At 67.1% G+C, this 112,772-nt stretch carries 117 protein-coding genes (1 of these 117 running past the window's edge); 49 read left to right on the forward strand and 68 right to left on the reverse strand.

Annotated features, from left to right (window positions below):
• Positions 1 to 43: 43 nt before the first annotated feature.
• Complete coding sequence (locus tag AWC12_RS05295) at positions 44 to 910, reverse strand: MaoC/PaaZ C-terminal domain-containing protein (RefSeq protein WP_024446326.1); 867 nt, start codon at positions 908 to 910, stop codon at positions 44 to 46.
• 69 nt (positions 911 to 979) lie between these two features.
• On the opposite strand from AWC12_RS05295, the gene AWC12_RS05300 reads away from it, so the two are divergent.
• Positions 980 to 2,977: an SDR family oxidoreductase gene (locus tag AWC12_RS05300; protein WP_207576380.1), complete on the forward strand. Its 1,998-nt coding sequence runs from the start codon at positions 980 to 982 to the stop codon at positions 2,975 to 2,977.
• Positions 2,974 to 4,008 carry a nucleoside hydrolase gene (locus AWC12_RS05305; protein ID WP_024446324.1) on the forward strand — a complete coding sequence of 345 codons (1,035 nt, stop codon included), beginning with the start codon at positions 2,974 to 2,976 and terminating at the stop codon, positions 4,006 to 4,008. The genes AWC12_RS05300 and AWC12_RS05305 overlap by 4 nt, the downstream gene beginning before the upstream one ends.
• Here the strand turns inward: AWC12_RS05305 and AWC12_RS05310 are convergent.
• Positions 3,999 to 5,561 (reverse strand): DNA polymerase Y family protein, encoded by a 1,563-nt coding sequence (locus AWC12_RS05310; protein ID WP_024446323.1) that lies wholly within the window; start codon positions 5,559 to 5,561, stop codon positions 3,999 to 4,001. The two genes, AWC12_RS05305 and AWC12_RS05310, sit on opposite strands and share 10 nt — an antisense overlap.
• Position 5,562: 1 nt before the next feature.
• Positions 5,563 to 6,261: a DnaE2-dependent mutagenesis accessory factor ImuA' gene (locus AWC12_RS05315; RefSeq protein ID WP_085173104.1), complete on the reverse strand. Its 699-nt coding sequence runs from the start codon at positions 6,259 to 6,261 to the stop codon at positions 5,563 to 5,565.
• A gap of 178 nt (positions 6,262 to 6,439) precedes the next feature.
• Between AWC12_RS05315 and AWC12_RS05320 the strand changes: the two genes are divergently transcribed.
• From AWC12_RS05320 to AWC12_RS05345, 6 genes are read left to right on the forward strand one after another with little or no spacing between them, the layout of a single operon-like run.
• On the forward strand, positions 6,440 to 7,459 hold the full coding sequence (locus tag AWC12_RS05320; protein ID WP_207576387.1) for an alpha/beta hydrolase: 1,020 nt from the start codon (positions 6,440 to 6,442) through the stop codon (positions 7,457 to 7,459).
• A gap of 3 nt (positions 7,460 to 7,462) precedes the next feature.
• A complete protein-coding gene (locus AWC12_RS05325; RefSeq protein WP_085172810.1) occupies positions 7,463 to 8,281 on the forward strand; it encodes an SDR family NAD(P)-dependent oxidoreductase in 819 nt (272 codons plus the stop codon).
• Between the two features lie 10 nt (positions 8,282 to 8,291).
• Entirely contained in the window at positions 8,292 to 9,212 is a 921-nt protein-coding gene (locus AWC12_RS05330; protein WP_024446319.1) for a hypothetical protein, read from the forward strand.
• 3 nt (positions 9,213 to 9,215) lie between these two features.
• Positions 9,216 to 10,745 carry a flavin-containing monooxygenase gene (locus AWC12_RS05335; RefSeq protein WP_085172812.1) on the forward strand — a complete coding sequence of 510 codons (1,530 nt, stop codon included), beginning with the start codon at positions 9,216 to 9,218 and terminating at the stop codon, positions 10,743 to 10,745.
• 2 nt (positions 10,746 to 10,747) lie between these two features.
• Complete coding sequence (locus tag AWC12_RS05340; RefSeq protein WP_024446317.1) at positions 10,748 to 11,629, forward strand: MerR family transcriptional regulator; 882 nt, start codon at positions 10,748 to 10,750, stop codon at positions 11,627 to 11,629.
• A gap of 15 nt (positions 11,630 to 11,644) precedes the next feature.
• Positions 11,645 to 12,208, forward strand: coding sequence for a TenA family protein (locus tag AWC12_RS05345; protein ID WP_085172814.1), 564 nt, complete (start codon positions 11,645 to 11,647; stop codon positions 12,206 to 12,208).
• A 10-nt stretch (positions 12,209 to 12,218) separates the two neighbouring features.
• On the opposite strand, the gene AWC12_RS05350 is transcribed toward AWC12_RS05345, so the two are convergent.
• The 3 genes from AWC12_RS05350 to AWC12_RS05360 form a co-directional block, all read right to left on the reverse strand.
• A complete protein-coding gene (locus AWC12_RS05350) occupies positions 12,219 to 13,139 on the reverse strand; it encodes an alpha/beta hydrolase (RefSeq protein WP_165762766.1) in 921 nt (306 codons plus the stop codon).
• Between the two features lie 132 nt (positions 13,140 to 13,271).
• Positions 13,272 to 14,831, reverse strand: a complete 1,560-nt coding sequence (gene guaA, locus AWC12_RS05355; protein ID WP_085172818.1) for a glutamine-hydrolyzing GMP synthase — start codon at positions 14,829 to 14,831, stop codon at positions 13,272 to 13,274.
• Between the two features lie 191 nt (positions 14,832 to 15,022).
• Complete coding sequence (locus AWC12_RS05360) at positions 15,023 to 15,703, reverse strand: response regulator (RefSeq protein WP_024446313.1); 681 nt, start codon at positions 15,701 to 15,703, stop codon at positions 15,023 to 15,025.
• A 234-nt stretch (positions 15,704 to 15,937) separates the two neighbouring features.
• On the opposite strand from AWC12_RS05360, the gene AWC12_RS05365 reads away from it, so the two are divergent.
• Positions 15,938 to 18,106, forward strand: coding sequence for a sensor histidine kinase (locus tag AWC12_RS05365; RefSeq protein WP_234813833.1), 2,169 nt, complete (start codon positions 15,938 to 15,940; stop codon positions 18,104 to 18,106).
• On the opposite strand, the gene AWC12_RS05370 is transcribed toward AWC12_RS05365, so the two are convergent.
• Positions 18,090 to 19,826: a GMC oxidoreductase gene (locus tag AWC12_RS05370; RefSeq protein WP_024446311.1), complete on the reverse strand. Its 1,737-nt coding sequence runs from the start codon at positions 19,824 to 19,826 to the stop codon at positions 18,090 to 18,092. The two genes, AWC12_RS05365 and AWC12_RS05370, sit on opposite strands and share 17 nt — an antisense overlap.
• 86 nt (positions 19,827 to 19,912) lie before the next feature.
• Here AWC12_RS05370 and AWC12_RS05375 point away from each other — a divergent pair, with 86 nt between their 5' ends.
• On the forward strand, positions 19,913 to 20,503 hold the full coding sequence (locus AWC12_RS05375) for a TetR/AcrR family transcriptional regulator (protein WP_085172820.1): 591 nt from the start codon (positions 19,913 to 19,915) through the stop codon (positions 20,501 to 20,503).
• Positions 20,504 to 20,506: 3 nt separating this feature from the next.
• Here the strand turns inward: AWC12_RS05375 and AWC12_RS05380 are convergent, their stop codons facing one another.
• Entirely contained in the window at positions 20,507 to 21,643 is a 1,137-nt protein-coding gene (locus tag AWC12_RS05380) for a GuaB3 family IMP dehydrogenase-related protein (RefSeq protein WP_024446309.1), read from the reverse strand.
• Positions 21,644 to 21,674: 31 nt separating this feature from the next.
• Positions 21,675 to 23,228 (reverse strand): IMP dehydrogenase, encoded by a 1,554-nt coding sequence (gene guaB, locus AWC12_RS05385; protein WP_024446308.1) that lies wholly within the window; start codon positions 23,226 to 23,228, stop codon positions 21,675 to 21,677.
• A 124-nt stretch (positions 23,229 to 23,352) separates the two neighbouring features.
• Here guaB and AWC12_RS05390 point away from each other — a divergent pair, with 124 nt between their 5' ends.
• Complete coding sequence (locus AWC12_RS05390; protein WP_014814404.1) at positions 23,353 to 23,757, forward strand: DUF5319 domain-containing protein; 405 nt, start codon at positions 23,353 to 23,355, stop codon at positions 23,755 to 23,757.
• A 22-nt stretch (positions 23,758 to 23,779) separates the two neighbouring features.
• Here the strand turns inward: AWC12_RS05390 and AWC12_RS05395 are convergent, their stop codons facing one another.
• The 3 genes from AWC12_RS05395 to AWC12_RS05405 all read right to left on the reverse strand — a co-directional run bounded on the left by AWC12_RS05395 (position 23,780) and on the right by AWC12_RS05405 (position 26,502).
• Complete coding sequence (locus tag AWC12_RS05395) at positions 23,780 to 24,964, reverse strand: anti-sigma-D factor RsdA (protein ID WP_085172822.1); 1,185 nt, start codon at positions 24,962 to 24,964, stop codon at positions 23,780 to 23,782.
• Complete coding sequence (locus AWC12_RS05400) at positions 24,957 to 25,541, reverse strand: sigma-70 family RNA polymerase sigma factor (RefSeq protein WP_024446306.1); 585 nt, start codon at positions 25,539 to 25,541, stop codon at positions 24,957 to 24,959. The genes AWC12_RS05395 and AWC12_RS05400 overlap by 8 nt, the downstream gene beginning before the upstream one ends.
• A gap of 133 nt (positions 25,542 to 25,674) precedes the next feature.
• Positions 25,675 to 26,502 carry a hypothetical protein gene (locus AWC12_RS05405; protein ID WP_085172824.1) on the reverse strand — a complete coding sequence of 276 codons (828 nt, stop codon included), beginning with the start codon at positions 26,500 to 26,502 and terminating at the stop codon, positions 25,675 to 25,677.
• A 391-nt stretch (positions 26,503 to 26,893) separates the two neighbouring features.
• Here AWC12_RS05405 and AWC12_RS05410 point away from each other — a divergent pair, with 391 nt between their 5' ends.
• Positions 26,894 to 27,184, forward strand: a complete 291-nt coding sequence (locus AWC12_RS05410; RefSeq protein WP_024446304.1) for a WhiB family transcriptional regulator — start codon at positions 26,894 to 26,896, stop codon at positions 27,182 to 27,184.
• An 11-nt stretch (positions 27,185 to 27,195) separates the two neighbouring features.
• Here the strand turns inward: AWC12_RS05410 and AWC12_RS05415 are convergent, their stop codons facing one another.
• Positions 27,196 to 28,125: a DUF4349 domain-containing protein gene (locus tag AWC12_RS05415; RefSeq protein WP_024446303.1), complete on the reverse strand. Its 930-nt coding sequence runs from the start codon at positions 28,123 to 28,125 to the stop codon at positions 27,196 to 27,198.
• A 228-nt stretch (positions 28,126 to 28,353) separates the two neighbouring features.
• On the opposite strand from AWC12_RS05415, the gene AWC12_RS05420 reads away from it, so the two are divergent.
• From AWC12_RS05420 to AWC12_RS05430, 3 genes are all read left to right on the forward strand, one after another.
• Complete coding sequence (locus AWC12_RS05420) at positions 28,354 to 29,184, forward strand: nitrile hydratase subunit beta (protein ID WP_085173109.1); 831 nt, start codon at positions 28,354 to 28,356, stop codon at positions 29,182 to 29,184.
• A gap of 89 nt (positions 29,185 to 29,273) precedes the next feature.
• Positions 29,274 to 29,927, forward strand: coding sequence for a thiocyanate hydrolase subunit gamma (gene scnC, locus AWC12_RS05425; protein ID WP_110808576.1), 654 nt, complete (start codon positions 29,274 to 29,276; stop codon positions 29,925 to 29,927).
• A 59-nt stretch (positions 29,928 to 29,986) separates the two neighbouring features.
• Complete coding sequence (locus AWC12_RS05430) at positions 29,987 to 30,268, forward strand: thiocyanate hydrolase (protein WP_234813855.1); 282 nt, start codon at positions 29,987 to 29,989, stop codon at positions 30,266 to 30,268.
• On the opposite strand, the gene AWC12_RS05435 is transcribed toward AWC12_RS05430, so the two are convergent.
• Positions 30,236 to 31,306, reverse strand: coding sequence for a 3-deoxy-7-phosphoheptulonate synthase (locus AWC12_RS05435; protein ID WP_085172830.1), 1,071 nt, complete (start codon positions 31,304 to 31,306; stop codon positions 30,236 to 30,238). The genes AWC12_RS05430 and AWC12_RS05435 overlap by 33 nt on opposite strands.
• A gap of 225 nt (positions 31,307 to 31,531) precedes the next feature.
• Positions 31,532 to 31,885, reverse strand: a complete 354-nt coding sequence (locus tag AWC12_RS05440) for an Rv1352/Rv1906c domain-containing protein (protein WP_085172832.1) — start codon at positions 31,883 to 31,885, stop codon at positions 31,532 to 31,534.
• A 99-nt stretch (positions 31,886 to 31,984) separates the two neighbouring features.
• Here AWC12_RS05440 and AWC12_RS05445 point away from each other — a divergent pair, with 99 nt between their 5' ends.
• The gene (locus tag AWC12_RS05445; protein WP_234813834.1) at positions 31,985 to 32,437 is read left to right on the forward strand and encodes a hypothetical protein; all 453 of its coding nucleotides are present in this window, start codon (positions 31,985 to 31,987) and stop codon (positions 32,435 to 32,437) included.
• Between the two features lie 36 nt (positions 32,438 to 32,473).
• On the opposite strand, the gene AWC12_RS05450 is transcribed toward AWC12_RS05445, so the two are convergent.
• The 4 genes from AWC12_RS05450 to groES form a co-directional block, all read right to left on the reverse strand.
• Positions 32,474 to 32,872 carry a hypothetical protein gene (locus tag AWC12_RS05450; RefSeq protein WP_234813835.1) on the reverse strand — a complete coding sequence of 133 codons (399 nt, stop codon included), beginning with the start codon at positions 32,870 to 32,872 and terminating at the stop codon, positions 32,474 to 32,476.
• Between the two features lie 34 nt (positions 32,873 to 32,906).
• Positions 32,907 to 33,305, reverse strand: coding sequence for a cupin domain-containing protein (locus tag AWC12_RS05455; protein ID WP_085172838.1), 399 nt, complete (start codon positions 33,303 to 33,305; stop codon positions 32,907 to 32,909).
• 124 nt (positions 33,306 to 33,429) lie between these two features.
• Complete coding sequence (groL, locus tag AWC12_RS05460) at positions 33,430 to 35,061, reverse strand: chaperonin GroEL (RefSeq protein WP_024446295.1); 1,632 nt, start codon at positions 35,059 to 35,061, stop codon at positions 33,430 to 33,432.
• 88 nt (positions 35,062 to 35,149) lie between these two features.
• Positions 35,150 to 35,452, reverse strand: a complete 303-nt coding sequence (gene groES / locus AWC12_RS05465) for a co-chaperone GroES (protein ID WP_003929249.1) — start codon at positions 35,450 to 35,452, stop codon at positions 35,150 to 35,152.
• Positions 35,453 to 35,676: 224 nt separating this feature from the next.
• Between groES and AWC12_RS05470 the strand changes: the two genes are divergently transcribed.
• Complete coding sequence (locus tag AWC12_RS05470; RefSeq protein WP_085172840.1) at positions 35,677 to 37,221, forward strand: HNH endonuclease signature motif containing protein; 1,545 nt, start codon at positions 35,677 to 35,679, stop codon at positions 37,219 to 37,221.
• On the opposite strand, the gene tsaD is transcribed toward AWC12_RS05470, so the two are convergent.
• The 8 genes from tsaD to AWC12_RS05510 are packed head-to-tail and all read right to left on the reverse strand — an operon-like array spanning position 37,218 to position 44,882.
• Positions 37,218 to 38,240 carry a tRNA (adenosine(37)-N6)-threonylcarbamoyltransferase complex transferase subunit TsaD gene (gene tsaD / locus AWC12_RS05475; protein WP_085172842.1) on the reverse strand — a complete coding sequence of 341 codons (1,023 nt, stop codon included), beginning with the start codon at positions 38,238 to 38,240 and terminating at the stop codon, positions 37,218 to 37,220. The genes AWC12_RS05470 and tsaD overlap by 4 nt on opposite strands.
• Entirely contained in the window at positions 38,237 to 38,698 is a 462-nt protein-coding gene (gene rimI, locus AWC12_RS05480) for a ribosomal protein S18-alanine N-acetyltransferase (protein ID WP_085172844.1), read from the reverse strand. The genes tsaD and rimI overlap by 4 nt, the downstream gene beginning before the upstream one ends.
• The gene (gene tsaB / locus AWC12_RS05485) at positions 38,695 to 39,342 is read right to left on the reverse strand and encodes a tRNA (adenosine(37)-N6)-threonylcarbamoyltransferase complex dimerization subunit type 1 TsaB (RefSeq protein WP_085173110.1); all 648 of its coding nucleotides are present in this window, start codon (positions 39,340 to 39,342) and stop codon (positions 38,695 to 38,697) included. The genes rimI and tsaB overlap by 4 nt, the downstream gene beginning before the upstream one ends.
• The gene (gene tsaE, locus AWC12_RS05490; protein ID WP_085172846.1) at positions 39,339 to 39,821 is read right to left on the reverse strand and encodes a tRNA (adenosine(37)-N6)-threonylcarbamoyltransferase complex ATPase subunit type 1 TsaE; all 483 of its coding nucleotides are present in this window, start codon (positions 39,819 to 39,821) and stop codon (positions 39,339 to 39,341) included. The genes tsaB and tsaE overlap by 4 nt, the downstream gene beginning before the upstream one ends.
• A complete protein-coding gene (locus AWC12_RS05495) occupies positions 39,814 to 40,905 on the reverse strand; it encodes an alpha/beta fold hydrolase (RefSeq protein WP_085172848.1) in 1,092 nt (363 codons plus the stop codon). Before AWC12_RS05495 ends, tsaE begins: the two co-directional genes overlap by 8 nt.
• A complete protein-coding gene (gene alr / locus AWC12_RS05500) occupies positions 40,902 to 42,035 on the reverse strand; it encodes an alanine racemase (protein WP_085172850.1) in 1,134 nt (377 codons plus the stop codon). The genes AWC12_RS05495 and alr overlap by 4 nt, the downstream gene beginning before the upstream one ends.
• A 26-nt stretch (positions 42,036 to 42,061) precedes the next feature.
• Positions 42,062 to 43,456, reverse strand: coding sequence for a glutamate decarboxylase (gad, locus tag AWC12_RS05505; protein ID WP_024446287.1), 1,395 nt, complete (start codon positions 43,454 to 43,456; stop codon positions 42,062 to 42,064).
• Between the two features lie 10 nt (positions 43,457 to 43,466).
• Positions 43,467 to 44,882, reverse strand: coding sequence for an NAD(P)H-hydrate dehydratase (locus AWC12_RS05510; protein WP_085173112.1), 1,416 nt, complete (start codon positions 44,880 to 44,882; stop codon positions 43,467 to 43,469).
• 31 nt (positions 44,883 to 44,913) lie between these two features.
• Here AWC12_RS05510 and AWC12_RS05515 point away from each other — a divergent pair, with 31 nt between their 5' ends.
• Positions 44,914 to 45,279: a nuclear transport factor 2 family protein gene (locus tag AWC12_RS05515; RefSeq protein WP_085172852.1), complete on the forward strand. Its 366-nt coding sequence runs from the start codon at positions 44,914 to 44,916 to the stop codon at positions 45,277 to 45,279.
• On the opposite strand, the gene AWC12_RS05520 is transcribed toward AWC12_RS05515, so the two are convergent.
• The 3 genes from AWC12_RS05520 to glmS form a co-directional block, all read right to left on the reverse strand.
• Positions 45,280 to 45,651: an STAS domain-containing protein gene (locus AWC12_RS05520; protein WP_207576382.1), complete on the reverse strand. Its 372-nt coding sequence runs from the start codon at positions 45,649 to 45,651 to the stop codon at positions 45,280 to 45,282.
• 152 nt (positions 45,652 to 45,803) lie between these two features.
• Complete coding sequence (locus AWC12_RS05525) at positions 45,804 to 46,694, reverse strand: alpha/beta fold hydrolase (RefSeq protein ID WP_085172856.1); 891 nt, start codon at positions 46,692 to 46,694, stop codon at positions 45,804 to 45,806.
• Complete coding sequence (gene glmS / locus AWC12_RS05530; RefSeq protein WP_085172857.1) at positions 46,694 to 48,559, reverse strand: glutamine--fructose-6-phosphate transaminase (isomerizing); 1,866 nt, start codon at positions 48,557 to 48,559, stop codon at positions 46,694 to 46,696. The genes AWC12_RS05525 and glmS overlap by 1 nt, the downstream gene beginning before the upstream one ends.
• 55 nt (positions 48,560 to 48,614) lie before the next feature.
• On the opposite strand from glmS, the gene AWC12_RS05535 reads away from it, so the two are divergent.
• Genes AWC12_RS05535 through AWC12_RS05545 form a run of 3 tightly spaced genes read left to right on the forward strand, consistent with a single transcriptional unit; the run spans position 48,615 to position 50,962 of the window.
• A complete protein-coding gene (locus AWC12_RS05535; protein WP_085172859.1) occupies positions 48,615 to 49,460 on the forward strand; it encodes a dienelactone hydrolase family protein in 846 nt (281 codons plus the stop codon).
• 45 nt (positions 49,461 to 49,505) lie between these two features.
• Complete coding sequence (locus AWC12_RS05540) at positions 49,506 to 50,543, forward strand: LLM class F420-dependent oxidoreductase (RefSeq protein WP_085173114.1); 1,038 nt, start codon at positions 49,506 to 49,508, stop codon at positions 50,541 to 50,543.
• Positions 50,540 to 50,962 carry a PPOX class F420-dependent oxidoreductase gene (locus AWC12_RS05545; protein WP_024446279.1) on the forward strand — a complete coding sequence of 141 codons (423 nt, stop codon included), beginning with the start codon at positions 50,540 to 50,542 and terminating at the stop codon, positions 50,960 to 50,962. The genes AWC12_RS05540 and AWC12_RS05545 overlap by 4 nt, the downstream gene beginning before the upstream one ends.
• Positions 50,963 to 51,001: 39 nt before the next feature.
• Here the strand turns inward: AWC12_RS05545 and AWC12_RS05550 are convergent, their stop codons facing one another.
• Entirely contained in the window at positions 51,002 to 52,177 is a 1,176-nt protein-coding gene (locus AWC12_RS05550) for an NAD(P)/FAD-dependent oxidoreductase (protein WP_085172861.1), read from the reverse strand.
• A gap of 51 nt (positions 52,178 to 52,228) precedes the next feature.
• Complete coding sequence (locus AWC12_RS05555; protein ID WP_085172863.1) at positions 52,229 to 52,804, reverse strand: TetR/AcrR family transcriptional regulator; 576 nt, start codon at positions 52,802 to 52,804, stop codon at positions 52,229 to 52,231.
• A gap of 43 nt (positions 52,805 to 52,847) precedes the next feature.
• Here AWC12_RS05555 and AWC12_RS05560 point away from each other — a divergent pair, with 43 nt between their 5' ends.
• Entirely contained in the window at positions 52,848 to 53,990 is a 1,143-nt protein-coding gene (locus AWC12_RS05560; protein ID WP_085172865.1) for an acyl-CoA dehydrogenase family protein, read from the forward strand.
• Here AWC12_RS05560 and AWC12_RS05565 read toward each other — a convergent pair.
• The 7 genes from AWC12_RS05565 to rplM all read right to left on the reverse strand — a co-directional run bounded on the left by AWC12_RS05565 (position 53,965) and on the right by rplM (position 59,607).
• Positions 53,965 to 54,579 carry a diacylglycerol-binding protein gene (locus AWC12_RS05565; protein ID WP_085172867.1) on the reverse strand — a complete coding sequence of 205 codons (615 nt, stop codon included), beginning with the start codon at positions 54,577 to 54,579 and terminating at the stop codon, positions 53,965 to 53,967. The two genes, AWC12_RS05560 and AWC12_RS05565, sit on opposite strands and share 26 nt — an antisense overlap.
• A gap of 21 nt (positions 54,580 to 54,600) precedes the next feature.
• Positions 54,601 to 56,031 carry a hypothetical protein gene (locus tag AWC12_RS05570; protein WP_085172869.1) on the reverse strand — a complete coding sequence of 477 codons (1,431 nt, stop codon included), beginning with the start codon at positions 56,029 to 56,031 and terminating at the stop codon, positions 54,601 to 54,603.
• Positions 56,032 to 56,036: 5 nt separating this feature from the next.
• On the reverse strand, positions 56,037 to 56,327 hold the full coding sequence (locus tag AWC12_RS05575) for a DUF7162 family protein (protein WP_234813837.1): 291 nt from the start codon (positions 56,325 to 56,327) through the stop codon (positions 56,037 to 56,039).
• A gap of 53 nt (positions 56,328 to 56,380) precedes the next feature.
• Positions 56,381 to 57,718 (reverse strand): phosphoglucosamine mutase, encoded by a 1,338-nt coding sequence (glmM, locus tag AWC12_RS05580; protein WP_085172873.1) that lies wholly within the window; start codon positions 57,716 to 57,718, stop codon positions 56,381 to 56,383.
• A gap of 129 nt (positions 57,719 to 57,847) precedes the next feature.
• A complete protein-coding gene (locus AWC12_RS05585) occupies positions 57,848 to 58,348 on the reverse strand; it encodes a hypothetical protein (protein ID WP_024446271.1) in 501 nt (166 codons plus the stop codon).
• A gap of 303 nt (positions 58,349 to 58,651) precedes the next feature.
• Positions 58,652 to 59,167 (reverse strand): 30S ribosomal protein S9, encoded by a 516-nt coding sequence (rpsI, locus tag AWC12_RS05590; RefSeq protein ID WP_024446270.1) that lies wholly within the window; start codon positions 59,165 to 59,167, stop codon positions 58,652 to 58,654.
• On the reverse strand, positions 59,164 to 59,607 hold the full coding sequence (gene rplM, locus AWC12_RS05595; RefSeq protein WP_024446269.1) for a 50S ribosomal protein L13: 444 nt from the start codon (positions 59,605 to 59,607) through the stop codon (positions 59,164 to 59,166). Before rplM ends, rpsI begins: the two co-directional genes overlap by 4 nt.
• 251 nt (positions 59,608 to 59,858) lie before the next feature.
• Between rplM and AWC12_RS05600 the strand changes: the two genes are divergently transcribed.
• Positions 59,859 to 60,317: a hypothetical protein gene (locus AWC12_RS05600; protein ID WP_085172875.1), complete on the forward strand. Its 459-nt coding sequence runs from the start codon at positions 59,859 to 59,861 to the stop codon at positions 60,315 to 60,317.
• 55 nt (positions 60,318 to 60,372) lie between these two features.
• Here AWC12_RS05600 and adh read toward each other — a convergent pair whose 3' ends face one another.
• Positions 60,373 to 61,896 carry an aldehyde dehydrogenase gene (gene adh / locus AWC12_RS05605; RefSeq protein WP_024446267.1) on the reverse strand — a complete coding sequence of 508 codons (1,524 nt, stop codon included), beginning with the start codon at positions 61,894 to 61,896 and terminating at the stop codon, positions 60,373 to 60,375.
• Between the two features lie 160 nt (positions 61,897 to 62,056).
• Between adh and AWC12_RS05610 the strand changes: the two genes are divergently transcribed.
• Positions 62,057 to 62,593 carry a TetR/AcrR family transcriptional regulator gene (locus AWC12_RS05610; RefSeq protein ID WP_234813838.1) on the forward strand — a complete coding sequence of 179 codons (537 nt, stop codon included), beginning with the start codon at positions 62,057 to 62,059 and terminating at the stop codon, positions 62,591 to 62,593.
• On the opposite strand, the gene AWC12_RS05615 is transcribed toward AWC12_RS05610, so the two are convergent.
• The 6 genes from AWC12_RS05615 to eccCa form a co-directional block, all read right to left on the reverse strand.
• Entirely contained in the window at positions 62,565 to 63,482 is a 918-nt protein-coding gene (locus AWC12_RS05615; protein ID WP_085172880.1) for an alpha/beta hydrolase, read from the reverse strand. The genes AWC12_RS05610 and AWC12_RS05615 overlap by 29 nt on opposite strands.
• Positions 63,483 to 63,567: 85 nt before the next feature.
• Complete coding sequence (locus AWC12_RS05620; protein WP_085173116.1) at positions 63,568 to 64,872, reverse strand: helix-turn-helix domain-containing protein; 1,305 nt, start codon at positions 64,870 to 64,872, stop codon at positions 63,568 to 63,570.
• A gap of 155 nt (positions 64,873 to 65,027) precedes the next feature.
• Positions 65,028 to 65,324, reverse strand: a complete 297-nt coding sequence (locus AWC12_RS05625; protein WP_024446263.1) for a WXG100 family type VII secretion target — start codon at positions 65,322 to 65,324, stop codon at positions 65,028 to 65,030.
• Positions 65,325 to 65,333: 9 nt separating this feature from the next.
• Positions 65,334 to 65,666, reverse strand: coding sequence for a WXG100 family type VII secretion target (locus AWC12_RS05630; protein ID WP_085172882.1), 333 nt, complete (start codon positions 65,664 to 65,666; stop codon positions 65,334 to 65,336).
• A 91-nt stretch (positions 65,667 to 65,757) separates the two neighbouring features.
• Positions 65,758 to 66,801: a type VII secretion-associated protein gene (locus tag AWC12_RS05635; protein WP_234813839.1), complete on the reverse strand. Its 1,044-nt coding sequence runs from the start codon at positions 66,799 to 66,801 to the stop codon at positions 65,758 to 65,760.
• A 71-nt stretch (positions 66,802 to 66,872) separates the two neighbouring features.
• On the reverse strand, positions 66,873 to 70,295 hold the full coding sequence (eccCa, locus tag AWC12_RS05640; protein ID WP_085172886.1) for a type VII secretion protein EccCa: 3,423 nt from the start codon (positions 70,293 to 70,295) through the stop codon (positions 66,873 to 66,875).
• Between the two features lie 94 nt (positions 70,296 to 70,389).
• Between eccCa and eccD the strand changes: the two genes are divergently transcribed.
• Together eccD and mycP are read left to right on the forward strand one after the other, a co-directional pair.
• Positions 70,390 to 71,700: a type VII secretion integral membrane protein EccD gene (gene eccD, locus AWC12_RS05645; RefSeq protein WP_085172888.1), complete on the forward strand. Its 1,311-nt coding sequence runs from the start codon at positions 70,390 to 70,392 to the stop codon at positions 71,698 to 71,700.
• Positions 71,697 to 73,043, forward strand: a complete 1,347-nt coding sequence (gene mycP, locus AWC12_RS05650; RefSeq protein ID WP_085172890.1) for a type VII secretion-associated serine protease mycosin — start codon at positions 71,697 to 71,699, stop codon at positions 73,041 to 73,043. The genes eccD and mycP overlap by 4 nt, the downstream gene beginning before the upstream one ends.
• Here the strand turns inward: mycP and eccB are convergent.
• Positions 72,979 to 74,295 carry a type VII secretion protein EccB gene (eccB, locus tag AWC12_RS05655; RefSeq protein WP_085172892.1) on the reverse strand — a complete coding sequence of 439 codons (1,317 nt, stop codon included), beginning with the start codon at positions 74,293 to 74,295 and terminating at the stop codon, positions 72,979 to 72,981. The genes mycP and eccB overlap by 65 nt on opposite strands.
• Positions 74,296 to 74,352: 57 nt before the next feature.
• Positions 74,353 to 74,904: a CGNR zinc finger domain-containing protein gene (locus tag AWC12_RS05660; protein WP_024446256.1), complete on the reverse strand. Its 552-nt coding sequence runs from the start codon at positions 74,902 to 74,904 to the stop codon at positions 74,353 to 74,355.
• An 88-nt stretch (positions 74,905 to 74,992) separates the two neighbouring features.
• Between AWC12_RS05660 and AWC12_RS05665 the strand changes: the two genes are divergently transcribed.
• The 4 genes from AWC12_RS05665 (at position 74,993) to AWC12_RS05680 (ending at position 78,090) form a co-directional block, all read left to right on the forward strand.
• Positions 74,993 to 76,018, forward strand: coding sequence for an EamA family transporter (locus AWC12_RS05665; RefSeq protein ID WP_085172894.1), 1,026 nt, complete (start codon positions 74,993 to 74,995; stop codon positions 76,016 to 76,018).
• A 73-nt stretch (positions 76,019 to 76,091) separates the two neighbouring features.
• The gene (locus tag AWC12_RS05670) at positions 76,092 to 76,700 is read left to right on the forward strand and encodes a cutinase family protein (protein ID WP_165762775.1); all 609 of its coding nucleotides are present in this window, start codon (positions 76,092 to 76,094) and stop codon (positions 76,698 to 76,700) included.
• Between the two features lie 84 nt (positions 76,701 to 76,784).
• Positions 76,785 to 77,402, forward strand: a complete 618-nt coding sequence (locus AWC12_RS05675) for a cutinase family protein (protein ID WP_412098594.1) — start codon at positions 76,785 to 76,787, stop codon at positions 77,400 to 77,402.
• 28 nt (positions 77,403 to 77,430) lie between these two features.
• Complete coding sequence (locus AWC12_RS05680; RefSeq protein WP_024446252.1) at positions 77,431 to 78,090, forward strand: cutinase family protein; 660 nt, start codon at positions 77,431 to 77,433, stop codon at positions 78,088 to 78,090.
• Here the strand turns inward: AWC12_RS05680 and truA are convergent.
• The 8 genes from truA to infA form a co-directional block, all read right to left on the reverse strand.
• Entirely contained in the window at positions 78,087 to 78,977 is an 891-nt protein-coding gene (truA, locus tag AWC12_RS05685; protein WP_024446251.1) for a tRNA pseudouridine(38-40) synthase TruA, read from the reverse strand. The two genes, AWC12_RS05680 and truA, sit on opposite strands and share 4 nt — an antisense overlap.
• 7 nt (positions 78,978 to 78,984) lie before the next feature.
• A complete protein-coding gene (gene rplQ / locus AWC12_RS05690) occupies positions 78,985 to 79,596 on the reverse strand; it encodes a 50S ribosomal protein L17 (protein WP_085172898.1) in 612 nt (203 codons plus the stop codon).
• A gap of 73 nt (positions 79,597 to 79,669) precedes the next feature.
• Positions 79,670 to 80,722 carry a DNA-directed RNA polymerase subunit alpha gene (locus AWC12_RS05695; RefSeq protein ID WP_024446249.1) on the reverse strand — a complete coding sequence of 351 codons (1,053 nt, stop codon included), beginning with the start codon at positions 80,720 to 80,722 and terminating at the stop codon, positions 79,670 to 79,672.
• A gap of 80 nt (positions 80,723 to 80,802) precedes the next feature.
• Positions 80,803 to 81,408: a 30S ribosomal protein S4 gene (rpsD, locus tag AWC12_RS05700; protein ID WP_024446248.1), complete on the reverse strand. Its 606-nt coding sequence runs from the start codon at positions 81,406 to 81,408 to the stop codon at positions 80,803 to 80,805.
• A gap of 14 nt (positions 81,409 to 81,422) precedes the next feature.
• Complete coding sequence (rpsK, locus tag AWC12_RS05705) at positions 81,423 to 81,836, reverse strand: 30S ribosomal protein S11 (RefSeq protein WP_024446247.1); 414 nt, start codon at positions 81,834 to 81,836, stop codon at positions 81,423 to 81,425.
• 6 nt (positions 81,837 to 81,842) lie between these two features.
• The gene (rpsM, locus tag AWC12_RS05710) at positions 81,843 to 82,217 is read right to left on the reverse strand and encodes a 30S ribosomal protein S13 (RefSeq protein ID WP_024446246.1); all 375 of its coding nucleotides are present in this window, start codon (positions 82,215 to 82,217) and stop codon (positions 81,843 to 81,845) included.
• Positions 82,218 to 82,405: 188 nt separating this feature from the next.
• On the reverse strand, positions 82,406 to 82,519 hold the full coding sequence (gene rpmJ / locus AWC12_RS05715; protein WP_003879483.1) for a 50S ribosomal protein L36: 114 nt from the start codon (positions 82,517 to 82,519) through the stop codon (positions 82,406 to 82,408).
• A gap of 40 nt (positions 82,520 to 82,559) precedes the next feature.
• On the reverse strand, positions 82,560 to 82,781 hold the full coding sequence (infA, locus tag AWC12_RS05720) for a translation initiation factor IF-1 (protein ID WP_003418601.1): 222 nt from the start codon (positions 82,779 to 82,781) through the stop codon (positions 82,560 to 82,562).
• Positions 82,782 to 83,062: 281 nt separating this feature from the next.
• On the opposite strand from infA, the gene AWC12_RS05725 reads away from it, so the two are divergent.
• The 3 genes from AWC12_RS05725 (at position 83,063) to AWC12_RS05735 (ending at position 87,368) form a co-directional block, all read left to right on the forward strand.
• Positions 83,063 to 84,727, forward strand: a complete 1,665-nt coding sequence (locus AWC12_RS05725; protein ID WP_024446245.1) for an NAD(P)/FAD-dependent oxidoreductase — start codon at positions 83,063 to 83,065, stop codon at positions 84,725 to 84,727.
• A gap of 141 nt (positions 84,728 to 84,868) precedes the next feature.
• Positions 84,869 to 86,329 (forward strand): ATP-binding protein, encoded by a 1,461-nt coding sequence (locus AWC12_RS05730; protein ID WP_024446244.1) that lies wholly within the window; start codon positions 84,869 to 84,871, stop codon positions 86,327 to 86,329.
• Between the two features lie 175 nt (positions 86,330 to 86,504).
• Positions 86,505 to 87,368, forward strand: coding sequence for an LLM class F420-dependent oxidoreductase (locus tag AWC12_RS05735; RefSeq protein WP_024446243.1), 864 nt, complete (start codon positions 86,505 to 86,507; stop codon positions 87,366 to 87,368).
• Here AWC12_RS05735 and AWC12_RS05740 read toward each other — a convergent pair.
• On the reverse strand, positions 87,358 to 88,053 hold the full coding sequence (locus AWC12_RS05740) for an LpqN/LpqT family lipoprotein (protein ID WP_085173118.1): 696 nt from the start codon (positions 88,051 to 88,053) through the stop codon (positions 87,358 to 87,360). The genes AWC12_RS05735 and AWC12_RS05740 overlap by 11 nt on opposite strands.
• 90 nt (positions 88,054 to 88,143) lie before the next feature.
• On the opposite strand from AWC12_RS05740, the gene rfbB reads away from it, so the two are divergent.
• The gene (gene rfbB / locus AWC12_RS05745) at positions 88,144 to 89,151 is read left to right on the forward strand and encodes a dTDP-glucose 4,6-dehydratase (RefSeq protein ID WP_024446241.1); all 1,008 of its coding nucleotides are present in this window, start codon (positions 88,144 to 88,146) and stop codon (positions 89,149 to 89,151) included.
• Entirely contained in the window at positions 89,148 to 89,768 is a 621-nt protein-coding gene (locus tag AWC12_RS05750; protein WP_085172900.1) for a dTDP-4-dehydrorhamnose 3,5-epimerase family protein, read from the forward strand. The genes rfbB and AWC12_RS05750 overlap by 4 nt, the downstream gene beginning before the upstream one ends.
• Here the strand turns inward: AWC12_RS05750 and AWC12_RS05755 are convergent.
• Entirely contained in the window at positions 89,755 to 90,429 is a 675-nt protein-coding gene (locus AWC12_RS05755; protein WP_085172902.1) for a hypothetical protein, read from the reverse strand. The genes AWC12_RS05750 and AWC12_RS05755 overlap by 14 nt on opposite strands.
• A gap of 218 nt (positions 90,430 to 90,647) precedes the next feature.
• Between AWC12_RS05755 and AWC12_RS05760 the strand changes: the two genes are divergently transcribed.
• From AWC12_RS05760 to mmsB, 3 genes are read left to right on the forward strand one after another with little or no spacing between them, the layout of a single operon-like run.
• Complete coding sequence (locus AWC12_RS05760; RefSeq protein ID WP_085172904.1) at positions 90,648 to 92,168, forward strand: CoA-acylating methylmalonate-semialdehyde dehydrogenase; 1,521 nt, start codon at positions 90,648 to 90,650, stop codon at positions 92,166 to 92,168.
• Positions 92,169 to 92,172: 4 nt separating this feature from the next.
• Complete coding sequence (locus tag AWC12_RS05765; protein ID WP_085172905.1) at positions 92,173 to 93,357, forward strand: acyl-CoA dehydrogenase family protein; 1,185 nt, start codon at positions 92,173 to 92,175, stop codon at positions 93,355 to 93,357.
• 14 nt (positions 93,358 to 93,371) lie between these two features.
• Positions 93,372 to 94,244: a 3-hydroxyisobutyrate dehydrogenase gene (gene mmsB / locus AWC12_RS05770; protein WP_234813840.1), complete on the forward strand. Its 873-nt coding sequence runs from the start codon at positions 93,372 to 93,374 to the stop codon at positions 94,242 to 94,244.
• A gap of 21 nt (positions 94,245 to 94,265) precedes the next feature.
• On the opposite strand, the gene AWC12_RS05775 is transcribed toward mmsB, so the two are convergent.
• Positions 94,266 to 94,883, reverse strand: a complete 618-nt coding sequence (locus tag AWC12_RS05775) for a TetR/AcrR family transcriptional regulator (protein ID WP_085172909.1) — start codon at positions 94,881 to 94,883, stop codon at positions 94,266 to 94,268.
• A 36-nt stretch (positions 94,884 to 94,919) separates the two neighbouring features.
• Positions 94,920 to 95,690: an HAD family hydrolase gene (locus tag AWC12_RS05780; RefSeq protein ID WP_085173120.1), complete on the reverse strand. Its 771-nt coding sequence runs from the start codon at positions 95,688 to 95,690 to the stop codon at positions 94,920 to 94,922.
• A gap of 68 nt (positions 95,691 to 95,758) precedes the next feature.
• Between AWC12_RS05780 and AWC12_RS05785 the strand changes: the two genes are divergently transcribed.
• Positions 95,759 to 96,391: a response regulator gene (locus AWC12_RS05785; RefSeq protein ID WP_024446234.1), complete on the forward strand. Its 633-nt coding sequence runs from the start codon at positions 95,759 to 95,761 to the stop codon at positions 96,389 to 96,391.
• Entirely contained in the window at positions 96,388 to 97,596 is a 1,209-nt protein-coding gene (locus tag AWC12_RS05790) for a GAF domain-containing sensor histidine kinase (RefSeq protein WP_024446233.1), read from the forward strand. The genes AWC12_RS05785 and AWC12_RS05790 overlap by 4 nt, the downstream gene beginning before the upstream one ends.
• A gap of 13 nt (positions 97,597 to 97,609) precedes the next feature.
• Here AWC12_RS05790 and AWC12_RS05795 read toward each other — a convergent pair whose 3' ends face one another.
• The 6 genes from AWC12_RS05795 to secY all read right to left on the reverse strand — a co-directional run bounded on the left by AWC12_RS05795 (position 97,610) and on the right by secY (position 102,123).
• Positions 97,610 to 98,107: a MarR family transcriptional regulator gene (locus AWC12_RS05795; RefSeq protein ID WP_024446232.1), complete on the reverse strand. Its 498-nt coding sequence runs from the start codon at positions 98,105 to 98,107 to the stop codon at positions 97,610 to 97,612.
• Between the two features lie 32 nt (positions 98,108 to 98,139).
• The gene (locus AWC12_RS05800; RefSeq protein ID WP_085172910.1) at positions 98,140 to 98,856 is read right to left on the reverse strand and encodes an anti-sigma factor family protein; all 717 of its coding nucleotides are present in this window, start codon (positions 98,854 to 98,856) and stop codon (positions 98,140 to 98,142) included.
• Positions 98,853 to 99,344, reverse strand: coding sequence for a sigma-70 family RNA polymerase sigma factor (locus AWC12_RS05805; protein ID WP_272937875.1), 492 nt, complete (start codon positions 99,342 to 99,344; stop codon positions 98,853 to 98,855). The genes AWC12_RS05800 and AWC12_RS05805 overlap by 4 nt, the downstream gene beginning before the upstream one ends.
• A gap of 78 nt (positions 99,345 to 99,422) precedes the next feature.
• Positions 99,423 to 100,223, reverse strand: coding sequence for a type I methionyl aminopeptidase (map, locus tag AWC12_RS05810; RefSeq protein WP_085172913.1), 801 nt, complete (start codon positions 100,221 to 100,223; stop codon positions 99,423 to 99,425).
• Positions 100,224 to 100,769, reverse strand: a complete 546-nt coding sequence (locus tag AWC12_RS05815; RefSeq protein ID WP_024446228.1) for an adenylate kinase — start codon at positions 100,767 to 100,769, stop codon at positions 100,224 to 100,226.
• Between the two features lie 16 nt (positions 100,770 to 100,785).
• Positions 100,786 to 102,123 carry a preprotein translocase subunit SecY gene (secY, locus tag AWC12_RS05820; protein ID WP_024446227.1) on the reverse strand — a complete coding sequence of 446 codons (1,338 nt, stop codon included), beginning with the start codon at positions 102,121 to 102,123 and terminating at the stop codon, positions 100,786 to 100,788.
• A gap of 251 nt (positions 102,124 to 102,374) precedes the next feature.
• On the opposite strand from secY, the gene AWC12_RS05825 reads away from it, so the two are divergent.
• The 8 genes from AWC12_RS05825 to AWC12_RS05860 all read left to right on the forward strand — a co-directional run bounded on the left by AWC12_RS05825 (position 102,375) and on the right by AWC12_RS05860 (position 110,206).
• Positions 102,375 to 103,301, forward strand: a complete 927-nt coding sequence (locus AWC12_RS05825) for a class I SAM-dependent methyltransferase (RefSeq protein ID WP_085172915.1) — start codon at positions 102,375 to 102,377, stop codon at positions 103,299 to 103,301.
• Positions 103,302 to 103,329: 28 nt separating this feature from the next.
• A complete protein-coding gene (locus tag AWC12_RS05830; RefSeq protein WP_085172917.1) occupies positions 103,330 to 104,268 on the forward strand; it encodes an SAM-dependent methyltransferase in 939 nt (312 codons plus the stop codon).
• A complete protein-coding gene (locus tag AWC12_RS05835) occupies positions 104,255 to 105,154 on the forward strand; it encodes a class I SAM-dependent methyltransferase (protein ID WP_085172918.1) in 900 nt (299 codons plus the stop codon). The genes AWC12_RS05830 and AWC12_RS05835 overlap by 14 nt, the downstream gene beginning before the upstream one ends.
• A gap of 4 nt (positions 105,155 to 105,158) precedes the next feature.
• Positions 105,159 to 106,076 (forward strand): class I SAM-dependent methyltransferase, encoded by a 918-nt coding sequence (locus tag AWC12_RS05840; protein WP_085172920.1) that lies wholly within the window; start codon positions 105,159 to 105,161, stop codon positions 106,074 to 106,076.
• 121 nt (positions 106,077 to 106,197) lie between these two features.
• A complete protein-coding gene (locus AWC12_RS05845; protein WP_085173122.1) occupies positions 106,198 to 107,802 on the forward strand; it encodes an SLC13 family permease in 1,605 nt (534 codons plus the stop codon).
• Positions 107,799 to 108,851: a tartrate dehydrogenase gene (locus AWC12_RS05850; protein WP_085172922.1), complete on the forward strand. Its 1,053-nt coding sequence runs from the start codon at positions 107,799 to 107,801 to the stop codon at positions 108,849 to 108,851. The genes AWC12_RS05845 and AWC12_RS05850 overlap by 4 nt, the downstream gene beginning before the upstream one ends.
• 148 nt (positions 108,852 to 108,999) lie before the next feature.
• Positions 109,000 to 109,404 carry an aldo/keto reductase gene (locus AWC12_RS05855; RefSeq protein WP_327084719.1) on the forward strand — a complete coding sequence of 135 codons (405 nt, stop codon included), beginning with the start codon at positions 109,000 to 109,002 and terminating at the stop codon, positions 109,402 to 109,404.
• Positions 109,405 to 109,453: 49 nt separating this feature from the next.
• Positions 109,454 to 110,206, forward strand: coding sequence for an SDR family oxidoreductase (locus tag AWC12_RS05860; protein ID WP_085172924.1), 753 nt, complete (start codon positions 109,454 to 109,456; stop codon positions 110,204 to 110,206).
• On the opposite strand, the gene AWC12_RS05865 is transcribed toward AWC12_RS05860, so the two are convergent.
• Positions 110,203 to 111,450 carry an HNH endonuclease signature motif containing protein gene (locus AWC12_RS05865; RefSeq protein WP_085172926.1) on the reverse strand — a complete coding sequence of 416 codons (1,248 nt, stop codon included), beginning with the start codon at positions 111,448 to 111,450 and terminating at the stop codon, positions 110,203 to 110,205. The two genes, AWC12_RS05860 and AWC12_RS05865, sit on opposite strands and share 4 nt — an antisense overlap.
• Positions 111,451 to 111,459: 9 nt before the next feature.
• Here AWC12_RS05865 and AWC12_RS05870 point away from each other — a divergent pair, with 9 nt between their 5' ends.
• Positions 111,460 to 112,371, forward strand: a complete 912-nt coding sequence (locus AWC12_RS05870; RefSeq protein WP_085172929.1) for an alpha/beta fold hydrolase — start codon at positions 111,460 to 111,462, stop codon at positions 112,369 to 112,371.
• Here the strand turns inward: AWC12_RS05870 and sppA are convergent.
• Positions 112,337 to 112,772: the 3' portion of a signal peptide peptidase SppA gene (gene sppA, locus AWC12_RS05875; protein WP_085172930.1), read on the reverse strand. 1,337 nt of this gene lie beyond the right edge of the window; the window shows 436 of its 1,773 coding nt (coding positions 1,338–1,773); the start codon falls outside the window, past its right edge; its stop codon occupies positions 112,337 to 112,339. The two genes, AWC12_RS05870 and sppA, sit on opposite strands and share 35 nt — an antisense overlap.

Consider the following 112,772-nt stretch of genomic DNA (forward strand, 5'->3'; position numbering starts at 1 on the left):
CGTCAATATTTGCTGACGGGTGCCACTATGACGGGTGCCACTATTAAGCGGAAAACTCCGCTTCTCCGTCTTCAAGTACCAAGCGGGCGTTCGATCCGTCGGGATCGGCCGCCTCGGTGCGGAACACCGCCCGGCCGGATTCGAGGCGCCAGATCGATGTCGTCAGGGTTTCGCCGGGAAAGACCGGCGAGGTGAAGCGGGCCGCGATCGCTGTCACCTTCGTGGCGTCGCCACCCCCGAGTTCGGTGACCAGCGCCCGCCCGGCGACACCGTAGGTGCACAGGCCGTGCAGGATCGGCTTCGGAAAGCCGGCGAGCTGGGCGAACCACGGGTCGCTGTGCAGCGGGTTGCGGTCCCCGGACAGGCGGTAGATCAGCGCCTGATCCTCCCGCGTCGGCAGCGCGATCTGGGCATCCGGCGCCCGGTCGGGGATCTCCGGCGCCGGCGGGCGCTGGCCCGGCCGGCCACCGAAACCACCCTCGCCACGGATCACCAGGGTCGTTAACGTCTCGGCGACAGCCTGTCCGGATTCGGGATCACTGCCTGTCGCTTTGAGCACGACAACCGCGTTCTTACCCTCTCCCTTGTCCTGGATATCGGCCACCTCGCACACCACGCTGAGTTTGCCAGTAGCAGGCAGCGGCGCGAAGACACGGATGCTCTGGGAGCCGTGCAGGAGTCTGCTGAAGTTGAACGATCCGATCTTGGCTGAGGCCGCAAATGGCGAGCACGCGATGACGGCATAGGTCGGAAGGACTTGCTGAGTCACCTCGTGGCTGTTCTCGGTCGTCAACGCGAGATCGTCGGTGCCCGCGCCGACGCCCAGGGCGTAAAGGAGCGTCTCGCGGTCGCTCCAGGTGAACAGCTGCGCCTGCGTGGTCTCGCCAATGGCGTTCGGATCGATCGGCATGACCAGACAGTAACCGCAGTGCCGGACTCCTCGTTGACAGTCGGTCGGGTGCGGGTGACCATGTGTCGCATGCGCTATGTCGTTACCGGCGGTACCGGGTTTATCGGGCGCCGATTGATCACCCGATTGCTCACGCTCCCCGAGACCGAGGCGGTGCACGTGCTGGTCCGCCGCAGCTCGCTCGGCCGGTTCGAACAGCTCGCGCAGCAGTGGGGCGAACGGGCACATCCCCTCGTCGGCGATCTCGTCGAAGCCGATCTCGGGCTCACCGATGCCACCGTCACCGACCTCGGTGACATCGACCATGTCGTGCACTGCGGGGCGATCTACGACATCACCGCCCCCGAGGAGCGGCAGCGCGCCGCCAACGTCGAGGGCACCAAAGCCGTCATCGCCCTGGCGAAGCGACTCGACGCGACGCTGCACCACGTGTCCTCCATTGCGGTGGCAGGCACCTTCCGCGGGGTGTTCACCGAGGACGACTTCGACGTCGCGCAGAACCTTCCCACCCCGTATCACCGAACCAAGTTCGAGGCGGAGCTGCTGGTCCGCTCGGCAGGGCGGCTCCGGTTTCGGATCTACCGCCCCGCCGTGGTTGTCGGCGACTCGCGCACCGGCGAGATCGACAAGATCGACGGGCCCTACTACTTCTTCGGGATTCTGTCGACGCTGGCAAGCCTCCCCCGATTCACGCCGATGATGCTGCCCGACAGCGGGCGAACCAACATCGTGCCGGTGGATTTCGTGGTCGAAGCCATGGTGGCGCTCATGCGCCTCGACGGGCGGGACGGGCAGACGTTCCACCTGACCGCACCGAAGACGATCGGCCTGCGGGGTATCTATCGCGGTGTCGCGCCGGCGGCAGGTCTGCCACCGCTGGTGGGGTCACTGCCCCGAGCCGCCGCGGCTCCGCTCTTTCCCGTGACCGGTCGCGCCAAGGTGTTGCGCAATATGGCCGCCACGCAGCTCGGCGTGCCCGGCGAGATTCTCGACGTCGTGGAGCTCGCGCCGACGTTCACCTGCGATCGCACCGAGGACGCGTTGCGCGGGACCGGGATCCGCGTGCCCGAATTCAGGTCCTACGCTCCTGCGCTCTGGCGGTACTGGGCCGAACATCTCGATCCGAACCGCGCCCGACGCGACGACCCGGCGGGTCCGCTGGTGGGCAAGCACGTGATCATCACCGGCGCATCCAGCGGGATCGGCCGCGCATCGGCGGTCGCGGTCGCCGCGCGCGGGGCGACGGTGTTCGCCCTGGCCCGCAACGCCGAAGCGCTCGACGACCTCGTCGAGGAAATCCGCGAGGCCGGTGGTGACGCGCATGCATTCACCTGTGACGTCACGGATTCGGCGGCCGTCGAACACACGATCAAAGACATCCTCGGCCGCTTCGACCACGTCGACTATCTGGTCAACAACGCGGGACGCTCCATCCGACGCTCGGTGACGGCATCCACCGACCGGTTGCACGACTACGAGCGGGTGATGGCGGTCAACTATTTCGGGCCCGTACGCATGGTGCTGGCCCTGCTGCCCCACTGGCGGGAACGCCGATTCGGGCACGTGGTCAATGTGTCCAGCGCCGGGGTTCAGGCCGCCAGCCCGAAGTACAGCGCCTATGTCCCCAGCAAGGCGGCACTGGACGCGTTCGCCGAAGTCGTTGGCACCGAGACACTTTCGGATCACATCACGTTCACCAACATCCACATGCCGCTGGTCGAGACGCCGATGATCGCGCCGTCGCGTAGGCTCAACCCGATGCCACCGATCACCGCCGAACACGCCGCCGCGATGGTGGTCCGCGGGCTGATCGAGAAGCCCGCGCGTATCGACACCCCGGTCGGCACGCTGGCCGACATCGGGATGTACTTCACCCCTAGGCTGTCCCGACGCGTGCTGCACCAGGTGTATCTGGGATACCCGGATTCCGCTGCGGCGCGCGGGATCTCCGAGACACCCACGCGCGTGCCGAGGCGGCCCCGACATCTGGGCCGGCCGGCGCCGCCCTTACGAGTCCCCGGCCCCGTCAAGCGTGCGGTGCGGCTGGTGCCCGGCGTGCACTGGTGAGCCCGGCTCCGGTCTTCGTCGACGTCGACACCGGCGTCGACGATGCGATGGCACTGGTCTACCTGTTCGCCAGCCCGGAGGCCGAGCTGGTCGGCATCGCCTCGACCGCGGGAAACGTTGACGTTCATGCCGTTTGCCGCAACAACCTGGCACTGTTGGAGCTGTGCGGGATCACCGGCGTCCCTGTTTCCCGGGGTTCCGAGACACCGCTGACGGCGCCGCTGTGCACCGCCGAGGACACCCACGGGCCGGAGGGTCTCGGCTACGCACAACTGCCGGCGCCGACCAGCGAGCTCACCGATCACGACGCCGCGCAAGCTTGGGTGCGCGCCGCCCGTGCCCATCCCGGTGAGCTGATCGGCATCGCGACCGGCCCACTGACCAACCTCGCGCTGGCGGTGCGCGCCGAACCCGAACTACCCGGCTTGCTGAAGCGGCTCGTGATCATGGGAGGCGCCTTCGACTATCGCGGCAACACCACGCCGGTGGCGGAGTGGAACACCCATGTCGACCCTGAATCAGCCGCCGAGGTGTTCGCGGCGTGGAGCGGACTAGGCGACGACCGCATCCCGATCGTGTTGGGGCTCAACCTCACCGAGCACGCCGCGATGACCCCGGAGTTGCTGAGCCGGCTGGCGGCCGCCGCGGGATCGACGTCCAGTCCAATGTCGATCGCCGACGCGCGCGGTACTGCGTCGACGGCGTCCAACCCGCTGATCCGGACGCTCGAGGATGCGATGCGGTTCTACTTCGAATTCCACCACGACCAGGGCGAGGGCTACCTGGCACATCTGCACGATCCGTTGGCCGCCGCGGTCGCACTCGACCCGGGGCTGGTGCGGTATCGCGCCGCGGCGATCGACGTCGAACTGACCGGTACGTTGACCCGCGGCATGACGATCGCCGACTGGAGCAAGCACTGGGGCCGAGAACCCAACGCGCTCATCGGTGTCGATGTCGACCCCACGATGTTCTTCGACCGTTTCATCGAGCGAGTCGGTGCGTTCGCACGGCAGCTCGATCACTCGTAGACACCTTCCAAATACCACCTCCTCTGCCGGTAGCACAGCAGCAGGGCGTGCGTCGCATCGAGCAGCACCTGCACCCGCGCCGTCCTGCTGCTCGTCGCGTGCACCGGATCCCACCACCGTTCGTCGACCGGCCACGGGCCCGCCCACCACGACAGCCGGCCGGACCGCCCTGGCGCGTGCAGCCGGAACGGATCGGCGGAGAACAGTCCGCGACCGGTGACCCGCACTGGTGCACCCTCGGCGTCGAGCAGTTCGACCGGGTCGTCGAGGAGTACCGTCGGTGCCGGCTCCGGCAACCGCCCCGGCCACGGCTGATCGGGATTCGCCTGTGGCACAAGCTCATCGCCCAGGGGAATGAAGGTGATGCGCTCAGCGGGACCACGACCCCCGCTGAGCACCGGAACCTTGACGGCATCAGGACCCAGCAGCCCCTGGACCCGCACCAGCGCCCGACGCGCCCGCAACCGGTCCTCCTCCCCCACCCCACCCCACAGCGGCAACTGCAACGCCTCGGCGGAGACCACCTCGACCGGCCGCAGGCGCAGCACCGTGATCGGCGCGGCAGGACGGTCGCCCGGATTGCGCCGGTTCAGCCATCCGTCCAGCTGCCAACGCACCCGGTCGGCGGTGGCATCCTCGGTCAGCGGTTCCGCACACCGCCAGACACGTTCCAGCTCCTGACCGTTGGCGGTCATGGCATGGATGGCCAGCCGGGTACACCCCACGCCCGCCGCCTCGAGGCTGCGGTGCAGCACGCTGGCCAGCGACCGCCCCGCGAAGGCGGCGGCGTCGACCCGGTCGACGGGCGGATCACAGTCCATCACCGCGTCGAGCTCGGCTTCGGGCTCCCGCCCGGACGGCCCGCGGGTGGGTTCCCCGCGGGCCACCTGATGCGCGGCGACGGCGTCGGCCCCGAACCGGGATGCCACATCGCTGCGGGACAGTTCGGCGAACTGGCCGACTGTACGAATTCCCATGCGCCACAGCAGGTCTACCAAGTCCACGCGAGCGGCAGGAGCGAGGCTGGGTTCGGTGGCCAGCTGCTTGATGGACAGCCCCGACAGGAAGGACGCGTCGTCACCGACATCGATGATCCTGCCCGCCCTGGCGGCGAAGACGGCTGTTGGCAGTTGATCGGCTACCCCGACCTGACATTCGGCGCCTGCCGCGGCCACCGCGTCGACCAACCGTTCCGCCGCGGCCTGCTCGGAACCGAAGTACCTGGCGGGACCGCGGACCGACAGCGCCAACAGTCCGGGTCGCAGTACCTCCGCGCGGGGCACCAGTTCGTCGACGGCGAGCGTGATGTTCTCGAAGTGCCGGGCGTCGCGGGCGGGATCGGCGGCGACGACATGCAACTCCGGGCAGCGAGCCTGCGACTCCCGCCGCCTCAGGCCCCGCCGCACCCCCACAGCCCTGGCTGCCGCCGAGCATGCGATGACTCGATTGGCCAGTGTGACCGCGACCGGCACTGTCGGTGGCAGGTCTGCCGCCGATGCCGCGGCGACCGCAGGCCAGTCCATGCACCAGAGCGCCAGAACCCTGCCCGCCATCTCATCCGCCCACCGCGCGCGCCGGATGCCCGACGGAACGGCCCTTGGCGCGCATGGCCAGCCGCACCCTGCTGATCCGCCCGCACCCCGGGGTGGGCACCCCGTCCCGTCCGCCGGCGATCTCGTAGCCGCTGACATGAGCGTCCAGCCGCGCGGAGGCCCCCTGCCAGTCACCGTCGGTGACCAGTAGCGTGCATCCCCGCTGCCTGGCGCGGGCCACCACCGCCCTGGCCCTGGTCGCCGGCACCGTCCGACCGCCCAGGCCGAGAACCACCAGGTCCATTCCGTCCATCAGGACCGCGGCCACCTCGACAGGATCGGCACCCGGTTGCGGGATCACTGCAATCCTGCTCAGATCGGCACCCATCTCTGCCGCGGCCAGCAGCCCCACGTCGGGCTGGCCGATGATCGCCACATGGCCGCCCGCCGCCGTCACCGCAGCGACCATGCTCAACTGCAACGAACGAGCCCCGGAAACCACCGCCACAGTTCCGCGCGGCAACGAATCCGGAAGCACCTCAGACAGCGAATCCGGGACCGGCAGCAAAGAATCCGGGGTGACCGACCGCTCAGGAACGGGCGCGACCACCCGCCGGTTGCCGCCCACCTTGCTGGAGACCGACGCCATCTGCTTGCGTAACTGTTCTACCTGCTCAGCCCGCGTGACGGGACACCGGTTCAGGCTGTTTGGCGTCGTCACAGCAGTACCTTTCACACCATCTGACACATCCGTTTTTCGAAACTTTGTTCGATGCCGCCAGTAAACACCCACCCACCGACAGCGTCAACCACGAACGGGCGCAACCACCGACACAGGGCAATGACACTGCCAAATAGTGACATTGACAAATGTCATCATTCGGGGTTGCATCCATCTCGTGCTCAACGAAGAGACGGGCTGGACGACCGATGAGATCCAGCCCCGCGGATCGTTCCGCTCACGCAGCGCCGCATTCGTCAGCAGCCTGACTCTGCGACAGATCAGCAGCGTGCTCCCACCCGATCAGGCCTGGGGTCTGTGGACCTCCCGACAGATCGTCGCCCGCATCATGGACACCTTCGGACCATCCCTGACCGGGGCCAAGGCAGTACGTGTCGACACCACCACCCCGGACCGCAACCGCGTCGTCGGCGAATGGGTCTGGGGCAAAGACGTGGCTCGCCGTGGGGCAGCCGGAGCGGGCACCACCCAGGCGATCTACTTCGTCCACGGCAGCGGCTACGCCCTGTGCTCACCTCGCACGCACCGGCGGCTCACCGCGTGGCTGTCCCAGCTGACCGGGCTGCCCGTCTTCAGCGTCGACTACCGACTGGCGCCGCGTCACCGCTTCCCCACTGCCGCAGACGATGTCCGCAACGGCTGGGACTGGCTCACCCGCAGGTGCGGCATCGCACCCGAGCAGATCGTGATCGCCGGCGACTCGGCCGGAGGGCATCTCGCCGTCGACCTGTTGCTGCAACCCGACATGAGTCACCCAGCCGGCGTGGTTCTGATGTCGCCGCTGGTGGATTTGACCTTCGGCCTGGCCCGCACCCGCGAACTGGATCGCCCTGACCCCGCCATCAGGTCACGCGACGCCGCCCGCCTGGTCCAGTTGTACTGCGCTGGAATCGAATCCGGACATCCCCGACTACGGCTCGATGTGGCAGGTGGACGCCCACTGCCGCCGACGCTGATCCAGGCCGGTGGAGCGGAGATGCTCGCCGCCGACGCCGTCGCACTCGCACAGGATCTCCGCCGGCAAGGAACTCGATGCGACCTGCAGATCTGGCCGGACCAGGTGCACGTCTTCCAAGCGCTGCCGCGACTCTCCCCGGAAGCCGGGCACGCCATGCGCACCGTCGCCGCGTTCATCGCGGACGCTTTGCGCGACAACAGCATCGAACAGGTGGGCTGACACATGTGGCCGTTCGGAACGAAACGCACCCACGAGGCTGACGCCGTGATCACCGGTGCGGGCAGCGGCATCGGCGCCGCGTTCGCCAGAGAGCTCGCCCACCGTGGCGGAAGGGTGGTGTGCAGCGACATCGACGCCGGCGCAGCGCAATCGGTCGCCGACGAGATCGGAACCTCGGCGCTGCCCGTGCAGTGCGACGTCGCCGACATCGATGCGGTGTATCGCCTGGCACAGGAAGCACAGTCGTGGTTCGGCGGTGCACCGACACTCGTGATCAACAACGCGGGCGTCGGTGCGGGCGGGGCAGTCATCGGTGAATCCGCACTCTCCGACTGGGAGTGGGTGCTCAACATCAACCTGTGGGGCCCGATCCACGGCTGCCACGTGTTCGCGCCAATTCTGCGTGAGGCCGGTCGCCCCGCCGGCATCATCAACGTCGCCTCCGCCGCAGCCTTCGGCGCCGCCCCCGGAATGGCCGCCTACAACGTCAGCAAGGCAGGCACGCTGTCGCTGTCGGAAACACTGGCTGCCGAACTCGCCGGTACAGGCATCAACGTCACGGTGCTGTGTCCCACGTTCGTCAAGACCAACATCGTCAACGCCGGCCGCATCCCCGAGGAAACGACACAGCTGGCCGATCGGCTGATGCGGATCACGGGATTCTCGCCCGAGCGCGTCGCCCGCACCTGCCTGGACACCCTCGATCGCGGCGGTCTCTACTGCATGCCGAACCCCGAAGCCCGGATCGGCTGGGGCATCAAACGTTTCACCCCGACGGTGTACACCCGCGCCGCCGGACTGGCAACCCGTGTGACAACCTGAGGGAGGATCAATGGCGATCGACATGGACGCGATGCTGGCGAAGATCAAGGACCGCCAGTGGGCGCTCGCCGACATCGACTGGACGGCACCAGGGGCCGAGAGGATCACCGACGAGCAGCGACCCAAGCTCAAGGCATTCATGGCCGACCTGTGCTGGATCGAGAACATCGGGGCCCGCGGCTTCGCGGCGCTGGCCAAGAAAGCGCCCACCCCGACGATCGCAGAGATCTACCGGTACTTCCATGCCGAGGAGCAGCGGCACGCCAACGCCGAACTGGCGCTGATGAAACGCTGGGGCATGCTCGATGACGGGGAAATGCCCGAGCCCAACGTCAACATCCGGATGGCGATGGATTGGCTCGACACCTACGCCGACGACATGTCGCTGTCGATCCTGGGCACCGTCATCCCGATGCTCGAGGTCGCCCTCGACGGCGCGCTGCTGAAATTCCTGCTCGAAGAGGTCGACGATCCCGTCTGCCATCAGGTGTTCGAGAAGATCAACAACGACGAATCCCGGCACATCACCGTCGATTTCGAGGTGCTGAACATGATCGGCCACGCCGATCTACGCCGGCTGGCCATCGAATTCGTCGGCAACGTCGCCACACCCGGCCTGATCATCGGGGCCATCATGTATGTCCCGCTGCTCAACCGGATCCGCAACGAGATCGTCGGTATGGGTCTGGAGCCCGAACGCCTCTACAATGCGGTCAAGCGGTTCCAGACCCTTGGTGAGCGTGGCGAATTCACCCACCGGGTGCCCACCTACCAGGTCCTCAAGCGGCATGCCTCGGCGGTGGTCAACCCCCGTCATCCTTATCATCTGTTGGCGAACTCGCTGGTGTGGGTGTCGGACCTGTACCCCAAGGCGCTACTGAAGCCGATACCGAGCTGGTTCAAGGAACTGACCCACGAGCCGGCGGCCTGACACATGCCTGCTGCCAACCGCGTTCACCAAACCCTCATTGTCGGAGCCGGCTTCACCGGGCTGGGAACCGCGATCAAACTCAGACAGGCCGGTGTCGAGGACATCGTCATCGTCGAGCGCGGCGACAGCGTCGGCGGCACCTGGCGGGACAACACCTACCCCGGCGTCGCGTGCGACATCCCGTCGCTGCTGTATTCGTTCTCGTTCGTCAAGAACCCGTCGTGGTCGCGGGCCTACCCCTCGGGCACCGAGATCTGCGAGCACATCGAGGCGATGACCGATCAGCACGGCCTCCGGCCGCTGATCAGGTTCAACACCGAGGTCACCGGGCTGAGCTTCGACGAAAAGACCGGCGTGTGGACAGTAAAAACTAATGGGCGCAAGCGGTTTCGGGCTCGAACGGTCGTGCTGGCGGCGGGACCACTGGCTGATCACAAGTTCCCGGAGATCCGTGGCATCGACTCCTACGAGGGACACAAGATTCACAGCGCATCTTGGGATCATGATTACGACTTCACCGGAAAACGGGTGGCCGTGATCGGGACCGGCGCCACCGCGGTACAGATCATCCCCGAGCTCGTCAAGACCGCCGAGTTCGTCAAGGTGTTCCAGCGCACTGCAGGCTGGGTGCTGCCCCGTCTCGATGTGCCGATGCCGGCGGCGGTCCAGTCATTGTTCGCGAAACTGCCTGTGACACAGCACATCGCACGCCAAGCGCTGTACTGGGGACATGAGGCCGCGGCGACCGCGCTGGTGTGGGACACGCCGATGAGCCGTCTCGTGGCACAGCTCGGTAAAGCTCATCTGCGCCAACAGGTCAAGGATCCGTGGATGCGCCGCCAGCTCACCCCGGAGTTCACCCCGGGCTGCAAACGCATGCTGATGTCCAGCGACTACTACCCCGCTTTGCAGCGCGAGAACTGCAAACTCATCGATTGGCCCATCGCCACGCTGAGCCCGGTAGGGATCCGCACCAGCGACGGCATCGAGCACCACCTGGACGCGATCGTGTTCGCGACGGGGTACGACGTGCACCTGTCCGGCCCACCGTTCCCCGTCACCGGAGTAGGAGGCAGATCGCTCCAACAGGAATGGGCCGATCATGCCGAGGCCTACAAGAGCGCCAGTGTCCACGGCTACCCGAACCTCTTCTTCATGACGGGGCCGAATTCGGGGCCCGGCCATAACTCCTTGCTGGTGTACGTCGAAGGGCAGATCGATTACGCGGTCGCCGGGATCACGACGATCCTGAACCAGAACCTGCGTTCTCTCGACGTGCGCGCCGACGTCCAGCGTCGCTTCAACGAACGCATTCAGCGGCGACTCACGAAGACCACCTGGATGTCGGGCTGCAACAGCTGGTATCTGACGGCCGACGGATTCAACGCCTCGATGTACCCCGGATTCGCGACACAGTATCTTCGACAGATGCGGACTATCCAGTTCGAGGACTACGAAGCGGTGGCGCGCGCGAGGAGCGAATCAGATCCAGCGCATGCCGCGTCACCGCCTGTCACGATCTCGACGGCCTGACCGTGTCTGGTCCGATCCCGACCATCCTGCGACGGATCCGGCGCGGTTCGCGTGATGTGATCGAAAACGCGGTGTCGCAGTTGTTCGATGCCGCGGTACAGCCGCATGACATCGCCGAATCCGGCGAGTACCGCATCGACGAGCTGGCCCAGCTGGCCGGGACCACGACCCGTAACATCCGGGTGTATCGCGATCGGGGTCTGCTGCATCCGCCCCTTCGGGTGGGCCGTATCGCACTGTTCAACGACACGCATCTGACCCGGTTGCGCCTGATCACGTCGATGCTGGATCGCGGCTACAACATCGCGCATGTCAACGAGATGCTGTCGGCGTGGGAGCAGGGCAAAGATCTCGGCGACATGCTGGGCCTCGAATCGGCGATCGCCGGCAGCTGGGCGACCGAGAAACCGCAGCGGATGCCCACGGCGCAGGCCCGCACGCTGATCGACGATCCGGCGGGCTTCGACCGTCTGGTCAGCCTCGGAATCATCCGAGTCGATGAGGAGGCCGACCACGGATACGCCACGATCGTGCGGCCCACCCTCGTCGAGGCGTTCACCGAGATCCGCAAGCACGGCGTCGCCCTCGACAAACTCATCGACATCCATGTCCAGGTGAGCCCGCTGCTCGATCAGATCAGCGAAATTCTCGTGCAGGCCGGCCTCGACGAAGTCGTCGACAAGATCAACCCCGGCGCCGCCATGCCCGACGACGTCGAAGTCGCAGGGCTCATAACGACTTTGGTGCGGTTCCGCACGCAGGCAGTGTCGGCGGTAGGCGCGACGCTGGCGTTTTCGATTGAGACAGCCGTCGAGTCCGTGGTGGCCCAGCTTCTCGGCGACCTCATCACCAAGAGCGCCGACGCCACCGGCGATCCCGCCTGAACTATCCTTCGGCGCGTGCTCGACGATCTGTGGGCTGCGGCCACCCGACATCAATTCCTCTACTCGGTGCGCGACGGAACCATCGCGCCCTCCGACTTCCACCGGTGGCTGGCGCAGGACGCCGTGTTCGTCACCGACCTGCTCGCGTTCCAGGCGCGATTGCTGGCCCGTGCGCACCGAGACGCCCAATCCACGCTCGCCGCAGGGTGCGTCGCGCTGGTCGCCGAACTCGACTGGTTCGACGAGCAGGCCACCGCCGCAGGCATCACCATGAACCAGGCGCCACTGCCTGCGACGCTCGCCTACCGCGACCTGCTCGCGCGACTCGACACCGAGGACTATCCCACCGCCGTCACCGCGCTGTGGGTCATCGAAGAGGTCTATCTGCGCGCCTGGACCACCGCGGCGTCGGACTCGTCGCCGTACCGCGAATTCGTCGAGCACTGGACCGATCCCGGCTTTGCCACTTACGTTGGGGCCCTGCGGGACCTAGCAGTCCCGGCAGCCTACGAGCAGGTGATCGCCGAAGTGCTGTCTCACGAAATCGCGTTCTGGGACATGGCTTCGACGACTATCTGACCGACGCCGGCTAACTTGCCAGCGCGGGTCCGATCGTGGTGTTCCACGACTCCTGCATCTCCGATTCGAACAGGCCCCACGTATGGGAGCCATCGGGCCGAACCACATAGGTGACAGGCACACCGGCGGCGGCGGCCCGATCGGCGAAGACCCTGGTGCTGTCGGCGACGATACGTTCGATGAAGCCGCCGGTGATGTTCGGCCCGAAGCCCGGGGGGAGCCGGTCGACGTTACCGACGTTGCCCGATCCGGACGCTCCGACCCAGACCGCCACACCGCGTAGCTTCTCGACGTTCTTCGACGGGTCGTGCGCCACCCACAGCGGACCGCCCGGCGGGCCCCACATCGCGTCTGCGCTGGCGCCACCGCTGCCGAGCGTCAAAGCCACCTGCTGGGCGTTGTCCGACGGGTTCAGGATGCCGCTGTAGGACCCGACACCCTGATACAGACCGGGCACCTGGACCGCGTAGTCAAGGGCGGTACCGCCGGTGCTCGACAGCCCGCCGACGCCGTTGCGGCCGTTGGTGTCGTACTCGGCGTCGATCAGTGGGGGCAGTTCCTGCGTCATATAGGTCTGGTACTGCTTGCTCGGATCGGCGACCCAGTTTGTGTACCAACTGAATTGACCACCCAGCGGGGAGACCACGTTGACATTCTTGTCTGCGAAGAAGCCCTGGATGTCGGTCATTCCGAACCAGCTCTTCATGCCGGGAGCGATGCCGCCGCCTGCGATGTCGTCGCCGCCGTCGATGCCCGGCAGCAGGTAGAACGTGGGTGCGCCCGATTTGCCCGCTTTGAACACGTCGTTGACGACGACCTTGTTCATCGATGGCGAGAACACCGACACCTTGTCCCAGCGATCGTTGACGTGCTCGATGCCGGTGATGTGCGCGCCCTGCGGCTGCGCAGAGGCCGCCGGAAGCGCGGGCACTAGCAGAAACGTCAGTACAGAAACCAACGCCACAGCTAGCGCACGCCCTCGGCGCGTCGACCTGATCATCGGCTGATTATGTAGTCACTCTCTAAAATCAGCAAGGCTATGCGTGTGAATGCCACTTCGTGTTCACTCCCACTCAATCGTGCCCGGCGGCTTGCTCGTGACGTCGAGGACCACCCGGTTGACCTCGCGGACCTCGTTGGTGATTCGCGTCGAGATGCGTTCCAGCACTTCGTAGGGCACCCGCGTCCAGTCGGCCGTCATCGCGTCCTCACTCGACACGGGACGCAACACGATGGGATGCCCATAGGTGCGGCCGTCGCCCTGCACACCCACCGACCGGACGTCGGCGAGCAGCACCACCGGGCATTGCCAGATCTGGTGATCCAGTCCGGCCGACGTGAGTTCCTCCCTCGCGATGGCGTCCGCGCGGCGCAGCGTATCCAAGCGTTCCGCCGTGACCTCGCCGACGATCCGGATCCCCAAGCCGGGACCTGGAAATGGTTGGCGCGCAACGATTTCCTCGGGCAAACCCAGTTCGCGACCGACCGCGCGAACCTCGTCCTTGAACAGCAGCCGCAGCGGCTCGACGAGCCTGAACTTCAGGTCGTCGGGAAGACCGCCGACATTGTGGTGGCTCTTGATGTTCGCCGTGCCAGACCCGCCTCCGGATTCGACCACGTCGGGGTACAGAGTGCCCTGAACCAGGAAGTCGACCTCCCCACCGGACACGTCGACCGCGTCACGCACCGCGCCTTCGAAGGCGCGGATGAACTCACGGCCGATGATCTTGCGCTTGCCTTCGGGATTGGCCACCCCGGACAGCGCCTCGAGGAAGCGGTCGGCCACGTCGACTGTTACAAGATTGGCGCCGGTCGCAGCGACGAAATCGCGCTGTACCTGCGCGCGCTCACCGGACCGAAGCAGGCCGTGGTCAACGAAGACACAGGTGAGCCGGTCGCCGATGGCACGCTGCACCAGCGCGGCGGCCACCGCGGAGTCCACACCACCGGAAAGGCCGCAGATCGCCCGTCCGTCGCCGATCTGGCTGCGCACCTGCTCGACGAGGGCATCGGCGATGTTGGCCGGCGTCCACGCGGCATCGATACCGGCGAACTCGTGTAGAAAGCGGCTCAGTACCTGCTGTCCGTGTGGGCTGTGCATCACTTCGGGGTGGTATTGCACACCGGCCAGCCTGCGACCGCGGTTCTCGAACGCTGCGACGGGCGCGCCAGTGCTGGTGGCCACCACTTCGAACCCCTCTGGGGCCTCGGTGACGGCGTCGCCGTGGCTCATCCACACCGGCTGGGTGTCGGGGAGGTCCGAATGCAGCTCTCCGCCAGTCACTTTCAACTCGGTGCGGCCGTACTCGCTGGTGCCCGTGTGGGCGACCGTGCCGCCGAGCGCCTGTGCCATCGCCTGAAACCCGTAGCAGATGCCGAACACGGGCACGTCGAGGTCGAACAGTGCGGGATCGAGTTGGGGCGCCCCTTCTGCATAGACGCTCGCGGGCCCACCGGAGAGTACGACCGCCCGCGGGTCGCGTGCCTTGATTTCCTCGACGCTGGCGGTGTGCGGGATGACCTCAGAGAACACCCGCGCCTCACGAACCCGCCGGGCGATGAGCTGCGCGTACTGCGCGCCGAAGTCGACGACCAACACGGGACGGGGAGCTGCTGATTCCACCGGGACAGTCTAGTTTGGCCGCTCGAGGATCGTGATCGCCGGAGCGCCTGGCGATTCGGCGTACCCCCTGCCACCGATTCGATGCCATAGCGCTGCCGGCGACCACGTCCCGGTCCCCCGCGTCGCAAACGTTAGTGGCCGGTCCGGATCGCTGTCAGTCGACCGAACGGACGATTCTGTCCAGTTTCGCCTTAGTACAGGTCTTTCAAGCTGAGAATTCCGTCCTCGACTGCGCGCGCGAGCAGCGCGGACTTCGTCGACGCCGGCCTACCGACGCCGGCATATTTGGCGCGCGCCCGTTGTAGGTGGGTCCGCACCGTGGTGGGTGCGATGAACAGTCTTTTGGCCACGAGATCCTTGCTCTCGGTCTGGAACCAGGCGATCAGCACCTGCTTCTCACGCTCGGTCAGTTTGATGCGACCCATGGTGCCGTCGTTGAGCATGGCCTTGCCCATCCTCGGACCCACGTAGGGCGTGACTGTGTGCGCGGAGTGAATCGCCTCGATCAAATGGCGCTTCCCCTCCGACTTGACCAGGTAGGTCACCGCGCCGAGCTCCAGGCATTTCAGGATGACTTCGTCGGCGGTGATGTGGGAGTAGACGATCACCCGCTGCCCTCGATCGCTGAGGTGCGACAGGGTCTCGAAGTCGGGACGGTTCCCCTCGATCTGCAGATCGAGGAGCACGACGTCGACATCATCGGACGCGCCGGGAAACTTGGCGAAGTACTCGGCGGGACGGGCGAAGCTGTCCGCCAGTTCGATCGGTGGATCGGCATCCGCACACCACGCCTGGATCCCTGCGTGCACGACATCGTGATCATCGATGATCGCGATCCGCACCGGAGTCCGCGCATCCCCCTCGCGGGACATCCCCCCACACCTCCCACCTGGTAGACACTTTGCGACAGGTGTCTGCCTCGCTTGCCGATATTTAATCGCAGCCCCGCACCGTTGCGATGGAAAACTCCGTGGAGTTACCCAGGCGCCGGTACATCACAACAAGTGCTGCTCGAGATTAGGAAGCTCGCCGCTCGGGAGGAAAGCCGAGATCGGCGAATCACCCTGAATTGATACGTTCGACCGACACGTGAGCTGGGGAGGACCGTGGCGACGTTCGGGGAAACTGCCGCCCGACTTCAGTTGATGAACCGGGCGGCGATGGTCGGGCTGCTGATGCGCTGCACCGTCAATCTCGGGGTGTCGTTGATCGCGCTGGCGGACCCGAACTCGCTCGCCCTGCCCTCGGGCAGGTGGCTCCTCGGGACGCTGGCTGCGTGGTCGCTCTACCGTCTGCTGACGCGGTCGCAGGGCACCGGATGGTTGGCCATCGATTATGCGGCGGCGCTCGTCGTGTGCCTGGCCATCCCGGTGCTCGCGCCGGCCACCGACTTCTACGCCTCCAACTCCGCGCCGCAGGCGATCGCCGGGACCGCCGTCATCAGCATCTCCGTGTCGGTATCGATGCTCGCCGCCGTGCCGATGGCCGTAGGTATCGCCGTCGCCTACGCCGTGGGCGCGGCGACCGTCATCGGCTGGGAGAACCTCACGTCCGTCACCGCGCTGTACTACTTCGCCGTTCAGTGCGCGACCGCGTCGATCATCCGACTGATGCTGCTGCACGTGGCAGGAGCAATCGACAGGGCGCGCCGCGACCGCGCAGAGGCCGAGGTCGCCGAACGTGTCACCGACGCCGTACGCGATTATGAGCACGAACAACTCGCGCTACTCCACGACACCGCCGCGTCGACCTTGCTCATGGTGGGGCAGGGCACCGACCTTCCCCCCGGGCGCCTGGCCGCGCAGGCTCGTCGCGACCTTCACCTTCTCAACGCAAGCAGCTGGGAGGCGCCGCCACCACGCGTGGAATTGGTTGCCGCACTGCGTGACTGCGCCACCCATCTCACAACACCGGTCCTGTTCGAGGGCCGCGACGAGCTGTGGCTACCCGGCAAGACCGCACATCCGGTGATCGCCGCCTCGCGGGAAGCGATGAACAACGTCGAACGGCACGCCAGAGCTTCGCTGTTGCGCGTCACCGTCTCAGACACGTCAGTCCTGCTGTCCGACGACGGGATCGGCTTCGACCCGGACAAGCGACGTGACGGACACGGCATCGACGACTCCATCCTCGGGCGAATGCTGCGGGCCGACGGCGAGGCCCGGGTGAGCGCTGAGCCCGGGGTCGGCACCGCCATCGAATTGCGCTGGACATCAGCGCAATCCGAGGCCCAGACACCGGCGGTCGATCCCGACCGGTTGATCGAACGGACCAGGGCCCGGTACGGCCTCGCGCTCACGGTGTACGCGCTGGTGAACCTCGCGATCACCGTACAACCCGCCGATGCTGCGCTAGGGCTGCTCGCCGCGGTGGCCACACTCGCGGCTGTGCCCGGAATCCTCTGGCAGCGTTACACATTCGCCCTCCCCGCAGCATGCGCGGTGCTGGTCGTCGCGATCGCCCAACCCGCGCTGCTACCCCTTGACGCGCTGCTCGGTTATCAGCACTGGGCTCAGGGCGCGATCGGCTGGTGCCTGGTTCCGCTCATGCTTGCCGTGCCGACGCGGATCGGCGCCGCCGTGGTCATCGGCTACTGGGTGCTGAACAGCGCTGTCATCGTGATACGCGATCCGTCGTCGTCGATTCTGGTCAACGTCGGCCTCGGCAGCGCAAGCATCCTCGGGGTGCAGTTGTTCGCCCTCATGTTCAACGGGCTCATGCGGGAAGCCGCCGAAGTGGTCGAATCGGAGAACGCGGCCCGTCAGCGCCTCCTCACGCGGGATCGGATCTCGCAGGCGCTCCGCGGTGAATACCAGCGTCGTTACGCGACCATCGTCGCCAACGTCGTGCCTCTGCTCGACGAACTGACCCGAGGGGAGCGTCTCGACTCGGCGCTGCAGCTTCGGGCCCGGGCCGAATGCCGAAGGCTGCGCACTCTGTTCGACCAGGCGACTATTTTCGATCATCCACTCATGCAACGCATCCGGCCGTTGATCGACAGGGCGGAGGCCAGACATGTCGACGTGGTCATCGACGTCGACGGTGCGCTCCCCGATGTCGCCGACGCTGACATCAACCGCCTCGTGGCAATCCTGTCCGACGTGCTCGATCTGTGCGCGTCGTCGGCGCGCATCGTCGTGACCCGCACCGACGACCGCGTCGAAATCAGCGCCGTCGTCGACACTCACGACGATGACTGCTCCGTCGCGTGGGACGGCGCAGAGGTCGTCGCGGCCGGCCGCGAACTCTGGTGTGTGATCAGCCCGCCGAGCTGACCGGTTCGATCGGGATTCTGCGCAGCGCCGCGGGGGCGTTCGCCGGAACGACAGGACTCTTCGGCTCGATCGGCGTGAGCCGCCGGTAGGGCTCGCCCTGCGCGGGTCGAAGATCCTCTTCGCCCTTGTTGGGCCACAGCGCCGCCGCCCGCTCGGCCTGCGCGGTGATCGAAAGCGACGGGTTGACACCGAGATTCGCCGAGATCGCGGCACCGTCCATCACCGACAGGGTCGGGTAGTTCCACACCCGCTGATACGCGTCGATGACGCCCTTTTCGGGACTGTCCCCGATGGCCGCGCCGCCGAGAAAGTGCGCGGTCAGCGGGATGTTGAACAACTCACCCCAGGTTCCGCCCGCCACGCCGTCGATCTTCTCGGCGATGCGCCGGGTCACCTCGTTGCCGGCCGGGATCCAGCTCGGATTGGGTTCGCCGTGGCCCTGCTTGCTGTCGAGCATGCGGAAGCCGAGCCGGGTCTTTCGGGTGAACGTCGTAATGGAGTTGTCGAGGTTCTGCATGACGAGCGCGATCATCGTCCGCTCACTCCATCGCCTCGGATTCAGCAGGCGCATTGTGCCCCGCGGATCGGTGCGCGCGGTGTGCACCAGCTGCCGCCAGCGCGGCACGTCGGTGCCCTCCGGGCCCGCACCGTCGGTCATCAGCGTCTGGAGCAATCCCATCGCATTCGAACCCTTGCCGTAGCGGCAGGGTTCGACGTGGGTGTCCGACGTCGGGTGGATCGACGACGTGATCGCCACCCCGTGGGTCAGGTCGAGGTCGTCGCCAACCGTCAGTCGTCCTGCGCCGACGATGGATTCGGAGTTCGTCCGGGTCAACACACCCAACCTGTCGGACAGTTTCGGCAGCCGACCCGTGTCCCGCATTTTGAACAGCAACTTCTGGGTGCCGTACGTGCCCGCCGCCAGGATCACCTGGTTGGCGGTGAAGGTCTTGCGGCGGCGGCGCAGCTTGCCGCCGGTGCGCGCGGTCCGCACTTCCCACACCCCGTCGGCACGCTGCTCGAAGCTCGTCACCATGGTCAGCGGGTGTACCTGTGCACCTGCCTTTTCCGCCAGCCCCAGGTAGTTCTTCAACAGGGTGTTCTTGGCGCCGAAGCGGCAGCCCGTCATGCAGGATCCGCACTCGATGCAGCCGGTGCGCGCCGGACCGGCCCCGCCGAAGTACGGGTCGGGGACGGTCTTGCCCGGCGTCTTCTCGCCATCGGGCCCGAAGAACACGCCGACCGGCGTCGGCACGAAGGTGTCACCGACACCCATGTCCTCCGCAACCTCTTTCATGATGCGGTCGGCGTCGGTGAACGTCGGGTTGGTGACGACACCGAGCATCCGCTGCGCCTGGTCGTAGTGCGACATCAGCTCGGCACGCCAATCGGTGATGTCTCGCCACTGCGGGTCGTTGAAGAACGGCTCCGGCGGCACGTAGAGCGTGTTGGCGTAGTTCAGGGAGCCGCCGCCGACGCCGGCGCCGGCGAGGATCATGACGTTGCGCAGCAGGTGGATGCGCTGGATTCCGTACATGCCGAACTGCGGGGCCCAGAGGAATTTACGAAGGTTCCACGAGGTTTTCGCGAACTCCTCGTCGGCAAAACGCCGGCCCGCCTCCAGCACGCCGACGCGGTAGCCCTTCTCGGTCAGTCGCAGCGCGCTGACGCTGCCGCCGAACCCCGAGCCGATGATCAGCACGTCATAGTCAGGCTTCATCGCAACATTATGAACTTACCCATCGGTAACTTGCCAGGGAGGTGACCCTAAGTTCGGTAGTTTCGTCAGCGTCTACTGTTCGGGGCGTGGCCGACGGCATCACAGCGCGCGAGGCGAAGCGCCTGCAGACCCGGGAGCGGTTGCTGGGTGCGGCGATCGCGGAGTTCAAGCGCGCCGGCATGGCCGAGGCAGATGTGGGCGCGATCGTGGGAGCCGCAGGCGTCGCGCACGGCACCTTCTTCTTCCACTTCCCGACCAAGGAACACGTTCTGCTCGAGTTGGAACGCCGTGAAGAGGGCCGCATGGCCAAGCGCTTCGCCACCTATGCCAAGACGCACCCCGACCTGCCGTCACAGCTGCGTGAGGCGGCCGACCTGGTGTTGAGCCTGGAACGCCGACTCGGCGCCCTTCTATTCAAAGACTTTCTCGCACTGCACTTTTCACCGACCCGGCCACTGGCCGAAGATGGCGACGACCACCCCCTGGTCGTCCTGGTCGCCGAACAGATAGCGAAAGCGCGCGATGATGGCAAGACCGCCGAGGACGTGACGCCGATGAACAGCGCCATCTACTTCCTACTCGGCCTCTACGCGCTGCTGATCACCACCGGCGAGTCCAGAGACCGCGCCGCGATGGTCGACGACTATCTGACCCGCACGCTGCGCAGCATGCAGTGAGCGTCAGCTTCCTACGGTGAGCCCGACCTTCTGGAACTCCTTGAGGTCGCAGTAGCCCGCCTTGGCCATCGACCGGGCCAGGCCGCCCACGAGGTTCAGTGAGCCGAACGGATCGTCCGACGGACCGTCGAGCACCTGCGCCAGCGAGGGCCGATCTTCGTCGGCCACCTGAAGAAGGGCGCCGCGGGGCAGCGACGGGTGCGCCGCCGCGGCGGGCCAGAACCAACCTCCGCCAAGCGCTTCGGCCGAGATGGCCAGCGGCGTTCCGAGCACCACCGCGTCGGCACCGCAGGCGATCGCCTTGGCCAGGTCTCCCGAGGTGTGGATGTCGCCGTCGGCGAGCACGTGGACGTACCGACCGCCGGTCTCGTCGAGGTACTCGCGACGCGCCGCGGCCGCATCGGCGATCGCGGTGGCCATCGGCACGCTGATGCCGAGCACCTCGTCCGACGTCGTCACCCCCGAAGTGGAGCCGTACCCGACGATCACGCCGGCGGCACCGGTCCGCATGAGATGCAGCGCGGTGCGGTGGTCGAGCACGCCGCCCGCGACGACGGGCACGTCGAGCTCGGAGATAAAGGTCTTGAGATTGAGCGGCTCGTGATCCTTGGCGACCCGCTCGGCTGAGATGATGGTGCCCTGGATGACGAGCAAGTCGATACCCGCGGCCACCAGGGTCGGCGTCAGCGCCTGCGCGTTCTGCGGGCTGACACGCACGGCCGTCGTGACCCCGGCCTCCCGGATACGCGCGACGGCCGACCCTAACAGGTCGGGATCCAAAGGCGCGGAATGCAATTGCTGCAGAAGCCGGGTGGCCGCAGAGGGGTCGGGATCCTTCTCGGCGACCGAGATCACCTCGGCGATCTTGTCGGCGACATCGGCGTGCCGTCCGATCAGCCCCTCGCCGTTGAGCACACCGAGCCCACCGAGACGGCCGAGCTCGATCGCGAACTCCACAGACACCAAGGCATCGGTCGGGTGCGCCAACACCGGGATCTCGAATCGGTAGGCATCGAGCTGCCACGCGGTCGAGACGTCCTTCGACGACCGTGTGCGCCGCGACGGCACGATGTTGATGTCACTGAGTTCGTAGGTGCGACGGGCGGTCCGGCCCATGCCGATTTCCACCATGTCTCGCATGTTCACTCCCCTGTTAGGCCCCCAGCAGACCCTAGCGGGTGGTGTAGTTGGGGGCCTCGACGGTCATCGTGATGTCGTGAGGGTGGCTCTCCTTGAGGCCGGCCGCCGTGATCTGGACGAACTGCGCCTGCTGGAGCGCCTCGATGGTGGGCGAACCGGTGTACCCCATCGCGGCCCGCAACCCGCCGGTGAGCTGATGGATGACGGTCGAGAGCGGACCGCGGAACGGCACCCGGCCCTCGATGCCCTCGGGCACCAGCTTGTCCTCGGAGAGCACGTCGTCCTGGAAGTAGCGGTCCTTGGAATAGCTGCCGCGCAGATTGCCCGTCGCACCCCGGCCCTGCATGGCCCCCAGCGAGCCCATGCCCCGGTAGCTCTTGAACTGCTTACCGTTGACGAAGATCAGGTCACCCGGCGATTCGGCGGTGCCCGCGAGCAGCGAACCCAGCATGGCCGTCGACGCGCCCGCGGCCAACGCCTTGGCGATGTCACCGGAGTACTGCAGGCCGCCGTCTGCGATCACCGGGACGCCGTGCGGCGCGCAGGCGGCCACGGCTTCCAGGATTGCAGTGATCTGAGGCGCGCCCACGCCGGCGACCACGCGCGTCGTGCAGATCGAACCGGGTCCGACGCCGACCTTCACCGCGTCCGCACCCGCATCGACCAGCGCGGCGGCCGCGGCGCGCGTCGCGACATTGCCGCCAACGACGTCGACGCGCTCGCCCACGGCCATCTTCAGTCGATGCACCATGTCGAGCACGCCACGGTTGTGGGCATGGGCGGTGTCGACGATCAGCACGTCGGCCCCCGCGTCGGCCAGCGTCATCGCCCGCGTCCACGCGTCCTCGCCGACACCGACGGCGGCTCCGACCAGCAGGCGGCCGTCGCTGTCCTTGGTGGCCAGCGGGAACTGTTCGGTCTTGACGAAGTCTTTGACGGTGATGAGCCCGGTGAGCTTCCCGTGGCCGTCGACGATCGGGAGCTTCTCGATCTTGTTGCGGCGCAACAGTCCCAGCGCCGCTTCGGCCGACACACCTTCCTGGGCGGTGATCAGCGGAGCCTTGGTCATCACCTCGGAGACCGGCTTGGACTGGTCGACCTCGAACCGCATGTCGCGGTTGGTGATGATCCCGACAAGAGAACCCATCTCGTCGACGACGGGTAGACCCGAGATGCGGAACCTCGCGCACATGGCGTCGACCTCGGCGAGGGTGTTGTCGGGCGAGCACGTCACCGGATCGGTGACCATGCCGGCCTCCGATCGCTTCACGGTCTCGACCTGTCCCGCCTGTTCGGCTACCGGCAGGTTGCGGTGCAGTACGCCCATGCCGCCCGCGCGGGCCATCGCAATCGCCATCCGCGACTCGGTGACGGTATCCATCGCCGAGCTGACGAGCGGCACCTTCAGCCGGATTCTGCGCGTGAGCTGACTGGACGTATCCGCTGTGGCCGGAATCACATCCGATGCGGCGGGCAGCAGCAGGACGTCGTCGAACGTGAGCCCCAGCATCGCGACTTTGGTGGGGTCGTCGCCGCCGGTAGGGACCGGAACGGCGATGGGGATGCTGGTTTCGGTGATCGACATATATGTAGCCTCCCGGGACGCCTGAAAGGAACATCTTATCGGCTCAGAGCTTGTGCTTTATGTTCCCCGCGACGTGCCGCGCGACCGCTGGCGGGATACCTGGGCGGTTGCGTAGTCTGGGGGCGTGCGAGACCACCTGCCACCAGGATTGCCGCCTGACCCGTTCGCCGACGACCCGAGCGATCCGTCGGCGGCGCTCGATGCCCTGGAGCCGGGGCAGCCGCTGGACCCGCAGGAACGCACCGCTGTCGAAGCCGATCTGGCAGACCTCGCCGTCTACGAAGCATTGTTGGCGCACAAGGGAATTCGCGGCCTCGTGGTCTGCTGCGACGAGTGCCAGCAAGACCACTATCACGACTGGGACATGCTGCGCGCCAACCTGCTGCAGCTGCTGGTGGACGGAACGGTCCGCCCGCACGAGCCCGCCTACGATCCCGAACCCGACTCCTACGTCACGTGGGACTACTGCCGCGGCTACGCCGACGCCTCACTGAACGAGGCGACGTCGGAGTCCGACGGTTATCGCTGACAGCGCAATTTCGCCCGGCTGATCAGTTCGGCTGATCCGGTACTTGCAGCGCGGGCGCAGGCAATTCAGGCACTGCGGGTAGCGCAGGAACAGGCAACAGCACCACCGGCGTCGTCGTCGTCGGAAGCGTCAGCGTGGGTTGCGGCTCCTCCTGCTCGACGGTCGGCTGCGGCGTCGTCCTGGGTGCCTGCGTCGTCGGTGACGGCGCAGCCGCCGAGGTCGAGGTCGGTAGCGGCGCGCGCGTGGTCGTCGTCGACTGGACCACCACGGTCGTCGACGTCGGCGACGGCACGCTGGACGTCGTGGTCGACCGCGGAACGGTCGTCGGTGACGTGGTCGACGCGCGTGGCGGCGTCGTCGACGTCGGTGACGGGACCGTTGACGACGGGGTCGTCGCCGGCGCCGAGCTCGACGGGGACGTCGCGCCGGTGGTCTCCGACGACGGGGACGTCACGCTGGTGGTCTCCGATGAGGACGACGGGGTCGTCGAGGCACTGGTGTCCGACGGCGGGGTCTCACTGCTGGACGGCAGTGTCACCGTGCCGGGATCGAGCAGCTCGGTGGGGATGTCCGGGAACGTGGGCAGCGGAGCACCCGGCGGCACAGTGGCCACGGGGTCCTGGGCCTCGACCTTGACGGTCAGCTCCTGCCATTGGGCAATCAGTTCCTGCTTCTGCTCGACATCGCCCACGGTCGCGACCGTCGTGGTGACGGCCTGCAGTCTCTCCTGCGCACCCTGCCAGTCGCCCTGCTCGATGAGCTGCTGCACCTGCTGCATCTCGGTCTGGGCGGCCAGGATCACGGCGTCGTCGCGGGTTTGCGCCTGCTCACCGAACAGTGCCGTGCGCAGCCCGTAGAGCGCATCTCCGGGTCCGGACCCCGCGATCACGGCGCCGAAACCACCGATGGCAAGCATCGCCGCGGCCGCAGAACCGACGATTGCCAGCGAGAAGCGTCGTTTGGGGGCGGGGCGGGTCACCCGGTCAAGAGCGGCCGCCGCGTCCTGCTGGGTCAGCACGTGACCCATCGGGGTCTCGCGCACGTCGTCGCGCCAGCCGGCGAGCAACTGCGCCAGCTCAGCCTCTTCCCGGTCCGTCACATACGGCTGCTGCTGCGCAGCGAGAGCGTCCAGGAACTGATCGGTGCGGTTGATCTCGTTCAGCGAAGGATCACCGCCGTTGGTATTCCATCGTCCGAAATCAGGCATAGTCACGCCCCTGCCCCGCCGACGTGATCTCCGCCTTCAGCCGCGACAGCGCGCGGTGCTGCGCCACGCGCACCGCCCCCGCGGTGCTTCCGACGGCCTCCGCGGTTTCCTCTGCGCTCATACCGACGACGACACGCAGGATGATGATCTCGCGCTGCTTCTCAGGCAGAACCTGCAGCAGCGCGGCCATTCGCGCCGACGATTCCGAATCGATCGCCATCTGCTCGGGGCCGGCCTCGCCGGAGAAACGCTCCGGCACCACATCCATCGGATCGGCCCGGTTGCGACCAGCTGCCCGGTGCGCGTCAGCAACCTTGTGCGCTGCAATCCCGTACACGAAGGCCAGGAATGGTCGTCCCTGATCCTTGTAACGCGGCAGCGCCGTGATGGCGGCCAAGCACACCTCCTGAGCTACGTCATCAGCTGAGAGACCACTGCGTTCCGCAGTGCCCACCCTTGCCCGGCAGTACCTGACAACGAGGGGGCGGATGATCTCCAGCACCTCCCGGAGTGCGTTCCGATCGCCGACCACCGCTTCAGCAACGACAGCATCGAGACGTTCTCCCGAAATTGTCATCGTGAACAGGCTCTCCAGCGTTACGTCGGGACCCACATCCCGGAGGGGTGGTGGCAGCTTCAGTCGGTACCGGGTCGGTATGAATTTGGTGTGGCTCAGCTAAACAATAACGACCAAGAGGGGCACAACCCGGTTACCGCGGGCGCCACACGCCGCCCCATCTGATCACCTTCTCGGCGGACTCATCTCGCAGAGCCTGATATCGCGATGCTGAACGCGCGTCGTCGGCGATGTCGGCGAGCAGACTGGCGACCGCCCATTGCAGCGGCACGAGGCCCGATCCGAGGGCCTGATCGAGCGCCTCTCGGCCCTCTCTACGGGCGGACGGGAAGTCGCCGGCACTACACAGCGCTGCCGCCAGGACCACCCGCGACTTGACCGCATGCCGCACCGACCCGAAATCCGACGACAGCCACACTCCCCTTTCCGCGGGGGCGACAGCGGCCGCGCCGTCGCCGCGGAACATCGCAAGTTCGGCCGATACCCAGGCCAGTCGGATGGGCAGCCGATCGGATCCGGAGTCTGCGACCCGTGGGGTGGCGAGTTCCAGCGCGCGCGCCGATGCCGCGAAGCGTCCGACCCCGAGCGCATCGGCCGCCAGGCCGATCATCGCGTCGGCCCACGCCTCGTCGGTGTGCGCGAGCGCGGCCGCCCGCCCGTCCCATCCGCGGGCGACGTGGTGCCAGCCGAGTTGACGAAGAAAGGAGGCCCTGGTGCTCGAGGCCAGGGAGGCCAGGGAGGCCAGGGAGGCCAGGGAGGCCCGAGCATCGGACCCCCCCAAGCGGCGGAGCCGATCCAAATCCGCGAGTGCGCTGGCGTAGCGCCCTTGCCCGCCGGCGATGACGGCGCGCAACCAGAGTTCATGGGCGGTATCGGCCGGTGGAAGGGGCCACGCGTCGGGATTGCTCCCGAACGCCGCGCGCTCCAACACGTTTGCGGTATTCGCACACGATGTGCTCATCGGACCGCGACCGTATCAACTGCGATCTGTTTTGAAAATCACGTTAGTTAACAGTTGATGGACCATTCGTTACAACGAGATCAACTGGCGACCGGACAAAGTTCAGAGATTGTCAGTTCGGGAAAATCGTGCAATGCCGAAACCACGGCATTTCCCGAGAACGATTGCAGCCACGTAGCACCAGATCCGTTGGCAAAACATTTCTTCGATGAACGTGATGTAAATTTTCTGCCTGCTCATATGTGGTTCAGCACACCGGACGGCTATTGACGAGAATTCGGAAGCCCTTCTACGTTGTGTGCACGAGTGGTCATCGGCGACTGTGCTCGGATTTGTTCCACGACTCACGCATCGATTGCGACGCGTATCGGGTCTGAGGGAGGGGTTTCCATTGCCACAGCCGCAACAGCTTCCGGGACCGAATGCTGACATCTGGGATTGGCAGATGCAGGGTGTTTGCCGGGGCGTAGATTCGTCGATGTTTTTCCACCCTGACGGTGAACGTGGCCGCGCCCGTGCGCAGCGCGAGATGCGAGCCAAGGAAATGTGCCGCCGCTGCCCGGTGATCACCCAATGCCGTACGCATGCGCTGGCAGTCGGCGAGCCGTACGGAATCTGGGGCGGACTGAGCGAGTCGGAGCGCGAGCTTCTCCTCAAGCGCGGGATCCGCCGCACCGCCTGATCGCCGACAGTTCACGTATCGCTCGTGGCGTCGGCCTCGACGTCCGCGTTCTCGCTCGGAGCGGCCGGGGCTGTCCGCCGCTGCGCCCACCGGACCGCGGCGTAGGCGGCCACGCCGAGGACTGTCAGCAGGCCAAGCCACGGCAGCATCAGTCCCAGCAGCAATACCGCAGCTGTGGCCACCGCGACCAGCGCGTCCCAACCCCGCTCGATCTGGCCGATGAACCCCTCGTATTTCTTCGGCGCAGGCCCGCCGACGGTCTCGGCGTAGAAGCTGACGTCGATGGTGCTGTAAGCGACCTGGTCGCCGAGTTCCTCGCGCTGCGCCCGCAGGCTGTCGAGCTCGGCCTGCCGCTGCGACAGCGCGTTCTCGGCGGCGATCAGCGCTTCGGGATCCCTGGCATCGCCCATGATCGCCAGCAGCCGGTCGACGGATGTCTGTAGGGCTTTGATCCGGGCATCGAGATCCACCCGCGCAGCCGTGACGTCCTCGGCGGTGGTTGACGCCGTCTCTACGGTGCCGAGCGTCTTGAGCTCCCGCACCACCTCGTCGAGTGTGGCCGCGGGCACTCGCAGCACGACCGACGTGACCGCGCGTCCGCTGCCCGATCCGGCGTCCTCGGTGCGGCTGTCGACCCGGCCGTCGGCTCTCTCCACCATGACGGCGGCCTCGTCGGCCGCTTTGGACGGATCCGGCACGGTCATCGTCACCGACGCCGTCCTGACGACGTCCCGTTTCTCCTCGGGCGGCGCCTGGGGCGGCCCGAATTCCGGCGCCGTTCCGGTCGCCGAATCCGCAACGGCCCCTGCGTTATTGGAGGGCATCACGGGGGCGGCCGGCGCCTCGTTGCGTGGCCCATCCGCTCCGGCGCAGCCGGTCACGATTCCCAGCGCCGCAACACCGGCTACCGCCAACGCCATCGGACGAGATACCTGGTTCATGATCAAAATGTACGCAACGGCGACCGGGCACAGTTGCGAACAGGATTGTCCGTTTGCTGACAACGTCAATAACACTGGGTGTCGTCGACACTGAATCTGCGGCAATTCGTTGATGACCACCACATTCTGGTGTTAATCTGACGTTCTCCCGGAAAGTGCGTGATGCCCGAGGGCGCGTCAGAAACGTTGCTGCACACATGGTTTCACGCCGCATCCAAAAGGACCGTCATGAGCACAGCAGCCGAGCGGGCAGCTCAGCTCGACCTGGTGGCACGACTGAAGTCCGCCTATCCCGAACTTCCCGACGCTCCCACTCCGGACCTGCTCGACCATGCCCGGATCAAGGCGTACCTGAAACCCGTTCACGACGTCGGCGGCGAACCTGATGCTCCGATGAAGTACGAGAACAAGCAGTACGAGGCGTGGGAAGAGCTGACGTACGTCATCTGCGAGGTGCTGGCGTGGCGCGGCATCTGGCTCTCGGAGGAACGGCGCCGAATCGGCAATGTCGACGTCGGCCGGGCCGAATACCTCGGGCTGCCCTACTACGGTCGCTGGCTGCTGGCCGTCGCTCGGGTTCTGGTCGAGAAGCACCTCATCGCGCTGGGCGAGCTCAGCGAACGCATGGCCGAGGTCCAGGAGCGCTACGCCGGCGGCTTGAACGGCAAAAAGCCTGAAGCGCAACCGAAATCGGAGGGCGACGGGTCCGGGGTCCCGCGCAACGCCCACCACAAGCACGCCGTCGGCAAAGGTGATCCGCAGGTCTATGCCGGGCAGGCCGGAGAACCGAAGTTCCGCGTCGGCGACACGGTGACCGTGCGAGATCTTCCCGTCGTCTTCTACACCCGCACCCCCGAATACGTGCGCGGCGCGACGGGCACGATCGCCACCGTCGCCTACGAGAGCCCTGCGGCGGAGGACGAGACCTGGGATCGCCCCGACGCCAAGCCGGAATGGTTCTACGTCGTCGAGTTCAACATGTCCGAGCTCTGGCACGGCTACACCGGCACAGCCAACGACACATTGCGCACCGAACTGCCGGAGCGCTGGCTGAGATGAGCGCTTGCGCGAAGAGCCGACAACTCGAATCCTGAGGAGGTCCCGTGTCACACGACCACGACCACGACCACGACCGGACGGTCAAGCCGATGGTTGACGAGATCACCGATTTCGAAGTCCTGGAGATCGCGCTGCGGGAACTCTGCATCGAGAAGGGCATATTCACCGCCGAGGACCATCGCCACTTCACCGAGTTCGCCGAACAGATCGGCCCCACCCCTGCGGCCACCCTCGTGGCCAAGGCGTGGCTGGATCCGGAGTTCAAAGCGCTGGCACTGGCAGAGCCGATGACCGCCAGCAAGGAGGTCGGTGTCGACTGGATGGAGCCCACCGGCTTCGGCACGCCCAGCGATTTCACCGCATTCGAGATCCTTGCGGACACCCCGACGCTGCACCACGTGATCGTCTGCGCGCTCTGCTCCTGCTACCCCCGCCCCATTCTCGGCAATTCGCCCGAGTGGTACCGCACGCCGAATTATCGTCGCCGGCTCGTCCGCTGGCCCCGGCAGGTGCTGGCCGAGTTCGGGCTTTACCTGCCCGACGACGTCGAGGTCCGTGTGCAGGACTCCAACCAGAAGCACCGGTTCATGGTGATGCCGATGCGTCCGGACGGCACCGACGGCTGGACCGAGGCGCAGCTGGCCGAGATCGTCACGCGCGACTGCCTCATCGGCGTCGCGCTGCCCAAGGCGGGCGTGACCACCAACGTCATTGTCGACACCCGGCCGGCGGTGCACCCGTGACGCCGCGCCGAATCCCTGTTCTGGACGAGATCGTCGAGCGGGATCAGGTGTGGAGCCGAATGGCCGCCAAGTACGGCGTCGAGAACCCGACTCCGCCGTGGAAGACCAGCCTGGATGGGCTCTGCGACGCTTTGGACCGTGCCGCCTGCGATGCCGACGTGCCGGATTTCCAGCAGCGCCGCGACGAGGAGGACGAGCTGTCGGCCACGGTGTATGCCGAATTGCCTTACCCCGAAAGCCAACTCGTGGCGCTGGCGCACTCGCTGCTGGCGCGCGGGGTGATCGACGAGGCGACGCTGCAGGAACGGTTACAGAGCGTGCGGGCCCGCCTGGAGGCTTAGCTCCCGCAGCACCAGATCCGTTGCGCCCCAGTCCATGCACTTGTCGGTGACCGATTGGCCGTAGACCAGCGGACGGGCTTCGGGCGCCTGCGCTCCGGCGACCAGGAAGCTCTCCAGCATCACGCCGCTGACCGGCAGTCCGTCGCGCACCAGTTTCGCGACGTCCAGCGCGACCTGCGCCTGACGGATGTGGTCCTTGCCCGAATTGGCGTGGCTGCAGTCGATGACGACGCGACCGGGGAGGCCGGCCTTGGTCAACTTCGCGGCCGCCGTGGTGACCGAATCGGCGTCGCAGTTGGGTCCGTCGGTGCCGCCGCGCAGGATGACGTGGCAGTCCTCGTTGCCGGTGGTGCTCACGAGAGCGCCGCGGCCGAGGTCGTTCATGCCGAAGAAAACATGCGGCGCGGCAGCCGCTTTGACGCCGTCGACGGCCACCTGGATGTTGCCGTCGGTGCCGTTCTTGAATCCGACCGGCATCGACAGACCCGACGCCAGCTGACGGTGCACCTGAGACTCAGTGGTGCGGGCGCCGATCGCGCCCCACGCCACCGCATCGGCGATGTACTGCGGGCTGGTGGGTTCCAGGAACTCGCACCCGACGGGCAGGCCGATGTCGATGATGTCGAGCAGCAGCTGGCGGGCGACGCGGAGGCCGCGGGCGACGTCGAACGTACCGTCCATGCCCGGGTCGTTGATGAGCCCCTTCCAGCCGATGGTGGTGCGAGGCTTCTCGAAGTACACCCGCATGACGACCTTCAGCCGGTCGCTGAGCTCGTCGGCGACCTTGACGAGGCGGCTGGCGTAGTCCAGCGCCGCCGCGGGATCGTGCACCGAGCACGGTCCGACGACGACCAGGAGCCGGTCATCGCGACCGGCGAGGATGTCGGCGATCTCGTCACGGTCGCGGGCCACCCGCTCCGAGCGACGCGCCCCGAGCGGGAACTCGGATAGGACGGCATGCGGGCTGGGGATGTCGCTGAAGCTGCGGATACGCCGGTCGGACGTCGTTTCCGGGGTGGCGATCTGCGCCATGTTCACGAGGGTGCCTTTCTGGTTCGGGCACCTGCCTGTGGATCCGGTGCCCCTTGAATGACGAAAGGCAGCGACCTGATGGTCACTGCCTGGGCTCCGGGTGGATGCGTTGCTTAGCGCTGCGCTTTATCGGCTCCGCCCGGAGCCTCGATAAAGCGCCAATAGCCGGCGCACACGCGGATGTTCACGCGGTCGAGGGTATACCGGGGTGCGCGGTCGCACCAAACCGGGTCAGGTGACCCGGATCCACGGCTGACAGTTGCGCGATTCGAACGCCTTCACCGTCTCGTTGATGGTCGTGTACATCGGCCCGATCGACATGTTGGTGGCGACGACGTTGTTCTTGCTCGCATCCGGCGTGCTGTAGGTGAACCACAGGCACATCGAATCCTGGGTGGGAACGTCGTTGATCCAGACGCCGAACACCGAGCCCGACCCCCCGGTCCGGTAGAGGCCCGGCTCGATGTCGCGACCCACGACGAAGAAGCCATTGCCGGGAATGGGGTTGAGCGGCTGGGCAGCGGCCGGTGAGGCGCACGCGATCGCGGCTCCCGAAGCCACGATGCCGGTGATCACGCGACGCATGAGGCAGCGTAACTCTTGGGAGATGAGTGCCGATTACCTTTTGTGAGGTCATATCGCCCGCTTATCGCGACCCTGGCTGCGCCGGCCGTCCTGAGCCTCGTGCCCGGCGTCCTGAGCACAGCGCCGGCCCACGCCGCGCCGCTGCCCGACGTCTGCGTGCCTGCCGTCGTTGTCGACGGCGTGTGCACGACGCGCCTGGTATCGGTGACCGCCGACGTTGTCAACGGAACGATCACCGGGACTCCGATAGGAGGCGGCGCGGCCATCTCCCTCGCCGGACAGGCGGACGCGTACCTGAAATCGGAAGGCTTCGGAACCACGCCGCCCGAGGCCATTAAGAACTGGGACACCTCCATCGACCAGACCGCCGGCCTTTCGACCGATCCCTCCGATCCCAATTGGTACGGCAATGCGAAGGCCAAAGTCTTCCTGTCCCGGACGCTGAATGGCCTGGCCACCCAGTTCCCTCCGGAGAGCCTGGTGGTCCGCTTCACGTCAGACGAGCCGCAACCCAATGTGTTTGGTCTTGTCTCGATTCAGCCGGTGGCCTGACACGAATCCGGCTCGGCGCACTGAGGCCGATCGGCTTTACGCCAGAGCGGACAGCGAACGGGCATAGTTCACCGACTGGTGAACGTGCATGAGGGTTTGTGGGCCCCGCACCGGCACCAGGGTCTGGTGGTAGAACCCGCTGCCCTGCACGGTGACCTGAATGTAGCCGGTGAGTTTGCGGTCCTTCATGAGTAAGAAAAGCAGGCCCAGCAGGCAGAACCAGACGAATATGATGCACAGGACAACGCCCGCCGTTGAGATGCTTTCGTTCCACTGCGACATGTCGGTCACGGTCCACACCGAGCCGCGGATAGGGTGCGGTCCGGTCGGCGTCATGACCCAGTGCTGAGAGATGGTGATGTCACCGATCGCGGCAAGTTGCGGCTCCGGCTCGCCTGAACCGTAGATAACTGGCTCCCCCATGTTGTGATTCAAGCACGCCTACTCAAGGCGCGACGGAGGGGCAAAGTCAGGAAAAGACGTACTCGATGTCCGTGAAGGCATCGGCGGCAAGGACATAGAAGAATCGCAATGGCTGCGGACCCGTGTTCGCGATGCCGTGCTCACAGAAACCGGGAATGAAGACGTTGGAGCCTGCGTGCACCGCATGCTCGATACCGTCGAGGGTGACAACACCGCTGCCCGACAACACGAAGTAGGTTTCCGCCTGCGCGTGGCGATGGAGGGCGAGATACCCACCCTCGGCAAGTTCCGCCACTCCCGTCACGAGGTGCTCCGTATCGGTCGAGTCGGACGAGAAGACCGTGCGAAACGAGAGGCGACCACGATGGTCGTTCCAGCTCGTGATCCGACATTCGCTTTCCTGGAGCACCAGATTGCCCGGGATGTGAGCGGGGTCGTTGTCCATGTCGTCAGTACACCTCAACCGAGCGGGCGTGGCCTCACGGCGGCACCAGTTCCAACGAAAGCACCCCCGGCCCAACCGGACCGGGGGTGTTTCGTCGTGCGCCGACTAGCGGGGGCTAGCGGTGTCAGTGGTGGTGGTGACCGTGGCCATGTCCGTGGCCGTGGCCGTCGTCCTCCGGCTCAGCCGGCTTGTCGACAACCGCGGTCTCGGTGGTGAGCACCATGCGCGCCACCGATGCCGCGTTGACCACCGCGGAGCGGGTGACCTTCACCGGGTCGATGACGCCGTCGGCGATCAGATCGCCGTACTCCAGTGTCGCGGCGTTGAAACCCTGTCCCGCAGGCAGTTCCGCGACCTTGTTCACGACGACGGCGCCGTCGAGACCGGCGTTGGTGGCGATCCAGAACAGCGGCGAGGACAGGCCGGACGCGAAAACCTCCACGCCGAGCAGCTCGTCACCCTTGAGCTCCGAGCGGAGCTTGTCGAGAGCGCTGCGCGCCTGCACGAGTGCTGCGCCACCGCCGACGACGATGCCCTCTTCGACCGCAGCCTTGGCTGCAGCCACCGCATCCTCGACGGCTTCCTTGCGCTTCTTCAGGTCCGTCTCAGTGGCCGCGCCGACCTTGATGACGGCGACGCCGCCGGCCAGCTTCGCCAGCCGCTCTTCGAGCTTCTCGCGATCCCAATCGGAGTCGGAAGCCTCGATCTCGGAACGCAACTGAGCCTTACGGCCTTCGATGGCGTCCTGGGTGCCGCCACCGTCGACGATCACGGTGCTGTCCTTGTCGACGACAACGCGGCGCGCGGTGCCGAGCACCTCGAGGCCGACCTCGCGCAGGACCAGGCCCACGTCGGGGTTGACAACCTGACCACCGGTGACGATCGCGAGGTCGTCGAGGAACGCCTTGCGGCGGTCACCGAAGAACGGCGCCTTGACTGCGACAGCCTTGAGCGTCTTGCGGATCGCGTTGACCACCAGCGTCGAAAGCGCTTCGCCTTCAACATCTTCGGCCACGATCAGCAGCGGCTTGCCGGCTTCCGCGACCTTCTCCAGCAGCGGCAGCAGGTCGGGCAGCGAGCTGATCTTCTCGCGGTGCAACAGCACCAGCGCGTCTTCGAGAACGGCTTCCTGCGAGTCGAAGTCGGTGACGAAGTACGCCGACATGAAGCCCTTGTCGAAGCCGACGCCCTCGGTGACCTCGAGCTCGGTGTTCAGCGTCGAAGACTCCTCGACCGTGACGACACCGTCGGTGCCGACCTTGGTCATCGCCTCGCCGACCAGCTCGCCGACCAGCTCGTCACGCGACGACACGGTGGCGACCTGACCGATGGACTTCGCGTCCTTGACGGGGGTGGCGGCGGCCAGCAGTGCCTCCGAGACGACCTCGGCGGCCTTGGAGATGCCGGAGCCGAGCGCGATGGGGTTCGCGCCCGCAGCGACGTTGCGCAGGCCGGCCTTGACAAAGGCCTGGGCCAGCACCGTCGCGGTGGTGGTGCCGTCGCCTGCGACGTCGTTGGTCTTGGTGGCCACCGACTTGACCAGCTGGGCGCCGAGGTTCTCGAACGGATCCTCGAGATCGATGTCGCGGGCGATGGTCACGCCGTCGTTGGTGACGGTCGGTCCGCCCCAAGCCTTGGCAAGCACCACGTGGCGTCCGCGCGGCCCCAGCGTCACCTTGACCGCGTCGGCGAGCTTGTCGACGCCGACCTCCATGGCGCGACGCGCAGTTTCGTTGAATTCAATCTGCTTACTCATGAGTGTCTTTCCCTAGGGACGGGGTGGAACGCGCACCGCCCCGGACATCACCGTCGATGCGGCAAGTCCGGGGCGGAACACGATTCGTTTACTTGGAGACGACAGCCAGCACGTCGCGAGCCGACAGGATCAGGTACTCCTCGCCGTTGTACTTGATCTCGGTGCCGCCGTACTTGCTGTAGATGACCACGTCGCCCTCCGACACGTCCAGAGGAATCCGCTTCTCGCCATCCTCATCCCAGCGGCCGGGGCCAACTGCGACGACGGTGCCTTCCTGCGGCTTCTCCTTGGCGGTGTCGGGGATGACCAGACCGGAAGCGGTCGTGGTCTCGGCCTCGTTGGCCTGAACGAGGATCTTGTCCTCGAGTGGCTTGATGTTCACGCTCGCCACGATGGAGCCCCTTCACTCTATTGATTCTCGGGTGTCTGCTTACTCGGTGGCCGGTGCCTACCCTCGCGCCGTCGTCGCGGGTGCCGACACAGGGGTGAACCGACCTGCCGCCTAGCACTCTATACACGAGAGTGCTAGCACTCAAGATCAGGGGCGAACACTTCATCCCTGAGCGAACAATTCAGCGCGCAGACTTGTCGTGGTCCGATGGCATAATCGAACACATGTTCGACAGTTTGATCCCTGAGCCCGACCAGCTGGCTGGGCTTACTGCGGCGCAGCTCGTCGACGCCGCCAGGGCAAGCACCCGCGCGGAGAACGCCGCCTGTGCCCGCAAGCTGGCCGGCATGGCCGAACTGTTAGTGCGCCGCACCGGGCTACCTGCCGAGGATCGTCTGGACTGGTGGATCGACCCGGAAGCCGCCGTCACCGCGGAGATCGCCGCCGCCTACAACATCACGCAGGGGTTGGCACTCCACCAGACCTACCGCGCCGTGGTGCTGCGCGACCGCCTCCCCAAAGTCGGCCGGCTGTTCTTGCAGGGTCTGATCAGCGATCTCCTGGTACGGGCCATCGTCAGCCGGACCTCGATGATCGTCGACGCGGACCTGATCGCCGCCGTCGACGCCGACCTGGAAGCCGAGATCCTCGGCTGGGGAGCGTTGTCGGTGAGAAAGACGAACGCCGCCATCGACACCATCGTCGTGCGCCACGACCCCGATGCACTCCGCAAACCCCGGGATTGCGAGACCACACGCGGCATCGAGTTCGGCATGCCCGGCGACGCCCCTGGTTTCACCAGCGTGCAGGCCCGGATGTTCTCTTGCGACGCCGCCGCCGGCGAACGCACCCTGCTGGCGATGGCCTACAGCGTGTGCGAGGCCGATCCGCGCAGCCTCGACGACCGGCGCAATGATGCATTCACCGCTCTGATGTCAGGCATTAGCACCTTGGCGTGCCAGTGCGGCATCCCCGATTGCGAGGCGGCCGCGAACCCCAGGCCGCTCCGCGACATCACCGTCTTCGCCGTCACCGATCAGACCACGCCGGCTGACCACACACCGGCGCAGTCAGAGCCCGCATCGCCCCGCACCCGGGCCACCGTGCGCCACAGCCGCCCCGGCTACATTTTCGGCTCAGGGTTCATGCCTGCGCCGCTGTTCGCGGCGATGCTCAACGACGCGAAAGTGCGCGGGGTCATCCACCCCGGGCAGGCAGGGCCCGAAGCGGGCCGGTTCCCATCGCGCGCCCTGGCCGACTTCGTCCGCTGCCGCGACCTCACCTGCCGCTTCCCCGGTTGTGACAAACCCGCAACCGAGGCCGACATCGACCACACCGTGCCCGATCCCGTCGGCCCGACACACGCCTCAAACCTTAAGTGCCTGTGCCGTTTTCATCATCTTCTGAAAACTTTCTGGGGTGGTCCCAACGGATGGCGGGACCGTCAGCATCCCGACGGCACCGTCGTGTGGACCGCGCCCACCGGTCACACATACACCACCCACCCCGGCAGCCGCCTGCTGTTCCCGACGCTGTGCCTGCCCACCGCCACGCTGTGGAACGGGGATCCGCCCGAGATTGCGCTCTCGGAACATCGGGACATGAAGATGCCCCGACGCCGACGCACCCGGGCAGAGAACCGCGCCGCGTACATCGCCGCCGAACGACGACGCATCGCTGCCGAACGACGCCGCAGCGCCGAGGAACGAGCTTCCGAGACGGTGCGCGATGTCGCCGCCGAGTATGGCAACGACCCACCGCCGTTTTAGGCGACCTGCCCCTGTACCACCGGTAACCCGGGATCGCTGGCGGCATCCAGCGGCGACGGATCGGCACCGGCGGCGATCAGGTGTGCCGCGAAGGACGCGATCATCGCGCCGTTGTCCGTGCACAACCGCGGCCTTGGAATCCGCAATGTCATGCCCGTCTCTTCACACCTCTGCGCCGCCAATTCCCGCAGCCGCGAGTTCGCCGCCACTCCCCCGGCAATCAGCAGCGTGGACACGCCGAGGTCCTTCGCCGCCCGCACCGCCTTCGCGGTCAGCACGTCGGCGACCGCCTCCTGGAAGCCGGCCGCCACATCGGCCTGCGACGCCTCCGGATGGCTCTCGACATACCGCGCCACGGCCGTCTTCAGCCCCGAGAAGCTGAACGCGTACGGGTCATCGCGTGGCCCCGTCATCCCGCGCGGAAACGTGATCGCCGACGGATCACCCTCGCGCGCAAGCTCGTCGAGCACCCGGCCGCCGGGATACCCCAGCCCGAGCAGACGAGCGATCTTGTCGTACGCCTCCCCCGCGGCGTCGTCGACCGTCGAACCCAACTCGACGATGGGCTCGCCCAGCGAGCGCACGTGCAGCAGGTTCGTATGCCCGCCCGACACCAACAGGCCGATGCTCTCCGGCAAGGGCCCATGGTCGAACACATCAGCGGCCAGGTGCCCACCGAGGTGGTTGACCGCATAGAACGGCACCTGCCATGCGGCCGAATATGCCTTCGCCGCAGCCACTCCGACCAGCAGCGCGCCCGCCAAACCCGGCCCGATGGTGGCCGCCACCACGTCCGGCTTGTCCACCCTCGCCGCGGCCAGCGCCCTTCGCATCGTCGGTCCCAGCGCCTCCAGATGCGCGCGGGACGCGATCTCGGGGACGACGCCGCCGAACCGGGCGTGCTCGTCGACGCTGGAGGCGACCTCGTCGGCCAGCAGCGTCACCGATCCGTCGTCGCCGAGTTCGGCGATACCGACACCTGTTTCGTCACACGAACTCTCGATGGCCAAAATGATCATGGCAGCTCTCGCTTCTCGCGCTTCATGGTGTAGGCGTCTGCTCCGCTGACGCGGTAATACCGCTTGCGCACGCCGATCTTCACAAATCCTTCGCTCTCGTACAGTGCGATCGCCGCGTCGTTGTCGGTACGAACCTCGAGGAAAATCGTTGCCCCATCGGCGTACTCGAACAACCGATGCAGCATCTGCCGCCCGATCCCCTGGCCCTGAAACGCCGGGTCGACGCCGATCGTGTGGATCTCGTACTCGAACGGCTTGAACCGGCCCAGCCGCGCGATCCCCGCATAACCGACGAGCTTGTCATCGACGCGCGCGCCCACGTAGAGATTGTGCTTGGCCGCGAGCTCGGCCAGGAACGCGCGCTCCGGCCACGGGTCATCCCCGTCGAACAGCTGCGCCTCCAGCTCGGCGCACCGTGTCGCGTCGGTCGGTTTCAGCGGGCCGTACTCCACGGTCACGGTGCACGTCCAACACCCGGGGCCGGCACCTGTGGCTTCGCGTCGGGTCTGCGTAGGTACAGCGGTATCAGCGGCGCAGGCTCGGCATCCCAATCAGCCACCGCGGCAACCAGTCCCACCGCCGTCGGATACACCGGCGCCAGCCGCGGAAGTTCGAACAGCGACACGTGGTCGGGAGACCCGGCGATGGCCTGGGCGCCCGTGGGCACATCGACGGCGGCGTTCACGGCGGGGCCGTCGAACCGGACACCGTCTCGGTAGCGCGCCCAGTACACCTCGCGGCGCCGCGCGTCGGTGACCACGAGCACATCACCGGAGGTCCCCACCGCGATCGCGTCCAGGCTGCACACACCGTGCACCGGGCGGCCCAGCGCATGCCCGAACGCAGCCGCCGTCGCCATCCCGACCCTCAGCCCGGTGAACGGCCCCGGACCGCACCCCACGACCACCGCATCGAGCTGAGCGGTCGACACCTCGGCGTCGGCGAGCGCACCGACGATGTTGGGCGTCAACTGTTCTGCGTGCGCACGGGGATCAACCGTCACCTGTTCGGCCAGTACCTCGACGGTGTCACCGTCGAGCCGGACCACACCTGCGGTCACCGCGGGCGTCGCGGTGTCGACTGCCAGCACCAGTCTGCTCATGGTCGGCTCCACGTCCACATGGCGGTTCGCGCGTCGCTGTCCGCGGATCGCTCCAGCCGGATGTCGAGGTGGCTCTCGGAGAGCCGTTCGGCGATACCCTCGCCCCACTCCACCACGACGACGGCATCGTCGAGATCGGTATCGAGGTCGAGCGAATCCAGTTCCGCCAGAAGGTCTACCGAAGCCTGGTCCAGCAACCGGTACAGATCCACGTGCACCATCGCGGGAGCACCCTCCACTCGCGGTCGGTGCACCCGGGCCAGCACGAACGTCGGCGAGATCACCGGACCCTCGACATTCATCGCCTGCGCAATCCCCTTCGCGAGCACCGTCTTCCCGGCACCCAGCGGACCCGAGAGCACCACGACGTCACCGGCGCGGAGTTCTCGGCCGAGCGAGGCACCGAATGCGATCGTGTCCTCGGCGGTCAACAGCTCCGCAGTACCCGAGGCACCCCGGGTTTCTGGGTAGTCAGCCATGGGATCGCACCCGGTCCTTGACACGCCGGGTCAGCGCGACCAGCTTCGACGGTGTCGCCCGCTCGACAAGCCGCACCAGCGCATCGTCGATCACCTCGGGCTGTTCCAACTGGACGAGATGGCCTGCGCCGTCGACGATCACGAGTTCAGACTTGGCCAGCGCATCCGCCATCTCCTGCGAGTACTCCATCGGTGTCAACAGGTCGCTGTCACCGCACGCCACCAGGGTCGGGATCTTGTTCAACGTCTCGAGTCCCGCGGTCTCGTCGTGTACCTCGAGGGCGTGCAGGAACTCCACCAGCGTGGTGATCGACGTGTCGTGCATCATCCGCTCGGAGAACGCGACGACGCTGGGGCTGATCTTCTCGTCGCCGTAGGACGCCGCCCGCAGAATCGGGCCGATGATCGAGCGGGCCGCGCCTCGGCCCCGATGCACCGTCTTCGGCGCGTACCTGGCGGCGAACCGCACCGCCTCCAGCGCGGGATTCTTCAGGATCTCACCCAGCGGTGACCGTGAAACACCCTCTGCCGCTGATGAAATGAGCGCCGCGCCGACGATTCGGGTCGGGTAGCGCTGCGGGAACTGCCGCGCGTGGGACAGCACCGTCATACCGCCCATCGAATGCCCCACCAGCACAACGGGTCCGCGGGGCGCCATGACAGCAAGGACGCTTTCGAGGTCCTGCCCGAGCTGTTCGACCGTGTAGGTTTCGGGCGGCGCGTCGCCCGACTGCCCGTGGCCGCGCTGGTCGTAGAACACCATGCGCACCTGATCGCCCCACTGCTCGGTCAGCCGGGCGCGCTGAAAGTGGAACGAGCCCATCCGCAGACAGAAGCCATGCGCGAACACGACGGTCAGCGGCGCACTCGCCGGACCCACCTCGCGGGCCACCAGCGGGACGCCGTCAGGGGTGGTCACCACGCAACCGCGGTCGGCGTCGAGCAGCTCGAAATCCTCATCACGGTAGGGATCGTCGTCGGTCAGTCGCCGCCGCAGCGACCGTGCGACCGTGACGCCCGCCGCCGAACCGACGGCAGCCACGCCCGCCGCTCCGGCGAGCCAGCCCGCGCCCGTGCGGCTCACAGGGCACCCCCTACAGATCCGCCGACATATGTCCGCCCGATCCGCCGGCGCGGACTGGTCACCACCTCGTAGTTGATGGTGTCCAACAATTCCGCCCACTCCTGCGCCGTCGGCTCACCGTCGCCACCGGGCCCGAACAGGATCGCGTCGTCGCCCTCGACGACGTCCACCGGGCCCGGCCCGAGATCCACCACGAACTGATCCATACACACCCGTCCCACGTTGGGGTAGCGGCGGCCGTTGATCGAGACCTCGAACCGATTGCTCAGCGCTCGGAAAACACCGTCGGCGTATCCGGCGGGCACCAGCGCCAGCGTGGTGTCGCGTGGCGCGGTCCACGTGTGACCGTAGGACACCCCGTCGCCGGCTTGCACCGAACGGACATGCGCGACAGGGCATTTCACCGTCATTGCGCCGCGCAGCCCGAAGTCACCCAGCGACGGGATGGGGCTCTGGCCGTACACGGCGATGCCCGGGCGCACCATGTCGAAGGCCAGGTCGGGCCGGGTCAGGGCCGCCGGCGAATTACTCAGGTGCACAACGTCAAAGCTGACACCGACCGCACCTGCCTGCTCCACGAGGTCCTTGAGCCTGCGGGCCTGCTCGTCGTTGAAAGGGTGATGCGGATCGTCGCCGTGCGCGAGGTGCGACATCAGGCCGCGAATGCGGACCGCGTCGCCGGCCTTCTGCAGCGCGGACAGAACCGCGGGGTAGTCCTGCGGGCTGACACCGTTGCGACTGAGTCCGGTGTCGGCCTTGACCGTGACGACCGCCGTCTGCCCGGTCCGTGTCGCCGCGTCGAGCAGGTCGGCCACCTGGCGCGGCGAGGACACCGCCACCTCGACGCCGCACCGTAGTGCGGGCGCGAAGTCGGTGCCCGGTGCATGCAGCCAGGCCAGGATGGGCTCTGTGACACCGTCGCGCCGCAGCGCGAGCGCCTCGTCGATGGTCGCCACACCGAGTTCGGCGGCACCTGCGGCCACCGCAGCGCCCGCCACCTGGGTGGCGCCGTGCCCGTAGCCGTCGGCCTTGACGACGACCATGACCGCCGCCGAACCGGCACGTTCGCGCAGGACACCCACGTTGTGGGCGATGGCGTCGAGGTCGATCACAGCGCTGGGCGTGTTCATCGCCCTCGATTCTCCCAGGCGGGGGTTCAGTGGGCGAAATGCTCCTCGTCGGCGAAGCCGCCGATGCCCGCTTTATCGAGCTTGCCCAGCACCTCGACCAGATCGTCCCGCAGGGCACGGGCCAGGTTCGCCGAGAAGCCCTCACGCACCACGATGCGCAGCACCGCCACGTCGCTCGCGTTGTCGGGCATCGTGTACGCGGGCACCTGCCACCCGTAGCTGCGCAGCATCGCCGACACGTCGAACACGGTGTAACTGGTCCCCTCGACGAGCTTGAACGCGACCACAGGGATCGCAGAGCCGTCGGTGATGACGTCGAACACCGGCTTGCTGTTCGCCCCCGTCATCCCGGCCAGCTCGCGCGCGAGCCAGGTCGCGGTTTCGGAGAGGCATTTCATGACCTGCGTGTAGCCGTCGCGGCCCAGCCGCAGGAAGTTGTAGTACTGCCCTACCACCTGGTTGCCGGGACGCGAGAAGTTGAGCGTGAAGGTCGGCATGTCCCCGCCCAGGTAGTTCACCCGGAACACCAGGTCCTCGGGCAGATGGTCCTTGTTGCGCCACACCACGAACCCGATGCCGGGGTAGGTCAGGCCGTATTTGTGGCCGCTGACGTTGATCGACACCACTCGTGGCAGCCGGAAATCCCATACCAGCATCGGGTGCAGAAACGGCACCACGAAGCCACCGCTGGCGGCGTCGACGTGCACGGGAACGTCGGGCCCCTTGCTTTTCGCGAGCGTGTCGAGCGCAGCGCAGATCTCACCGACAGGCTCGAGCTCGCCGGTGAAGGTGGTGCCCAGGATCGCCACCACACCGATGGTGTCCTCGTCGACGGCGTCGAGCACCTGCTCCGGGGTGATGACGTAGCGCCCCTCCTCCATCGGCAGATAGCGCGCCTCGACGTCGAAGTAACGGCAGAACTTCTCCCACACCACCTGCACGTTGGAACCCATCACCAGATTGGGCGTGCGGCCCTTCCAACCCTCACCGACCCGATCGCGCCAGCGCCACTTCATCGCCAGGCCCGCCAGCATCACGGCCTCGCTGGACCCCACGGTCGACACGCCGATCGCAGTGGACGGGTCGTCGTCGCGGAGATCCTCGGCGTGGAACAGGTCGGCCACCATGCACACGCACCGCTGCTCGATCGCGGCGGTCACCGGGTACTCGTCCTTGTCGATCATGTTCTTGTCGAACGTCTCCGACATCAGCTGGCCCGCCTCGGGATCCATCCACGTCGTGACGAACGTCGCCAGGTTCAGCCGGGAGCTGCCGTCGAGCATCAGCTCGTCGTGGATGAACCGGTACGTCTGTTCGGGTTCCATCGACTCGTCGGGCAGCCGCAGGGCCGGGACGGGCGACGTCGACAGCCGTCCGCAGTAGGCGGGGGTCAACGACGAGTGGTGCGAAATGTTGGGCATGCCCTCATTTCTAGAGGATCGAAGCCAGCGCCGTCCGTAGATGCGCGAGGATGCGCGACGCAGATGTCGGTGCGGGCGCCGGGCCCGGGTCTGCCGCGGACAGATCGGCGGCGCGTGCATGGACGTAGGCAGCCGCCGCAGCCGCCTCACCCGGTGGGAGTCCCGCGGCGAGCAGTGCGCCGATGACGCCCGAGAGCACGTCACCCGAGCCTGCCGTGGCTGCCCACGAATTGCCTGCCACGTTGAGATGGACCGGACCTGCACCGGGCTCCGCGACGACGGTGACGTTGCCCTTCAGCAGCACCGTGACCCCGAGCTGGTCGGCGAGCCTGCGGGTATCTGCGATGCGGTCGTCGCCCGGCGCGGTGCCGGCCAGGCGCGTGAACTCGCCCGCGTGGGGCGTCAGCACGGTGGGGGCCTGACGTCCGGCCACGAGTTCGGGGTGCGCGGACAGGATCGTCAGGGCGTCGGCGTCGACGATGACCGGGAGGTCGGTCTCGAGCGCGAACACCAGGGCCGCCGCAGCGCTTTCGTCGGTGCCCAGTCCGGGGCCGATGACCCATGCCTGCACCCGGCCAGCGGTCGCGTGGCTGGAGGTGGCGATGACCTCGGGCCAGTGTGAAACCACCTCAGCCGCAGCAGTTCCCGCGTAGCGCACCATGCCGGAGGTGGCGGCGACGGCGGCACCGGTGCACAGGATGGCCGCGCCGGGGTAGGTCGCCGAGCCGGCCATGACACCGGCGACACCCTGGGTGTACTTGTCGTCCTTTGGCCCTGGGACCGGCCAGCGCTGCGCGACGTCGACGGCGTCCATGGCACGGACATCGCTGGGCGCGAGATCGAGACCGATGTCGACGAGCTCCACGCGGCCGCAGTTGCCCAGGGCATGAACGGGCTTGAGCCCGCCGAAGGTGACGGTCACGGCGGGCCGGACGTGTGGTCCTTCGGTGGCGCCGGTGCCGACGTCGACCCCGCTGGGCAGATCGACGGCGACGACGGGGACGCCGAGGCTGTCCGCAGACTCGAACACCGCTGCCGCATCGGGCCGCAGCGGTCCGGATCCCGAGATACCGACGACGCCGTCGATCACCAGATCCGTTGCGCTCGGTATATTTTCGACGATTCGACCACCGGCGCGCAGAAATGCGTGCAGCCCGGCTCGGTGGGCCTTGTCGGGCTTGAGCAGGATCGCCACGGCGCGAGCGCCGCGCCGCCGCAGGAACGTCGCCGCCCACAGCGCGTCACCGCCGTTGTCGCCGGAGCCGACCACCGCACAGACGGTCTTACCAGAGACAGAACCCAACTCCCGGGCAATCGCGGTGGCGAGTCCGAACGCCGCGCGCCGCATCAGCTTCCCCTCGGGGAGCGACGCGAGCAGCGGTGCTTCCGCATCACGGATCGCGTCGGCGCTGTAGAAGTACCGCATAGTGCCCACGGTACGTGGGTATCCACTCGCCATGACTGTCATCGACGACCTCCTGGAGCTCGAACACGCCGGCTGGAAGTCCTTGTGCGACGGAAGCGGCGACCAGTTCTACGGCGCTCTGATGACCGACGACGCCGTGATGGTGCTGGCGAACGGCATGGTGATGGACCGAGCGACCGTCGCGTCCGCGCTCGGCGAATCGCCGCCGTGGGCGCGCTACGAGATCACCGACGTCCGACTCGTGGAGATCTCGGGCGATGCCGCCGCGCTTGTCTACACGGGAACAGGTTGGCGAGACGGCGCCGACGAGCCGTTCGTCGGCGCGATGTCGTCGGTCTACCGCCGAACCGCCGACGGCTGGAAACTCGCTCTGTATCAGCAGTCCGCGAAAAGCTGACTAGAGCTGCTGTGCGTGTCTGGCCTCTGCCAGCGTGGGATAAAGATCGATCACCTCGTCGATGCGCATCATGCGCAGAACGCGACTCGTGGCGGGGCTGTCGGCGACGACACGCAACGAGATGCCGCCCCGCTCGGTGAGGCGGTGCGTTTCCACCAGCAGAGAGATCCCGGCAGACGACAAGAAGCTGACGTCGGTGATGTCGACGATCAACACCGGTGGCGAATTGGTGAAAGCCACATCGAGATGGGTTCCCAAAGTGGGTGCGGTCAGGACATCGAGGTCGCCGCACACGTGCAACACCAAGAAATCCTCATCGCGACGCGGCGTGACAGTGAATCTGCCACTACGCGCCTGTCCAGCCGAAATCATCGCCAACCCCCGGGGTGGTCTTAGGCAGCAAGGCACAACACGTGCACAACCTGGTCCCGCTGCTGGAACCCTGCATCCACAGCCGCTTCAGGCGGCCGTTGCTGCACAACGGTTCATTTCACTATTTATCGCCTGCGAAACCAAAAGCGTTATCAATCCGACGAAAATTCCGACCAGAATGCCCCCGCAACTGCGGCGACCTCTTCCGGATATTCTCCGCTGATCGCATGTGACGCGTCCTGCCACAATTCGACTCGGCCCTGCGGCAACAACTTCCGCGCCGTCACAGCTGCACGTCGCGCATCGTGAATCACACTGCGTCCCGCCAGCACCACGAGTACCGGGAGGTCGAGACGCCGCAGCTGATCGTCGGTAAAGCGCTCAGGGAGGGGCTGACTGAGCACGAAATCGCTTGTACCGGAATCGATCAGCGCCGCCACCGGATCAGATTCGTCGACCGCGGCGCCACCGGCGATCCACCGCAACACCCATCGCCGGTAGCGGTCCGGCGTCACCGGCACGGCCAGCGGGATCGAGGCCAGCACCATCCGCACGGCGATGGGCGCGAACGTCACCGCCGGATCCAGCAGCGTCAGCGAAGCCACCTTTCCCGGCCTACGTATCGCGACATTGGTCGCCGTCCATCCGCCGAAGGACACCCCCATCAGGTGCGGGGCGTCCAACCCCAGACCGGCGAGCATCTCGCCGAACCACTGCGCCTGGTCTTCTGACCCGGCGATGGGCCGCTGCTGCACCGAAAGTCCGGGCTCTCCCAGCAGATCGACGGTGTACACGCTGCGATGGCGCAGTAGACCCGGCAGGTTCTCCGCCCACATCGGTGTGCACGCGTTACGGCCGGGAAGTAGCAATACCGGGCGTCCGCCGGCACCGTCGAAACGATAGACCCGCACCGTGCCGAAACTCGTTGGCACATCGATGGTCTCGGCGACCGGTGGCAACGCCGCCAGACATCTGCGGTAGGCGTCGAGAAAGCGCCCACGTCCAGCCTGGTCGCGGAAGTGACCGACCTGCGGGGTGGGCACTACTCGACGGTGACCGACTTCGCCAGGTTGCGTGGCTTGTCGACGTCGTAGCCGCGAGCCTGGGCCACTCCCGCCGAGAACAACTGCATCGGGATTGTCGACAGCAGCGGCTGGAAAAGCGTTGACACCGCCGGGATCTCGATCAGATGGTCGGCGTAGGGCCGCACGGTCTCGTCGCCCTCTTCGGCGATGACGATCGTGACCGCGCCGCGGGCCTGAATCTCCCGGATGTTCGACAGCAGCTTCGAATGAAGCGTGGCCGAGTTCTTCGGCGACGGCATCACCACGATCACCGGCAGGTCGTCCTCGATCAGCGCGATCGGGCCGTGCTTGAGCTCTCCCGCGGCGAAGCCCTCGGCGTGCATGTACGCCAATTCCTTGAGCTTCAAGGCGCCTTCGAGTGCCACCGGGTAGCCCACGTGGCGGCCCAGGAACAGCACCGTCTGCGACGTCGCGAACTGCTTGGCCAGTTGCACCACGGGTTCGGACGTCGCCAGCACGCGAGAGATCAGATCCGGCATTGCCTCGAGGTCGTGGTATTCGCGGGCGACCTCGTCGGGGTACTTGGTGCCTCGCGCTTGCGCAAGCGCCAGGCCGACAAGGTAATTGGCCGCCACCTGGGCCAGGAACGTCTTGGTCGAGGCGACACCGATCTCCGGCCCGGCGCGGGTGTAGAGCACCGCGTCGCATTCGCGCGGAATCTGGCTGCCGTTGGTGTTGCAGATGGCCAGCACCTTGGCCTTCTGCTCCTTGGCGTGCCGTACCGCCTCCAACGTGTCGGCAGTCTCTCCCGACTGCGAGATCGCGACGACGAGCGTGTGACTGTCCAGAACCGGATCTCGGTAACGGAATTCGCTGGCGAGCTCGACCTCGACGGGCAGCCGCGTCCAATGCTCGATCGCGTACTTGGCCAGCAGCCCGGAGTGATAGGCAGTGCCACACGCGACGACGAAGACCTTGTCGATGTCGCGCAGTTCCTGATCGGAGAGACGCTGCTCGTCGAGCACGATGCGGTTGTTGGCGAAATGGCCGAGCAGCGTGTCGGACACGGCGGCGGGCTGCTCGGCGATCTCTTTGAGCATGAAGTACTCGTAGCCGCCCTTCTCGGCGGCCGACATGTCCCAGTCGATGTGAAATTCACGGTAATCGTGAGTGTCGTGGCCGTGGAAGTCTGTGACCCGATAGCCGTTCGCGGTGACGACGACGGCCTGGTCCTGACCGAGCTCGACGGCATCACGGGTGTGCTCGATGAACGCCGCGACGTCGGAGCCGACAAACATCTCCCCGTCGCCGACGCCCAGCACGAGCGGAGTGGAGCGGCGGGCCGCGACGATCGTGCCCGGGTCATCGGCGTGGGCGAACACCAGCGTGAAGTGGCCTTCCAACCGCGGCAGGACGGCGAATACCGACGCGGGAAAATCCCCTGCCGTCTGGCCGTGCAGGTACTCGCGGGCAACCATGTGCACGGCGACCTCGGTGTCGGTGTCGCTGGCGAATTCGACTCCGGCAGCCTCGAGCTCGGCGCGTAGCACTGCGAAGTTCTCGATGATGCCGTTGTGGACGACGGCGACCTTGCCTGACGCGTCGCGATGCGGGTGGGCGTTGCGGTCGGTGGGTCTGCCGTGGGTCGCCCAGCGGGTATGACCCAGGCCCGTCGCGCCGGCGGGGCTCTCCGCACCCGACTCGGCGAGCGCCGCCTCCAGGTTGGCCAATCTGCCTGCCTTGCGGCGGACCGTCAGCCCACCGTGTCCGTCGAGCAGCGCGATGCCGGATGAGTCGTAACCTCGGTACTCCATGCGGCGAAGCGCGTCGACGACGATGTCGCAGGCAGGACGCTGCCCGACGTAGCCGACGATTCCACACATAGCCATCCAGGGTACGGCAGAAGACGCCTCGACCCGGTTGGGCTACGGTCATCAGGTGGCCAGCACGAAGAAGCTCTTTGCCGCGTTGACCCGCCGCGGACCGCACCGAGTTTTGCGCGGTGACCTCGCCTTTGCCGGCCAGCCGGGTGTCGTTTACACGCCCGCCGAAGGCACGAATCTGCCCGGCGTTGCGTTCGCTCACGATTGGATCACATCGGCGGATCGCTACCACGGGACGCTGGAGCACCTCGCGTCATGGGGCATTGTCGCCGCCGCGCCCAACACGGAAACCGGCCTCGCACCGTCGGTGCTCAATTTCGCCTATGACCTGGGCACGACGCTGGACATCATCACCGGGGTCCGACTCGGGGAGGGCAATATCAGCGTGCATCCCGCCAAGCTCGGCATCGCCGGCCACGGGTTCGGCGGCTCGGCGGCGGTGTTCGCCGCGGCGGGCTTACCTGTCAAACCGAAAGCAGTGGTCGCGGCATATCCGACGATCTCCAGCCCGCCCGCCGAGGCTCCTGCATCGGGACTGTCGGTGCCCGGCCTGATCCTGTCCGATCCCGGGGATCCGATGACACTGCGCTCCAACGCCGTCGAACTGGCTCGCTCGTGGAAGTCCGCCACGTTGCGCGCGACGTCGGATACCAAGTCGGGCGGATTGGTCGAAGGACGCAGCCTCGCCAAAGTTGTCGGCCTCCCCGGCGCCGACAGGGGCACACAAAAGATCGTCCGCGCGCTCATGACGGGCTACCTGCTGCACCTGCTGGCCGGCGACAAGACGTACCGGGACTTCGCAGATGCCGACGCCGAACTCCCCAAGGCGGACATCGTCGATCCTTTCGCCGACGACCCGGTCTCGCTGGAGAACAAGGTCGTCGCTCTTTTGAAGCCTTAGAGCGAGAACTTCCCAACCAACTGGTTGGCCGTGTATACCTGGTTCATGCGTACCGGGATTTTCCTCAGCTATGCGGGCGGCTTCCTCGAGGCGGTCGACGAGGTCGTCGAATGCGAGAAGCTTGGCGTCGACATCGCGCTGGTGGCCGAGGCGTACTCCTACGATGCCATCAGCCAGCTCGGCTTCCTGGCCGCCAAGACGTCGCGGATCGAACTCGGCACCGGCGTCGTACCCATCTACACCCGCACCCCCGCGCTGATGGCGATGACGGCCGCCGGCATCGACTACGTGTCCGACGGCCGGTTCCGGCTGGGCCTGGGCACGTCGGGCCCCCAGGTGGTGGAGGGCTTCCACGGCCTGCCGTTCGACGCACCGCTGGGCCGCACTCGCGAAGTCGTCGAGATTTGCAGGCAGGTGTGGCGGCGCGAACGTCTGAGCTACGACGGCAAGCACTACCAGCTGCCGCTGCCCGCTGATCGCGGCACGGGCCTCGGTAAGCCACTCAAGCTCATCAATCATCCTGTGCGCGAACAGATCCCGATAACCATCGCCGCGCTGGGACCCAAGAACGTCGAGCTGACCGCCGCGATCGCCGAGGGCTGGCAGCCCGTGTTCTTCTACCCCGAGAAGGCCGACGAGGTCTGGGGTGACGCACTGCGCGCCGGCGCCTCTCGGCGCGACCCGAAGCTGGGCCCCCTCGACGTCATGGTCAGCGCAAGCCTCGCGATCGGCGATGATGTCGAAGACCGATTGGCTTGGGCCAAGCCGCAATTGGCGCTCTACATCGGCGGCATGGGCGCGCGGGGCAAGAACTTCTACCACAACCTCGCGACCCGGTACGGCTTCGGCGAAGTCGCCGACCACATCCAGGACCTCTACCTGGCGGGAAAGAAGGCCGAGGCCATCGACGCAGTGCCCGACGAGCTGGTGCGACAGGTATCCCTGGTCGGCCCGGCGGGATTCGTCAAGGAACGCCTCGCCGCCTACGCCGAAGCGGGGGTCACGACGATGCTCGTGCACCCGCTGGCCGCAGATCGCCGTGAGACGGTCAAGTTCGTGGAGCAACTACAGTCGCTGGTATGACGGAACTGACCGAAGACGTCATCGCCTTCCTGTCTCATGGAACCCGCACCGCCAAACTGGGTTACCTCGCCAAGGACGGCAGACCGCTGATCGCGCCGGTGTGGTTCGTCGTCGACGGCCAGCAGCTGGTCTTCAACACCGGTAAAGACACCGCCAAGGGACGGGCGCTGGCCCGTGATCCGCGCGTGGTCATCTGCGTCGACGATGAGCGTCCACCGTTCTCGTTCGTGCAGATCCAGGGGACGGTCGCCTTCAGCGAGGACGCCGACGAGCTGGTGAACACCGCAACGCGTATCGGCGGCCGCTACATGGGTGCCGACCGCGCCGAGGAGTTCGGCCGCCGCAACGGCGTTCCCGGCGAGCTCGTGGTCCGCGTGACGCCGACCAAGGTGATCGCGGCGTTCGACATCGCTGATTGAACCGAGGGAGCTGATTGAACCGAGGGCCCATCGAACCCCTCAGCTACCCGAGAGGGTGTCCTCCCAAAACAGCAGGCGCGCACGGACTCTGGGGTTGCTCAGGTTGTCGAGCACCTTCAGGCCGGCTGTCGTCAACGCCGGGATCCCGACCAGGCGGTGGAACAGCCGTCCGCGCCGGTACTCCCTGCCCCAGATTCCGTCGACCTGCTGCTGGTAGTTGGTGAAGTCGTCCGGCCCGCCGTTGGTCAGCGCCGCGACGGCGCTCTCCCCCGCAGCGAGCCCTGACTGCAGGGCCTTGGAGATGCCCGCACCCGAGACCGGCCGGGCGGCGCCCATCGCGTCGCCGGCGAACAGCACTCCGGGCCGCCACGGCGGCCACGCCGTGAACCCCATCGGCAGGCGCCACGCCTGCAGCGCCTTGGAGCTCTGCAGCTCGGCGACCGACGGCAGATTCCAGTCGCGGGGCAGCCCGTCCATGAAGTCGCCAAGGAGCCGGGCGGCGTTGATGTCATGCCAGCGCTTGAAGCTGTTCACGTAGCCGACCCCGATGTTGACCCGGCCGTCGCCGAGCGGGAACACCCAGCCGTAGCCGGGCAACTGCTGCCCCTCGTGCGAGATCTTGAGGTGGATGTCCAACGAGTCGGAATCAGGCCGATTCGCCGACATCTCGGCGCGGATCGCGATCGCCGAATAGCCGTTGTACTTGGACGTCAACTTCAGCGACCGCCGGACCGGTGAGTACGTCCCGTCCGCGGCGATCACCGCGTCCGCGCGGATGACCTCTCCACCGCGGAGCGTCAGGCCGTTCACCCGCCCGTCGTCGTCGACAGAGGCGCCGATAACCTCGGCGCCCTGCCGAACTTCGGCACCCGCGGCCTCGGCGTGCTTGAGCAGCATGGTGTCCAGCTGGGTGCGGCGGATGCCATGCCCGTGATCGGGCATACCCGGTCGGCGCGGAAACGACAGCTCCCATTCGGTGGGGCTGTAGATCGTCGCGCGGTTGAGCCGATGGAACTTGGCGACCTCGTCGGCCAGGCCCATCTTCTGCATGAAGCTGACAGCGCGCGGCGTCAGACCGTCACCGCAGGGTTTGTCACGCGGGAATTCAGCCTTGTCCAACAAGATCACTCGCGCACCGGTGCGCACGGCCTGCCATGCGGCCGCGGAGCCCGCGGGCCCTCCGCCGGAGATTGCCACGTCGTATCGCTGCGCCATAGCTGCTATTCGGAACCGTGCCCGAGGCGGATGGGTGCGGATGAAAATTGGTCAGGCTTGGATGCCGCCGGTGAGGATCGCGGCCAGCTCACGGTAAGCGGCGGCGTCGTCAAACCCCGTGTTGTCTCGCACCACACGCTGCTGGATGCGCACCATCACCGTCGCCACGAGATCGGCAGCGAACGCGGCGTGCACGTCGCGAAACTCTCCCGCCGCGACACCGTCGGCGATTAGCTCCCGCACCCGGCGAGCGGCGATCCGGGTGTTCTTTTCGTAGATGGCGCGGGCGGGTGCGAACCCGTCCAGGTCGGCCATGAACCGATCCGATGCAGGATCGAGTGCCGTGCCGACGGCCTCCAAGTAGGCTGCAATGCGCTCGCGAGCGCCCGTGACGACCTCGACGCGGGCCTCGACCGCCTCGGTCGCGGCGCGGAAGAAGTGCACGGTCGCCGCCTGGACCAGCTGCTCCTTGCTGCCCGCCAGGGCGTACAGCGTGGACTTCGAGCAGCGCAGTCGCGCCGCGATCTCGTCGAGGGTCAGGTGTGCGAAGCCGTCTGCCAGGAACAGGGCGACGAGCGAGTCGAACAGCTCGGTCTGGCGCGCAGTCGCGAAGGCAGGCTTGGCCACCGGCTCATAGTACTGTGAACCGTCCTGTAGTACTGTCCTACGTATGGCCGTGGATCGCCTTCTCCCCACCGACGAGTCCCGCGAATTGGTCGACCTCGCCCGCCAGATCGCCGACAAGGTGCTCGCGCCGATCGTCGATCAGCACGAGAAGGAGGAGACCTATCCCGAGGGCGTCTTCGCGACCCTCGGTGAGGCCGGGCTGTTGAGCCTGCCGTACCCCGAGGAATGGGGCGGCGGCGGCCAGCCCTATGAGGTGTACCTGCAGGTACTTGAGGAACTCGCCGCGCGGTGGGCCGCGGTCGCGGTGGCCGTCAGCGTGCACAGTCTGTCGTGCCATCCGCTGATGAGCTTCGGATCCGACGAGCAGAGGCAGCGCTGGCTCCCCGACATGCTGGGCGGGTCCACCATCGGCGCCTACAGCCTCTCAGAGCCGCAGGCAGGTTCGGACGCGGCGGCCCTGGCCTGCAAGGCGACGGCCGTCGACGGCGGCTACCGCGTCACCGGGTCGAAGGCGTGGATCACCCACGGCGGTGTGGCTGACTTCTACAACCTGTTCGCCCGCACCGGCGAAGGCTCACAAGGCATTTCGTGCTTCCTGGTGCCCGGGGACACTCCCGGGCTGACGTTCGGTAAACCCGAGGAGAAGATGGGTTTGCACGCGGTGCCGACGACCACCGCACACTATGACGATGCGTTCCTCGACGCCGATCGGCGCATCGGCGCCGAAGGACAGGGCCTCCAGATCGCCTTCAGCGCATTGGATTCCGGCCGCCTCGGCATTGCCGCAGTGGCCGTGGGCCTCGCTCAGGCTGCCCTCGATGACGCCGTGAACTACAGCCAGGAACGAACGACGTTCGGCCGCAAGATCATCGATCATCAAGGGTTGGCGTTCCTGCTTGCCGACATGGCAGCCGCCGTAGATTCGGCGCGGGCCACCTACCTCGATGCGGCCCGCCGCCGCGATGCGGGACTGCCGTACTCGCGGCAGGCCTCGGTGGCCAAGCTCGTCGCGACAGACGCGGCGATGAAGGTGACGACCGACGCCGTTCAGGTCCTCGGGGGCGCCGGCTACACCAGGGACTACCGCGTCGAGCGGTACATGCGCGAAGCCAAGATCACCCAGATCTTCGAGGGCACCAACCAGATTCAGCGGCTGGTCATCAGCCGGCACCTGGCACGCGGCTGACCGTGTCGCACACCGGGGCTGCGACCCCGGGCCGCCGCGCCACCGCCAGTTCGCCGAGCAGCGCCACCACGACACCGAACGCGAAGTACAGGGGGACCAGAAACGGCCCGACCCCGAACAGTCCGTCCGAGCCGGGGTTGTAGGCGAACACCCCGGCCTCGACGAGCCCGATCTCGACAGCAGGCCCGACGACCGCGATGACCGCGCCGCACAGGGCGCCGGCGGTGTCACCGAGTACGCACCAGGTGATGACGGCTGCGACCACCAGAAGCGCGGTGGCGGGGACGACCGGTGCGCCGTGTAGCAGCGCGGTCGTCACGTACATGCCGACGACGGCGGCCACCCCGGCCAGCGCCTGCCTGGCCGTGACGCCGGCGCGGATCGCGGGCAGGTGCAGCCGTAGCTCGGCCAGCGATACCGTGGCCGCACCGACCAACAGCGGGAACCAGAACGGACTGCTCCAGACCAAGGGCACCGTGTCGGTGTAATACACCGTGGTGCCGGTGACGACGTGGCTGTGGTCGCCGATCAGCGCGGCAACCCCACCGACGACGAAGAGGACCACCGCTTCCGGGATTCGCAGCCTCACGTCGCGTGACGCTACTCCCCGCTATTGCTGGGGCTCGCCGACCTGCGGCACTTCGTCGGCGGCGATCTCGCACGGGGTCTGTTCTGCTGCAGTCGGCTCGGCGGGCGGCAGTGGTTCAGCCGGCGAGGGCGCAGGTTCCGGTGCCGGCGCCGCCACCGGTTCGGCAGGAGGTTCGCAGGGCTCCTCAACCGGTTCTACCTGCTCTACCGATTCAACGGACCCCACCGGTTCGACCGGTTCCGCCTCTGGTTCCTCCTCGCCGGGCTCGGGCTCATCTTCCTCAAGCTCTTCCTCCTCCAGCTCTTCCTCCTCGGGTTCGAGCTCCAGCTCGTCGAGCTCGGGCTCTGGCAGGTCGGGCTCTGCAAGCTGGGGGATCTCGCCTCCCAGACCATCGAGAAGTCCCCCCAGCGAGTCGGCGAACTGCTGGCCGAGACCCGACATGCCACCCCCGATATCGGGCAGTGCCGAGCCCATCGATCCCAGCGGCGGCGCCGGCGCCGCGGCCGCAGGGGGCGCGGGAAGCGACGGTGGGACGACGGGCTCCGCAGCCGCGACAGTTGCCGGCGCCGGCGCCGGCGCGGGCGCGGGCGCGGGAGTCGCAGGCGCGCTCCACGCGGCGGGTGCAGTGACGGCAGGGGGCGGCGCCGAGTCCGGAACCACGGCGGCGGCCGGTGCGCAACGGGGCTCGTCGTCGCACTCGGGCCGAGTGGGCGTCCACACCGGGCCGAAATCACCGGGGATATCGAATACCGGCGAAGACTCAGCGGCGATTTCGGCGATCGCGCGATCGTAGGACGCGGTCACCGAACCCACCGTGGTCCGCATCGCCGTGACCCATTCCGAGCTGATCGCGGTGTGCACGAACGGTTTCACCGCGTGGTCGATCAGTTCACTGGCCGCTGCCCGATCCCCCACTCCCGTCATCACGGTGTGTGCGGCCGCCGTCCATTCGTCGCGTGCTCCGGCGGCACGTGCCTCGATCTCGACGACGGTGTCGACCTTCGCGGACACGGCCCGCCACAGCTCCTCACGCAGAGCAACCAGCGCCTCCGCGGCGGTCTGTACTGCCGCAGCGACGCCGGCCGACGCATCACCGTGCCGCCTGAGGAACTCGTGCGCGGCCTGCCCGCCGACGCCCTGCCACGCCGTGGGCAACCGATCGAGCTGCCGCGACTGGACGGCCAGCGCATCCTGCGACGACCGCACCGCAGCCTCCAGCGCTAGGCACCCCCGCTGCAGCGCAGCCAGATCCATCCCGTCCTCGGTGCGGTACCAGTCGTCGACCTGTGACTCGTTCAGCGTCAGGTCCTGATGGTCGAACCCGAGCTGATGACAGGCCCATACGTAAGCCTGCACGGTGTCCACCGCTGGGCGTCCCTGGGCCAAATATGAAGTGACGTCATAGTTTTGAGAGAAGCCGTAGTTTTGAGAGAAGTCGTGGTTTTCAGACATCGCTGCTACCTCAACCGGCCGGCCGCAGCAGCATCGGAGTCCTCGTAGCGGTCGGCCGACACGTTCAATACCGTGGCGATCTCAGCCGCCGCGCGGGACCACTCCCGCATCGACGACGCCACCTCGAGCAGCGCGTCGCGCAGCGCCTCACCACGGCCGCCATACGCGCGCCCCGCGGTGGCACCTCCGAAGTCGAAGTGGGCCATATGTTTTCGCGCAGCCTCGGCGACGATGACCGCCGCCGCTGTGAACTCCTGTGCCATCGCGCGCACCGCGACCGTATCGACGCGTGCCACTGCCGTTCCCATATGAGATAGGACGCAGGCGGGCGCCGTGCGGTTCCCTCGAATCAGCTTTCGGCGCTGACCGACTCCGCGACGCGCACGGCCATCTGCCGCGCAGTGTCCTCGTCAGCGGCCTCGACCATGACCCGAACCACCTGCTCGGTGCCCGACGGCCGCAACAAAATTCGGCCGGTGTCGCCCAGTTCCTCCTCGACCTGAGCGACCGCGTCGCGCACCGACGGCGCTTCGGCGACGGTCGCCTTGTCGGCGACCTCGACGTTGATGAGCACCTGCGGAAGGGTCTGCATCGGTTCGGCGAGGCTCGCCAGGCTGCGTCCGGTTTGCGCCATCCGCGCCATCAACCGCAGACCCGTCACGATGCCGTCGCCGGTGGTGCCGAAGTTCGGGAGCACGATGTGGCCGGACTGCTCGCCGCCGAGCGAGAAGTCGCCCGCCCGGAGCTCCTCGAGGACGTAGCGGTCACCCACACCGGTGGTGCGGATGTCGATGCCGGCCGACCGCATCGCCAGGTGCAGGCCCATGTTGCTCATCACGGTGGTGACCAGCGTGTCGGACGCCAGTTCGCCGGCCTCCTTCATGGCCAGCGCGAGCACGACCATGATCGCGTCGCCGTCGACGACGCGTCCGTGCGAGTCGACGGCGAGGCAACGGTCGGCGTCACCGTCGTGGGCGAGCCCGAGGTCGGCACCGTAGGAGACCACCGCGGCGCGCAGCGCCTCCATGTGCGTGGAGCCACAGCCGTCGTTGATGTTCAGTCCGTCGGGATCGGCGTGGATGGGGATGACGTTGGCTCCCGCGGCCCGATAGGCCAGCGGTCCTGCCACCGAAGCGGCGCCGTGCGCGCAGTCGACGACGACGGTCAGCGCGTCGAGTCTCGTCGTGGCCGCCTTGCCGACGTGGCGCAGGTAGCGCTCAAGGGCGTCGTCGGCGCTCACGACGCGGCCGATGCCCGCCCCGGTCGGTCGGTTACCGGGACCCTGCTGGACCAGTTCCTCGATGCGGTCTTCGGTGTCGTCGTCGAGTTTGTGTCCGCCAGGGCCGAAGATCTTGATGCCGTTGTCGGGCATCGGGTTGTGCGAAGCGGAGATCATGACGCCGAAGTCGGCGTCGTAGGCGCCGGCCAGATAAGCAACCGCGGGCGTCGGCAGAATCCCGACCCGCAGCGTGTCGACGCCTTCGCTGGTGATCCCGGCGATGACGGCGGACTCGAGCATTTCGCCGCTGGCCCGGGGGTCACGCCCCACCACAGCGACGCGGCGGCGGGTCTCCCCCGGCCTGCCGAGCCGGCGAGCCGCCGCCGAACCCAGAGCCATCGCCAATTCGGCGGAAAGTTCCTGGTTGGCGACACCTCGTACGCCGTCGGTGCCGAACAGTCGAGCCATCGTGACAACCTCTCACACGTGGGGGCTCGCGAGCCAAATCTCGCCCCGCGTGAATTATCGCCCGTCTCGGCCGGAAAACGGCTCACCGCCCGCACCCGGGCGTGGATGCGGGCGGTGAGTGTGGCTCAATTATCCAGCGTCGCTGGGCAGCGGCACGGTGCCACCCTCGGCTTGACCGGTGCCCTCGGGCGCTCCGAGGCCCTCGCCACTACCGGTTTCACCCTCGGCGCCGAGGGCGGGAGCCTCTGGCATGGGCGCCTCGGCAACCGGAGCCGGTGCCGCGGGCACCGGGGCGGGCGCGGCCGGGGCCGGCGCGGTCACCGCGGCGTTCTGGGCGACGATCAGGTCGCCACCGGGCAGACCTGAGCACAGCGTCTGCGGCGTGCCCTCACCGTCGACCTGCGTCACCAGCGCACCGACGTCTGCGGGCACCTCGGCACACAGGGCGCTCGCCGCAGTCGCAGCGGTGTCGGCGGTCACGCTCTCCAGCAGCGTCACGTCACCGACCGAAAGATTCACGAGACCATCCGGAGAGTCCACAGGCTGCGCCTGCGCCATTCCGAGTCCCACGGTGAAAAGCAGCGACCCACCGAGGACAGCACCCGCTGTGGCGTTTTTGACGAAGCTCACCAATCACTCCTTTGCAGTCACGAAGCCATGGGGCAGGAATTTCCTACCGACGCCCGCAGGCGTCCTGGCTTCGGAGTCGAGCGTTGCCCAGCCCGCCGGCGAATTTCAAACTGCCTCCCTATATGAATGCGGAAAGGCATGAGCAGCTAAGTAACTATTTCACCGTCGATCCAGGACATATGGCCGCAAACATTTCCTGAAACGGCATGTGTGGGACGGACCACATTTCTCGGCCAACCCAGCGCAACGACAAACGCCCGGCTGCTCGCAGTGCGAGCAGACCGGGCGTCCGTCGTAGTCGTATCAGCGCTTGCTGTACTGAGGCGCCTTGCGCGCCTTCTTGAGGCCGTACTTCTTGCGCTCGATGGCACGCGGGTCACGGGTAAGGAACCCGGCACGCTTGAGGGCGGGTCGGTCCTCGGGCTGCACCAGGATCAGCGCGCGGGCGATGGCTAGACGCAGCGCGCCGGCCTGGCCCGACGGGCCGCCACCGTCGAGGTGGGCGTAGATGTCGAACTGCTCGAGGCGGTCGACGGTCACCAGCGGCGCCTTGATGAGCTGCTGGTGCACCTTGTTGGGGAAGTAGTTCTCCAACGTGCGACCGTCCAGGTGGAACTGGCCGGTGCCGGGCACGAGGCGCACGCGCACGACAGCTTCCTTGCGGCGGCCGACGGTCTGAATCGGGCGGTCGATGATGACGGGCTCGCGCGGGGCCGCATCGGTGTCGGCAGCGGTCTCGACGAAGGTCTCGGTCTCGACGGTCTCGACGACCTCGGGGGCGTCGGTGCCCTCGACGTCGGTGATGTCAGTTTCGCTCATTGCGCCACCTGCTTGATCTCGAACGGAACCGGCTGCTGCGCGGCATGCGGATGCTCGGGGCCGGCATAGACCTTGAGCTTCTTCTGCACCTGGCGCGACAGCTTGGTGTGCGGGAGCATGCCGACGATCGCGTTCTCGACGACGCGCGTCGGGTGCTTGGCCAGCAGCTCACCGATGGTGCGCTTGCGCAGACCGCCGGGATAACCCGAGTGGCTGTAAGCGAACTTGGTGGTGAGCTTGTCGCCGCTGACGGCGACCTTCTCGGCGTTGATGATGATGACGAAATCGCCACCGTCGACATTCGGCGTGAATGTCGGCTTGTGCTTGCCGCGCAGCAACTTGGCTGCTTCGACGGCGAGCCGGCCGAGCACCACGTCGGTGGCGTCGATGACATACCACGAACGCGTGGTGTCACCCGCCTTCGGCGTGTACGTAGACACAGCGCTACCTTCTCTTCTCTCGGGTTGGATCCCGGGTGCCCCGGGGGCCGGTCCGGCGTGAGCTGTTGGAATTGCCTCGGCGACCGGCAGGGACCCAAGGTTCCGGCAAGCCAGCGCACGCCAACGTCGCAGCTTACGCGCGGATATCCGCACCGGTCAAAACGCGGTTCACCCTCACACAAACAGGTAGTCGGCTACGCGTGCGGCGGGCGACGCCGGCGGTGACGCTGACTCCCGTAAGGGGGAACGTCATGAACACTTCAACCGGATACCGCCGAACACTGAGTATCGTCCTGGCGGCAGTCGCCGCCACGGGGGCCCTGGTGGGGTGTCGAACGGCGGCGTCACCGTCGGCGTACGACGACGTCGCGCGCAACCTGCTCGCACTGCGCAGCAGTGCCGGCGCCGTCGACGAGGGCGCCGTCGTCCGCAGGCTCCAAACCGAACTGAACCCGTCGCTTTCCACTGTGGCGCGCGAAGAACAGCCCTCGGTGTACGAGGAGGCATGTGAGGTGAAGAACCTGTACGACGCCGGGCGGATCAGCTCGGCAGCCGAGGGCGTCGAATGGCTCCAGACGCACGGCACGACGTCGTACGCGCGGGCCACCTCGGTGCGTCAACTCGCAGCCAAGCTCATCGCGCTCGACGAGGATCCTTCAGTAGTAGATGGGTTGGAGATCTCCGGCGACGCGCTGTGCCTGGCGTCCTGAGACGCCGGGCACAGGCAGCCGATCAGTGCTTGTCGATTCCTCGCGCAAGCGCTCGTCAGAAAAAGCCCAGCGCCTGGTCGCTGTAGCTCACCAGCAGGTTCTTGGTCTGCTGGTAGTGGTCGAGCATCATCTTGTGGTTCTCGCGGCCGATGCCGGACTGCTTGTAGCCACCGAACGCGGCGTGCGCAGGGTACTGGTGGTAGCAGTTCGTCCACACCCGGCCGGCCTTGATGTCGCGGCCTGCGCGATAGGCGGTGTTGCCGTTGCGGCTCCAGACACCGGCGCCCAGGCCGTACAGGGTGTCGTTGGCGATGCTGATCGCGTCGTCGTAGTCGGTGAACGACGTGACTGCCACGACCGGGCCGAAGATCTCCTCCTGGAACACCCGCATCTTGTTGTTGCCCGTGAAGATCGTCGGCGCGACGTAGTAACCACCGTTGAGATCGCCGCCGAGCTGGGCACGCTCACCGCCGGTGACCACCTGCGCGCCTTCGCTCTTGCCGATCTCGATGTAGGACAGGATCTTCTCGAGCTGGTCGTTGGACGCCTGCGCGCCGATCATCGTCTCGGTATCGAGCGGATCGCCCTGCCGGACCGCCTTGGTACGGATGGCGGCCAGAGCCAGGAACTCGTCGTAGATGTCGGCCTGGATGAGCGAGCGCGACGGACACGTGCAGACCTCGCCCTGGTTGAGAGCGAACATCGTGAAGCCCTCGAGCGCCTTGTCCTGGTAGTTGTCATTGGCCGCCAGCACGTCGTTGAAGAAGATGTTGGGGCTCTTGCCGCCGAGTTCCAGCGTCACCGGGATCAGGTTCTGCGATGCGTACTGCATGATCAGCCGGCCGGTGGTGGTCTCGCCGGTGAACGCGATCTTGGCGATGCGGTTGCTCGACGCCAGCGGCTTGCCCGCCTCGACGCCGAATCCGTTGACCACGTTGACGACACCCGCGGGCAGCAGGTCGGCGATGACCTCCATCAGGTACAGGATCGAGGCCGGGGTCTGCTCGGCGGGCTTGAGGACCACCGCGTTCCCCGCCGCCAGCGCCGGAGCGAGCTTCCAGACCGCCATCAGGATCGGGAAGTTCCACGGGATGATCTGCCCGACGACACCGAGCGGCTCATGGAAGTGGTAGGCGACGGTGTCGTCGTCGATCTCGCTCAGCGACCCCTCCTGAGCGCGGATCGCGCCGGCGAAGTAGCGGAAGTGGTCGACGGCCAGCGGGATGTCGGCGTTCAGCGTCTCGCGGATCGGCTTGCCGTTGTCCCACGATTCGGCCAGCGCGATCGATTCGAGGTTCTCCTCGATACGGTCGGCGATCTTGTTGAGGATCACCGCGCGCTCGGCGGCTGAGGTCTTGCCCCAGGCGGGTGCAGCGGCGTGGGCGGCGTCGAGGGCCTTCTCGATGTCGCTCTCGTCGGAGCGGGCCACCTCGGTGAACGGCTGGCCGGTGACGGGCGTCGGGTTCTCGAAGTAGCGGCCGGCGTTCGGCGCGACCCACTCGCCGCCGATGAAGTTGTCGTAGCGGGGCTTGAACGACATCAGGGAGCCGTCAGCCCCGGGGCGGGCATACACAGTCATGGTGAGTCTCCTGCTCGTGTGGTGTGCGTCACTGAAACTACGCGGACCACCGTTGCACCACAGTTGCATCGTTCGGCGATATCCCCGCAGAATTTGAGGCATCACCGAACCACGCCGCAAGCCCCGCCAGCAGCGCGCCCGGGAGACCGTGAACACGCTGGTGGAGGCGGCCGCGCAGGTGTTCTCGCGCGAGGGCGCCGACGCCACGACCAACCGGATCGCCGCGCGCGCGGGCCTTTCGATCGGCACGTTGTATCAGTACTTCCCCGACAAGCTCTCGCTGCTGCAGGCGGTGGCCGAGCGGCACGTACGCGACGCCGACCGGCAGCTGACGGTCGTGTTCGCGCGGCTTCGCGAGGACACTCCCCCGTTCGACACGACCATGCGGGTGTTGCTCGAGGCGCTGGTGGAGCTGCACGTCGACCGGCCCCGGCTGCACGCGCTGCTGCACCGGCTGGCGCAGCCGACGCTCGGTCAACTCGACGAGCTGCGCGGCTTGGAGGACCGCATCTGCGACGAGGTCGCGTTTCACCTGAAGCGCTGCGACCGCGGCGGCGACGATGTGGAGTTGACCGCGCAGACGCTCGTGCACGCGATCGACGCACAACTGCACCGTGTGATGACCCGCACCGGCTTCGACCCCCGGGAAGTCGTGGCCGCGCTGATGGTCACCGTCGATCGGCTTGCACCCGGCTGAGGACGTCGTGCATCGCGTCACGCAGCTGGGTCAGGCCGGGTTCCTCGATCGGATAGTGCCCACAGTTCTCCAGCATCACCAGCTCGGTGGGGGCCGAAATACGTTGCAGGAAGCGAATACTCACCTCGGGCGGAGTCCACCTGTCGGCAGCGGGGGCGACGAGTGTCACGGGCGCGCCGCTGTAGTCCTCGGGGGCGGTGTGCCGGTAGTTCATCCAGCTCGCCAGAAAGCCCAGCGGGACGGAGACGCCACCACCGCGGGGATCCGACGCGCACAGCTTCGACAGGCGAGGGTCGGTGCTCATATTGCCCATGTCGGCGAGCCATCGGATGGGCACTGTGACACGGCCGAGTAACGGCTCGACGGCACGGAGCACGGCCGGCGCGGGACGGCCCATCCAGGCGACGCGGGTGGCGGCCGCGCGAGCCCTCGGGTCGGACACGTCCAGCAGGCAGGTAGCGACGACTGCGGCGATCTGCCTGGTCCGGGCCGCAACCTCGTAGGCCAGCATGCCGCCCATGCTGGCGCCGAACAGCACGAGCGGGCGCGGGTCCTGCGCCCGCTCCGCATTGACGAGATCGCACAGCAGGTCGACCCAGTCGTGGTAGCGGACGCGGGACGGATGTGGTTCGACGGTGTCGCCGTAGAGCGGAAGGTCGGGGGCGAAGACGTCGATGCCGTCGCCTAGCGCGGCGGCCGCCACGGGCCAGAGCGCGCTGCTGTATCCCCCGCCGCCGTGAATGATCATGGCGCGCACTGGCGCATCGCCCACGACGCCGCGGGCGATGTGCACGGTGCGGCCGCGCCACGGCCACCAGGTGCTCACCGGCGGGGTGAGCGCGGTGGTGTAGGCGGCGGGGACGAACTGGGCGTATGAGCGGAAGTCCACATCTCTAGCGTGAAAGTGACTGCCGTCGTTGGCAACTCGCTTTCACGATGGGGCTGTGCTGGAGTTTTGCCGGGCTGCTCAGGTTTCAGCCGAGTTCGTAGTCGAGGCCCGCGAGGTGACCGCGCGCCTGCGCGCGGGCCACCGGGGTGATCGCGCTGTCGCGCAGCGCCTGCCAGCCGTCACGGTCGTCGCGCCCCTCGGGGAGGTCGAGCCAGCGGCGCAGCAGATCGGTGCGGCCCTGGGTGTTCTCGGCAAGTACGGCGTCGCGCAGTGTCGCCGACAGCTGGGTGCGCAGCCGCGCGATCGCCGGTGACACCGACTGTGTGAGCAGCGGCCCCGAGTAACGGGTCAGGGCAGTTTCGACGTCGCCCGCGTCCAGCGCCTCGAACACCTCGCCGATGTCGCTCGTGATCGAGGTCAGCAGCCGATACGGCCGCGAGCCCAGGTTCTCGGCACCGATCACCTTGCGCAGCCGCGACATTTCGGCCCGCACCGTGACGACGTCGAGGTCTTTGTCGTCGAGCAGCACGGCGAGATGGTCGGCGGACAGGCCCTCGGGGTGACGGCTGAGCAGCACAAGAATGTCGGCGTGCCTGCCGGTGAGGTGGGTGGCCTGCAGGTGCCCGTAGCTGTCGGTCGTCATCCAACGCGGCCGGTCCCCGCCGAGCACGACGAGGTGTGGCTTGCGGGCGGCCGGTTCGGCGTTGATGCCGGCGAGCCGAAGCAGCGCGAGGTGGTTCTCGACGGCGACGGCCGTCGCCCGCACCAGGGCCAGCGTCTGCGAGGTCGCGACGGGGGTTCCGCCCGTGAGGTCGATGGCGCCGAGCAGCGCACCGGTGGTCGGATCGTGCACCGGCGCGGCGGTGCAGCTCCAGGTCTGGACGACGCGGGAGAAGTGTTCGGAGCCGTGGATCTGCAGTTCGCGATCGAGCGCCAGCGCGGTGCCGGGGGCATTGGTTCCCGCGCCCCGTTCGCTCCAGTCGGCGCCCGGTACGAAGTTCATCGCCTCGGCCCTGCGGCACGCGGTCGGGTCACCTTCGACCCACAGCAAGGTGCCGTCAGCGGCGCTGACCGCGACGACCACGCCGGAGTCGACGGCGTCGTCGACGAGGAGCCTGCGGATCACCGGCAGCGCCGGGGCGAGCGGATGCGTCTCTCTCAACCGCTCGACCGCCGTGATGGCGGCTGCCGCGCGGGCCGCGTCCTGATCGGGATCGACCCCGCCCGCGAGGCTTCGTTCCCAGCTCTGCGCGACGATGGGACGCACCTCGTTCGAGTTGAGGTAGGTGGCGTCGACCTCGCCGGTGATGAACAGCTCGTGGACGGCGCGGAGCCGCGACGGCGACGGGCGGGCCGATGCCCGTCCGGCTGAGGTGTTCGAAGCTGCCACCCGGCGTTTTCCCTTTGTCCACGTGGTGTCCGCCATCACACGTGGTGCCAGAGTAGCGCGATTGACGCCATGTTTGGTCGGCGTGCCGAGAGTACTGTGCGGCCCCCGTTCGGCTCCCCTCCTCGCGGGGGCCGCACAGACTCGGGGCGGGGCTTCTAGAAGCCCCAGGCGTTGGCGGCCCTTCGGTCGGTGTCGGCCACGTCGTCGGAACCGTCGCGCACCGCGTTGCCGAGGCTGATGAGGATTTCGTTGAGCGCACCAGCGGACTGCTCCCATCGGGTCTGCTCGACGCGGTAGGCGTCGGCGGCCTCGCGGGTCCACGTCGCCTGCAGGGGCGCGATCTGTGCGCGCAGGTCCTCGAGCGCGGCGTTGAATCGCGCCGATGTCGAATGGATCTCCTGACGGACCGTGTACTCGATCTCGCCGAAGTCGTAGGACAGCGTCTCGGTCACCGGTGCCTCCTACAGACTCGCCGCGACGGATCCGATGCGCTGAGAGTGGCCGTCGGCCACCTCGCGCAGCACCCGTTCGTTGTCGCGGATGGTCTCCGCGATGCGCTGCAGGGCGGAGTGCAGCTTGAGCGACTCGGCGTTCCAGCGTTCCATGACCTCGCGGAATCGAACCGCCGCGACGCCTCCCCACACCGACGGCGGCACGTTGGCCATGGCGCCGATGAACGACTGCAACATCGCGCGGATCTCCTCGTTGCGGTTGTCGGTCTTGTTCGCCACCGACACCATGAGGTCGAAGTCGGTGGCCAGCGCGGGCCCGGGCGGACCTGACGGTGTCGGCATGTGGATCCTTTCTCGACATGTTCGAAAGTTGTTCAAACGCTTCTGTAGATAGGACGCAGCAGGCACCAATTCGGTTCCACCGATTCAGATTTCATTTCAGCGCTCGGGCCGACTGCACCGCCTCGACACAAACTTGCTCGACGCGCTCGGGGTGACCGCTCGGGTGCTGGCAACCGATCGCGATACGAGTCGTCCCGTCGATCAGGACCGCCCAGCGCGTCTCCGTGTCGCCTCGCCGCTCCACGTAGGTCACGGCGGCTCTCCCGCCGAACTGCCCCGCCGGACGGAAATCGAAGAACACCCCGGAAGGCTCGGAATCGATTGCTGCTCGCAGAGTTTCGGCAATCCTCGGCAGGGACGTCCCCGAGCGGACGGACTGCGTGATGTGCAGGGCAGGAATGCCTGCCGGCGGAGCCACCCGCACCCGCTCCGATCCAGCGCCCGACGTGACCCGTTCGGCAGCCCACGTGGCGGGAACCCTGACCTCGACCCGGCCGTCGGTAAGCAACCGGGTCGCATCACCCGAATCAGGTTGCGCGGTGAGCGCCTGCGCCGCCCAGCTACCACCCGCCGCGCCCGCGGTCAGCGCGAGCCCCGCCATCACCGCGACGGCCCGCCGCCCCGGGCGGACGCGGATGCGCGGTGAACGTTCCGGAAACATCGCAGCCGCGGCAGAGGCTAGTCGTTGACGAGTACTGTGCGAGAACGGGATTCCGCGGCGTCGCAGAGTCGCGATCACATCGGTCGGCAGTGGCTGGACACCCGACGGTGTGTCGATGACCAGCGAACTCGAGCCCGCCAGATGGGCTTCGACGTCGAGGGAACCGCGGGGGAATACCTGCGGCTCCGACGACGCCGACGTCACGACGATCCAGTCCGTGGACAGCTCGACGATCGTCGCCTCGCTACTGAGTACCACCGACCGTGGCACCACGATGCAATCGGCGAACACGGTGCGGGCGGCCGCGACTACCACGTCGAGACGACCCGCCGACCACCATGTCGGCACGACGATCACCACCGGCCCATCGACACCGTCCGCCGCGGCACCGAGAACGTCACGCCACAGGTCGTCTACGGCGATGACACCGTCGTCCATTAGCGCGAGCCGATCGTCGATACACTCCAGCGCCACTGAAACCTTCTGTAAGGAAACAGAACCGGGGCCGCACACCGCCTCGGGACCGACCTCGACGACACACGCGGTCATGGTGGCGGATCGACCCAGCCGACCTGGACCAGCTCGTCGGGCCTGCCTCGCATCACCAGTGTCCCGCGCCCGGCCGGAAGCGACGCCGGTCTGACGGTGCCCAGCAGCACACCGTCGTCGGGCGTGGCGCTCATCATCAGACCCGCGCAGCCCATGTCGCGCATCCGTGCCAGCACCGGGTCGAACATTGCACGTGCCGCGCCGCCGGAGCGTCGGGCCACGATGACGTGCAATCCGAGATCCTTGGCGTGGGGCAGAAAGTCGGCCAGCGGTGTCAGCGGGTTTCCGGTGGCGCCCGCAACGAGGTCGTAGTCGTCGACGATGACGAAGATGTCGGGTCCCGTCCACCAGGAGCGGTCTCGCAGCTGACGCTGGGTGACGCACTCGTCGGGCATCCGGGCATTCAGGGTCTCGGCGAGCGCCGCGATCCGGGATGTGACCGCGGGTCCTGATACCGAATAGCCAGTGAGGTCGCCGTGTTCGACGACGCCGAGCAGGGTGCGTCGGTAGTCGACGATCTCGAGCCGGATGTCGTCGTCGGACTCGGTGAGCTCGGTGCACAGGAGGCGCAGCACCGCGGTCTTACCGCACTCGTTGTCGCCCAGCACCAGCAGGTGCGAGTGTTCGGCGAAATCGATGGCGATGGGCCGAAGGTCCCGCTCCCCCAGTCCGAGAACGACCTCGCCGCGACCGCTGCGGACCGAGAGTGCGCGGCGGTCCACCCGACCGGGCAGCAGCTCGACGGGCGGTGCGACACCTCCGCCGCGGACGGCGTCGACGCTGGGCAGCGCGATCGCGGTCTCCCGGCCGTCGCGGGTGAGGCTCCGCCCGGGTGGGCGGTCGGCCAACTCACGCGCACGTCTGCGGTCCATCTCCGAGTCCGCGGGGTCTCCGAGCCTCAACTCGATGCGGGTACCGATCTGGTCCTTGAGTGCAGGCCGCAGGTCGGCCCACCGCGACACGGCGATCATCACGTGGATCCCGTACGAAAGTCCCTGCGCCGCAATCGCGGTGATCTTGGACTCCAGCCCGTCGAAATCCTGGCGGAGGGTAGCCCAGCCATCGACCACGAGGAACACCTCGCCATAGGGATCGGAAGCCGAAGACTCCCGGCTCCGCAGCAGTGATTCGAGCTGGGCCACGGTGCGACGGCACAAGTCGGTGTCGCGCCTACTGGCCACCGACCCGACGTGGGGCAGGTTCTGCAGGGTTGCGAGCTGGCCGCCGCCGAAGTCCAGACAGTAGAACTGCACTGCCGCGGCGTCGTGCGCGGCGGCCAGCGAACACATGATCGTCCGCAGCGCCGTTGATTTGCCAGACCGGGGTGCGCCGACCACGGCGACATTGCCGCTCGCACCGGACAGGTCGACGATGTACGGATCTCGCCGCTGCTCGAAGGGGCGGTCCACCACACCGATCGGCACCTGCAGCGGGCGCATCGGCTCGGGCGGCAGGAGGTCGTTCAAGTGCGGCGACGCTCCCAGCGGCGGCAACCAGACGCGATGGGCGGGCGTGCCACGCCCGGTCAGCCGGGCAAGCACCGCGTCGAGAAGTGTTTTGCCGGAGGGCTTTGCGGCCGCCGGTTCGGATTCTTCGGTGAGCGTGAAGCGCGCTACAGCACAGGGCGTTTCGTCGTGTCGCAGACGTGGCGTGTAATCCCCGGAGACGAACACCGTCTGGAATCGGGTCAGCGCGCCCGCGGCGGTCTTGAGGTACGCCGCACCGGGCTGCGACGGCAGATGGTATGCGTCCGGCACGCCGAGCACGGCGCGGGACTCGCTGGCCGAGAACGTCTTGAGGCAGATTCGGTACGACAGGTGGGTCTCCAGCCCCCGCAGCCTGCCCTCGTCGAGACGCTGGGTCGCCAGCAGCAGATGCATGCCCAGGGACCGGCCAAGCCGTCCGATCGCGACGAAGAGTTCGGCGAAATCAGGATGCTGGCTGAGCATTTCGGAGAACTCGTCGACGATGATGAACAGCGCAGGCAGCGGCGCCAAGGCGCGCCCCTCGGCGCGGGCCCGCGCGTACTCGGCGATGTTGGTGGCATTGCCCGCCGCCCGCAACAGTTCCTGACGCCGGTTGACCTCGCCGGAGAGAGCCTCGCGCATCCGGGACACCAGCGGAGCCTCGTCGGCAAGGTTGGTGATCACCGCCGAAACATGGGCGACCTTTTCCAGTCCGAGAAACGTCGCACCGCCCTTGAAATCGACCAGCACGAGGTTCAGCGCTTGCGGGGAGTGCGCCGCGACCATCCCGAGAACCAACGTACGGAGAAATTCGGACTTACCCGATCCCGTTGCCCCCACGCACAAGCCGTGGGGGCCCATCCCGTCGGCGGCGGCCTCCTTGATGTCGAGTTCGACGACGGAGCCATCCTCTGCCACCCCGATCGGCACTCGCAGCGATGAGGGCCCGGCAGCGCGCGACCACAGCTGATCGGGATCGATCGTCTCGGGATCGTCGATCCCCATCAGCGCGGGCCAGTCCCGCGCGCGGTGCAACGCTGACGTATGGTCCGGCCGGTAGCGCGCGATCCGCCGCGCGCACGCCACCGCGTCAGCGAGCGCAAGCCCGTCGCGGGGCTCACCGCCGCCGGGGCCGACCACGAGGAACGTCGTCGACTCCCGCGGCGCCGGCGGTGTTCCACCGTCGACGATCTCGACCCGGTGAACCACTCGCGAACTGCGGCGGTGCGGAAGCCATTTCACCCATTCCCACTCCCGCGTCGGCGGAGCAGCGATGGCCACGAGATCGGGGTGGTGCAGCATCGCCACCTGGCACACCAGCGCCCGCGCCGCGGGCCGCGGCAGAGTGACGTGCGGTGACGAGCGCAGCGTCACCGTCAGTGGCACGCCGTCGACCACGGCACGATTGGTCACCAACCGCCGGAGGGCTTCGACGGTCACCGGGTCTGCATCGGCATCGGAGCCCAGATCCGGTGCGACGACCTCGACGGCAGACGGTCGCGACCCCACTCCGATGCGCGCGACGAGGAAGTCAGGGTGCTCCTCGCCTCGTTCCCACATGCGGCCGCGACCCGCCAGCAACCACAGGGACGCGGGGTCGGGATGAGCGGTGTGCAGATCGAGATGTTGTTGATCGGCCGACTCCGCGAGCGAGGTGTCGAGAGCCTCGAGATACCGCAGATAGTCGGCACGCTGGGCGCCGAGCTCCCCGGTGCGGCCTGCACCACCGCGCGCTCCGTAGGCGAGTGTGCCGATCAGGGATACCAGCATCATGGCGGGGAAGAACAGGAACATCGGGCTGCGCGTCGCGGTGTCGGTCGACGTCAAGTACAGCGCCGTCATTCCGCCCATCGCGACGATCATCGCCACGGGCATCAATCGAGCCAGCGGACTGACCGGCGCCGGCACAGGCGGTTCGGGCGGCGCCTCGATCACAACCCGACCGGTTTCCATGTGTGAGTAGACGCACGGGACGCCCGTCGCGTTCCATCCACAGGGCAGCAAAATGGTGCGCCCTGCTCCGGTGAGGCCGCGTTAGGTTCAGACGGTGCCGGATACGTTGTGCCGATTGGTCGTCGAGGTGACGGGTGCGGATCAGTCGGGCAGCGTCGATCTGGTTCTGCCGTCGCAGTGTCCGCTCGGCGAGCTGATACCGCCGATCGTGTGCGCGATCTTCGGCGATACCGCCGACGCGCCGCAGCGGTGGCACCTGACGCGTGCAGCAGGAGCAGCGCTTGATACCTCAGTGTCACTACAGGACAACGGCATTCAGGATGGTGACATCGTCATCCTCTCGACGGCTCCGCTGCCACGCCCACGGCTGACGCCCACCGAGCCGTGCGGGGTGGTCGCGCGCACAGCGGCAACCGCTCCGTTGACTCGCCGCGTCCTGGTGTCCGCCGCCGCGGCAGGCACTCTATTGTCGGCCGTCTTACTGGTCTGGGCGGGTCTGCATGCCGCGACCATATGGCCGTTGGGTGCGGCAGCAACGCTCGCCGCAGTTGCGGCTACGGCGGCGGTCGCGGTCGGCCGCTCGGACCGGGAGTCGACCGAGCTGTTGAGTCTTGGTGCCGTGGTGTTCGTCAGCGCGACAGGCATTCTCGCGGTTCCGGGCGCGGGGTGGGTGGCGGCCGCACTACTCGCGGCGGCCTCGGCAATGGCGATGTCCACGCTGCTGCTGAGGATGACCGACGACTGTGGGTTGATGACGGCGTGCGCGGCGGCGGGCGGTGCGGTGTCCGCCGCGGTCGCGCTGTGCATCGCGGTCGGACCGCGACTCGTCGTGGCGGGCGCCGCCCTGGCAATCATCTCCCTCGTGGGGCTGTCGGCCGCGCCGCGAATCGCTGCACTCGCCACGCGCCTCGGACCCGCACACCTCGACGTCGACGAACAGCGCGCCGCCGCGGCGCACCGGACCCTGTCCGCACTGGTGGCGGGGTGGTCGGTGTCGGCGATGCTGGGCGCCTTCGCTGTCGGGGGAGCGGCAGTGCACCACGGCTCGCCGATGATCCTCGCCGCGTGCTTTGCCGCCGATCTCGGCGTGCTGCTGGTCCTGCGCCAACGCTCTCACGTCGACCCCTGCAGACGGGTGTGGTTGTTCATCGCGGGAATCGCGGCTCTGCTCTCGGCTTTCGCCGTCGCGGTCGCCGCAGCCCCTGCGCTGGCGCACTGGTTATGCGTGGCAGCTGCCGTCGGATGCGCCGCCTGCAGCTGGTGTTTCAGCCGCCCGATCGAACTCAGCCCGTTGCTGCGTAACGCTATTCAGGTCGTCGAGTATGCGGCGCTGGTGTCGGTGATTCCGCTGGCGTTCTGGGTCGCCGGCCTCTACGGGCTCGTCCGGGAAGCGAGCCTGTCGTGACCGGTCGAGCGCTGAGAGTCCTTGCGGTGTCGGCCGTCGCGCTCGCGCAGTCCGCGCCGGCGGCCCTCGCCGTGAGCCCACCTGCTGTGGATGAACGTCGGCTTCCTGACGCGGGCCCGCCCGCTCCGGCGCATCCGACCGCTCAGCACGACGAGTGCGCCACCGCACCGCCGGCGGCCACCGCCGAGCCAGGGCAGCTCGGCGGCATGGACCTATCGAGTGTGTGGGCCCTGACACGCGGGGCGGGCCAGACCGTCGCGGTGATCGACACCGGCGTCACCCGCCACCGCAGGCTGCCGCACCTCGTCCCTGGCGGCGACTACGTCTCGCGGCATGACGGGACCAATGACTGCGACGGCCACGGCACGATCGTCGCCGGGATCATCGGCGCCACGCCGGACACAGGCGACCCCGAGGGCTTCTCCGGAATCGCACCGGATGTCTCGCTGTTGTCGATCAGACAGTCCAGCAACAAGTTTCATGCAATCGACGAACCCGGAGGCACCGGCGTCGGTGACGTAGCGACACTGGCGGCGGCGGTGCGTACCGCCGCCGACCTGGGGGCGACGGTCATCAACATCTCCACGGTCGCGTGCGTGCCGGTCGACACCGTCCTCGCGGACGAGGCGCTGGGTGCCGCGCTGTCGTATGCCGTCGACGTCAAGAATGTCGTGGTCGTTGCGGCGGCAGGCAATGTGGGAGGACCGGGTCAGTGCCGGGACCACAACCCCCGTGGCGCCGCGGGTGCCGAACAGGTGAGCACGGTCGCGAGTCCGGCGTGGTACGACGACCTTGTGCTGACCGTCGGGTCGGTCGCCGCAGATGGAACTCCGTCAGACTTCAGCCTCGCGGGCCCCTGGGTGGACGTCGCAGCACCCGGTGAGGGCGTCGTGTCCCTGGCATCCGCGGGCGACGGTCTTGTCGATGTGTCCCCCTCCGGCGCCCCGCTGTCCGGGACCAGCTATGCCGTCCCCGTCGTCAGCGCGGTCGCCGCCCTGGTACGGGCCCGATCACCGGAACTGACCGCACGTCAGGTGATGCGGCGCATCGAAGACACCGCCCAGTCGTCCTCCTCGGGGTGGAACCCGGTGGTCGGACACGGCGTGATCGATCCGATGGCCGCGGTCAGCGACAGCGGTCTGCGCCCCGCACCAGCCCGCACGAAAGCACCGATCGACGCCGTCGAATCCGTGGCGGAGCCGGCGAGCACACGCACGGCCCTTCGCGGCGCCGCCCTCTGTTTCGCACTCACGGCGTGCGTCGCAGCCCTGTCTGTGATTATGGGGCGGCTGACGCGGCGTCACGGCTCAGCTCGGGCCCCCGGGGCAGTGGCGCGAGAATAGGCCACGGCGCTGAGACAGCGGGCCCCACCAGACCGAGCGCGGCGGCCGTCTCGTCGTCACGCACTCCGTGCAACAGGCCCGAATCTGTCAGCAGGAAAAGCGAACCCGCACTGCGTCCGCCGCCGGTCAGTCCGACCGACCGCACGAACACACTCCGCCCCGCGGGCACGGACACCCCGCCGATGGGAGGCGCAGCTTTCGGCAGCTGAGTACCGACGAGAACGTCGGTGCGCGAGCCTGTTTCGCCATCGGCTGGCGCCCATTGCGCGCAAACGACCGGGTCTGTGACGACACCGCCGTGCCGCGGATACGTGCTCACAGGCAGGGAGGTGACCACGGGCACCGCCCCGACGGCAGCGCTGGACACGGTCGGGATCTCGGCGCCGACACGAGCGTCGGTGTAGCGAATCAGATCCGCGGCGACCTCGCCGATCCGCTGCAGCCCGTCGGCGAGGACGACGAAGCGGTCTTCGCCCGAGGCCACCACGCTGCCCACAGCGTGATTCCGGAGGATGCCAGGCCCCGGGCGGCCCGCGTCGGCGATGTGCGGCGGCACAATCGCGGGGGCCTCGGGGATCGCTGCCAGCATCTCCGGCGACACCGACTGTGGCACAACGCCGTCGATGCGCAGAGCCCGGACCACGGCGGCGTGGCGAAGGTCGACCCGCGACCGCCAACCGCCGTGCAGCAGGTAGGTGAGCGCGGCACTTCCACCACGCGGTGTCACCAGCACGCTGCGGCCTGGCTCGAGACCGCCGGCGGACACGGGTCCGGCGAAGACCGTGGTGGCGTGCTGGTCGTCGCAGACCGTCCAGCGGGACTCCTCGGCGCTCAGCGGCGGCGAAATCTGTTCAGGCGCTTCGGGTATCCCGACTCGTGCTCCGAGCTCGGCACGTTCGACCGCCCGCGCAGACACCACGCGGGGTTCGACGGCCTCGCCGACGATCAGGCGGGCCGAGGCCAGGTTGAACACCGGGTGCAGGACGTCGTCGATACGCACGTACATCGCTCCGGACTCCCTGACCACGACGACGGGCGCGTCCCCGAGACTTGCGCCCGGACGCACGAACGCGAGCACGGCACAGACGGCGACCGCGATGACAGCCAGCACCGCGCCGGAGATCAGCGAAAGCTTCTGCCCGCGTAGCGGATCGTCGATCATGCGGGTGTCACCGCGCACGAGCGCATGCTCCATCCGGCGCGCCATGAACCGGTGGCCGCTGACCTGCAGCCGTGTCGTCGGTTGCCCCATCACTCCCCCGTGCCAGCCCCCCGTGGCCAGCGTAACGACGCGGGCGCAGGGGTCAGATCACTTGTTGGAGCGGCGGTTCCGATAGGCGGCGACGTGCTGGCGGTTGCCGCAGTTGCCGGTGTCGCAGAACTTGCCCGACCGGTTGCGCGACAGGTCTACCAGGGTGGCCTCGCAGTCGGGCGCCGCGCAGATCTTGAGCCGCCGCAGCTCACCCCCACGGATGAGGTCCGCCAGCGCCATCGCGATCTCGGCGCCCATCCGCTGCCAGAGCGGGTCGTGGATCGACGCGAGGTGCAGATGCCATTCCGGCATCTCGGGGTGGCGGGTCAGCCACGGCGACGCCTTCGTATCCGACAGCAGTGCGTTGACCTGTTCGACCGCGCGGACCTCGTCGCCGGCGGTCGCCCAGATCCGGCCCAGCCGGTCGCGCAACTGGTGCACCGCGGCGAGCTCGGCGTCGTCGTGGTCACGCCTGCCCGTCCACCCGAACCCGTCCAGGTACTCGTCGAGCGCCGCGAGGTCGGGCATCTGCTCCCCGTCCACCCGATTGCTGTTGATGAGGACACTGGCGGCCCGCAATGTGAGCTCGGTGTCATGAGTGAAAAGCATTTGACTCATGACTCCTCCTTCGGCTAGCGTCATGACCAAAGCTGATTTTACTCATGACATTCCTTGTCTGAACCCCGGAGGTGTTCCTATGGCTGCGCTCGAGACGACCCGGCAGCAGGTCGATCACTTCCGTACCGGTCTACTCTTCGCGATCGGCTCCGCGTTTGCGTTCGGATCGTCGGGTCCGTTCGCGAAATCTCTGATGGAGGCGGGCTGGACCCCGACCGCGGCAGTCACGGCACGACTTGCCGGCGGCGCACTGGCAATGGCGGTCTTTGCGTTCGTGGTCCGTCCCGGCTGGCTGCGCGAAGCCACCACGCACGTCAGGACCGTGGTCCTCTATGGGCTGGTTCCGATCGCCGGCGCACAGCTCTTCTACTACAACGCCGTCTCGCACCTGTCGGTCGGTGTGGCACTGCTGCTCGAATACACCGCCCCGATCCTTGTGGTGGGCTGGCTATGGGCGACCACGCGCAAGCGCCCCACCAACCTGACACTGGCCGGGGTGGTGCTCGCGGTGGCCGGAATCATGTTGGTGCTCGGCATCGTCGGGCCCCACGGGCTGGCCGGTGCAAACATCAACCTGGTCGGCGTCGGCTGGGGGCTGGCTGCGGCGGTCTGCGCGGCGTGCTACTTCCTGATGTCTGACAAAGCCGGTGCCGAGGGACCTGACGGGCAGGCGCCCGTCCACCCCATCACGCTGGCCGCGGGCGGCCTCATCGTGGGCGCCTTCGCGGTGGCCGCACTGGGCGCATCGGGCGTCATGCCGTTGACCTTCACGTCCGGCGACACGGTCATCGCGGGCTGGACCACCTCGTGGATCGTTCCGGTGGTGGCACTGGCAGTGATCCCGACGGCCATCGCGTACACGCTCGGGATCATCGGCATTGCGCGGCTGCGTCCGCGGTTCGCCTCGCTGGTCGGGTTGTCCGAGGTGATGTTCGCCGTGATCGCGGCGTGGGTGCTGCTCGGCGAGGCGATGACCGCGTTGCAGGCCGTCGGTGCAGCGATCATGCTCTTCGGACTGGCCCTGGCTCGCCAGGGTGACCGCAGCGAACTCGACGACAACGACTTGGTGACGTGGCCCGAAAACGCACCGGCAACCACCCGGTAGTCCCGCTAACATCGGGCGGGTGAAGATCGATCTTGAAGTCGGCCGCCGGCTCTCGGCGGTGGTCGCCGCCGTCATGACCGCTGCCGCCCTGCTCATCGCGCCCACCGTCACAGCGCCCGTCGCCAACGCGCAGGGCTGCCCTGACATCGAGGTCATCTTCGCCCGCGGCACCGATGAGCCGCCGGGCCTCGGCCGGGTGGGGTCGGCATTCGTCGACTCACTGCAGGGTCGGGTCGGGGGCCGGTCGGTCGGCTCCTACGCCGTGGTCTACCCGGCGACCTTCGACTTCCTCGCGGCGGCCGGCGGCGCCAACGATGCCAGCGCACGCGTCCAGTACATGATGGCCAACTGCCCCAACACCCGGCTGGTGCTCGGCGGCTACTCGCAGGGCGCCGCGGTCATCGACGTCATCGCCGCGGTGCCGTTCCCGGCCGTCGGGTTCAACAACCCGCTGCCGCCGAACGCCCCGGATTTCGTCAGGGCCATCGCGCTGTTCGGCAACCCGACCACCAAGGTCGGTCTGCCGATCACAGCGAGCCCGGTATGGGGTTCGCGCTCGATTGACCTGTGCAACGTCGGCGACCCCGTCTGCTCGGGCGGCGATGACGTCCCGGCCCACAGCAACTACGGACCCGCGGGCTTCACCAACCAGGCCGCGGCCTTCGTCGCCGGTCTCGTCTAGCTCAGCTATGCGTTACGGTGTCTTGTGCCTTTCGACCGCATGAGCCGCCGGATTCTCGCGACCACCGCAGCCGCGATGGTGCCGATGTCCCTGATGGCGTCCGCCGCCATCCTGCCCGCCGCCACGGCGAACGCCCAGCCCTGCCCGGACGTCGAGGTGGTGTTCGCCCGCGGGACCAGCGAGCCGCCCGGCGTCGGCCGCGTCGGCCTGGCGCTCGCCGACCAGCTCAGAAACCAGTTGGGTGGCCGCACCGTCACCACCTACGGCGTGAACTACCCCGCCAGCTACGACTTCTTCACCTCCGCCGACGGGGCGAACGACGCCGCGGCCCGCATCGCCACCATGGCCGCACAATGCCCCAACACCAGCATCGTGCTCGGTGGCTACTCACAGGGCGCTGCCGTCGTCGACATGCTGGCCGGGGTGCCACCGCTGGGCAACCGCATCGGCGACATCGGCTCCGCACCTCCGCTGCCCGGCAGCCTCAACGGCAACGTCGCGGCAGTGGCGGTGTTCGGCAATCCGGCCACCAAGTTCGGCAACCCGATCTCAGCCCGCGGCTCCTTCACCGGCAAAGCGGTCGACCTGTGCGCCGACGGTGACCCGATCTGCTCGGACGGCCGGAATCCGTTTGCACATACCAGCTACGAACGGTCCCCATTCATCGGCCAGGCGGCCAGCTTTGCCGCAGGGCGGGTCTGAACGCTCACAGGCAGTTAAGATCGGCACAGTGATTCGTCAGCTGCGAAAATTTCGCCTACCGACGCTGTTCGCCGCGCTCGTTCTGGGCGCGGCGGCGCTGATCCTGCCGCCGGCCGCCTCGGCGCAGTCGTGCCCCGACGCCGAGCTCATCTTCGCCCGCGGCCGCGTGGAATCCCCAGGCGCAGGCCAGATCGGCAATGCGTTGATCAGCGCCCTGCGGTCCAAGACCGGCCAGAACGTCAGCCTCTACGCGGTGAAGTATCCCGCCGATACCGAGATCGACATCGGCGCCAACGACATGAGCAACCGCATTCAGTGGAACATGGCCAACTGTCCCGACACCCGGTTGGTGCTCGGCGGCTACTCCCTGGGTGCCGCGGTGACCGACGTTGTGCTCGCCGTTCCGTTCGCCGCATTCGGCTTCAAGAGGCCGCTGCCGCCGGGCGCGGATCGGCACATCGCCGCGGTCGCCCTGTTCGGCAATGGCATCGCCTGGGTCGCGCCGATCGCCAACTTCAACCCCGTGTATCGGGAGCGGACCATCGAGCTCTGCCACGGCGACGACCCGATCTGCAGCCCTACCGATCCGGAGAACTGGCAAGACTACTGGCCCGACCACCTGGCCCCCGCGTACATCAACGCGGGCATGGTCAACCAGGCTGCCGATTTCGTCGCGCCCAGGATCTAGCCGACTTCTGGGTCTTTCAGGATGACCGTCCGCAGGTCGCGCGTCACCGCGTTGCGGGCTTCGAGGTCCTCGTCGGCCGGATAGTCGACGCCGACGAGCGTCAGCCCGCGCGCCGGTGCGGCGGCGAAGTCGCTGGAACGTTGGGTCGCCTCAAGCAGTCCGGCACACCATGCCGCGTCACGACGGTGCTCACCGACGGCGAGCAGCGCGCCCACCAGCGAGCGCACCATGTTCCAGCAGAACGCATCGGCACTGACGTGCACACAGATGCGGTCGCCCTCGCGGACACAATCCAATCGCTGCAGGTCCCGGATCGTCGTAGCACCGGCCCGGTGCCGGCAGAACGCCGCGAAATCCCTCAGGCCCAACAGGTTTCGCGCGGCGTCGGCCATCGCATCCACATCGAGGGGGCGGGGCCACGCCGTGACGTAACGTGACTCGGCCGGCTCCGCGCCGTACGGCGCCGTCGTCAGCCGGTACACGTAGTGGCGGCGCAATGCCGAGAATCGGGCGTCGAATCCTGGTGCGGCACGCTGGATTTGACGGACACGGACGTCCTCGGTGAGCATCCTCCCGAGACGGCGGACGAGCGGCCCGAACTCCGCCTCCCCGGCGCGCACCGTGCGCGGATAGGCATGAGCAAGCGCGTCGGCGGGCACGTCGACGTGCGCGACCTGTCCGGTGGCGTGCACCCCGGAATCCGTGCGACCCGCCGCCCGCGTCAACACCGGCGTCCGGAACACCGTCGAGAGCGCGTCGTCAACCACGCCGGCCACGGTGCGCTGCCCGGCCTGGGTGGCCCAGCCCGCGAAGTGCGTTCCGTCGTAGGCGATGTCGAGCCGCAAACGAACAAACCCGCCACCGGAATCGGTGGCGGGTTCGTCCATGCGATGACTACTTGTCGTCAGACTTCTCGTCCTCGGTTGTCGACTCCTCGGCCGAGGCCTCTTCGGCGGCTTCCTCGGACACTGTGCCGGGGGTCTCGACCTCGGCCTCATCGGCGATCGGGGTCTCCTCCACAGCCTCGGCCTCTTCAACGGTCGGGCCTTCGGTGGCCTCTGGCTCGACAGCTGCCTGCGGCGCCGCGGCGGCCGCGACCTTATGAGCACCGGCCGCACGGCGCGCGCGGTTGGCCTCGGAGGTCACGGTCTTCTCCCGCACCAGCTCGATGACCGCCATGGGGGCGTTGTCGCCCTTGCGGTTTTCGACCTTGATGATGCGGGTGTAGCCGCCATTGCGGTCGGCGAAGAACGGACCGATCTCGGCGAACAGGACGTGGACGATGTCCTTGTCGCGGATCTTCTTCATCACCTCACGCCGGTTGTGCAGCGTGCCCTTCTTGGCGTGGGTGATGAGCTTCTCCGCGTACGGCCGCAGCGCCCGTGCCTTCGGCTCGGTGGTCTTGATGCGGCCGTGCTCGAACAGCGACGTGGCCAGGTTGGCCAGGAGCGCCTTCTGGTGCGAGGACGACCCGCCGAGGCGAGGGCCCTTGGTGGGCTTAGGCATTGCGACTATCTCCTATTCGGGGCCGACCCCCGTATCAGGTAGGGCCGGGACGGATCTCCAGAGCGGGTGCGCTCTAGAGCTGTTCGGTTTCTGCGTAGTCCTGGTTGTCGTCCAGGTCGTAGCTGGCATCGCTGTTCCAGGTGCCGGTGGCGACGTCGTAGCCGGCAACCTCGGACGGATCGAAGCTGGCCGGGCTGTCCTTGAGCGACAGACCGAGCTGGTGCAGCTTGATCTTCACCTCGTCGATGGACTTCTGGCCGAAGTTGCGGATGTCCAGCAGGTCGGACTCCGTGCGGGCCACCAGCTCGCCCACGGTGTGCACACCCTCGCGCTTGAGGCAGTTGTACGACCGCACCGTCAGGTCCAGATCGTCGATCGGCAGCGCGAAGTGCGCGGCCTGGTCGGCCTCGGCCGGCGACGGGCCGATCTCGATGCCCTCGGCTTCGATGTTGAGTTCCCGTGCCAGACCGAACAATTCGACCAGTGTCTTGCCGGCCGAGGCCAGCGCATCACGCGGGCTGATCGAGTTCTTGGTCTCGACGTCGAGGATCAGCTTGTCGAAGTCGGTGCGCTGCTCGACACGGGTGGCCTCCACCTTGTAGGTGACCTTGAGGACCGGGCTGTAAATGGAATCGACCGGAATGCGGCCGATTTCGGCACCGGAGGCCTTGTTCTGCACGGCGGGCACGTAGCCGCGGCCGCGCTCGACGACGAGCTCGACCTCGAGCTTGCCCTTGTCGTTCAGCGTGGCGATGTGCATGTCGGGGTTGTGCACGGTGACGTTGGCCGGCGGAACGATGTCGCCGGCGGTGACCGCACCCGGGCCCTGCTTGCGCAGGTACATGGTGACGGGCTCGTCCTCTTCGGAGGACACGACCAGACCCTTGAGGTTCAGGATGATGTCGGTGACGTCTTCCTTGACTCCGGGGACGGTGGTGAACTCGTGCAGCACACCGTCGATGCGGATGCTGGTCACCGCTGCGCCCGGGATGGACGACAGCAGCGTGCGACGCAGCGAGTTGCCGAGTGTGTAACCGAATCCGGGCTCCAGCGGTTCGATGACGAACTGGGACCGGTTCTCGGCGATGACCTCTTCGCTGAGTGTGGGGCGCTGAGAAATCAGCATTGTTTTCTTCTCCTTCTCGGCAACCGCTATTTGATGCCGTTAGGTGGCCTGAGCCCCGGTGGATTCCGGGGTCAGGATTGTTACTTCGAGTAGAGCTCGACGATCAGCTGCTCGGTGAGCGGGACGTCGATCTGCGCACGCTCGGGCAGCTGGTGCACGAGGATGCGCTGACGCTCGCCGACGACCTGCAGCCAGCCCGGGATCGGACGCTCGCCGGCGGTCTGGCGGGCGATCTCGAAGGGCAGGGTGTTGATCGACTTGTCCTTGATGTCGATGATGTCGTACTGCGACACCCGGTAGCTGGGCACGTCGACCTTCACGCCGTTGACGGTGAAGTGGCCGTGGCTGACCAGCTGACGCGCCATGCGGCGGGTGCGGGCCAGGCCTGCGCGGTACACGACGTTGTCGAGCCGGCTCTCCAGGATGCGGAGCAGGTTGTCACCGGTCTTGCCGGGAAGCCGGTTGGCCTCCTCGTAGTACCGGCGGAACTGCTTCTCCATGACGCCGTAGGTGAAGCGAGCCTTCTGCTTCTCCTGCAGCTGGGTGCGGTATTCGCTCTCCTTGATCCGCGCGCGGCCGTGCTGGCCGGGCGGGTAGGGGCGCTTCTCGAAGGACTGATCTCCACCGACGAGGTCGACGCCGAGGCGGCGCGACTTGCGGGTGACAGGTCCGGTGTAACGAGCCATTTTCTAGATCCTCCCTAGACCCGGCGCCGCTTGGGCGGACGGCAGCCGTTGTGCGGCTGCGGCGTGACGTCGGAAATCGCGCCCACCTCGAGGCCGGCGGCCTGCAGCGAGCGGATGGCGGTCTCGCGACCCGAGCCCGGGCCCTTCACGAACACGTCGACCTTCTTGACACCGTGCTCCTGCGCCTTGCGGGCGGCGTTCTCGGCAGCCAGCTGCGCGGCGAACGGGGTGGACTTCCGCGACCCCTTGAAGCCGACATGTCCGGACGATGCCCAGGCGATGACGTTGCCCTGGGGATCGGTGATCGACACGATCGTGTTGTTGAACGTGCTCTTGATGTGAGCGGCGCCGTGCGGGACGTTCTTCTTTTCCCTGCGGCGGGTCTTCTGCCCCTTCTTCGGGGCTCCTGCCTTCTTTGCCTGTGCCATCCGGGGTTACCTGGCCTTCTTCTTGCCGGCGATGGTGCGCTTCGGGCCCTTGCGGGTGCGCGCGTTGGTCTTGGTCCGCTGGCCGCGCACAGGCAGACCGCGACGGTGCCGCAGGCCCTGGTAGCAGCCGATCTCGATCTTGCGGCGGATGTCGGCCTGCACCTCGCGGCGCAGATCACCTTCCACCTTGAGGTTGCCCTCGATGTAGTCGCGCAGCTGGGTCACCTGATCGTCGGTCAGGTCCTTGGTGCGCAGTTCCCGGCTGATGCCGGTGGCTTCCAGGATCTCCTGGGAGCGGGTACGGCCGATGCCGTAGATGTAGGTCAGTGCGATCTCCATGCGCTTGTCGCGCGGGAGGTCCACACCCATGAGACGGGCCACGTGTGCCATTCCTTCTTCTCTGCGGAGGTCTTGTCCCAGCCCGTTCCCGAAACTCTTGTCGGGGCCCGGCCTCCGTGCCGGGCGTTCACCGATGCTCTTCGCGCAAGCGCTCATCGGAAGCGAGGGCCCTATGCCCTCAGTGGTGCTGGGAGTTCATCATTCAGTTGTCGTTATTGCGTGGCTGTCGATCAGCCTTGCCGCTGCTTGTGGCGGGGATCGGAGCAGATCACCATGACCCGCCCATGCCGGCGGATCACCCTGCACTTGTCGCAGATCGGCTTGACGCTCGGGTTCACCTTCACGGCTGTGTCGATCCTTCTTCTCGTAGGTCTTGTATTCGAGTTACTTGTAGCGGTAGACGATGCGGCCACGGGACAGGTCGTAGGGCGAAAGCTCCACGACCACGCGATCCTCGGGGAGGATGCGGATGTAGTGCTGCCGCATCTTTCCGCTGATGTGGGCGAGGACCTTGTGTCCGTTCTCCAGCTCAATGCGGAACATCGCATTGGGCAGGGGCTCGACGACACGACCCTCGACCTCTATGGCACCGTCTTTTTTGGCCATACTCTGTAACGATCCTTGCTTTCGTTTCGTACCCGGCTTGCTGGCCTGCTCGGAGCAGCCTTCGATCCGACTTGAAAACGTGGGCCGGGTCCCGGGAATTCCCCTGGATACGGGGCTCGGAGATGGGGCACGCAAAAAGTCGGCGCGGAAGCCGCACCGTTGATCCATGCTACTCGCCCCGCGCCCATGCCCAAAATCGCGCACTGAGCGGCCCCGCAGGGTCCGCGTAGCCGTCCGGTGGAGCGGCTTTTCCGCTGGACAGCGGGCGCATACTTGAACCGATGACTGGACTTGAGCACCAGCCCCGCAAACCCGTGATCTTGACCGTCGACGACGACCCCGCGGTGTCGCGCGCCGTGGCCCGCGATCTGCGCCGCCACTACGGCGACAAGCACCGCATCGTCCGCGCGGAATCGGGCCCCGATGCGCTGGAGACGCTGAACGAATTGAAGCTGCGCGGCGAGACGGTCGCGGTGTTCGTCGCCGACTATCGGATGCCGCAGATGAGCGGCATCGAGTTCCTCGAAGCCGCCATGGACATCTACCCGATGGCCCGCCGCGTCCTGCTGACCGCCTACGCCGACACCCACGCCGCGATCGACGCGATCAACGTCGTCGACTTGGACCACTACCTGCTCAAGCCGTGGGATCCGCCCGAGGAGAAGCTCTACCCCGTCATCGACGCGTTGCTGGAGGCGTGGCGCTCCACCGGGGACCGGGCGATCCCGCACACCAAGATCATCGGGCACCCGTGGAATGCCCGCTCCTCCGAGGTGCGCGAGTTCCTGGCCCGAAACCGCCTGTACTACACATGGTTTCGCTCCGACGAGGCCAAGGGCGCCCAGCTGCTGGAGGCGGCGGGCCTCGATGGGCTGACGCTTCCGGTCATCATCACCGAGCAGGGCGAGACAATGGTCGACCCGACCGACGCCGAGCTGGGCGCGACGCTGGGCCTGACCACCACGCCCTCGGACGACTTCTACGACCTCGTCGTCATCGGCGGCGGACCCGCGGGGTTGGCCGCGGCGGTGTACGGCGCCTCCGAGGGGCTCAAGACCGTGCTGATCGAGCGCACCGCCACCGGCGGGCAGGCCGGGCAGAGCTCCCGCATCGAGAACTACCTGGGCTTCCCGGACGGATTGTCGGGAGCACAGCTGGCCGAGCGGGCCCGCAGGCAGGCCGAAAAGTTCGAGGCGGAGCTGATCACCGCCGCAGAGGTCACCAGGCTCGAGGTCGACGGCAGCGCCCGCACCATCCACCTGTCCGACGGGCGCACGATCGGCACCCGCGCCGTGATCCTCGCGATGGGCGTCGAGTACCGGCAACTGGAGGCCGAGGGCTGTGACGGACTGACCGGCGCCGGGGTCTACTACGGCGCCACCGCGTCGGTGGCGTCGGACTGCGATGACGACGAGGTCTACGTGATCGGCGGCGCGAACTCGGCCGGGCAGGCCGCCATGTATCTGTCGCGCACCGCCAAGAAGGTCAACATCGTCATCCGGCGCACGCTCGAAGACTCCATGTCGCACTACCTGATCCAGCAGATCAGAGCCACCGACAACATCCAGGAACTGCCGAACACCGTCGTGCACGCGGTCAAAGGCGACGGCCACCTCGAAGGCATCTGCCTGGAGAACACCAAGACCGGTGAGCGCCAGGAGCACAACTGCGGACGGATGTTCATCTTCATCGGCGCCGAGCCGCGCACCGAGTGGCTCGACGGCGTCGTCGTCCGCGACAACCACGGCTTCATCCTGTCCGGGCCGGACCTGCGCGACGTCAGCGGCTGGACGCTGGACCGGCCCCCGCACCACCTGGAGTCCAGCGTTCCCGGGGTGTTCGTCGCCGGGGACGTGCGCGCGGAATCCGCCAAGCGGGTGGCCGCGGCGGTCGGCGAGGGCTCGATGGCGGTGATGCTCGTGCACAGGTACCTGGCCGAGACATGAGCACATGCGACCTGACCGGCTTCGGCAGCCTCCGGGCGGAATCAATCCCCGGCGATATGCGTTTCAGTACTGCGCCGCGGTTACAGGCTCCCCAGAACCTCAGAGCGTCCGCCGAAGACAGGCCATAGGAAGGATCCCGCCATGGGCGAAAAGTGCCTGCCCGATGAACTTCGGACGTTGTTCCTTTTCGAGAAGCTGACCGACGAGCAATTGCAGACGCTGTGCGAGAACGGCCACATCGCGACCTACGAGCCCGGTCCCATCTGCGCCGAGGGTGACCCGGCCACGTGCTTTTACGTGCTCATCGATGGTGAGCTGGTCATGTCGAAGCGCTCCGGCGGCGTCGACCTCGAGACCAACCGGACCTCGCAGCGCGGCGTGTACTGCGGCGCGTGGTCGGCCTACGTTCCCGGCGAGGACAAGACGTATCAGGCGTCGGTGCGGGTCACCCGGCCGTCGAGGTTCTTCGTGCTCGACGCCGCGGCATTCGCCGAATTCATGCGGAAAGAGTTCCCGATGGCGGTGCACCTGCTGGAGGGCCACATGGTCGGCGGGATGCGGCAGCGCCAGATCATCGACACCCGGGAGAAGCTGCTCGCCCTCGGCCAGCTGTCGGCGGGTTTGACCCACCAGCTCAACAATCCGGCGGGTGCCACCGCTCGCGCCGTGGCCGACCTGCGCGAGAGCGTCGGCAAGATGCGGCACAAGCTCGCGATGCTGGCCGACGGCAAGTTCACCCCCGAGGCACTGCGCGTGCTGGTCAGCATTCAGGACGAAGTCGCCGAGCAGGTGGCCAAATCGAAGGGCCAGGAGCTCACTGCGCTGGAGACCTCCGACCGCGAGGACCAGATCGGCGACTGGCTCGAAGACCACGGAATCTCGTCCGCGTGGGACTACGCGCCGACGTTCGTGGAGGCCGGTCTCGACGTCGACTGGCTGGAGCGGGTCGAGGCCTCGGTGGACGACGTCGACTGCTCGGCAACGCTGCCCGGAGCGATCGGCTGGCTGAAGTACACGATCGACAACGAGTTGCTGATGAACCAGATCGCCGAAGCCTCCAAGCGCATCTCGGCGCTGCTGGCGGGCGCCAAACAGTACTCGCAGATGGACCGCGCGCCCTACCAGAGCGCCGACGTGCACGAGTTGCTGCACAGCACGCTGATGATGTTCGGCGACAAGATCGGCAAGAACAACCCGATCAAGCTGGTCAAGGACTGCGACAAGAGCCTTCCCGAATTGCTCTGCTACCCAGGCGATCTCAATCAGGTCTGGACCAACATCATCGACAACGCGATCCAGGCGATGAACGGTGAGGGCACGCTGACCCTGCGCACCATGCGCGAGAACGAGGACACGATCCGGGTCGAGATCGAAGACGACGGGCCGGGCATCCCCGAGGACATCATCGAGCGGATCTTCACGCCGTTCTTCACGACCAAACCCTTCGGTGAGGGCACCGGGCTGGGCTTGGATCTCGCCTGGCGCATCGTCGTCGAGAAACACCACGGCAACCTGTCGGTGCAGTCGCAGCCCGGCCGCACCACGTTCTCGATCTGTCTGCCGCTGGAGGCGCCCGCCCCGGAGAACTACGTCGCGGAATAGCGCGCTCCCGGCCACAGGTTGCACGTGACCAACTACCTGAACTCCTGGAAACATCTCGGCTTCGGTGATCAAGACGTGGCAGAACCGGGTAGTGACGGTCTGGTGGGACGCCGACCATGTGCCTGTGCAGGTGTTCACAAGCCCGGCCAAGCTGGACGTGAAAGGGTAGACAACGATGACCGAAGCTGACATCAACTCCGAGGGCCCGTCGCTGAAGCCCGCACAGGGCCGGTTCGGGGTGTGGACCGGGGCGCCGGTCTCGCCGGAGCAGGCCGTCGAGATCGAGAAACTCGGTTACGGCACGGTGTGGGTCGGGGCGTCTCCCGCCGCCGACCTGGCGTTCGTCGAGCCGATTCTGGAGAAGACCGAAACGCTGCAGGTGGCCACCGGCATCGTCAACATCTGGACGGCCGACGCCGACGAGGTCTCGCAGTCCTACCACCGCATCGAGAAGGCATTCCCGGGCCGGTTCCTGCTCGGCGTCGGCGTAGGACATCCGGAGCACACGCAGGAGTACACGAAGCCATACGAGGCACTGGTCGACTACCTGGACAAGCTGGACGCGAAGAAGGTTCCGACCAGCAGGCGGGTCCTGGCGGCACTGGGCCCGAAGGTGCTGCAGCTGGCCGCGCAGCGCAGCGCGGGAGCGCACCCCTACTTGACGACCCCGGTGCACACCGGCCAGGCGCGCGAACTACTCGGGCCGACGGTTTTCATCGCGCCCGAGCACAAGGTGGTGCTCACCAACGACGCGGACAAAGCCCGCGAGATCGGTCGCGCGACCGTCGACTTCTACCTAGGCCTGTCGAACTATGTGAACAACTGGAAGCGACTCGGGTTCACCGACGAGGACCTGGTGCGCCCGGGCAGTGACCGGTTCATCGACGCGGTCGTGGCGTACGGGTCACCGGAGCAGATCGCCGCACGGCTCTCCGAGCATCTCGCCGCGGGCGCCGACCACGTCGCGATCCAGGTGCTCGGCGGGGAAGACGAACTGCTGTCGACACTGGAGGAGCTGGCGGGGCCGCTCAAGGTGTGATCGTGGTGCCTTCGTCGATGACACCCATGGCGTCCAGCAGCGCCTGCTGCTGATCGGCGGGGCCCTGGGCGTCCAGCGCGAGCACGAAGGTGTTCTCCTGACCGTCGATCACGACCGTCTTGCGTGCGACGAAGCCTGGTGCACCCTCGACCGTCGCGGTGCCCGCGATGGCCATCGCCTCGCTGCCGTCGAGCTCGCTGGGTGTGCCGGCGGTCGGGCCTTCCCACCCCGGCAGCTTGATGACGGCGTTCGGGGACAGTTCCAGGATCTTGGCGACCTCGAAGTTGTCGCCGTCCAGACGCGCCATCCGCGCGATGATCGCCGGCGGGTTGGGCGTGCCCTTCGCAGCAGACAGGAAGATGGCGCCGTATGCGTCCTGCGGAAGGTCGGCATCGGGGATCGACTCCCAGCCGTCGGGCATCGGAAGGTCGATTTTCGGCACGCCCGGCTCGTTGGCCTTGACGATCGTCTGGGTGACGCCGTTGGCGGTCAGGTACTCCCCGACCGTTTGGGCGTCGGCGGGTGCGGCTGCGCTGGTTTCTGCTGTGGAGGTGGGGGAGCTCGACGACGCAGTAGAAGATTCGGCCGTCTGACTGCTGTCGCCGCTCGATCCACAGCCGGTCACGGCCAGGCCGATTGCCACGGTCACTGCTGCGATAGCGCCGATGGTCGCCGAAGATCGCATGTGCATCCCCCTCTTCTTGACGGATTCGCACATAGGAGAACACAGGGCATGCGATTTCAGACCGGATTGCACTAGATAGGGTCAATCCTCATGCGGTTGCTGGTCACCGGCGGTGCCGGCTTCATCGGGGCCAACTTCGTCCGGAACGCGGTGCGTGAGCGTCCCGATGCGCACGTGACGGTGCTGGATTCGCTGACCTATGCGGGTAGCCGGGAGGCGCTCGCCGATGTGGATTCCGAGATCCGGCTCATTCAAGGCGACGTCACCGACGGTGCCGTCGTCGGAAAACTCGTCGCCGAATCCGATGCGGTCGTGCACTTTGCCGCCGAGACGCACGTCGACAATGCACTGGCCGATCCCGAGCCGTTCGTCCGCTCGAACGTGCTGGGAACGTTCACGCTCCTGGAAGCCGTGCGACACGCTTCAGAATCGAAACCCATTCGCTTGCACCATGTATCGACCGATGAGGTATACGGCGACCTTCCGCTCGACAGTCCCGGGCGGTTCACCGAGTCGACGCCGTACAACCCCTCGAGTCCGTATTCGTCGACGAAGGCGGCCGCCGACATGCTGGTGCGCGCGTGGGTGCGGTCCTTTCAGGTGGCAGCCACGCTGTCGAACTGCTCCAACAACTACGGCCCGTACCAGCACATCGAGAAGTTCATCCCTCGCCAGATCACGAACATCCTCACGGGAAGGCGGCCCAAGCTGTACGGCTCCGGCGCGAACGTGCGCGACTGGATCCACGTCGAGGACCACAACAGCGCGGTGTGGCGGATCCTGACCCACGGCACGATCGGCCGCACCTACCTGATCGGCGCTGACGGCGAACGGGACAATCTTTCGGTGATGCAGACGATCCTGCGACTGATGGACCGCTCCCCCGACGACTTCGATCATGTCGCCGACCGGGCAGGCCACGATCTGCGGTACGCCATCGATGCCACCCCGCTGCGCGACGAGCTGGGCTGGCAGCCCGAACACACCGACTTCGAAGCCGGGCTGCGCAACACGATTGCCTGGTACCGGGACAACGAATCCTGGTGGGGGCCACTGAAAGACGCAGTGGAAGCCACCTATGAGGAGAGGCGCCAGTGAGGTCGCGTGAGCTCGCCGTCGCAGGCGCCTGGGAGATCACCCCTGTGGTGCACACGGATTCGCGGGGTGCTTTCTTCGAATGGTTCACCGACGACTCGTTCGTCTCGGTGGCCGGGCACCGACTGGATCTTCGGCAGGCCAATTGCTCGGTGTCGAAAGCGGGCGTGCTGCGCGGCGTGCATTTCGCCCAGCTGCCGCCGAGTCAGGCCAAATATGTGACGTGCGTGCGCGGTTCGGTTCTCGACGTCGTCGTCGACATCCGGGTGGGCTCACCGACGTTCGGCACCTGGGATGCCGTCACGCTCGACGACAGCACGCATCGGGCGGTGTATCTCTCCGAAGGCCTCGGGCACGCGTTCCTCGCGCTGCGCGACGATTCGACGGTCGCCTACCTGTGCTCGGCCGCCTACGATCCGACGCGCGAACACACCATCGACCCGCTGGACCCGGCGCTCGGCATCGACTGGCCGTCGTGGCTTCCGGGACGCGAGCTGATCCTGTCCGACCGCGACCGCGACGCCCCCACTCTGGACGAAGCGCGTGCGCGCGGACTGCTTCCGACATGGGAGCAGACGCAGGCGTTCATCGACGTATTGCGTCGCGTTAGGACTCTCTGACGCCTCCACGCGACCAAACGATCCGCCTGCCCCATTCGCGGGCAATCAACGCCTTATCCCGGAGCCAGACTTCGAACAGGCGCCCTCGTGTCTGGGGCGGGACGCGCCTGCCGAGTCCTTCCGCTCGCGTGTAACGACATGGGTTGCAGCAACCGCACGGCTTACCTCGCAACGGAGAGTGGCAGAACCATGTCAGTTCCATCACCCGTAAGAAGCCGCCGTCACGAGCAGCGTCCCCCATTTCCAGCTTGGTGGTCTCGAACAACGGAAACCGGAAGCGGCGGAACATTTCGAGCGCCGGATCGACTGGGCCCGCCACCAGGCGATACGAGCCGTCGATGTTGTCGACTGCAGCGGCTAGGACTTTATGGGCACGGTCATCTCGGTGAATGCTCAACTCCAACACGAGCCGGCGGCTCTCGGCCAGCCGTGCCAACCATTCGTATTGACCACCGAGAAACTGCTTGCCTAGCAATGCCCGAAACTGTTCTGTGATTTCGGGGATTTGTGGGATTTCGTCCACAGTGACGATCTGCGCCGGCAATAACCGCCTCGTCGCGGTGGGATCGAGGTCTGCGAGGGCGCGCCGAATCACATCCTGGGTCTCAAGTTCGATCGTTGCGGAGCGCCGATATGGGTCGACGACGTACCACGGCCTCACTATGTCATCGGAGTGGAAAGCAGGTCAGCGACTCGAAATGTTGAATCCCAACCCGCTGTCCATAGCACGTCGACCGCAGACACCTTGGCAGCCTAGCCTCATCCCATCGCGCAGGAACAGCGCGGCTCTTCGGCGGTTCGCTTAACCTTGCGAAGCACTCAAGCCCATTACTAGGGTATCCAAGTATCTCTACTCAGTAGCTCTTGGAAGGCCGGCTCATGTCCACACGGATCCCCCACTTCATCGACGGCAAGCGCAGCGAGCTGGCGTCCACCCGCACGGCCGATGTGCTGAATCCGAGCACCGGCGAGGTACAGGCCGAGGTCTTGCTCGCGTCGGCAGCCGACGTCGACACCGCGGTCGCCTCCGCCGTCGAAGCGCAGAAGGAGTGGGCCGCCTGGAACCCGCAGCGCCGCGCCCGCGTGATGATGAAGTTCATCGACCTTGTCAACCAGCACGTGGAGGAATTGGCGGAACTGCTCAGTGTGGAACACGGCAAGACCATCGCCGACTCCAAGGGCGACATCCAGCGCGGCGTCGAGGTCATCGAGTTCGCGATCGGCATCCCACACCTGCTCAAGGGCGAGTTCACCGAGGGCGCCGGTGGAGGCATCGACGTGTACTCGATCCGCCAGCCGCTGGGCGTGGTCGCCGGCATCACGCCGTTCAACTTCCCCGCCATGATCCCGCTGTGGAAGGCAGGCCCGGCGCTGGCATGCGGAAACGCGTTCATCCTCAAGCCTTCCGAGCGCGACCCGTCGGTTCCCTTGCGTCTGGCAGAGCTGTTCCTGGAGGCCGGTCTGCCCGCGGGCGTCTTCCAGGTGGTCCAGGGCGACAAGGAAGCCGTCGACGCAATCCTCACCCACCCCGACATCCAGGCTGTCGGCTTCGTCGGCAGCTCGGACATCGCGCAGTACATCTACTCCACGGCCGCGGCCCACGGGAAGCGCTCGCAGTGCTTCGGCGGTGCCAAGAACCACATGATCGTGATGCCCGACGCCGACCTCGACCAGGCCGTCGACGCCCTCATCGGGGCGGGCTACGGCAGCGCGGGCGAACGCTGCATGGCCATCAGCGTCGCGGTTCCCGTCGGCAAGGAGACTGCCGACCGCCTGCGTAATCGCTTGGTGGAGAGGGTCAATCAGCTCCGCGTCGGCCACAGCCTCGACCCGAAGGCCGACTACGGCCCGCTCGTGACCGGTGCCGCGCTGGAGCGCGTCAAGAGCTACATCGCGCAGGGCGTCGAGGCCGGTGCAGACCTCGTGGTCGATGGCCGCGAACGAACCACCGACGAATTGGCCTTCGACGACCAGGACTTGTCGAAGGGGTTCTTCATCGGACCCACGCTCTTCGACAACGTCACCACCGACATGTCGATCTACACCGACGAGATCTTCGGGCCGGTGCTGTGCATCGTGCGCGCCGCCGACTATGAAGAGGCATTGAGCCTTCCGAGCAAGCACGAATACGGCAACGGCGTCGCGATCTTCACCCGCGACGGTGACGCCGCCCGAGATTTCGTGTCCCGTGTGCAGGTCGGCATGGTGGGCGTCAACGTGCCGATCCCGGTTCCGGTGGCCTACCACACCTTCGGCGGCTGGAAGCGCTCCGGCTTCGGCGATCTCAACCAGCACGGGCCCGCGTCGATCCAGTTCTACACCAAGGTCAAGACCGTTACCGAGCGGTGGCCGTCGGGCATCAAGGATGGCGCGGAGTTCGTCATTCCCACCATGAAGTAGCACTGTGGACTACTTCGGATTGGACGACGACGAGCGGGTCATCGCCGAGACGGCGGCGGCGTTCGCCGAAAAGCGTTTGGCACCAAACGCTCTGGAGTGGGACGCCACCCACCACTTCCCCACCGACGTGCTCCGTGAGGCAGCCGAACTCGGGATGGCGGCCGTCTACTGTCGCGACGACGTCGGCGGCAGCGAGTTGCGCCGCCTCGACGCGGTACGCATCTTCGAGAAGCTGGCGACCGCCGACCCGACGGTGGCGGCGTTCCTGTCGATCCACAATATGTGCGCGTGGATGGTCGATACGTTCGGCACCGACGAGCAACGCAAGGCGTGGGTGCCGAGGCTGGCGTCGATGGACACCATCGCGAGCTACTGCCTGACCGAACCGGGCGCGGGGTCCGACGCAGCCGCGTTGCGCACCAAGGCGGTGCGATCCGGCGACGAGTGGGTGCTCGACGGTGTCAAGCAGTTCATCTCGGGCGCCGGCCAATCCGATGTCTACATCGTGATGGCCCGCACGGGCAGCGAAGGTCCGAAGGGGATTTCGGCGTTCGTCGTCCCCAAGGACACACCGGGGCTGAGCTTCGGCACCAACGAGGAGAAGATGGGCTGGAACGCCCAGCCCACGGCGCAGGTCATCTTCGAGGGCGCGCGACTGCCTGCCGATGCGCTGCTCGGCGGTGAGGAGGGCACCGGGTTCGGGATCGCGATGAAAGGCCTCAACGGGGGTCGCATCAACATCGCGGCGTGCTCGCTGGGCGGCGCCCAGGCCGCCTACGACAAGGCGGTGGCGTACCTGGCCGACCGGCAGGCGTTCGGCGGTTCACTGCTCGACGAGCCGACGATCCGGTTCACCCTGGCCGACATGGCCACCGCCCTGCAAACCTCGCGTGCGCTGTTGTGGCGTGCCGCAACGGCTCTCGACAACGACCACCCCGACCGCGTCGAACTGTGCGCGATGGCCAAGCGTTACGTCACCGACTCGTGCTTCGAGGTCGCCGACCAGGCGCTGCAGCTGCACGGTGGCTACGGATACCTGCGCGAGTACGGCCTGGAGAAGATCGTGCGCGATCTCCGCGTGCACCGAATCCTTGAGGGCACCAACGAAATCATGCGCGTGGTGATCGGCCGTTCGGCCGCGGGCCGAGCCCGCAGCAAGACCGATGCCGCCAAAGCACGCGCATCCTGACTGAGGAGATGTCAATGACGACGATCGCGTTCCTGGGGCTGGGAAACATGGGTGGTCCGATGGCTGCCAACCTGGTGGCGGCCGGTCATACGGTGAACGGGTTCGACCCGGTGCCCGCCCTGAAGGAAGCCGCACAAGCCCACGGCGCCACCGTGTTCGACAGCGGTGCCGCCGCCGCGGCTGAGGCCGATGTCGTCATCACGTCGCTGCCCAACGGCGGGATCGTCAAGGCCGCCTACGCCGAGATCCTGCCCGTCGCCAAGGACGGCGCCCTGCTGATCGACACGTCGACGATCTCCGTCGACGACGCCCGCGACATCCACGCCCAGGCCGCCGAGCGCGGCCTCGCCCAGCTCGACGCTCCTGTCTCCGGCGGCATCAAAGGCGCCGCCGCGGGCACGCTGGCGTTCATGGTGGGCGGTGAGGACGATGCGTTCGAGCGCGCCAAGCCGGTGCTGGAGCCCATGGCGGGCAAGATCATTCACTGCGGAGCCTCAGGTGCGGGGCAGGCCGCCAAGCTGTGCAACAACATGGTGCTGGCCGTGCAGCAGATCGCCATCGGTGAAGCGTTCGTGCTCGCCGAGAAGCTCGGGCTACCCGCGCAGTCACTCTTCGACGTCATCACCGGCGCGACGGGCAACTGCTGGGCGGTACACACCAATTGCCCGGTGCCAGGCCCAGTTCCGACGTCGCCCGCCAACAACGACTTCAAGCCGGGCTTCGCGACAGCCCTGATGAACAAGGACCTCGGCCTGGCGATGGACGCGGTGAACTCGACCGGGTCCAACGCGCCGCTGGGCACCCACGCCGCCGAGATCTACCGCGCATTCAACGAAGAGCATGCCGACAAGGACTTCAGCGCGGTCATCGAGGCGCTGCGCCGCTGACAGACGTCGCCGAATCTGAGCTTATGTACCGGATTTCGGCCGACCTTCGTGCATATCCTCAGATTCGGCATCGGCCGGGGGCGAGATCGACCCGAACAACACCTGGACGATCACCGGGCGGGCGAAGCGAATCAGTTCGTCATGGCTGAGATTCGCGACCGCCGGGTTGGCCATCACGTAACGCGTTGTGGCCAAACCGATCACGAATGCGCCCAGCATTCCTGCCCGTTGCGCCGGATGGTCCGGCGTGACGGCGGCCACCGCGGGCGCCACCTGGGTGGCGAATACCCGACGCATGGTTTCGGCAGCTGATTCACTGGTCATCGCCGCGCGCAGCAGTGCAAGAAATGTAGTGTCCTTTTCCCACACTGCGAAGAAGCGCGACAGAAGGACGTCGGCCACGTCGCCTTCGTCGACCTCGGTCAGGTCGGGTAGCTCGAGCGTGAACTCGGCGGCCTCGGCGAACAGGTTCTGCTTGTTGCCGAAGTATCGGATGATCAGCGCCGGATCGACGCCGACGTCGGACGCGACGCCGCGCAGAGTGGTCGCCTGGTAGCCCTCGGACCCGAACCGCCGCCGGGCGGCATCGAGGATGTCGGCGCGAGTCTGAAGCGCGTTGCGCGATCGACCCGGGCTCATTCGGGCAAGGATAGGCGCTTGCCGCCCGATCGGAGCTCAGGCTGCAGTCGGTCTCCGATGCGTCTCGTGCCAGGAGTCGTACGCGCGCTGACAGTCGGCCACGCGCAGCGGCACACCGCCGGCGCCGTCGCCTTCGACGAGAACCGACGCCAACCCGGTGGCGGTGGCGGTGCGCTGACTTGCCGGCGACCCCGCGAACGCGAGCGAGTCGTGGGCCGGGGCTCCGAGCTCGGCCAACGCCGCCGCATACAGCTCGCCGCGGGGCGCATCGTCGACGGTCAGCACCGCGCCGGCGATCCCCTCCCCGATCAGCTGCCGCACCAGCGGCTCCACCCACGCGCGGTTGCCCGTACTGACGATGCCGATGCCGACACCTGCCCCGTACGCCTCGGTGATCAGGTCCAGCATCCCGGGACGCACCGCGATGTCGGCGTCGAGGATCGTCTCGTCGAGGATCATCGCCTTCGTCATGCAGATCTCGTCGACGAGCAGCTCGGCGAGCACATCGCACTCGGTGCTCACTCCACGCTTACGCAGTTCGGCGGCTACCCGCCGGCGTTCGTCGGTGAGCGCCTGCAGCTGTCGGTACCGGGCGACCGACCATTCGATGTCCAGGCCGAGGGACGCGAAGGCGGCGTTGAACGCGGGCCGGTGACCTGCGCTCTCGACGTCGGCTAGCGCGTCGAGGTCGAAGATCACCGCGCTGAGCTTTTTCAACGGCTGCGGCGGTGTCGGCTCGGTTTGGGCGGACTGCCAGTCCCACCAGAAGCGACCGGCACGCCATGCTTTCTGCTGTGAGGGCTGCACGAGATAATGGTGGCCCACGTCACACCCCGCGCGCCTCCCCCATGTGGGGGATTCCTTACAGTGGGGCCATGGCAGGCCGCGAACCGGTGCGAATTGTGCTGGTCGACGACCATGAGATGGTCATCGAAGGTCTCAAGGCGATGCTCGCCGCGTTCGGCAGCCGGGTCACCGTCGTCGGCCAGGCGGTCGGTGCGGAACGGGTGATGAGCGTCGTGGCCGACCTCGAGCCCGACATCGTGCTGTGCGACGTGCGCATGCAGGGATCGAGCGGGCTGGACGTGTGCCAGCAGCTTCGCTCCCGCGACCCCGGCCGCAAGGTGGTCATGCTGTCGGTCTACGACGACGAGCAATACCTTTTCCAGGCCCTGCGGGTGGGGGCATCCGGGTATCTGCTCAAGAGCATCAGCAGCGAGGAGCTGGTCCGGCAGCTGGAGCTGGTGCACGCCGGCCAGACCGCGATCGATCCGACGATGGCCGGCCGCGTCGTGGAATGGCCAGGCGCCCGGCAGGGGCTCACCCAGCGCGAGAGCGAGATTTTGGAACTGGTGGTCAACGGACTGTCCAACCGGGCGATCGCGGCGAAGCTGGTGATCGGCGATGAGACGGTGAAGACGCACCTCAGCTCGATCTATCGCAAGCTGGCCGTCAGCGACCGGACCGGCGCGGTGGCGACCGCGCTGCGCGAAGGGATCTTCCAGTGACGCGGCCGCTGCTGACCGCCGACCGCGAACTGGCGCTGCTGCGCGAGCTCATCCAGGCCGCCTCGAGCGGACCGGGCGTCGAACCGCTCGCGGCCGCGGCCGCGAGGATGATCACCGCGGCCACCGACAGCGACGTCTGCTTCGTGCACGTCCTCGACGACACGGAAAGGTCGCTGACGCTGGCCGGGGCGACCCCGCCCTTCGACTCGGAAGTGGGAAAGATCAGACTTCCTCTGGGACAGGGCATTTCGGGGTGGGTGGCCAGCCACCGGGAGCCGGTGGTGATCAGGAAGGACAAGGAATCCGATCCGCGCTACCTGCCGTTCCGCTCGCTGCGCGGCCGGGATTTCACCTCGATGGTGTCAGTTCCGATGGAGACCGACCCCGGCGGACTCGTCGGCGTCCTCAACGTCCACACCGTTGCCGAGCGCGACTTCGGCGACCGCGATGTCGAGCTGCTGTTGGTGATCGGCAGGCTGATTGCCGGCGCCATGCACCAGGCGCGGCTGCACCGCCAGCTGGTGGCTCGCGAACGCGCCCACGAGAACTTCGTCGAGCAGGTCATCGAGGCCCAGGAATTGGAGCGCCGCAGGCTCGCGGGCGACATTCACGACGGCATCTCGCAGCGGCTCGTCACGCTCTCCTACCGCCTCGACGCGGCCGCGCAGGCCGCGAAGTCCCCCGACGACCGCGCCGCGCTGACCGAACAGCTCGACCGCGCACGGGAACTCGCTGACCTGACGCTGCAGGAGGCGCGCGCCGCGATCAGCGGGCTACGACCCCCCGTGCTGGACGACCTGGGGCTCTCCGGCGGGCTGGCCAGTTTGGCCCGGTCGATCCCACAGATCACCATCGAGGTCACGCTGGCCGAGGATCGGGTGCCCGACCACATCGAGCTGGCTCTGTACCGCATCGCGCAGGAATGCCTGCAGAATGTCGTCAAACACGCCCGTGCCGACCATGCCCGGCTCACGTTCGCCGTGGACAGGACCGACAACGGAGAGGTCGCCCGGTTGGAGATCGTCGACGACGGCGTCGGATTCGACACGCTGGAACGCCCGCTGGGCGGCGACGAGATGGGTGGCTACGGGCTGCTGTCGATGGCCGAGCGCGCCGAGATCGTCGGGGGCAGGCTCCACATCCGCTCGCGCCCCGGCAACGGCACCGCGGTGACGGCGACGATCCCGCTGCCCCCGAACCGGTGACGAGCACCGACAGTCAGAAATCGCCTGCGCTGCGGCGCAGCGTCTCGATCGAGGCCGCCAGCGTGCGGGATTGTTCGTCGGAGATGCCGATGTCGCCGAAGACGTCCTTGTTCAGCGTCACCGTCGCATCTTCGACGGTCGAGCGACCGAGGTCGGTGATCTGGACCAGCGTCGTGCGTCCGTCGGTCGGGTGCGGAAGCCGTTCGACCAGGCCGTCGGACTCCAACCGCCGGATCGCGTGCGTGACGCTGGTGACGTGCACCTGCAATCGGTCGGAGGCTTTCGTGATGGGCAGCGCCCCCGTGCGGCTGAATGCCAGCAAGCGCAGCAGCTCATAGCGCGAAAAGCTCAGGTCGTAGGGCCGCAACGCGTTCTCGACGCGGGCCAGCAGGATCTGGTGGGCGCGCATCACCGAGGTCACCGCGACCATGCCGTCGGCGACATCGCCCCACCCTGAGCGCTCCCAGTTGTCGCGGGCGATGGCGATCGGGTCCCGCCGTTCGGATGGCACGCATGTCTTTCTACCGCAACGGCTCGCCCGGGTCACACCTGCTTCTCGAGCAGTACCGAGCCGTCGGAGGCCGAAACCAGTTGCACGGCAGCGATTTCGTTCCTGTCCATCGGGGTGCTTCCGCTCGGCAGTGCCGTCGCACCGGACACGCCGAGCCAGGTGGCGATCTGGTGTCGGCTGCCGTCCTGACCGATGACCACCATGCCGAGATCCTGCGGCTTGGCGCCGTGGGGGCTCTGCCCCCAATCGCCGTACGAGCACTCCATGTCGATGCGGGTGCCCCAGCCGTAGCTGGTCAGCGCGACGCTCGCGTTGATCGGGGTCTCGGAGACCTTGCTCATCCCGAGCATCTGCGCGGTGCTCTGTTGTGTTGGCGCCGTGTGCAATCCGAAGATCTCGGGCCGCACGGCGACCATCAGTGCGACGGCCGCGAGCACCGCTGCCACCCCGACAGCCGTCATCGTCGCCCAGCGCGCCCGGCGCCTGCGCACACCGACGCGGTCGATCACCGAGGTGAGCACCTCGGGTCGCAACGGCGGATCGGGATCTTCGTCGTCGAGTGCCCGCACCTCGCCGAGGTCGAGCAGCGACAGCAGGCCGGGCATGCCGCCGAGTTCTCCGACGGCGGAACGGCATCGAGCACACTCGGCGAGATGCGATTCGTACTCGCGGCGATCTTCGCCGGACAGCGCACCCAACACGTAGGCGGCGTCCCACGTCAGGTAGGTGTCGTGGTCTTGCGGAATCATCGAGTCACCCCCATCTCCTGAAGGCCGAGCCGCAGCGCGCGGACGGCGTAGTGCAGCCGAGACTTCACGGTTCCTTCCGGGATCTGCAGATCGGCTGCGATCTGTCCCGTCGTCCAGCCCTGGTAGTAGGCGCGGCGAATCACCGCGCGGTGCTCGTCGGACAGTTGACGCAACGCCGTGCCCAGCAATATCCGGTCCAGCGCCGTGTCGACGTCGTCATTGGACGCCACGTCGGCGACAAGCTCGGGCTCGGGCACCCCGGTCTCGTGCCGGAAGCGGGCACTTCGACGTTCGTCGATGATCATGTTGCGCGCCACGGTGAACAACCACGCCCTGGCGGACCGGTCCAGGTCGGCGGTGACGTCGGGGTGTCGCCACGCACGCAGCAGCGTCTCCTGAACCACGTCCTCGGCACGCGCCCGGTCCCCGGTAAGTCGCAGCGCATAGCGCCACAGCGCGGCGGCGTGCTCGTTGTAGAGCGCCCGCATGACCGCGGCTTCGGGGTCGTCCCGGTGGTTCACTTGCGCCATCCTCCGCCAGTGACACGACGGTGACGGGCTTTCGGTTCAGCGCGCGGTCAGGATGCGGGGCCCGTCGTCGGTGACCGCGACGGTGTGCTCCCAGTGCGCGGCGCGTGAACCGTCGGTGGTGACGACCGTCCAGTTGTCGTCGAGTACCGCGGTTTTGCGGGTGCCGAGGGTGAGCATGGGCTCGATGGCGAGCACCGAACCGACGGCCAGGTACGGACCGCGGCCGGGTGAGCCCTCGTTCGGCAGGAACGGGTCCATGTGCATCTCGCGACCGATACCGTGCCCGCCGTAGCCGGCGACGATGCCGAATTTGCGGCCGTAGCGCGCCTCGGCGGCCTTGGTGCCCTGCTCGATGGCGTGCGAGACATCGGTCAGTCGGTTCCCGGGAACCATGGCGGCGATGCCGGCCTCCATCGAATCGCGAGTCGCGGCGGACAGCATCTCGTCGGCAGGGATCAGCTCGCCGACGCCGAAGGTGAACGCCGAGTCGCCGTGCCAGCCGTCCAGGATCGCACCGCAGTCGATCGACACCAGATCGCCGGCGGCGAGCTTCTCCGCGTCGCTCGGGATGCCGTGCACGACACGGTCGTTGACCGACGAACAGATGGTCCCGGGGAATCCGTGGTAGCCGAGGAACGACGGCGTGCCACCCCCGTCGCGGATCACCGACTCGGCGACTGCGTCGAGCTCCAGCGTCGACACGCCCGGTCGGGCCGCCGCCTGCACGGCTTTGAGTGCGGCGGCGACGAGCGCGCCGGCGGCAGCCATCGCGTCCAGTTCACCGGCGGTGCGCTGCGGAACGACCTTGCGGCTGCGCAGTCCGGGCAGAGAGACCATCTAGCGGCCGAGCGCCTTGAGCGCGCGGGTGAACACCTCGTCGAGTTCACCGACGGCGTCGACCGTCTTGAGGTCGTCGGAGTAGAAGTCGAGCAGCGGCGCGGTCTCGTCGCGGTAGACCTTGAACCGGTTACGGATGACGTCCTCGGTGTCGTCGGCGCGGCCGCGGCCCTGTAGTCGGGAGACGAGCTCCTCCTCGGGCACCCGGAACTCGAGCACCGCGTCGAGGGCCAATCCGCGCTTCTGGAGCATCTGCGCCAGCGCTTCGGCCTGCTCGACCGACCGCGGGAAGCCATCGAGGATGAAGCCCTCTTTGGCGTCGTCGTCATTGAGCCTGTCATCGACCAGCGCGTTGGTGAGCGTGGCCGGCACCAGATCGCCGGCGTCCAGGTACTTCTTCGCCTCCACACCGAGCTCGGTGTTGTTGCTGATGTTGTACCGGAACAGATCGCCGGTGGAGATCTGCGGGATGCCGAGCTTGTCGGCCAGCTTCTGCGCCTGGGTTCCCTTGCCCGCACCCGGCGGGCCCAACAACACGATTCTCAACGTAGGAAACCCTCTCTCACTTCAAAAAGCCCTCGTAGTTGCGCTGCATCAGCTGGCTTTCGATTTGCTTCACGGTGTCCAGGCCGACACCGACGGCGATGAGGACCGCGGTACCGCCGAACGGCAGGTTCTGCACAGAGCCGGTGTTGCCGATCTCGAGGAAGAGGTTCGGCAGAACGGCGATCACGCCCAGATAGATCGAGCCTGGCAGGGTGATCCTCGACAGGACGAAGTTCAGGTAATCGGCGGTCGGCTTGCCCGGGCGGATACCGGGGATGAAACCGCCGTACTTCTTCATCTCGTCGGCACGTTCTTCGGGGTTGAACGTGATGGAGACGTAGAAGTAGGTGAAGAAGATGATCAGGCCGAAGTAGATCGCGATGTAGACCGGGCTACTGGGATCGGTCAGGTACTCGGCGACGAACGTCTGCCACCATCCGGTGCTCGGGGTGGAGCTACCGCTGGTGATCAGCTGGGTGATCAGGTGCGGGATGTAGATCAGCGACGACGCGAAGATGACCGGGATGACGCCGGCCTGGTTGACCTTCAGCGGCAGGTAGGTCGACGTGCCGCCGTACATCTTGCGGCCCACCATGCGCTTGGCGTACTGCACCGGGATACGGCGCTGACCCTGCTCCACGAAGACGACGCCGATGACGATGACCAGGGCCGCCACGCAGACCAGCGTGAAGACCATGCCGCCGCGGCTGTCCAGGATGTTCTTGCCCTCGCCGGGGATCGCCGAGGCGATGCTGGCGAAGATGATCAGCGACATGCCGTTGCCGACACCGCGCTCGGTGACGAGCTCGCCCATCCACATGACCAGCGCGGCACCGGCGGTCATGACGATGACGATGACCGCCAGCGTCCAGATGTTGAGGCCTTCGCTCTGCCCCTGGATGATGTCGAGCGAGCAGCCCTGCAGCAGGCCGCCGTTGGCGGCCAGCGCGACGATGCTGGTGGCCTGCAGGATGGCCAGCGCGATCGCCAGGTAGCGCGTGTACTGCGTGAGCTTGGTCTGCCCTGCTTGTCCTTCTTTGCGGAGCTGCTCGAAGCGAGGGATGACCACGCCGAGCAGCTGCACGATGATGCTGGCGGTGATGTAGGGCATGATGCCCACCGCGAACACCGAGAGCTGGAGCAGCGCGCCACCGGAGAAGAGGTTGATCAGCGAGTAGATCTGACCCGACTCACCGCCGCTGACCTGGGCGATGCACTGCTGCACGTTGGGGTAGTTGACACCCGGGGACGGGATGGAGGCACCGACCCGGTAAAGGATCACGATGCCCAGCGTGAACAGGATCTTCCGTCTGAGATCGACTGTCCGCAGGGACGAGATGAAGGCCGAGAGCACTCTTTCCTCCTGCACGGCCGGGGTGTCGATCGCGGCGTGCTTGTGTAGCTGGCGTCACCAGCGTCGTGGTCAAGTCGTGTGCGCGACGGCATGAGCAGGAGAAATAGCCTGCCCAAGTCGCGCGTTCAAACAGTCTACGAGACTAACAGTTGCATGTTGGTTGGCCCGAATCCGAAGGTCTCAGACGGCACTCAGATTCGGCGCGTACCGTGGCGGCGGTTGTTAATTCATCTAATTAAAAAGGACACGAGATGCCCCGCACCGCAGACGATACCTGGGACCTCGCCTCCAGCGTGGGGGCCACCGCGACGATGGTCGCCGCCGCCCGCGCCGTGGCCACCAGGGCCGAGCAACCCGTGATCAACGACCCGTTCGCCGAGCCGCTCGTAAGAGCCGTCGGCGTGGACTTCTTCACCCGCCTGGCCAGTGGCGAGCTGACCCCGGCCGATCTGGACACCGGAAACTCCGGTGAGTCGCCGGTTGGCATGAGCCGCTTCGCCGACGGCATGGCCGCGCGCACCCGGTTCTTCGACGACTTCTTCGCCGCGGCTGTCGAGTCCGGTGTCCGTCAGGCCGTCATCCTCGCCTCCGGCCTCGACGCCCGCGGCTACCGCCTCACCTGGCCCGACGACATGACGCTGTTCGAGATCGACCAGCCGGAGGTCATCGAGTTCAAGGCCACCACTCTCGCCGGGCTCGGAGCCCGGCCGTCGACCGAGTTGAAGACGGTTCCCGTCGACCTTCGCAACGACTGGCCTGCTGCGCTGGCAGAGGCCGGCTTCGACGCGACCGCTCCGACGGCCTGGATCGCCGAGGGGCTGCTCGGCTACCTGCCGCCGGATGCGCAGGACCGTTTGCTGGACACCATCGGTGAGCTCAGCGCGCCCGGGAGCCGGCTTGCCGTCGAGTCCGTGCCCTCCCACCACGAGGCCGACCAGCAGGAAATGCGCGAGAAGATGCAAGCGTCGACCGACACCTGGCGCAGCCACGGCTTCGATCTCGACTTCTCCGAGCTGGTGTTCCTCGGTGACCGCAACGACGTCGTCGAGTATCTGCGCGAGCGGGGCTGGACGGTGGAGGGCACCCCCACCAACGATCTCCTGGTGCGCTACGGACTCCAGCCTCTGGACAACGACGAAGGCTTCGCCGACGTCGTCTACGTCAGCGCGGCCAAGTAGGTCGGGCCCCGGTTTCGAGGAGGCACGGATGGCACGCACCGAGGGCGACACCTGGGACCTGGCCTCCAGTGTGGGCGCGACAGCGACGATGGTCGCTGCTGCCCGTGCCGTCGCCAGCCGGGAAGCCGACCCGCTGATCGACGATCCGTATGCCGCGCCGCTGGTGCGTGCGGTCGGGATCGACTTCTTCACCAAGGTCGTGGACGGGGAGATCGACTTCTCCTCCGGCGACGAGTCCGGGACCGCGGAGCTGATGACGGATGTGATGGCGGTCCGCACGCGGTTCTTCGACGATTTCTTCGCCGACGCCATGGCCGCCGGCATCAGGCAGGCCGTCATCCTCGCCTCGGGACTGGATTCCCGCGCGTACCGACTGGACTGGCCGGCGGGCACCACGGTCTTCGAGATCGACCAGCCCGCCGTCATCGAATTCAAGACGGCGACGCTGGCTGCCCTCGGCGCAGCCCCGTCGGCGCGGCTGCACACCGTCGCAGCGGACTTGCGGGACGACTGGGCGGCCGCGTTGCGCGGCGCCGGCTTCGACCCGACGGCGCCGACTGCGTGGATCGCCGAAGGCTTGCTCGTCTACCTGCCCCCGGATGCGCAGGACCGGCTGTTCGACGAGATCACCCGGCTCAGCGCTACGGGAAGCCGGCTGGCCACCGAATTCCATCCCGATGCGGGAGCGAGCATCGGTCAGCGCAGCCGCGCTCTGCGCGCGCAGTGGGAGAGCCAGGGGTTCGAAGCCGACATCCCGGATGTGGCGAGCCTGTTCCATACCGGCGAGCGCACACCTGCGGCCGACTACCTCGGCGCACTGGGGTGGCAAGTCAGCGGCCGGTCGCGGCCCGAGGTCTTCGCACACTACGGCCGCGAGTTCTCTGTCACCGAAAGCCTTGCCGCGCTCCGCGATTCGAGAGCGCTGACGGCAGTACTACGCGAAAGGAACGCAGATGGCGCGCACTGAGGGCGACACCTGGGACCTGGCTTCCAGCGTCGGTGCGACCGCCACGTCGGTGGCCGCCACCCGGGCACTGGCCAGCCGCGGCCCCGACCCGCTGATCGACGACCCCTACGCCGCAGCCCTCGTCGAGGCCGTCGGCCTACCGCACTTCATCAAGGTGGCCAACGGCGAACTCGGCGACGAGGCCGATCCCCTGTTCGGAGCCCAGCAGATGCGCGAACACATCGCCGTGCGCACCCGGTTCTTCGACGACTTCTTCACCGCCGCAGGACATCAGGGAATCCGGCAGGCGGTGATCCTTGCGTCGGGCCTCGACACCCGCGCTTACCGGCTGCCGTGGGCCGACGGCTCCGTGGTGTTCGAGATCGACCAGCCGGCGGTGATCGACTTCAAGACGAGGGTGCTTGCCGAGGCCGGGGCCACACCCGCGGCCGGCCGCGCAACGGTGGGCATCGATCTGCGCGACAACTGGCCGAAGGCATTGCGCGAGAACGGTTTCGACCCGTCTCAGCCGACGGCGTGGATCGCCGAAGGGCTGCTGATCTACCTGCCGCCGGACGCGCAGGACCGACTGCTTGACAACATCACGTCGCTGAGCGCGCCGGGAAGCCTGCTGGCGACCGAGCACATGGATGCCAAAGCCCTGACCGGCGACTGGGCCAAGGAGCTCAGCGACCGCGGTCGCCGCTACGGCAGCGACATCGATCTGACCGAGCTGTTCTACAGCGGACCGAGGACGTCGGCGAGTGACCACCTTCGCGGGCAGGGCTGGCAGGTCACCGTGCTAACCAATGCAGAGGCCTACGCCGCCAACGGTTTCGAACCACCCAACGATCAGCTGGCCGTGATGGTCGGGGACTCCGGGTATCTGTCAGCGCGGTTAGGATAGCCGGGTGGCGCGCACGGACGACGATTCCTGGGACCCGGCCTCCAGTGTGGGTGCGACGGCGACGTTGGTGGCCGCAGGCCGTGCGGTGGCCAGCGCAAGTCCCGACCCCCTGATCGACGATCCTTACGCCGATCCGCTGGTGCGGGCCGTCGGCCTGGACTTCTTCATTAAGCTGCTCGACGGCGAGATCGATCTGTCCCAGTTCCCCGACAGCTCCGCGGAGCGGGCGCAGGCGATGATCGACGGAATGGCGGTGCGCACCAAGTTCTTTGACGACTGCTGTTTCGCGGCGACGGCGGCAGGCATCGCACAGGTGGTGATTCTGGCGTCCGGGCTGGATGCACGGGCCTATCGACTGGCGTGGCCCCCGGGAACCGTGGTCTACGAGCTGGATCAGCCCCAGGTCATCGAGTTCAAGACCCGCACGCTGCGCGATATCGGCGCCGAGCCGACGGCAACCCACCGGCCGGTTCCGATCGACCTGCGCGACGACTGGCCGACGGCCCTGCGGGAGGCCGGGTTCTCCCCCGCCCAACCCACCGCGTGGCTGGCCGAAGGCTTACTGATCTACCTTCCGCCCGAGGCCCAGGACAGGTTGTTCGACCAGATCACCGAGCTGTCGGCGCTGGGAAGCACCATCGCGACCGAATATGCGCCGGGCATCGTCGATTTCGACGCCGACAAGGCGAGCGCGATGTCGGAACCGCTGCGCGAGCACGGTTTCGACATCGACATGGCCTCGCTCGTGTACGCCGGGGCGCGCAGCCACGTGATGGACTATCTCAGCAGTAAGGGCTGGCAGGTCAGCGGCGCAGCCCGCGATGAGCTGTTCACGCGCTATGGCCGTCCGAAACCCGTGCTGTCGGAGGACACCGACCCGCTCGGGGAGATCGTCTACGTCAGCGCGACCTTGGCTGACTAGCCGGTATCCGGAAGAAATTCACGGCCGCGGATTAAGTTCTGCGAGCGCAGGGCACTCCCGTCCCGCAGGGGTCGAGTGACGCGCGCCACACTGGCGGCGTCCCCTGGGTCAGGAGATGCCGATGACCGCGGACAATCCGGTGAAGCGCACCGACGTCGACAAGTCACTGCTGGGCGGCGGGACCTATCGCAGCCTGGGCGAGCAGCAACTGAGCCCGGCCGAAGAGCGATTCGAGAAGGGGCGCCGGACCGTCGGTCTCTTCTTGGCGCCTGTCGTTGCCATCGTGTTCCTTCTCCTTCCGCTCGACATCCCGCCACAACAGCAGACCCTGGCCGGCGTGCTGCTCGGCGTCATCGTGTTGTGGGTCACCGAGCCCGTACCGATACCGATCGGGGGATTGCTCGGCGTCGCCGTCATCGTCTTCCTGGGCGTCGCCCCGGCCGACGACGTCCTCGGCCCCTTCGGATCGTCGACGGTCTTCACGTTCATCGGCGCCTTCATCCTGGCTCAGGCGATGCTCAAGCATGGGCTGGCGCGGCGTTTCGCATTCCGTATCCTCGCGCTACCCCGTGCCGGCCAATCGACAACAGGGGTCATCATCGCCTTCGGCGCCATCACGGCGCTGCTGTCGGCGTTCGTCTCCAACACCGCCACCGTCGCCATGCTGTTGCCGACAGCGCTCGGCATCCTCGGGGTGATCGCAAAGTTGCTGCAGAAGCAGGGCAAGGTGGAAGAAGATTTCGATCCGCTGCGGTTGAGGGTCGGCGCCGCCCTCATGCTGATGCTCGCCTACTCGGCCAGCGTCGGCGGCCTACTCACCCCCGTCGGGAGCCCGCCGAACCTGATCGGACGTGGCCTGATCGAGGAGGCCACCGGCGAGCGAATCAGCTTCGGACAGTGGATGGTTCTGGCCGCGCCGATCTGCCTCCTGATGTTCTGCGTTTTGGCGTTCCTGCTCATCAAGCTCAACAAGCCGGAGCTCAAGAAGATCGAAGGCGTGTCGGAGTACGTTGCCGAACAGCGCGCCGAGATGGGCGGGCTGTCACGTGCGGAGAAGAACACGCTGCTCGCGTTCGGTGTCACCGTGTCGCTGTGGATCCTGCCAGGAATCCTTGCGCTGGTCTTCGGCAACGAATCCGACATCTACACCGCGGTGAGCGACCGACTGGACGAGGGGACCGTCGCCGTATTCGGGGCGTCCCTGCTGTTCCTGCTGCCGACGGACTGGCCCCAGCGTGAGTTCACGCTGCGATGGAAAGACGCCGCCGCCATCGACTGGGGAACTGTGGTCTTGTTCGGTACCGGCATCATCTTCGGTTCTCTACTGGCGGACACAGGATTGGCCGAGACCATCGGCACCTCGGTGGCAGAAGCTTTGGGACTCACCAGCGTCGTGGCAATCACCATCTTCGCCGTGCTGCTGGCGATCGTCGTGTCCGAGACGACGAGCAACACGGCCTCGGCTGCGGTCGTCGTACCGATCATCATCCCGATTGCCGTCGCCGCCGGCGTCAACCCGTTCGTGCCCGCACTCGCCGCGACATTTGCCGCATCGTTCGGCTTCATGCTGCCGGTCTCGACCCCGCAGAACGCAATCGTCTACGGGTCGGGCGCAGTGCCCATCACGACGATGATCCGCTCGGGCATCTCGTTCGACATCGCCGGCGCGATCCTGATCGTCATCTGCCTGCCCCTGTTGATCGCGCTGCTGGGCCTGGGCGCATGAGCGCGCAACGTATCGCCGTCATCCCGGGCGACGGCATCGGCGTCGACGTGATCGAGTCCGCCCGAGCCGTCCTCGACGCGGTGTGCGCGAAACACCGAATCGAACTGGAGTACCGAGAATTCGACTGGTCGTGTCAGCGATACGAACGCGAGGGCGCGATGATGCCCGCCGACGGACTCGACATGCTCCGTGAGTTCGACGCGATTCTTTTGGGCGCGGTCGGATGGCCGGGAGTACCGGACCACGTGTCGCTGTGGGGTCTCCTCATCCCGATCCGCCGGACCTTCCGGCAGTACGTTAATCTGCGGCCCATCAGGGTGTTTCGCGGCGTCCAGAGCCCCCTTCGCGGTGCCGAGGACGTCGACTTCGTAGTCGTGCGGGAAAACATCGAAGGCGAGTACAGCGAGATCGGCGGACGCCTCAACCGGGGATTCCCCGAAGAGATGGCGGTCCAAGAATCCGTATTCACGCGCGCCGGTGTGTCGCGGATCGCTGACTACGCCTTCGAACTCGCACAGACCCGACGCGGCTACGTGACGTCGGCGACGAAGTCGAACGGCATCGTGCACACCCTGCCGTTCTGGGACGAAGTCGTCGCCGAACGTTCCGCGCGGTACCCCGATGTCCGGATCGACAGTGAACACATCGACGCCCTGGCGGCGAAGTTTGTTCTCCAGCCCTCCCGATTCGACGTGGTGGTGGCGTCCAATCTGTTCGGCGACATCCTCTCCGACCTCGCCGCTGCAGTGGCCGGGTCCATCGGGATCGCGCCCTCGGCGAACCTTGATCCGACAAAGCAATACCCGTCGATGTTCGAGCCTGTCCACGGTTCGGCACCGGACATCGCAGGCCGCGGCATCGCCAACCCCGTCGGCGCGGTCTGGTCGGCAGCCATGATGCTTTCCCACCTCGGCCACCACGCGGCGGCCGACGATGTCCTGGCTGCGATGACAGCCAGCCTCGCCGACTCCAGCACGCGTACCGCCGATCTCGGCGGCACCGCATCCACAGCCCAGGTAACCGCCGCGCTGGTTGCCGCGCTCGCCTGACCACGGCGACGGCGCGGTTTCGTCACTGCGGACGCCGGTAGTTACACGTCCCGCAGTGAACGACAACCGACCGTGAGGTATGGCCGCCGGGAACGATGACCAAGGCAAGGTGCGCTACATCGGCTCGTCTTAGTTCTCCGGTTCGCAGATCGTGGAGGCGCAGTGGGCAGCCGAAGAGAACCGGTATTCCCGATTCGTCACCGAGCAGCCGCCCTACTCGATACTCGTGCGCGGCATGGAAGAAGACGTCCTACCGACGGTGCAGCGCTACGGCATGGGAACTTTGGTGTACTCCCCCATTGCCGGCGGCCGGCTGTCCGGCAAGTGGCGCAAAGGGGTGGCCCCCACCGCCACCTCGTCCGCGCGGCCGACCGCGCGCTTCGACATGTCCACCCCGGCGAATCAGCGCAAGCTCGACATCGTCGCCGACCTCATCCTGTCGGCCGACATCCTCGACCGCATCGACGAGATCGTCGCACCGGGAGTGACCATCAACCCCGACGACAACAGCTACCGAGCTCACGAGCTACTACCTGCTGCGCGGCGCCGCTGATCGCCGACCACAACGCGCGGCATCGGGGCTTTCCACGCACAATCGTCGGATGAAGAGCCAACCACGCAGCGCGATAGTCACCGGGGCCTCGGGTGGCATCGGCCTCGCCGTTACATCCGCGCTCCGCGAAGAGGGGTTCGCGGTGACCATGGTGGCCCGCAACCCTGAAAAGCTGAGTATTGAAGCGGAATCGATTCGTGCACAGCCCGGCCCCGAGCTACACACAGTGGCGGGATCGGTGGCCGACGAGAACTTCCTCGACGCGATTGCGGAGGGACACCGCCGAGCCTTCGGCTCGCTGGATCTGCTGGTGAACAACGCCGGGATCGCAGGTAACAGCGCGGTCGGCGACATCACGGCCGAGCTGCTGGACGCCCAGCTGGCAGTCAATGTTCGCGCGGTCGTACTGCTCACCAGCAAGTGCCTGCCGCTGCTGAAGGAGGCTGTCCGACTCCGAGGTTCGGCTCAGGTCGTCAACACTGCCTCCAATGCGGGCAAGCGGGGCGAGGCTACGCTGTCCACCTACTCGGCGACCAAGTTCGCCGTCGTCGGATTCACCGAAGCTCTACATGACGAACTATCCACGGCGGGCATCAAGGCCACGGCCCTGTGTCCCGGACTCGTAGACACCGCGATGGCCGACGCCTACCGCGACCAGGTCGACGCTTCGACGATGATCAGCCCGCGCGACGTTGCCGAAGTCGTTCGGATGACCACCCGACTCTCGACGGCGTGCATCGTCCCCGAGGTTGTCCTGTTGCGACCTACCGAGTGGCTACAGCCCGACGAGGTCCGCGCCTAGTTGGTTGTCGGTGGCGGTGGCTCAAAGGGGTGGTACCACTTCCATTGCGCGCGTTCGCCGGTAGGGCCGGGTGCTGGTGGGACTGCCGGTGGGGGCGTGGTCGGTGGGCGGGCCAGTGATCCCCCGGTCAGTGGGTCACCGTCGCGGTCGGTGACCACAAGCCGATCGGCGGTTCCGATGAGGATGATCAGGCCGCGGTGATGGGCCCGGTGATGAAACGGGCACACCAGCACCAGGTTCCACAACTCGGTGGGGCCGCCGTCTTCCCAATGGCGGAGGTGGTGCGCGTGCAGGCCACGGGTGGCCCCGCAGCCGGGCACCACACAGCAGCGGTCCCGATGCTCCAGCGCGCGACGCAGCCGCCGGCTGATGGTGCGGGTGGCCCGGCCCACGCCCAGGGGCTGACCGTGGCGTTCGAACCACACCTCGCAGGTGGCATCACAGCTCAGATACTGGCGCTCGGCGTCGGTGAGCAGCGGACCCAGATGCAAAGATCCGATCGGCTTCTCGACGTCGACGTGTACGACCACGGTGGTGTGCTGACCATGCGGACGGCGCGCGGCTTCGGCGTCCCAGCCCGCCTCGACCAACCCCATGAACGCATCCACCGCATCAGGAAACGGCGGCACCTGATCCGAGTCGGGCGCTTCGGAATCGTGGTCACGCTTCCAGTCCGCGACCAGGGTGTCGCGATGCGACGCCAAGGCCGCCTCGAGTTTCGCGGCGTCGAGGTGGGGCAGCCGGATGCGCCACGTGGTGTACTCGGCACCCGCGGTTTTGGACAGCGAGCGGGTCTGTTCGGGACGCGGCTCGGGCTCCGGGCGGGGTTCTAGCCGCACCGCGGTGCGCAGTTGGTTGACCGTGGCCACCGACGCCAGCTGCGCGTAGTGGGCATCGGAGCCGTCGGCGGCGCGTTCGGCGATCACCCCGACCTGATCCACCGACAGGCGGCCCTCGCGGATGCCCTGGACGCACTGCGGGAACTGTTCGAGACGATCCGCGATCGCGACGACACTCTTGGCGTGGCGCGCCGCACTGCCCAGCTTCCAGGCCACCAACCCCGCCAACGTGCGCGCCCCGGTAGCCCCCCACAACCGGTCACGATCGATCTCGGCGACGATATCGACAATGCGCCCGTCGATGGCGTTGCGATGCCCGGCCAGCTCCGACAGCTCGTCGAACAGCTCCTCCAGCCGCGCCATCCGAGGTGGACTGGGAACGAAAGACGCTGCCGTCGAGGACATAACGCCACCATGCCAGGCGGGTCCGACAAATTCCGGCCGAAGGTGGGTACACCGTCGGGTGTGGACCTGACGCGAACGACGTGGACTCTGCCGAAAGAAGCCGAGCTTGCCGACGGGGTGGTGCGCTGGAACTCGATCGGCCATGGCCCTGCTGTCGTCCTCGTACACGGCACGCCGTACTCGTCGTTCCTATGGCGCGACGTGGCCCCGGCCCTCGCCAGGGCCGGCCGGCGTGTGTACGTCTTCGACCATCTCGGTTACGGGCAGTCCGACACGCAAGATGGCCAGGACCTGACCCTCGCGGCCCAGGCACATAATTTCGCCGAGCTGCTCGGCCACTGGAAGCTGGACCGTCCCAGCGTCATCGCCTGCGACATCGGCGGCGCCATCGTGCTGCGCGCATTACTGCTCGAAAGGGCGCAGTACTCAGATCTTTTCCTCTTCGACGCCGTCACCGGGGGCACCTGGGAACACGGCCTGTTCGGACTCATCCGTCAACACCACGAGGTCTTCGGCCAGCTACCCGCCTACGCCCACGAGGCCCTTGTCACCGCGCACTTGCGCAACGGCACCCATGCTGACTACCGCCCGGGGGTCCTCGACGCCTACCTGGCACCGTGGCTGGGCGCAGCCGGACAGGCCGCTTTCTACCGGCAGTACCGCCAGCTCAGCCAGAGCGACACCGCGGACTACGAGGACCTGCTCGCCACAGTCGACATCCCGGTGACATTGGCATGGGGCCGTGAAGACCGCATTCTCCCTGCGCCCCACGGGGAGTGGATCGCAGGGCGCATCCCCAACCGAGGTCTGACATGGATCGACGATGCCGGGCACCTCCTACCGGAAGACGCCCCAGCCCAGCTCCTGGAACGGATCATCGCTCACCTCAGTAGCGGGTCTCCCCCAGCCACAACACGTTGACCCCGGTGAGCGACCGCTGGGTCTGGTCGACCACACCGATCAGCGACCGAATCGCCACGGCGCCCAGCAGGTCGGGCAGCGACGCCGCCGCCGGCTGCGAAGAAGGCTTGGGCCGCAACACATCCCGTAGCGACGAGCCCGGCAGGTAGTGAAGTTCGACCTTGTCGTCCGCGTCGATGCCAGCCAGCACTTTGGCCCGCTGGATCGCGCAACGCAGCCCGCCGAGTTCGTCGACAAGACCGCGCTCGAGCGCATCAGCGCCCGTCCACGCCCGCCCACGCGCCACCTGCTCGACGGCTTCGACGGTCATCTTTCGCCCCTCGGCGACCCGCTCCACGAAGTCGGTGTAGATCTCGTCGGCCCCGGCAACGACGTGCGCGTGCTGCTCCTCGGTGAACGGT

The sequence above is a fragment of the Mycolicibacterium iranicum genome, assembly GCF_002101705.1.
Taxonomy (GTDB): Bacteria; Actinomycetota; Actinomycetes; order Mycobacteriales; family Mycobacteriaceae; genus Mycobacterium; species Mycobacterium iranicum.

Excerpts from the sequence above, each read along its gene's own strand:
- AWC12_RS05295 (WP_024446326.1), bottom strand. The coding sequence starts at position 910 with ATGCCGATCGATCCGAACGCCATTGGCGAGACCACGCAGGCGCAGCTG.
- AWC12_RS05300 (WP_207576380.1), top strand. The coding sequence starts at position 980 with ATGCGCTATGTCGTTACCGGCGGTACCGGGTTTATCGGGCGCCGATTG.
- AWC12_RS05310 (WP_024446323.1), bottom strand. The coding sequence starts at position 5,561 with ATGGCGGGCAGGGTTCTGGCGCTCTGGTGCATGGACTGGCCTGCGGTC.
- AWC12_RS05325 (WP_085172810.1), top strand. The coding sequence starts at position 7,463 with ATGTGGCCGTTCGGAACGAAACGCACCCACGAGGCTGACGCCGTGATC.
- AWC12_RS05330 (WP_024446319.1), top strand. The coding sequence starts at position 8,292 with ATGGCGATCGACATGGACGCGATGCTGGCGAAGATCAAGGACCGCCAG.
- AWC12_RS05335 (WP_085172812.1), top strand. The coding sequence starts at position 9,216 with ATGCCTGCTGCCAACCGCGTTCACCAAACCCTCATTGTCGGAGCCGGC.
- AWC12_RS05360 (WP_024446313.1), bottom strand. The coding sequence starts at position 15,703 with ATGTCCCGCGAGGGGGATGCGCGGACTCCGGTGCGGATCGCGATCATC.
- AWC12_RS05370 (WP_024446311.1), bottom strand. The coding sequence starts at position 19,826 with ATGAAGCCTGACTATGACGTGCTGATCATCGGCTCGGGGTTCGGCGGC.
- AWC12_RS05380 (WP_024446309.1), bottom strand. The coding sequence starts at position 21,643 with ATGCGAGACATGGTGGAAATCGGCATGGGCCGGACCGCCCGTCGCACC.
- guaB (WP_024446308.1), bottom strand. The coding sequence starts at position 23,228 with ATGTCGATCACCGAAACCAGCATCCCCATCGCCGTTCCGGTCCCTACC.
- AWC12_RS05395 (WP_085172822.1), bottom strand. The coding sequence starts at position 24,964 with ATGCCTGATTTCGGACGATGGAATACCAACGGCGGTGATCCTTCGCTG.
- AWC12_RS05400 (WP_024446306.1), bottom strand. The coding sequence starts at position 25,541 with ATGACAATTTCGGGAGAACGTCTCGATGCTGTCGTTGCTGAAGCGGTG.
- AWC12_RS05405 (WP_085172824.1), bottom strand. The coding sequence starts at position 26,502 with ATGAGCACATCGTGTGCGAATACCGCAAACGTGTTGGAGCGCGCGGCG.
- AWC12_RS05415 (WP_024446303.1), bottom strand. The coding sequence starts at position 28,125 with ATGAACCAGGTATCTCGTCCGATGGCGTTGGCGGTAGCCGGTGTTGCG.
- AWC12_RS05420 (WP_085173109.1), top strand. The coding sequence starts at position 28,354 with ATGAGCACAGCAGCCGAGCGGGCAGCTCAGCTCGACCTGGTGGCACGA.
- scnC (WP_110808576.1), top strand. The coding sequence starts at position 29,274 with ATGGTTGACGAGATCACCGATTTCGAAGTCCTGGAGATCGCGCTGCGG.
- AWC12_RS05430 (WP_234813855.1), top strand. The coding sequence starts at position 29,987 with ATGGCCGCCAAGTACGGCGTCGAGAACCCGACTCCGCCGTGGAAGACC.
- AWC12_RS05440 (WP_085172832.1), bottom strand. The coding sequence starts at position 31,885 with ATGCGTCGCGTGATCACCGGCATCGTGGCTTCGGGAGCCGCGATCGCG.
- AWC12_RS05455 (WP_085172838.1), bottom strand. The coding sequence starts at position 33,305 with ATGGACAACGACCCCGCTCACATCCCGGGCAATCTGGTGCTCCAGGAA.
- groL (WP_024446295.1), bottom strand. The coding sequence starts at position 35,061 with ATGAGTAAGCAGATTGAATTCAACGAAACTGCGCGTCGCGCCATGGAG.
- AWC12_RS05470 (WP_085172840.1), top strand. The coding sequence starts at position 35,677 with ATGTTCGACAGTTTGATCCCTGAGCCCGACCAGCTGGCTGGGCTTACT.
- tsaD (WP_085172842.1), bottom strand. The coding sequence starts at position 38,240 with ATGATCATTTTGGCCATCGAGAGTTCGTGTGACGAAACAGGTGTCGGT.
- tsaB (WP_085173110.1), bottom strand. The coding sequence starts at position 39,342 with ATGAGCAGACTGGTGCTGGCAGTCGACACCGCGACGCCCGCGGTGACC.
- tsaE (WP_085172846.1), bottom strand. The coding sequence starts at position 39,821 with ATGGCTGACTACCCAGAAACCCGGGGTGCCTCGGGTACTGCGGAGCTG.
- alr (WP_085172850.1), bottom strand. The coding sequence starts at position 42,035 with ATGAACACGCCCAGCGCTGTGATCGACCTCGACGCCATCGCCCACAAC.
- gad (WP_024446287.1), bottom strand. The coding sequence starts at position 43,456 with ATGCCCAACATTTCGCACCACTCGTCGTTGACCCCCGCCTACTGCGGA.
- AWC12_RS05510 (WP_085173112.1), bottom strand. The coding sequence starts at position 44,882 with ATGCGGTACTTCTACAGCGCCGACGCGATCCGTGATGCGGAAGCACCG.
- AWC12_RS05515 (WP_085172852.1), top strand. The coding sequence starts at position 44,914 with ATGACTGTCATCGACGACCTCCTGGAGCTCGAACACGCCGGCTGGAAG.
- AWC12_RS05520 (WP_207576382.1), bottom strand. The coding sequence starts at position 45,651 with ATGATTTCGGCTGGACAGGCGCGTAGTGGCAGATTCACTGTCACGCCG.
- glmS (WP_085172857.1), bottom strand. The coding sequence starts at position 48,559 with ATGTGTGGAATCGTCGGCTACGTCGGGCAGCGTCCTGCCTGCGACATC.
- AWC12_RS05540 (WP_085173114.1), top strand. The coding sequence starts at position 49,506 with ATGCGTACCGGGATTTTCCTCAGCTATGCGGGCGGCTTCCTCGAGGCG.
- AWC12_RS05545 (WP_024446279.1), top strand. The coding sequence starts at position 50,540 with ATGACGGAACTGACCGAAGACGTCATCGCCTTCCTGTCTCATGGAACC.
- AWC12_RS05550 (WP_085172861.1), bottom strand. The coding sequence starts at position 52,177 with ATGGCGCAGCGATACGACGTGGCAATCTCCGGCGGAGGGCCCGCGGGC.
- AWC12_RS05560 (WP_085172865.1), top strand. The coding sequence starts at position 52,848 with ATGGCCGTGGATCGCCTTCTCCCCACCGACGAGTCCCGCGAATTGGTC.
- AWC12_RS05570 (WP_085172869.1), bottom strand. The coding sequence starts at position 56,031 with ATGTCTGAAAACCACGACTTCTCTCAAAACTACGGCTTCTCTCAAAAC.
- glmM (WP_085172873.1), bottom strand. The coding sequence starts at position 57,718 with ATGGCTCGACTGTTCGGCACCGACGGCGTACGAGGTGTCGCCAACCAG.
- rpsI (WP_024446270.1), bottom strand. The coding sequence starts at position 59,167 with ATGAGCGAAACTGACATCACCGACGTCGAGGGCACCGACGCCCCCGAG.
- AWC12_RS05600 (WP_085172875.1), top strand. The coding sequence starts at position 59,859 with ATGAACACTTCAACCGGATACCGCCGAACACTGAGTATCGTCCTGGCG.
- adh (WP_024446267.1), bottom strand. The coding sequence starts at position 61,896 with ATGACTGTGTATGCCCGCCCCGGGGCTGACGGCTCCCTGATGTCGTTC.
- AWC12_RS05630 (WP_085172882.1), bottom strand. The coding sequence starts at position 65,666 with ATGCCGACACCGTCAGGTCCGCCCGGGCCCGCGCTGGCCACCGACTTC.
- eccCa (WP_085172886.1), bottom strand. The coding sequence starts at position 70,295 with ATGGAAACCGGTCGGGTTGTGATCGAGGCGCCGCCCGAACCGCCTGTG.
- eccB (WP_085172892.1), bottom strand. The coding sequence starts at position 74,295 with ATGGGGCAACCGACGACACGGCTGCAGGTCAGCGGCCACCGGTTCATG.
- AWC12_RS05660 (WP_024446256.1), bottom strand. The coding sequence starts at position 74,904 with ATGCTTTTCACTCATGACACCGAGCTCACATTGCGGGCCGCCAGTGTC.
- AWC12_RS05665 (WP_085172894.1), top strand. The coding sequence starts at position 74,993 with ATGGCTGCGCTCGAGACGACCCGGCAGCAGGTCGATCACTTCCGTACC.
- AWC12_RS05670 (WP_165762775.1), top strand. The coding sequence starts at position 76,092 with ATGACCGCTGCCGCCCTGCTCATCGCGCCCACCGTCACAGCGCCCGTC.
- AWC12_RS05675 (WP_412098594.1), top strand. The coding sequence starts at position 76,785 with ATGTCCCTGATGGCGTCCGCCGCCATCCTGCCCGCCGCCACGGCGAAC.
- truA (WP_024446251.1), bottom strand. The coding sequence starts at position 78,977 with ATGGACGAACCCGCCACCGATTCCGGTGGCGGGTTTGTTCGTTTGCGG.
- rplQ (WP_085172898.1), bottom strand. The coding sequence starts at position 79,596 with ATGCCTAAGCCCACCAAGGGCCCTCGCCTCGGCGGGTCGTCCTCGCAC.
- AWC12_RS05695 (WP_024446249.1), bottom strand. The coding sequence starts at position 80,722 with ATGCTGATTTCTCAGCGCCCCACACTCAGCGAAGAGGTCATCGCCGAG.
- rpsD (WP_024446248.1), bottom strand. The coding sequence starts at position 81,408 with ATGGCTCGTTACACCGGACCTGTCACCCGCAAGTCGCGCCGCCTCGGC.
- rpsK (WP_024446247.1), bottom strand. The coding sequence starts at position 81,836 with ATGGCACAGGCAAAGAAGGCAGGAGCCCCGAAGAAGGGGCAGAAGACC.
- infA (WP_003418601.1), bottom strand. The coding sequence starts at position 82,781 with ATGGCCAAAAAAGACGGTGCCATAGAGGTCGAGGGTCGTGTCGTCGAG.
- AWC12_RS05725 (WP_024446245.1), top strand. The coding sequence starts at position 83,063 with ATGACTGGACTTGAGCACCAGCCCCGCAAACCCGTGATCTTGACCGTC.
- AWC12_RS05730 (WP_024446244.1), top strand. The coding sequence starts at position 84,869 with ATGGGCGAAAAGTGCCTGCCCGATGAACTTCGGACGTTGTTCCTTTTC.
- AWC12_RS05735 (WP_024446243.1), top strand. The coding sequence starts at position 86,505 with ATGACCGAAGCTGACATCAACTCCGAGGGCCCGTCGCTGAAGCCCGCA.
- AWC12_RS05740 (WP_085173118.1), bottom strand. The coding sequence starts at position 88,053 with ATGCGATCTTCGGCGACCATCGGCGCTATCGCAGCAGTGACCGTGGCA.
- rfbB (WP_024446241.1), top strand. The coding sequence starts at position 88,144 with ATGCGGTTGCTGGTCACCGGCGGTGCCGGCTTCATCGGGGCCAACTTC.
- AWC12_RS05760 (WP_085172904.1), top strand. The coding sequence starts at position 90,648 with ATGTCCACACGGATCCCCCACTTCATCGACGGCAAGCGCAGCGAGCTG.
- mmsB (WP_234813840.1), top strand. The coding sequence starts at position 93,372 with ATGACGACGATCGCGTTCCTGGGGCTGGGAAACATGGGTGGTCCGATG.
- AWC12_RS05775 (WP_085172909.1), bottom strand. The coding sequence starts at position 94,883 with ATGAGCCCGGGTCGATCGCGCAACGCGCTTCAGACTCGCGCCGACATC.
- AWC12_RS05785 (WP_024446234.1), top strand. The coding sequence starts at position 95,759 with ATGGCAGGCCGCGAACCGGTGCGAATTGTGCTGGTCGACGACCATGAG.
- AWC12_RS05800 (WP_085172910.1), bottom strand. The coding sequence starts at position 98,856 with ATGATTCCGCAAGACCACGACACCTACCTGACGTGGGACGCCGCCTAC.
- AWC12_RS05805 (WP_272937875.1), bottom strand. The coding sequence starts at position 99,344 with ATGCGGGCGCTCTACAACGAGCACGCCGCCGCGCTGTGGCGCTATGCG.
- map (WP_085172913.1), bottom strand. The coding sequence starts at position 100,223 with ATGGTCTCTCTGCCCGGACTGCGCAGCCGCAAGGTCGTTCCGCAGCGC.
- AWC12_RS05825 (WP_085172915.1), top strand. The coding sequence starts at position 102,375 with ATGCCCCGCACCGCAGACGATACCTGGGACCTCGCCTCCAGCGTGGGG.
- AWC12_RS05830 (WP_085172917.1), top strand. The coding sequence starts at position 103,330 with ATGGCACGCACCGAGGGCGACACCTGGGACCTGGCCTCCAGTGTGGGC.
- AWC12_RS05835 (WP_085172918.1), top strand. The coding sequence starts at position 104,255 with ATGGCGCGCACTGAGGGCGACACCTGGGACCTGGCTTCCAGCGTCGGT.
- AWC12_RS05845 (WP_085173122.1), top strand. The coding sequence starts at position 106,198 with ATGACCGCGGACAATCCGGTGAAGCGCACCGACGTCGACAAGTCACTG.
- AWC12_RS05850 (WP_085172922.1), top strand. The coding sequence starts at position 107,799 with ATGAGCGCGCAACGTATCGCCGTCATCCCGGGCGACGGCATCGGCGTC.
- AWC12_RS05860 (WP_085172924.1), top strand. The coding sequence starts at position 109,454 with ATGAAGAGCCAACCACGCAGCGCGATAGTCACCGGGGCCTCGGGTGGC.
- AWC12_RS05865 (WP_085172926.1), bottom strand. The coding sequence starts at position 111,450 with ATGTCCTCGACGGCAGCGTCTTTCGTTCCCAGTCCACCTCGGATGGCG.
- AWC12_RS05870 (WP_085172929.1), top strand. The coding sequence starts at position 111,460 with ATGCCAGGCGGGTCCGACAAATTCCGGCCGAAGGTGGGTACACCGTCG.